This is a genomic window from Mesorhizobium sp. M1342 (assembly GCF_040317955.1).
Lineage (GTDB): Bacteria > Pseudomonadota > Alphaproteobacteria > Rhizobiales > Rhizobiaceae > Mesorhizobium.
Window position 1 is genome coordinate 113,539 of record NZ_JAMYLI010000001.1, and the last position, 113,175, is coordinate 226,713.

Annotated in this window: 106 protein-coding genes and 2 tRNA genes (1 of these 108 only partly in view); 50 read left to right on the forward strand and 58 right to left on the reverse strand. The window is 62.8% G+C overall.

The features are described from left to right. The 3 genes from NKH06_RS00545 to NKH06_RS00555 all read right to left on the reverse strand — a co-directional run. Nucleotides 1-37 carry the beginning of a formyl transferase gene (locus NKH06_RS00545; RefSeq protein ID WP_352609522.1) on the reverse strand. The gene continues 746 nt to the left of window position 1, outside the view, so the window shows 37 of its 783 coding nt (coding positions 1-37); its start codon is at nt 35-37; its stop codon lies off the left edge, out of view. A 93-nt stretch (nt 38-130) separates the two neighbouring features. Continuing rightward, the gene (locus NKH06_RS00550) at nt 131-706 is read right to left on the reverse strand and encodes a DUF4893 domain-containing protein (RefSeq protein ID WP_352609524.1); all 576 of its coding nucleotides are present in this window, start codon (nt 704-706) and stop codon (nt 131-133) included. 113 nt (nt 707-819) lie between these two features. Further along, a complete protein-coding gene (locus NKH06_RS00555; RefSeq protein ID WP_352439868.1) occupies nt 820-1,449 on the reverse strand; it encodes a DUF1638 domain-containing protein in 630 nt (209 codons plus the stop codon). A 76-nt stretch (nt 1,450-1,525) separates the two neighbouring features. Between NKH06_RS00555 and NKH06_RS00560 the strand changes: the two genes are divergently transcribed. After that, complete coding sequence (locus tag NKH06_RS00560; RefSeq protein WP_023812312.1) at nt 1,526-1,666, forward strand: entericidin A/B family lipoprotein; 141 nt, start codon at nt 1,526-1,528, stop codon at nt 1,664-1,666. 85 nt (nt 1,667-1,751) lie between these two features. Here NKH06_RS00560 and NKH06_RS00565 read toward each other — a convergent pair whose 3' ends face one another. Next, nucleotides 1,752-2,450 carry a cobalamin B12-binding domain-containing protein gene (locus NKH06_RS00565; RefSeq protein WP_023812311.1) on the reverse strand — a complete coding sequence of 233 codons (699 nt, stop codon included), beginning with the start codon at nt 2,448-2,450 and terminating at the stop codon, nt 1,752-1,754. Between the two features lie 276 nt (nt 2,451-2,726). On the opposite strand from NKH06_RS00565, the gene NKH06_RS00570 reads away from it, so the two are divergent. The 5 genes from NKH06_RS00570 to NKH06_RS00590 all read left to right on the forward strand — a co-directional run bounded on the left by NKH06_RS00570 (nt 2,727) and on the right by NKH06_RS00590 (nt 7,997). Beyond that, complete coding sequence (locus tag NKH06_RS00570) at nt 2,727-4,301, forward strand: trimethylamine methyltransferase family protein (protein ID WP_352891851.1); 1,575 nt, start codon at nt 2,727-2,729, stop codon at nt 4,299-4,301. An 89-nt stretch (nt 4,302-4,390) separates the two neighbouring features. Beyond that, the gene (locus tag NKH06_RS00575; RefSeq protein WP_352891853.1) at nt 4,391-5,086 is read left to right on the forward strand and encodes a hypothetical protein; all 696 of its coding nucleotides are present in this window, start codon (nt 4,391-4,393) and stop codon (nt 5,084-5,086) included. A 99-nt stretch (nt 5,087-5,185) separates the two neighbouring features. Continuing rightward, entirely contained in the window at nt 5,186-5,863 is a 678-nt protein-coding gene (locus NKH06_RS00580; protein ID WP_352891854.1) for a FadR/GntR family transcriptional regulator, read from the forward strand. After that, nucleotides 5,860-7,155, forward strand: a complete 1,296-nt coding sequence (locus NKH06_RS00585) for a CynX/NimT family MFS transporter (protein WP_352891855.1) — start codon at nt 5,860-5,862, stop codon at nt 7,153-7,155. The genes NKH06_RS00580 and NKH06_RS00585 overlap by 4 nt, the downstream gene beginning before the upstream one ends. A 104-nt stretch (nt 7,156-7,259) precedes the next feature. Then, nucleotides 7,260-7,997: a dienelactone hydrolase family protein gene (locus NKH06_RS00590; RefSeq protein WP_352891856.1), complete on the forward strand. Its 738-nt coding sequence runs from the start codon at nt 7,260-7,262 to the stop codon at nt 7,995-7,997. A gap of 139 nt (nt 7,998-8,136) precedes the next feature. On the opposite strand, the gene NKH06_RS00595 is transcribed toward NKH06_RS00590, so the two are convergent. Beyond that, nucleotides 8,137-8,694 (reverse strand): DUF308 domain-containing protein, encoded by a 558-nt coding sequence (locus NKH06_RS00595; protein WP_352891857.1) that lies wholly within the window; start codon nt 8,692-8,694, stop codon nt 8,137-8,139. Between the two features lie 139 nt (nt 8,695-8,833). Here NKH06_RS00595 and NKH06_RS00600 point away from each other — a divergent pair, with 139 nt between their 5' ends. Both NKH06_RS00600 and NKH06_RS00605 read left to right on the forward strand, forming a co-directional pair. Then, nucleotides 8,834-9,421: a TetR/AcrR family transcriptional regulator gene (locus NKH06_RS00600; RefSeq protein ID WP_352891858.1), complete on the forward strand. Its 588-nt coding sequence runs from the start codon at nt 8,834-8,836 to the stop codon at nt 9,419-9,421. A gap of 79 nt (nt 9,422-9,500) precedes the next feature. Continuing rightward, entirely contained in the window at nt 9,501-10,679 is a 1,179-nt protein-coding gene (locus NKH06_RS00605) for a BaiN/RdsA family NAD(P)/FAD-dependent oxidoreductase (protein WP_352891859.1), read from the forward strand. 2 nt (nt 10,680-10,681) lie between these two features. Here NKH06_RS00605 and NKH06_RS00610 read toward each other — a convergent pair whose 3' ends face one another. The 6 genes from NKH06_RS00610 to NKH06_RS00635 are packed head-to-tail and all read right to left on the reverse strand — an operon-like array spanning nt 10,682 to nt 13,014. Further along, nucleotides 10,682-11,083 (reverse strand): DUF1801 domain-containing protein, encoded by a 402-nt coding sequence (locus NKH06_RS00610; RefSeq protein ID WP_128303955.1) that lies wholly within the window; start codon nt 11,081-11,083, stop codon nt 10,682-10,684. Nucleotides 11,084-11,124: 41 nt separating this feature from the next. Continuing rightward, nucleotides 11,125-11,517, reverse strand: coding sequence for a VOC family protein (locus NKH06_RS00615; protein ID WP_023812301.1), 393 nt, complete (start codon nt 11,515-11,517; stop codon nt 11,125-11,127). A 29-nt stretch (nt 11,518-11,546) separates the two neighbouring features. Continuing rightward, nucleotides 11,547-11,981: a DUF1801 domain-containing protein gene (locus NKH06_RS00620; RefSeq protein ID WP_352629347.1), complete on the reverse strand. Its 435-nt coding sequence runs from the start codon at nt 11,979-11,981 to the stop codon at nt 11,547-11,549. Nucleotides 11,982-11,992: 11 nt separating this feature from the next. Further along, nucleotides 11,993-12,214, reverse strand: a complete 222-nt coding sequence (locus NKH06_RS00625; RefSeq protein WP_023812299.1) for a hypothetical protein — start codon at nt 12,212-12,214, stop codon at nt 11,993-11,995. Nucleotides 12,215-12,268: 54 nt separating this feature from the next. Then, nucleotides 12,269-12,694, reverse strand: coding sequence for an SRPBCC family protein (locus tag NKH06_RS00630; protein ID WP_352891861.1), 426 nt, complete (start codon nt 12,692-12,694; stop codon nt 12,269-12,271). Then, nucleotides 12,691-13,014 (reverse strand): ArsR/SmtB family transcription factor, encoded by a 324-nt coding sequence (locus NKH06_RS00635; RefSeq protein ID WP_023812297.1) that lies wholly within the window; start codon nt 13,012-13,014, stop codon nt 12,691-12,693. Before NKH06_RS00635 ends, NKH06_RS00630 begins: the two co-directional genes overlap by 4 nt. A 155-nt stretch (nt 13,015-13,169) precedes the next feature. Here NKH06_RS00635 and NKH06_RS00640 point away from each other — a divergent pair, with 155 nt between their 5' ends. From NKH06_RS00640 to NKH06_RS00650, 3 genes are all read left to right on the forward strand, one after another. Continuing rightward, nucleotides 13,170-13,730, forward strand: coding sequence for an RNA polymerase sigma factor (locus NKH06_RS00640; protein ID WP_352609544.1), 561 nt, complete (start codon nt 13,170-13,172; stop codon nt 13,728-13,730). A 2-nt stretch (nt 13,731-13,732) separates the two neighbouring features. Further along, nucleotides 13,733-15,847, forward strand: coding sequence for a YfbK domain-containing protein (locus NKH06_RS00645; RefSeq protein ID WP_352891863.1), 2,115 nt, complete (start codon nt 13,733-13,735; stop codon nt 15,845-15,847). Between the two features lie 212 nt (nt 15,848-16,059). After that, nucleotides 16,060-16,329: a hypothetical protein gene (locus NKH06_RS00650; protein WP_023812294.1), complete on the forward strand. Its 270-nt coding sequence runs from the start codon at nt 16,060-16,062 to the stop codon at nt 16,327-16,329. A gap of 15 nt (nt 16,330-16,344) precedes the next feature. Here NKH06_RS00650 and bmt read toward each other — a convergent pair whose 3' ends face one another. Beyond that, nucleotides 16,345-17,367, reverse strand: a complete 1,023-nt coding sequence (gene bmt / locus NKH06_RS00655) for a betaine--homocysteine S-methyltransferase (protein WP_023812293.1) — start codon at nt 17,365-17,367, stop codon at nt 16,345-16,347. A gap of 134 nt (nt 17,368-17,501) precedes the next feature. Then, entirely contained in the window at nt 17,502-18,359 is an 858-nt protein-coding gene (locus NKH06_RS00660; protein ID WP_023812292.1) for a helix-turn-helix domain-containing protein, read from the reverse strand. A gap of 230 nt (nt 18,360-18,589) precedes the next feature. On the opposite strand from NKH06_RS00660, the gene NKH06_RS00665 reads away from it, so the two are divergent. Beyond that, nucleotides 18,590-19,600 (forward strand): fatty acid desaturase, encoded by a 1,011-nt coding sequence (locus NKH06_RS00665; protein ID WP_031213520.1) that lies wholly within the window; start codon nt 18,590-18,592, stop codon nt 19,598-19,600. Between the two features lie 91 nt (nt 19,601-19,691). Next, the gene (locus NKH06_RS00670) at nt 19,692-20,519 is read left to right on the forward strand and encodes a phosphate/phosphite/phosphonate ABC transporter substrate-binding protein (protein WP_023812290.1); all 828 of its coding nucleotides are present in this window, start codon (nt 19,692-19,694) and stop codon (nt 20,517-20,519) included. Here NKH06_RS00670 and NKH06_RS00675 read toward each other — a convergent pair. From NKH06_RS00675 to NKH06_RS00685, 3 genes are all read right to left on the reverse strand, one after another. Further along, nucleotides 20,484-21,839 (reverse strand): M24 family metallopeptidase, encoded by a 1,356-nt coding sequence (locus NKH06_RS00675; protein ID WP_023812289.1) that lies wholly within the window; start codon nt 21,837-21,839, stop codon nt 20,484-20,486. The genes NKH06_RS00670 and NKH06_RS00675 overlap by 36 nt on opposite strands. Before the next feature lie 9 nt (nt 21,840-21,848). Further along, the gene (locus NKH06_RS00680; RefSeq protein ID WP_128303962.1) at nt 21,849-24,419 is read right to left on the reverse strand and encodes a GcvT family protein; all 2,571 of its coding nucleotides are present in this window, start codon (nt 24,417-24,419) and stop codon (nt 21,849-21,851) included. 170 nt (nt 24,420-24,589) lie between these two features. Next, nucleotides 24,590-26,167 carry a trimethylamine methyltransferase family protein gene (locus NKH06_RS00685; protein ID WP_023812287.1) on the reverse strand — a complete coding sequence of 526 codons (1,578 nt, stop codon included), beginning with the start codon at nt 26,165-26,167 and terminating at the stop codon, nt 24,590-24,592. Nucleotides 26,168-26,419: 252 nt separating this feature from the next. On the opposite strand from NKH06_RS00685, the gene NKH06_RS00690 reads away from it, so the two are divergent. From NKH06_RS00690 to NKH06_RS00720, 7 genes are all read left to right on the forward strand, one after another. After that, nucleotides 26,420-27,595: an MFS transporter gene (locus NKH06_RS00690; RefSeq protein WP_128303964.1), complete on the forward strand. Its 1,176-nt coding sequence runs from the start codon at nt 26,420-26,422 to the stop codon at nt 27,593-27,595. Between the two features lie 162 nt (nt 27,596-27,757). Continuing rightward, nucleotides 27,758-28,930, forward strand: a complete 1,173-nt coding sequence (locus NKH06_RS00695; protein ID WP_128303965.1) for an MFS transporter — start codon at nt 27,758-27,760, stop codon at nt 28,928-28,930. 61 nt (nt 28,931-28,991) lie between these two features. After that, nucleotides 28,992-31,064, forward strand: coding sequence for a prolyl oligopeptidase family serine peptidase (locus NKH06_RS00700; protein WP_352891867.1), 2,073 nt, complete (start codon nt 28,992-28,994; stop codon nt 31,062-31,064). 256 nt (nt 31,065-31,320) lie between these two features. After that, nucleotides 31,321-32,700 (forward strand): aspartate aminotransferase family protein, encoded by a 1,380-nt coding sequence (locus NKH06_RS00705; protein ID WP_128303967.1) that lies wholly within the window; start codon nt 31,321-31,323, stop codon nt 32,698-32,700. A 143-nt stretch (nt 32,701-32,843) separates the two neighbouring features. Beyond that, the gene (locus NKH06_RS00710; protein WP_023812284.1) at nt 32,844-33,209 is read left to right on the forward strand and encodes a hypothetical protein; all 366 of its coding nucleotides are present in this window, start codon (nt 32,844-32,846) and stop codon (nt 33,207-33,209) included. An 81-nt stretch (nt 33,210-33,290) separates the two neighbouring features. Next, on the forward strand, nt 33,291-33,935 hold the full coding sequence (locus NKH06_RS00715) for a cytochrome c oxidase assembly factor Coa1 family protein (RefSeq protein ID WP_023812283.1): 645 nt from the start codon (nt 33,291-33,293) through the stop codon (nt 33,933-33,935). 194 nt (nt 33,936-34,129) lie between these two features. Beyond that, entirely contained in the window at nt 34,130-36,568 is a 2,439-nt protein-coding gene (locus NKH06_RS00720) for a GcvT family protein (protein WP_352891869.1), read from the forward strand. A gap of 330 nt (nt 36,569-36,898) precedes the next feature. On the opposite strand, the gene mmsB is transcribed toward NKH06_RS00720, so the two are convergent. Genes mmsB through NKH06_RS00735 form a run of 3 tightly spaced genes read right to left on the reverse strand, consistent with a single transcriptional unit; the run spans nt 36,899 to nt 39,410 of the window. Then, on the reverse strand, nt 36,899-37,783 hold the full coding sequence (gene mmsB / locus NKH06_RS00725) for a 3-hydroxyisobutyrate dehydrogenase (protein WP_352891870.1): 885 nt from the start codon (nt 37,781-37,783) through the stop codon (nt 36,899-36,901). A gap of 52 nt (nt 37,784-37,835) precedes the next feature. Next, nucleotides 37,836-38,204 carry a four helix bundle protein gene (locus tag NKH06_RS00730; RefSeq protein WP_023812280.1) on the reverse strand — a complete coding sequence of 123 codons (369 nt, stop codon included), beginning with the start codon at nt 38,202-38,204 and terminating at the stop codon, nt 37,836-37,838. Nucleotides 38,205-38,240: 36 nt separating this feature from the next. Continuing rightward, on the reverse strand, nt 38,241-39,410 hold the full coding sequence (locus tag NKH06_RS00735; RefSeq protein WP_352439876.1) for an isobutyryl-CoA dehydrogenase: 1,170 nt from the start codon (nt 39,408-39,410) through the stop codon (nt 38,241-38,243). 149 nt (nt 39,411-39,559) lie between these two features. On the opposite strand from NKH06_RS00735, the gene NKH06_RS00740 reads away from it, so the two are divergent. Together NKH06_RS00740 and NKH06_RS00745 are read left to right on the forward strand one after the other, a co-directional pair. Further along, nucleotides 39,560-40,174 (forward strand): dimethylsulfonioproprionate lyase family protein, encoded by a 615-nt coding sequence (locus NKH06_RS00740; RefSeq protein WP_023812278.1) that lies wholly within the window; start codon nt 39,560-39,562, stop codon nt 40,172-40,174. Beyond that, nucleotides 40,174-41,649: a cobyric acid synthase gene (locus NKH06_RS00745; protein WP_352679768.1), complete on the forward strand. Its 1,476-nt coding sequence runs from the start codon at nt 40,174-40,176 to the stop codon at nt 41,647-41,649. The genes NKH06_RS00740 and NKH06_RS00745 overlap by 1 nt, the downstream gene beginning before the upstream one ends. 152 nt (nt 41,650-41,801) lie before the next feature. Here NKH06_RS00745 and NKH06_RS00750 read toward each other — a convergent pair whose 3' ends face one another. From NKH06_RS00750 to NKH06_RS00765, 4 genes are all read right to left on the reverse strand, one after another. Continuing rightward, nucleotides 41,802-42,221, reverse strand: a complete 420-nt coding sequence (locus tag NKH06_RS00750) for a VOC family protein (protein ID WP_352629361.1) — start codon at nt 42,219-42,221, stop codon at nt 41,802-41,804. 71 nt (nt 42,222-42,292) lie between these two features. Next, on the reverse strand, nt 42,293-43,123 hold the full coding sequence (locus NKH06_RS00755; protein ID WP_352891873.1) for a helix-turn-helix domain-containing protein: 831 nt from the start codon (nt 43,121-43,123) through the stop codon (nt 42,293-42,295). A gap of 102 nt (nt 43,124-43,225) precedes the next feature. Then, complete coding sequence (locus tag NKH06_RS00760; RefSeq protein ID WP_023812274.1) at nt 43,226-43,396, reverse strand: hypothetical protein; 171 nt, start codon at nt 43,394-43,396, stop codon at nt 43,226-43,228. 51 nt (nt 43,397-43,447) lie between these two features. Next, nucleotides 43,448-44,233, reverse strand: a complete 786-nt coding sequence (locus NKH06_RS00765) for a TSUP family transporter (protein ID WP_023812273.1) — start codon at nt 44,231-44,233, stop codon at nt 43,448-43,450. 147 nt (nt 44,234-44,380) lie between these two features. Between NKH06_RS00765 and NKH06_RS00770 the strand changes: the two genes are divergently transcribed. After that, complete coding sequence (locus tag NKH06_RS00770; protein WP_352552444.1) at nt 44,381-44,812, forward strand: TerB family tellurite resistance protein; 432 nt, start codon at nt 44,381-44,383, stop codon at nt 44,810-44,812. 21 nt (nt 44,813-44,833) lie between these two features. On the opposite strand, the gene NKH06_RS00775 is transcribed toward NKH06_RS00770, so the two are convergent. The 5 genes from NKH06_RS00775 to NKH06_RS00795 form a co-directional block, all read right to left on the reverse strand. Continuing rightward, entirely contained in the window at nt 44,834-46,456 is a 1,623-nt protein-coding gene (locus tag NKH06_RS00775) for an ABC transporter ATP-binding protein (RefSeq protein ID WP_352891876.1), read from the reverse strand. Beyond that, nucleotides 46,453-47,322 (reverse strand): ABC transporter permease, encoded by an 870-nt coding sequence (locus tag NKH06_RS00780; protein WP_352891879.1) that lies wholly within the window; start codon nt 47,320-47,322, stop codon nt 46,453-46,455. The genes NKH06_RS00775 and NKH06_RS00780 overlap by 4 nt, the downstream gene beginning before the upstream one ends. Beyond that, on the reverse strand, nt 47,319-48,266 hold the full coding sequence (locus NKH06_RS00785; protein ID WP_352891880.1) for an ABC transporter permease: 948 nt from the start codon (nt 48,264-48,266) through the stop codon (nt 47,319-47,321). The genes NKH06_RS00780 and NKH06_RS00785 overlap by 4 nt, the downstream gene beginning before the upstream one ends. A 265-nt stretch (nt 48,267-48,531) precedes the next feature. Continuing rightward, nucleotides 48,532-50,010, reverse strand: a complete 1,479-nt coding sequence (locus NKH06_RS00790; protein WP_352629373.1) for an ABC transporter substrate-binding protein — start codon at nt 50,008-50,010, stop codon at nt 48,532-48,534. A 162-nt stretch (nt 50,011-50,172) separates the two neighbouring features. Continuing rightward, the gene (locus NKH06_RS00795; protein ID WP_352891882.1) at nt 50,173-51,453 is read right to left on the reverse strand and encodes an acetylornithine deacetylase/succinyl-diaminopimelate desuccinylase family protein; all 1,281 of its coding nucleotides are present in this window, start codon (nt 51,451-51,453) and stop codon (nt 50,173-50,175) included. A 222-nt stretch (nt 51,454-51,675) separates the two neighbouring features. Between NKH06_RS00795 and NKH06_RS00800 the strand changes: the two genes are divergently transcribed. Continuing rightward, nucleotides 51,676-52,104 carry a L,D-transpeptidase gene (locus NKH06_RS00800; protein WP_023812266.1) on the forward strand — a complete coding sequence of 143 codons (429 nt, stop codon included), beginning with the start codon at nt 51,676-51,678 and terminating at the stop codon, nt 52,102-52,104. Nucleotides 52,105-52,165: 61 nt separating this feature from the next. On the opposite strand, the gene NKH06_RS00805 is transcribed toward NKH06_RS00800, so the two are convergent. The 10 genes from NKH06_RS00805 to NKH06_RS00850 form a co-directional block, all read right to left on the reverse strand. Further along, nucleotides 52,166-53,149, reverse strand: a complete 984-nt coding sequence (locus NKH06_RS00805) for a lipid A biosynthesis lauroyl acyltransferase (RefSeq protein ID WP_164892933.1) — start codon at nt 53,147-53,149, stop codon at nt 52,166-52,168. A gap of 13 nt (nt 53,150-53,162) precedes the next feature. After that, nucleotides 53,163-54,191, reverse strand: a complete 1,029-nt coding sequence (locus NKH06_RS00810) for a zinc-binding dehydrogenase (RefSeq protein ID WP_127291678.1) — start codon at nt 54,189-54,191, stop codon at nt 53,163-53,165. 37 nt (nt 54,192-54,228) lie between these two features. Beyond that, complete coding sequence (locus tag NKH06_RS00815; protein ID WP_127291675.1) at nt 54,229-55,500, reverse strand: beta-ketoacyl-ACP synthase; 1,272 nt, start codon at nt 55,498-55,500, stop codon at nt 54,229-54,231. Between the two features lie 51 nt (nt 55,501-55,551). Further along, complete coding sequence (locus NKH06_RS00820; protein ID WP_128303982.1) at nt 55,552-56,742, reverse strand: beta-ketoacyl-ACP synthase; 1,191 nt, start codon at nt 56,740-56,742, stop codon at nt 55,552-55,554. A 56-nt stretch (nt 56,743-56,798) separates the two neighbouring features. Beyond that, a complete protein-coding gene (locus NKH06_RS00825) occupies nt 56,799-57,080 on the reverse strand; it encodes an acyl carrier protein (RefSeq protein ID WP_010909964.1) in 282 nt (93 codons plus the stop codon). A gap of 231 nt (nt 57,081-57,311) precedes the next feature. Beyond that, the gene (locus NKH06_RS00830) at nt 57,312-58,454 is read right to left on the reverse strand and encodes a slipin family protein (RefSeq protein WP_023812260.1); all 1,143 of its coding nucleotides are present in this window, start codon (nt 58,452-58,454) and stop codon (nt 57,312-57,314) included. Between the two features lie 352 nt (nt 58,455-58,806). Continuing rightward, a tRNA-Asn gene (locus NKH06_RS00835) sits at nt 58,807-58,876 on the reverse strand. A 2-nt stretch (nt 58,877-58,878) separates the two neighbouring features. Further along, nucleotides 58,879-58,952: transfer RNA gene (locus NKH06_RS00840), tRNA-OTHER, on the reverse strand. A gap of 229 nt (nt 58,953-59,181) precedes the next feature. Continuing rightward, complete coding sequence (locus NKH06_RS00845) at nt 59,182-59,730, reverse strand: histidine phosphatase family protein (RefSeq protein WP_352439882.1); 549 nt, start codon at nt 59,728-59,730, stop codon at nt 59,182-59,184. Between the two features lie 103 nt (nt 59,731-59,833). After that, nucleotides 59,834-62,854, reverse strand: a complete 3,021-nt coding sequence (locus tag NKH06_RS00850) for a caspase family protein (RefSeq protein WP_352439883.1) — start codon at nt 62,852-62,854, stop codon at nt 59,834-59,836. 143 nt (nt 62,855-62,997) lie between these two features. On the opposite strand from NKH06_RS00850, the gene NKH06_RS00855 reads away from it, so the two are divergent. From NKH06_RS00855 to NKH06_RS00865, 3 genes are all read left to right on the forward strand, one after another. Then, on the forward strand, nt 62,998-63,948 hold the full coding sequence (locus NKH06_RS00855) for an AEC family transporter (RefSeq protein WP_128303984.1): 951 nt from the start codon (nt 62,998-63,000) through the stop codon (nt 63,946-63,948). A 213-nt stretch (nt 63,949-64,161) separates the two neighbouring features. Continuing rightward, nucleotides 64,162-65,619 (forward strand): NAD-dependent succinate-semialdehyde dehydrogenase, encoded by a 1,458-nt coding sequence (locus NKH06_RS00860; protein ID WP_127291661.1) that lies wholly within the window; start codon nt 64,162-64,164, stop codon nt 65,617-65,619. A gap of 93 nt (nt 65,620-65,712) precedes the next feature. Beyond that, nucleotides 65,713-66,735: an aldose epimerase family protein gene (locus tag NKH06_RS00865; RefSeq protein WP_023812255.1), complete on the forward strand. Its 1,023-nt coding sequence runs from the start codon at nt 65,713-65,715 to the stop codon at nt 66,733-66,735. Between the two features lie 50 nt (nt 66,736-66,785). Here NKH06_RS00865 and NKH06_RS00870 read toward each other — a convergent pair whose 3' ends face one another. After that, on the reverse strand, nt 66,786-67,706 hold the full coding sequence (locus tag NKH06_RS00870; protein ID WP_128304045.1) for a sugar kinase: 921 nt from the start codon (nt 67,704-67,706) through the stop codon (nt 66,786-66,788). 151 nt (nt 67,707-67,857) lie between these two features. Here NKH06_RS00870 and NKH06_RS00875 point away from each other — a divergent pair, with 151 nt between their 5' ends. Further along, on the forward strand, nt 67,858-68,307 hold the full coding sequence (locus tag NKH06_RS00875) for a FixH family protein (RefSeq protein ID WP_023812254.1): 450 nt from the start codon (nt 67,858-67,860) through the stop codon (nt 68,305-68,307). A 7-nt stretch (nt 68,308-68,314) separates the two neighbouring features. Further along, nucleotides 68,315-69,514, forward strand: a complete 1,200-nt coding sequence (locus NKH06_RS00880; RefSeq protein WP_352439884.1) for a cytochrome-c peroxidase — start codon at nt 68,315-68,317, stop codon at nt 69,512-69,514. A 94-nt stretch (nt 69,515-69,608) separates the two neighbouring features. Here the strand turns inward: NKH06_RS00880 and NKH06_RS00885 are convergent, their stop codons facing one another. Next, on the reverse strand, nt 69,609-70,061 hold the full coding sequence (locus NKH06_RS00885; RefSeq protein ID WP_352891886.1) for an Lrp/AsnC family transcriptional regulator: 453 nt from the start codon (nt 70,059-70,061) through the stop codon (nt 69,609-69,611). Between the two features lie 162 nt (nt 70,062-70,223). Between NKH06_RS00885 and putA the strand changes: the two genes are divergently transcribed. Beyond that, the gene (putA, locus tag NKH06_RS00890; protein WP_352891888.1) at nt 70,224-73,835 is read left to right on the forward strand and encodes a bifunctional proline dehydrogenase/L-glutamate gamma-semialdehyde dehydrogenase PutA; all 3,612 of its coding nucleotides are present in this window, start codon (nt 70,224-70,226) and stop codon (nt 73,833-73,835) included. A gap of 13 nt (nt 73,836-73,848) precedes the next feature. On the opposite strand, the gene hmuQ is transcribed toward putA, so the two are convergent. The 4 genes from hmuQ to NKH06_RS00910 form a co-directional block, all read right to left on the reverse strand. Next, nucleotides 73,849-74,163, reverse strand: coding sequence for a heme-degrading protein HmuQ (hmuQ, locus tag NKH06_RS00895; RefSeq protein WP_352891952.1), 315 nt, complete (start codon nt 74,161-74,163; stop codon nt 73,849-73,851). 60 nt (nt 74,164-74,223) lie between these two features. Beyond that, nucleotides 74,224-75,237 carry a TonB family protein gene (locus tag NKH06_RS00900; RefSeq protein WP_352891889.1) on the reverse strand — a complete coding sequence of 338 codons (1,014 nt, stop codon included), beginning with the start codon at nt 75,235-75,237 and terminating at the stop codon, nt 74,224-74,226. 91 nt (nt 75,238-75,328) lie between these two features. Further along, nucleotides 75,329-75,772 carry a hypothetical protein gene (locus NKH06_RS00905; RefSeq protein WP_023812248.1) on the reverse strand — a complete coding sequence of 148 codons (444 nt, stop codon included), beginning with the start codon at nt 75,770-75,772 and terminating at the stop codon, nt 75,329-75,331. Between the two features lie 5 nt (nt 75,773-75,777). Next, entirely contained in the window at nt 75,778-77,988 is a 2,211-nt protein-coding gene (locus tag NKH06_RS00910) for a TonB-dependent hemoglobin/transferrin/lactoferrin family receptor (RefSeq protein ID WP_352891891.1), read from the reverse strand. A gap of 198 nt (nt 77,989-78,186) precedes the next feature. Between NKH06_RS00910 and hemP the strand changes: the two genes are divergently transcribed. Genes hemP through NKH06_RS00935 form a run of 5 tightly spaced genes read left to right on the forward strand, consistent with a single transcriptional unit; the run spans nt 78,187 to nt 82,305 of the window. After that, nucleotides 78,187-78,393: a hemin uptake protein HemP gene (gene hemP, locus NKH06_RS00915; protein ID WP_023757683.1), complete on the forward strand. Its 207-nt coding sequence runs from the start codon at nt 78,187-78,189 to the stop codon at nt 78,391-78,393. A 23-nt stretch (nt 78,394-78,416) separates the two neighbouring features. Next, nucleotides 78,417-79,478, forward strand: coding sequence for a hemin-degrading factor (locus NKH06_RS00920; RefSeq protein ID WP_352891892.1), 1,062 nt, complete (start codon nt 78,417-78,419; stop codon nt 79,476-79,478). A gap of 10 nt (nt 79,479-79,488) precedes the next feature. After that, the gene (locus tag NKH06_RS00925; protein ID WP_352773745.1) at nt 79,489-80,397 is read left to right on the forward strand and encodes a heme/hemin ABC transporter substrate-binding protein; all 909 of its coding nucleotides are present in this window, start codon (nt 79,489-79,491) and stop codon (nt 80,395-80,397) included. Between the two features lie 11 nt (nt 80,398-80,408). Continuing rightward, entirely contained in the window at nt 80,409-81,506 is a 1,098-nt protein-coding gene (locus NKH06_RS00930) for a FecCD family ABC transporter permease (protein ID WP_352773746.1), read from the forward strand. Between the two features lie 7 nt (nt 81,507-81,513). Next, nucleotides 81,514-82,305 carry a heme ABC transporter ATP-binding protein gene (locus NKH06_RS00935; protein ID WP_352773747.1) on the forward strand — a complete coding sequence of 264 codons (792 nt, stop codon included), beginning with the start codon at nt 81,514-81,516 and terminating at the stop codon, nt 82,303-82,305. A gap of 115 nt (nt 82,306-82,420) precedes the next feature. On the opposite strand, the gene rirA is transcribed toward NKH06_RS00935, so the two are convergent. After that, the gene (gene rirA / locus NKH06_RS00940; RefSeq protein ID WP_352627958.1) at nt 82,421-82,885 is read right to left on the reverse strand and encodes an iron-responsive transcriptional regulator RirA; all 465 of its coding nucleotides are present in this window, start codon (nt 82,883-82,885) and stop codon (nt 82,421-82,423) included. Between the two features lie 276 nt (nt 82,886-83,161). Between rirA and NKH06_RS00945 the strand changes: the two genes are divergently transcribed. The 3 genes from NKH06_RS00945 to NKH06_RS00955 all read left to right on the forward strand — a co-directional run bounded on the left by NKH06_RS00945 (nt 83,162) and on the right by NKH06_RS00955 (nt 85,686). Further along, a complete protein-coding gene (locus NKH06_RS00945; protein ID WP_352891893.1) occupies nt 83,162-84,457 on the forward strand; it encodes a DUF445 domain-containing protein in 1,296 nt (431 codons plus the stop codon). A gap of 110 nt (nt 84,458-84,567) precedes the next feature. Beyond that, on the forward strand, nt 84,568-84,996 hold the full coding sequence (locus tag NKH06_RS00950) for a phasin family protein (protein WP_352773749.1): 429 nt from the start codon (nt 84,568-84,570) through the stop codon (nt 84,994-84,996). A gap of 192 nt (nt 84,997-85,188) precedes the next feature. After that, nucleotides 85,189-85,686 carry a MaoC family dehydratase gene (locus NKH06_RS00955; protein WP_352773750.1) on the forward strand — a complete coding sequence of 166 codons (498 nt, stop codon included), beginning with the start codon at nt 85,189-85,191 and terminating at the stop codon, nt 85,684-85,686. A 25-nt stretch (nt 85,687-85,711) separates the two neighbouring features. Here the strand turns inward: NKH06_RS00955 and NKH06_RS00960 are convergent, their stop codons facing one another. Beyond that, on the reverse strand, nt 85,712-87,184 hold the full coding sequence (locus NKH06_RS00960) for an MFS transporter (protein WP_352439887.1): 1,473 nt from the start codon (nt 87,182-87,184) through the stop codon (nt 85,712-85,714). Nucleotides 87,185-87,311: 127 nt separating this feature from the next. On the opposite strand from NKH06_RS00960, the gene NKH06_RS00965 reads away from it, so the two are divergent. Beyond that, nucleotides 87,312-88,205: a LysR family transcriptional regulator gene (locus NKH06_RS00965; protein ID WP_352439888.1), complete on the forward strand. Its 894-nt coding sequence runs from the start codon at nt 87,312-87,314 to the stop codon at nt 88,203-88,205. Between the two features lie 49 nt (nt 88,206-88,254). Here the strand turns inward: NKH06_RS00965 and cml are convergent, their stop codons facing one another. Beyond that, entirely contained in the window at nt 88,255-89,451 is a 1,197-nt protein-coding gene (cml, locus tag NKH06_RS00970; RefSeq protein WP_352891895.1) for a CmlA/FloR family chloramphenicol efflux MFS transporter, read from the reverse strand. 232 nt (nt 89,452-89,683) lie between these two features. Continuing rightward, nucleotides 89,684-91,087 (reverse strand): aminotransferase-like domain-containing protein, encoded by a 1,404-nt coding sequence (locus NKH06_RS00975; protein WP_023812235.1) that lies wholly within the window; start codon nt 91,085-91,087, stop codon nt 89,684-89,686. 104 nt (nt 91,088-91,191) lie between these two features. Between NKH06_RS00975 and NKH06_RS00980 the strand changes: the two genes are divergently transcribed. Next, complete coding sequence (locus tag NKH06_RS00980) at nt 91,192-92,082, forward strand: DMT family transporter (protein ID WP_023812234.1); 891 nt, start codon at nt 91,192-91,194, stop codon at nt 92,080-92,082. Nucleotides 92,083-92,100: 18 nt separating this feature from the next. Here NKH06_RS00980 and NKH06_RS00985 read toward each other — a convergent pair whose 3' ends face one another. After that, nucleotides 92,101-93,141 (reverse strand): zinc-dependent alcohol dehydrogenase family protein, encoded by a 1,041-nt coding sequence (locus NKH06_RS00985; RefSeq protein WP_023812233.1) that lies wholly within the window; start codon nt 93,139-93,141, stop codon nt 92,101-92,103. Nucleotides 93,142-93,239: 98 nt separating this feature from the next. Then, complete coding sequence (locus tag NKH06_RS00990) at nt 93,240-93,701, reverse strand: winged helix-turn-helix transcriptional regulator (protein ID WP_023812232.1); 462 nt, start codon at nt 93,699-93,701, stop codon at nt 93,240-93,242. 99 nt (nt 93,702-93,800) lie between these two features. Between NKH06_RS00990 and NKH06_RS00995 the strand changes: the two genes are divergently transcribed. Next, entirely contained in the window at nt 93,801-95,042 is a 1,242-nt protein-coding gene (locus NKH06_RS00995) for an MFS transporter (protein ID WP_352891897.1), read from the forward strand. A 2-nt stretch (nt 95,043-95,044) separates the two neighbouring features. On the opposite strand, the gene NKH06_RS01000 is transcribed toward NKH06_RS00995, so the two are convergent. The 3 genes from NKH06_RS01000 to NKH06_RS01010 are packed head-to-tail and all read right to left on the reverse strand — an operon-like array spanning nt 95,045 to nt 96,858. After that, entirely contained in the window at nt 95,045-95,518 is a 474-nt protein-coding gene (locus NKH06_RS01000) for a DUF4262 domain-containing protein (protein WP_023812230.1), read from the reverse strand. Then, nucleotides 95,508-96,158: a maleylacetoacetate isomerase gene (maiA, locus tag NKH06_RS01005; protein ID WP_352552398.1), complete on the reverse strand. Its 651-nt coding sequence runs from the start codon at nt 96,156-96,158 to the stop codon at nt 95,508-95,510. Before maiA ends, NKH06_RS01000 begins: the two co-directional genes overlap by 11 nt. Nucleotides 96,159-96,162: 4 nt before the next feature. Continuing rightward, complete coding sequence (locus NKH06_RS01010) at nt 96,163-96,858, reverse strand: fumarylacetoacetate hydrolase family protein (RefSeq protein WP_023812228.1); 696 nt, start codon at nt 96,856-96,858, stop codon at nt 96,163-96,165. A 175-nt stretch (nt 96,859-97,033) separates the two neighbouring features. Here NKH06_RS01010 and NKH06_RS01015 point away from each other — a divergent pair, with 175 nt between their 5' ends. From NKH06_RS01015 to NKH06_RS01025, 3 genes are all read left to right on the forward strand, one after another. After that, nucleotides 97,034-97,717 carry a response regulator gene (locus NKH06_RS01015; protein WP_023812226.1) on the forward strand — a complete coding sequence of 228 codons (684 nt, stop codon included), beginning with the start codon at nt 97,034-97,036 and terminating at the stop codon, nt 97,715-97,717. A 487-nt stretch (nt 97,718-98,204) separates the two neighbouring features. Next, a complete protein-coding gene (locus NKH06_RS01020; protein WP_127291593.1) occupies nt 98,205-99,860 on the forward strand; it encodes an ABC transporter permease in 1,656 nt (551 codons plus the stop codon). Further along, a complete protein-coding gene (locus NKH06_RS01025; protein WP_352891900.1) occupies nt 99,844-101,067 on the forward strand; it encodes a PAN domain-containing protein in 1,224 nt (407 codons plus the stop codon). The genes NKH06_RS01020 and NKH06_RS01025 overlap by 17 nt, the downstream gene beginning before the upstream one ends. Before the next feature lie 256 nt (nt 101,068-101,323). Here NKH06_RS01025 and NKH06_RS01030 read toward each other — a convergent pair whose 3' ends face one another. Both NKH06_RS01030 and NKH06_RS01035 read right to left on the reverse strand, forming a co-directional pair. Beyond that, nucleotides 101,324-102,664 (reverse strand): hybrid sensor histidine kinase/response regulator, encoded by a 1,341-nt coding sequence (locus NKH06_RS01030; RefSeq protein ID WP_023812224.1) that lies wholly within the window; start codon nt 102,662-102,664, stop codon nt 101,324-101,326. Nucleotides 102,665-102,678: 14 nt separating this feature from the next. Beyond that, nucleotides 102,679-103,863 carry an FIST N-terminal domain-containing protein gene (locus tag NKH06_RS01035; RefSeq protein WP_352891903.1) on the reverse strand — a complete coding sequence of 395 codons (1,185 nt, stop codon included), beginning with the start codon at nt 103,861-103,863 and terminating at the stop codon, nt 102,679-102,681. Nucleotides 103,864-104,127: 264 nt separating this feature from the next. Here NKH06_RS01035 and NKH06_RS01040 point away from each other — a divergent pair, with 264 nt between their 5' ends. The 6 genes from NKH06_RS01040 (at nt 104,128) to NKH06_RS31990 (ending at nt 111,137) form a co-directional block, all read left to right on the forward strand. Then, nucleotides 104,128-104,625: a (2Fe-2S)-binding protein gene (locus NKH06_RS01040; RefSeq protein WP_023812222.1), complete on the forward strand. Its 498-nt coding sequence runs from the start codon at nt 104,128-104,130 to the stop codon at nt 104,623-104,625. A 125-nt stretch (nt 104,626-104,750) separates the two neighbouring features. Then, nucleotides 104,751-107,099: a xanthine dehydrogenase family protein molybdopterin-binding subunit gene (locus NKH06_RS01045; RefSeq protein ID WP_023812221.1), complete on the forward strand. Its 2,349-nt coding sequence runs from the start codon at nt 104,751-104,753 to the stop codon at nt 107,097-107,099. A 90-nt stretch (nt 107,100-107,189) separates the two neighbouring features. Then, nucleotides 107,190-107,987, forward strand: a complete 798-nt coding sequence (locus NKH06_RS01050) for an FAD binding domain-containing protein (RefSeq protein WP_023812220.1) — start codon at nt 107,190-107,192, stop codon at nt 107,985-107,987. Nucleotides 107,988-108,260: 273 nt separating this feature from the next. Next, nucleotides 108,261-109,283, forward strand: a complete 1,023-nt coding sequence (locus NKH06_RS01055; protein WP_352552390.1) for an acyltransferase family protein — start codon at nt 108,261-108,263, stop codon at nt 109,281-109,283. A gap of 248 nt (nt 109,284-109,531) precedes the next feature. Then, entirely contained in the window at nt 109,532-110,911 is a 1,380-nt protein-coding gene (locus tag NKH06_RS01060; protein ID WP_352865259.1) for an L-lactate MFS transporter, read from the forward strand. Nucleotides 110,912-111,020: 109 nt separating this feature from the next. After that, entirely contained in the window at nt 111,021-111,137 is a 117-nt protein-coding gene (locus tag NKH06_RS31990; protein ID WP_128304000.1) for an MFS transporter small subunit, read from the forward strand. Between the two features lie 28 nt (nt 111,138-111,165). Here the strand turns inward: NKH06_RS31990 and NKH06_RS01065 are convergent, their stop codons facing one another. The 3 genes from NKH06_RS01065 to NKH06_RS01075 all read right to left on the reverse strand — a co-directional run bounded on the left by NKH06_RS01065 (nt 111,166) and on the right by NKH06_RS01075 (nt 112,948). Continuing rightward, nucleotides 111,166-111,663: a GNAT family N-acetyltransferase gene (locus NKH06_RS01065; RefSeq protein WP_023812216.1), complete on the reverse strand. Its 498-nt coding sequence runs from the start codon at nt 111,661-111,663 to the stop codon at nt 111,166-111,168. After that, complete coding sequence (locus NKH06_RS01070; protein WP_023812215.1) at nt 111,660-112,418, reverse strand: copper homeostasis protein CutC; 759 nt, start codon at nt 112,416-112,418, stop codon at nt 111,660-111,662. Before NKH06_RS01070 ends, NKH06_RS01065 begins: the two co-directional genes overlap by 4 nt. A gap of 98 nt (nt 112,419-112,516) precedes the next feature. Beyond that, complete coding sequence (locus NKH06_RS01075; protein ID WP_023812214.1) at nt 112,517-112,948, reverse strand: cupin domain-containing protein; 432 nt, start codon at nt 112,946-112,948, stop codon at nt 112,517-112,519. Between the last annotated feature and the right edge of the window lie 227 nt (nt 112,949-113,175).

Genomic DNA, 113,175 nt, shown 5'->3' on the forward strand with positions numbered 1-113,175 from the left:
CCACGATCGGACGCGTACTGGATTCTAATGCTGCCATGGATACTGCCCCCTCCAAGCAACCCGTTCTCGACAATGGACGGGATGCTAGGGTGTCCGGGTTAATCCTTGGTGATCAGCCTTCGATACACAGTCAGCGCTTGAATTCGATGATATCGAGCTTCGATTCGTAGTAGGGCGCCGGAAATTCGATGCGCCATTCCTTGGCGCTGTTGCGGAAGGCGTAGCCGACCTGGTCGGTTTGCGGGCCGCTTCCATAGGGCTTTGCCGGATCATCGTTGACATAGAAGGAGCCGAGATAGATCGCGCGTTTCTCGCCATCGTCGAAGAAGCGGCCCTTGGTGCGCTGCGAACCGCTGATCTTTTCCAGCCGCCAGCCGGAACCGTCGTCGGTCACCTTGCACTTGAACCAGCCATAGATGACGAGCGGCAAAGGCCCGCCGGCCTTGATGGTGCGGCACCGCCAACTGCCGGTCAGGTCCTTGTCGGAAAAGGCCACCAGCGGCTTTGCCAGCAGGGCATCGAGTTGCTTGACCTCGGCCGGGTTGCCTGCCTTCGCCTCGGCAAGGGCTGCCTTGCGGGTCTCGCCATATTTGTCGAGCCGTGCCTTGTCGGCTGGGGTGATGAGTTTCTGTATCTCGCCATCGGCATGAGCGGGCAGGGCGAAACAGAGGAGACCGAGTGCGGCTATCAAGAGGCGAGGTGTCATCGGTGCGTTTCCACGTTCGAATGGCTGGAGGGCCTGTTGCCTTGTGGCGCACAACTTACCCGTTCTCGATGGCCTGTCATCCAGGGTTGGAGCATAGCGGGTCAAGAATTGCTTCAGGCGTGTGCAGCCGCCTGCGCCATTCCGACCGTCAGGTCGCCGTAGCCAGTGGCGCGGCGTTCATAAACGAGACCGAGCATTTTGGCGGCCTTTTCGGCGACCTTGTCGAGTTCCGGATCATTGGTCTGGGCCAGATAGATCAGCTTCTCGTAGTTGCCGAAATAGTCCTTGATCAGTTCCGGGTGCTTGTCGAGGCCGAGCGGCTTCATGAAGAAGGCGTCGAACTGCCGGCAGAGGAAGTCGGTCATGTAGAACGACATCATGTCGTCGTCTGCGACCTTCGCGTAGGCCTCCATGCCCTGGTAGAAGGCGAAGCAATGCGGGCCGGCCATGCGCTCGACGCCATGCTTCTCGCAGACCCTGTCGAGCAGGCCGCCGGTGCCGCAATCGGCATAGCCGACGAAGATGTTGCTGTAGCCTTCGGCCTTGGCCTTTTCGATTGCCTTGTCCATGGCCGGAGCGATGCGGTCCGGGTAGAAATGGAATTCCGCCGGCAGGCAGGTCAGGTCGAGGTGATCCAGTCCGAGCTGTTCCTTGACGGCCAGAATTTCGCGCGCAATCATCCCACAGGCGATAACGAGCAGCCTGTCGTCTTGATTCGGTTTCGTTTTTTGCGTCTTGGCCATGGAACCCGTCGAGCCGGCCTTCGTTGCTGTAGCGCTAATTTATCTGCTAATTTATCTATTGAGGGAGACACCGTCCATGAAACTGCTACGCATCACGCCAATTGCCATCTTGACCTGCGCCCTGGCCCTCACGGCTTGTGCGAACACCGTCCGTGGCGTCGGCAAGGACGTCAAATCAACCGCCAATGCGGTCGAGGACACCGTCAACAATCCCTGATCTCCGCGCCCGTACTTCTTCATCTGGGAACAAAAAAGCCGCGCTGCAAGGCGCGGCTTCCTGTTGTCCATTCTGAATTGGCCAATCAGGCCGAAGCGCGCACATTGTGCTTGCGCTTCATGTAGTCCTTGGCGGTCTCGACCGCCACCGCCGCGTCTCGGCAATAGGCATCGGCGCCGACGGCCTTGCCGAATTCCTCGTTCAGCGGCGCGCCGCCGACCAGCACGACATAGTCGTCGCGGATGCCCTTTTCCTTCATCGTGTCGATGACGACCTTCATATAGGGCATGGTCGTGGTCAGCAGGGCCGACATGCCGATGATGTCGGGCTGGTGCTGTTCGATTGCATCGAGATATTTCTCGACCGCATTGTTGATGCCGAGATCGATGACGTCGAAGCCAGCACCTTCCATCATCATGCCGACGAGGTTCTTGCCGATGTCGTGGATGTCGCCCTTGACGGTGCCGATGACCATCTTGCCCTGCTTCGGCGCGCCGGTGGCGGCGAGCAGCGGACGCAGGATGAACATGCCGGCCTTCATCGCATTGGCCGACAACAGCACTTCGGGCACGAACAGGATGCCGTCGCGAAAATCCTCGCCGACGATGCGCATGCCTTCGACCAGCGCCTCGGTCAGCACCTTGTAGGGCACCCAGCCGCGCTCGAGCAGGATGTTGGTGCCTTCCTCGATCTCTTCCTTCAGCCCGTCATAGAGATCGTCGTGCATCTGCTGCACCAACTCGTCGTCGGAAAGTTCGGAAAGGATGATCTCGTCGTCGGCCATTTGTATCGAGCTCCTGCCGGCATCGCGACGTGCGTCGCAAGGCACAAAATATTCGCGTTCATACCTAACCCGCTGGGGGCAGGTATCCATAGCTGATTTGCGACTTCCCGCAAAAGGAAAGCGACCGTAACTCTCTTGGAATTCTTGTCGATTTTGCGACAGGCGTTGGCGCTGGCGGGCCGTTTCGAATAGGGTGCATGGCTACGATCTGGCAAGAAGCGGCGAGATGCAGCCGCTATGGATTCCAGACAAGAACAGATTCAGGGAAGAACCACCATGAGCGAACACGCGGCAGTCGATCAGGAAGCGTCAAACGCGCGACGTGGGCGTGGCGCCAGTGGCGGGGCTGCAGCCCGGCGGGCAGCACGTTCGGGCGGTGGCCCGGGTACGCAGCTCACCTACATGAAGCGCAAGATCAACGTTTACGAGGTGCTGGACGAGGAAGGCCTGGCGCTGATCGAGAAGAACACCGACACGGTGCTCGAGGAGATCGGCATCATCTTCCGTGATGACGCGGAAGCGCTTCAACTGTGGAAAGAGGCCGGCGCCGACGTCAAGGGCGAGCGCGTGCACTTTCCGAAGGGGCTGTGCCGTTCGCTGCTCAAGACCGCGCCGTCCGTCTACACCCAGCATGCGCGCAATTCCGAGCGCTCGGTGCAGATCGGCGGCAATGCCACCGTCTTTGCGCCGGTCTACGGTCCGCCCTTCGTGCGTGACCTCGATGGCGTCAGGCGTTATGCGACGATCGAGGATTTCCAGAATTTCGTGAAGCTCGCCTATATGGCGCCGTCGATCCACCATTCGGGCGGCACGGTGTGCGAACCAGTCGACGTGCCGGTCAACAAGCGCCACCTCGACATGATCTACAGCCACATCAAATATTCCGACAAGCCGTTCATGGGCTCGGTGACCGCGCCGGAACGCGCCGAAGACACCGTCGCCATGGCCAAGATCGTGTTCGGCGACGATTTCGTCGAGAACAACACGGTGCTGACCAGCCTGATCAACGCCAACTCGCCGATGGTGTTCGACGAGACCATGCTCGGCGCGCTGAAAGTCTATGCGCGCCACAACCAGGCCTGCATCGTCACGCCGTTCATCCTTGCCGGCGCGATGAGCCCGGTGACGGTGGCCGGCACGCTGACGCAGGTCCTGGCCGAAGTGCTGGCCGGCGCCTCGTTCACGCAGCTGATCCGTCCCGGCGCGCCGGTGCTGTTCGGCACCTTCGCCTCGTCGATTTCGATGCAGTCGGGAGCGCCGACCTTCGGCACGCCGGAGCCGTCGCTGGTGTCTTATGGCGCCGCACAGCTGGCGCGTCGGCTGGGCCTGCCGTTCCGCACCGGCGGCTCGCTCTGCGCGTCCAAGGTTCCGGATGCTCAGGCGGCCTATGAAAGCGCCAACACGCTGAACTCGACCATCCTGGCCGGCACCAATTTCGTGCTGCATTCGGCCGGCTGGCTCGAGGGCGGGCTCGCGTCCTGTTATGAGAAGTTCATGATGGACATCGATCAGCTCGGCATGACGCAGAAATTCTCAGAGGGCGTCGACCTGTCGGAAAACGGCCAGGCGATGGACGCCATCCGCCAGGTCGGCCCCGGCAGCCACTATCTCGGCTGCGACCACACCCAGGCCAATTTCCAGACCGCCTTCTACCGCTCCAACATCGCCGACAACAATTCCTACGAGCAGTGGCTGGCCGAAGGCGAGAAGACCGCGCCGCAGCGTGCCAACGAACTTGCCCGCCGCTGGCTGGAAAGCTACGAGGCGCCGTATCTCGATCCGAGCATCGACGAAGCGTTGCAGGGCTTCATCGCCAAGAAGAAGGGGTCGATGCCCGACGCCTTCACTTGAAAGGAGCCCGAGTCAGGCGGGGCTAAAGTCGCCAACATCATCCACAAGGAAGTCTGGCGGAGCGCGTTCTCCGATCCGGTCAAGAAGGAATGATTGCCGCGGGGCGCCGGGTTGAGGACATCGCGACCGTGCTTTCGGCCCATGGCCTCATCCTGCGCGGCGGCTTCAAGTGCGGAGCGAGCGAAACCCCGTTTGCCGACCTCTCAGGTGCTCCCGTCAAATCCGTCCTGCTGGTCGGGCAGGCGGGTGCAGCGCCTTGGCCGCATTTCCTGCGCTGGATCGACAAGCAATCGCAGACCATGGCCAATCCGCTCGACACGTGGTCGCGCGAAGTGATCGGAGCCGTGGCCGAGGCATTCGGGGCGCGAGCCGTTTCCCCTTCCGACAGACCTTATCTGCCGTTTCAGCAATGGGCGATGCGGGCGGAGGGACTGAAGCCGTCGCCGCTCGGCATCCTCATGCATCCGCAATACGGGCTATGGCATGCCTATCGCGGTGCGCTGCTGTTCGAGGACGAGCTTCCGATTCAAGCCGGCGAAACGGCGCCTCACCTTTGCGATAGCTGCGTCGAGAAACCTTGCCTGAAATCTTGTCCGGCCGACGCCTATTCCGCGCAAGGATTTGCTTATCAATCCTGCCTGACGCATGTGCGTGGAGCCGGCGGCTCGCCTTGCCGCAGCGGCGGCTGCCTTGATCGCAATGCGTGCCCCTATGGCACGGAGTATCGCTATCCGCCGGAGGTTCAGGCCTTCCACATGGCGAGCTTCGCACGAGCCACCAACTGATCCATTCCCATTGCGTGGTGCTCTTCGCTTCGAGCATCTTGACGGCAGTTAGAAGCAAGCCTATTCATCAAGTCATCTGATGACTTGATGAATAGGCCGATGCAACCTGCTCTCCGAACCAATCTCACCGACAGCGCCACCGAGAGCCTGCGGGCTGAAATCGTCAGCGGCCGCTGGGGTGTCGGCGAGCGTATCCCCAACGAGGCAGCTCTGACCGACCTTCTGTCGGTCAGTCGGGGCACCGTCCGCGAGGCGGTGCGGGTGCTGGTCTCGCAGGGGTTGCTGAATACGCGTCAGGGCTCGGGCACCTATGTGCGCTCCGCCGTCGATACTTCTGCCGCGCTTGACCGGATCAAACGCAGCGGCTTGCGCGATCAGTGGGAGGCGCGGGCGGCGCTGGACCTCGAGGCCGCGAGGCTCGCCGCCTTGCGCCACACGCCAGCCGACCTCGAGCGGATGCGGCAATTGCTTGCCGCGCGCGGCACTGTCGCGGACGGCGGAAGCGAAGCCTTCATCCGGCGCGATCTTGCTTTCCACAAATCCGTCGTCGCGGCGTCCGGCAATAGGGCGATGATGGAGCTCTATGACTTCTTCACCGCCGCCATCACCGAGACCATCCATGCCACCATCGACGGCGATCTGCCCGAACCGGACCACCAGGCGCATGCGGCAATCGTCGACGCCATTGCCGCGAGCGATCCCGAGCGCGCCGTTGCCGCCGTCCGAGCCTTCATGGCGCCGGTGCTTGCCCAACTTGAAAGACTGCTTTCGCAATGAACCAGAGTTTTCGTCAGCCTGATCCGAAGGCCGAGGTCGAGGGTCTGGAACTCATCGATGCCGAGGCCGACAGCCTGCCCATGCCGCAGCCGCCTGAACTGCGCAGCCGTGCGGCGCGCATCGTGCTTGGCGCGAGCCTTGTGCTGATCGCCTTCAGCTTGAGGCCGCTGTTTTCCAGCCTGTCGGTGCTGTTGCCCGAGGTGATGCAGGCAACCGGTCTTTCGACGACGGGCGCCAGCCTGCTGACGACGCTGCCCGTCCTGTGCCTCGGCCTGTTCGCGCCCTTCGCGCCAAGGCTTGCGCAGCGCTATGGAGCCGAGCGCACTTTGCTCGGGGCGCTCGCCTTGCTGGTGCTGGGAACCGGCCTGCGCTGGTTCGGTACGGTTCCCCTGCTGTTTGTCGCCACATTCCTGGCCGGTGGCGCGATTGCCATCGGCAATGTGCTGATGCCGGGCCTGGTGAAGCGCGATTTCGCCGACAGGGCCGCTATCATGACCGGGTTCTACACCATGGCGCTCTGCGCCGGCTCGGCTGCCGCTGCCGGCTTCACGCTGCCGATCGAGCATTTTGTCACCGGTTCATGGTCGGGAGCGCTCGCTGCCTGGGCGGTGCCGACGCTGGTCGTGCTGCTGATCTGGATCCCGCAGGCGCTGGGCAGCCGTCGGCAGGTCAGTCATCGCGGCTTTCACGTCGTCGGGCTTTGGCGCGATCGCCTGGCTTGGCAGGTGACGCTGTTCATGGGGCTGCAGTCGGCACTTGCCTATTGCATCTTCGGCTGGCTGGCGCCGATCCTGCGCGAGCGCGGCTTTGACGCGGCCACCGCCGGCGCGATGGTTTCGGTGTCGGTGATGGCGCAGGTCATCACGTGCCTCGCCGTGCCATCCTTTGCGATGCGGCTGAAGGACCAGCGCGGCATCAATGTGGCGCTCGTTGCCATAGCGGTGATCGCGCTGCTCGGCATTCTCTTTGCGCCGACCTCGACGGTGCTGTTCTGGGCGGTCCTGCAAGGCATTGGGCAGGGGGGCCTGATCGCGGCTGCCATGAGCTTGATCGTGCTGCGTTCGCCGGATTCGCATGTCGCCGCGCATCTTTCAGGCATGGCGCAAGGCGTCGGCTATGTACTGGCGGCATTCGGCCCGCTGCTGGTGGGCCTGATCCGCGATTGGACCGGCAGTTTTTCGGGGACGGCGTTCCTGTTCGTCGCGCTCGGGCTTGGCGTAGCCATCATGGGGCTCGGTGCCGGCCGTGCGCTGCATGTCGGCGCGCGGACCGTGCGCGAGGGCGAGCAATAGCGTCACGCAATCCTGCACGAAATGTTGACTGCCATGCCCGGGGAATGCCTTGCCGTATGGCCTCGCGCGGATATGTATCGCGCATCAGTCGAACGGAGCGGGCGATGACGAAACACGACCTTCAAATCAAGACCAGGGATGGTGTTGCCAATGCTGGGCTTTTCCGCTCGGCAAACGCATCTCCTGCCAAGGCCGGCGTCATTCTCTATCAGGACGCCTTCGGTCCGCGGCCGGCACTCGACAGTATGGCCGAGCGGCTGGCGAATGAAGGCTATGCGGTGCTGGTGCCCGACCTGTTCTACCGCAATGCGCCCTACGGGCCGTTCGACGCCAAGACCGCCTTCGCCGAGGAAAAGACCAAAATCCCGCTGATGGCGCTGGTCACCGGCACGACGCAGGAGATGACCATCCGCGACAGCGGTGCATTCCTCGATGCACTCGCTGCCGAGGGCATCACCGGGCCGATCGGCACCGTCGGCTATTGCATGGGCGGCGGTCGATCATTGAATGCCGCAGCAAACTATCCCGACAGGATAAAGGCGGCGGCCAGTTTCCATGGTGGCAATCTGGCCAGCGACGCCGCCGACAGCCCGCATCGCAAGGCAGCCGCCATCAAGGGGCGTGTCTATGTCGGCACATCCGGCGTCGACAGGAGTTTCCCGCCGGAACAGTCGGCGCGGCTGGCCGAAGCGCTGCGGGTCGCTGAAGTCGATCATGTCATCGAGAACTATGCGGGCATGGCACATGGCTGGTGCGTACCCGATCATAGCGTTTTCAATGCCGCCGGCGCCGAACGCCACTGGAAGCGGCTGACGACGTTGTTCGCCGAGACGCTGATCTAAGGTCAGCGGTCGACCCTGAGCAGGACGCTACGCGTTTTTGAACCAGAACGGCAGCCCATGCGGCAAAGAGTGAGCGATGCTTGCCCTTTCGACGGCGGCAGATGACCGTTCACCTTGCCGCCGCCGGATCAGGCTGCGCTTAGGCGTTTGCCTTGCGATAGGCTGCGACGACAAGCCAAATTGCGGAAAGCAGAAAGTAAAACGCGCCGAACCCGGCATAAGGCGCGATGTCCAGAATCGTCGGCGCAACCGTGCCGAGGGATCGGCTGATCATGAAGCCGCCGGCGAGGGCCGATTGCACGCCACTGAGGATCATCGGCCACTGCGCGCCTTGGTAGCGCCAACGCCTTGCTCCCGTGTTGAGCTGCAGCAGGCCCGACAGGATCGCCCAAACCCCAAACACGGCCAGAACGGCATACATGCTGTTGCTGACCGCCACGATGACGGCGAGCGCCGTTATCGTGCTGACCACGACATTCAATGCCTGGGACGAGTTGGCTTTCAGGCCGCCATTTACCCTGGCGTCAACCAGATTGGCGAGGGCGTCCCATGCGGGGTAGATCACGAGCAGAAGCGCGGTGGGACCGGGTTGCCCGTTGAATAGGATGGCGGCAGCAACCCAGGCGATAGAAAATATGGCGCGTGCGAAATAATAGGATCGTAGCCATCCGGACTGGGTGAAAGATTGGTTTTGCATCGGCAGATTCCTTATTGCTATCTACCTATTAGTAGGTAGCCAAAACCTCTAAGTCAACCCGATGTCCGGACACCTCCCTGTGAAAATCGGGAACGATGCATAACCTTGACAGTTCGCCTACCAGAAGGTAGGCAGCGATATGAAATCAATGGCTTCGACTTCAGAAAAGATCCTCGATGTCGCGCAGTCTCTCATCGTCGCGGGAGGCTACAACGGGTTCAGCTATGCCGATATCTCGGCTGCCATCGGGATCAGGAAGGCGAGCATCCACCATCATTTTCCGACGAAGGCCGAGCTGGTTTCGGTGCTGGTGGATCGTTACAGGCGGCAGGCCGAAGTGGGTTTGGAGTCTCTGCGGGGAGAACTCTCAAGCCCTGCTGAACAACTGCAGTCCTACATGAACTATTGGCGGACATGCATTCGCGATGCCTCGCCGTCCTTCTGCGTCTGCGCGATGCTCGCCGGCGAGATGCAGATGCTGCCGGAAGAGGTCGCATCACGCGTTCGTGCCCATTTCCAAAATCTCGCGGGATGGCTTACGTCGGTGCTGCGGGCTGGAATGGAGCAGGACTTGTTCCGCTTGAACAACCGGCCGGAGGAGGAGGCCCAGATGCTGATGGCATCGGTTCATGGGGCAATGCTGTCCGCGAGGGCTTTCAGTGATCCCGGGCTGTTCACCACAATCGTCAATCCCCAGATCGCCAGGCTGCTGGGACGGGATTGCTAGAGAACTGTCGGGCCAAAGTGGGTATCAAGCAGCGCAAATGGCGCGCCCCAAAATGGGCCGAGCGGGAACGAACAGGCTGATGCAATCCTATGATGTCGTGATCATCGGCGCGGGTGCCGCCGGAATGATGTGCGCCGTGGAGGCGGCCAAGCGCGGCCGTTCGGTGCTGATCCTCGATCATGCGGCTGCGCCTGGCGAGAAGATCCGCATCTCCGGCGGCGGCCGGTGCAATTTCACCAACATCCATGCCAGCCCGAAGAATTTTCTGTCGGGCAATCCGCATTTCTGCATTTCGGCGCTCAGCCGCTACACGCAGCGCGATTTCATCGCCCTCGTCGAACGCCACCGCATTGCCTATCACGAGAAGACGTTGGGGCAGCTGTTTTGCGACGGCTCGGCGCGCCAGATCATCGACATGCTGGTCTCGGAAATGCAGGGCAGGGGCGTGGAGCTGGCGCTCTCGACCAGCGTTGAGGATGCCCGCAAAACCGTGGAGGGGTTTGCGCTCACCCTCTCCACAGGCTTGGTTACTTGCCAGTCGCTGGTCGTGGCCTGTGGCGGCAAGTCGATCCCCAAGATGGGGGCGACCGGTTTCGGCTATGAGCTTGCCGAACGGTTCGGCCTTGCCATCGTCGAAACGCGGCCGGCGCTGGTGCCGCTGACCTTCGACGCAAACACGCTCGAACGGCTGGCGCCGCTGGCCGGCAACGCCGTCGACGCGGAAGTCGCCTGCGGCAAGACGCGGTTTTCCGAAGCGATGCTGTTTACGCATCGCGGCGTCAGCGGACCGTCCATCCTGCAGATCTCTTCCTATTGGCGCGAGGGCGATGAAATCCGCATCGCCATGCTGCCGGGAGTTGACGTGGCGGACCTCATTCGGGTGGCCAAGCGAAGCAATGGGCGGCAAGCGGTACAGACGGTGCTGGCAAATCATCTGCCGAAGCGGCTTGCGCAGTCGATCGCCGAGCGCACCGGGATCGACGGCAACCTTGCCGATCTTTCCGACGCCCAGATGAAAACCATAACTGCCGCAGTCAATGACTGGCGCATCAAGCCTGCCGGCTCGGAGGGCTACCGCACCGCCGAAGTGACGCTGGGCGGGGTCGACACCAACGGGCTGGACCAGAAGACGATGCAGGCGAAATCCGTGCCGGGCCTGTTTTTCATCGGCGAAGTCGTCGATGTCACGGGTTGGCTGGGCGGCTATAATTTCCAGTGGGCATGGTCATCGGGCTGGGTGGCGGGGCAGGCGGCCTAGACTTACGTCCGTGGCTTCGTCCCAGCAGTCGCCTTCTTCTTCTTTTTGGCCTGGTTGTAATCGATCGCTGCGCGGACGAGGTCTTTCAAAGCACGCTCATCGAGCCTATCGCCCTCAAGAATATCGATTGCCCGCCACACCTTGCCGCCGAAACCGTTGTTGAACAGCTTGTCGGGGTCCGGCAGGCTGGCGCCATGGGAAAAGGTCAGCTTCACCTTGTCTTTGTGGGCGTTGCCGACCACGATGTTGCCGTCGAGACACCATACCGGGCTGCCCATCCACTTCCACTCCTCGACGATGTCCGGGTCGGCTGCAAGGATGGTCTTGCGGATGCGGGCGAGCGTCTCGCCGCGCCAGTCCGAGAGGCCGGCGATCAATTGGTCGATTTGTTGCGAGGGGGTCATTGGGTGCCTTCCTGTGCCTCGACGCGTTCAACCGCTGCCTGTCACCAGCGCGTCAGTTGGGTGATCTGAACGAGATTGCCGCAGCTGTCGTTCAGCTGGACGATGGTCGAACCGGTCACCTCGGTCGGCGGCATGGTGAACGCGCCGCCCTTCGCCTTGATGCGCTCGTAGTCGCCCTTGACGTCGTCGGTGAAGAACATGATCGCGGGCTGGCCCTGCTCGAAGATGGCTTCCTGATAGGCCTTGGCGGCCGGGTTGTCGTTGAGCGCGAGTTGCAGCTCGGTTCCATCAGGCTCGTCGGCTGAGATCACTGTCAGCCAGCGAAAAGGCCCGTTGCTGAAATCGGCTTTTTTGGCGAGGCCCAGCACGTCGGTGTAGAAGCGCAGTGCGTTTTCCTGGTTGTCCACATACACGCTGGTCAGCTTGATCTTCATCGCTCTTTCTCCTGTGTGTTATTCGGCCGTTACGGGATCCAGCCGGGCTGCGCGGCCGCCTGCTTGACCCAGTCCGCCATCCGCGCCTCGTCGAACTGGTCTTCGCGGATGTCGATCCAGCGCACATCCTTGCTCTTTGCCGTGCCGCCTGGTGGGATCGGCTGCAATGAGATGCCACTGAAAAAGGTCACCTTCAAATAGTGGGTGAAGACATGAAACGACACGAACCAGCCCTGGCCTTCGATGCCGTAGAAGGGCGAGTTCCATCGCACGGCTTTGCGGACGTCCGGCACGTTGCGCTCGATGAGCGCGTCGAGGCGTTCGCCCAGGCCGCGCTTCCAACCCGGCATCGCAGCGATATAGGCCTGCACCGGGGCGTCACCATCGCCCTTGGCGATTTGCGGGTTGCCGCCCGAGAGCAGCACTGGCGCAGCCTTGGTCAATTGACCCTGTGTCTTGACCATTCTACCCACTCCTATCCGCGCGCACGCTGCGCGCCGCGTCCCTTGGCGGCATAGGGCAGCACGAACATGTACAGGCCGCTGAACAGCAGCAGGAAGAGCGGCAGGAGCGGCGAGTAGACCACCCAGGCGGGAGGCTGCCCGAATGCCATGGTGGCGAAGTTGGCGATGACGGTCAGCGTAAAGATGATCGACAGCCAGCGATGAATTTGCCGAACCCACATGTTCCAGTCCAATAGTTCCTCCTGTCAAAACAGCCGACGCGGACCACCGATCCGCACCGGCGGGTTTCAATCTATCCGCGCCAGGACTTGACTCAGATTTGCAAGGTACTGCCGCCACCCGCTCGTCGCGCCCCGGTACGCCTGCTCCTGATCCGGCCGGAAGCCGGACTGTTCCATGCGCAACCGGGTGCCCGTGCTGGTCGGCAGGAGAGTCCAGGTGACGACACTCTCAAGGCCATAGGCCTGCCACGTGTAGGACAGTGTCTTGTTCAGCTCGACGGCTGTTACCTGACAGTCGACAACGATGCTCACGTCAGGTTGCGGTTCCTTTCGCAGCTTGAAACGGTGGTCCACGACTGGCTGGAAGTCGTTCTTCATCAACCATTCCTCGATGAGATGCGGCTGGGTCAGCGCGCGCCAGATTTTTTCCGGCGGATAGGGGATCTCACGTTCGACGATGACGGAGCGCGTTTCGGTCGCGATGTTGGTCATTGGTCCATTCTTTTGAGCAAATTTTCGAGATCATCGAACCGGCTCTGCCAGAACGCATTCATCTGGTTCGTCCAGTCGGTCAGCGGGGAAAGTGCTGCGAGCTGGGCGCTATAATGGGTCTGCCGTCCTTGATGGCGGTCACGCACGAGCCCGGCCTGCCTGAGCACGCCGAGATGCTTCGACACCGCCGGCTGCGAGACCCCCGACTGAGCCGTCAGGGCGCCGACCGTCTGCTCGCCTTGCCGGCACAGGCGCTCGAAGATTGCCCGACGCGTCGGATCGGAGAGCGTTCTGAAGAGGACATCGTGAGCGTTGTTCATCTGGGATCGATAACCCGGTGGCTATTGATTGACGTATAACCGCCGAGATATGGATGTGTCAAGCGGGGTGCCGGCGGTCACGATCCGGCGGTTTCCAAAAAAATCTTTCCATTGCCCCAAGGATTAGCCATTAGCCTTCGTCCAACAGGCAAATGATGGCGATGATGCTGGATGAGAGCGAAGCCTCCGACGCCGAACTGATCGGGCGGGCGAAGGGCGGAGACAGGGGGGCCTTCAGCACATTGCTGGAAAGGCACTATGACTTCGTCTATCGCGCTGCCTATCGCTGGTGCGGCAGGAAGGCCGATGCCGAAGACATAGCCCAGGAAGTCTGCGTCAGGCTGGGCAAGGCGATCCGCGACTATCGCGGCGGCGGCGCCTTCACCACATGGCTCTATTCCGTGACCCTGAACGCCGCGCGCGACATGATGCGCAAATCCGCCCGCGAGACAGTCAAGACAGAGGCCTATGGCGTCCATGCACTGATCTCGGGCGAGGCGTCGATCGAACCGGAAGACCCCGCCGAAGCGCTATGGGCCGCGGTGCGGCAATTGCCGGACAAGCAGCGCGACGCCGTGCTTTTGGTCTATGGCGAAGGATTGAGCCACGCGGCCGCCGCCGAGGCGATGGCGATCTCGGAGACGACGGTTTCCTGGCACATCCATGAAGCGAAGAAACGGCTGAAGACGCTGATGCGCGCGGCCGGGGAAGTGTGACCATGGTCGACGACAATGAACTCAACAGACTGCGCGATATCGCAGCACCGGCGCCCGCCAAGGATGCCAAGGCACGTGCCTTCGAGGCCGCCCTGCGCGCCTATGATCAGGAAAATATTTCTGCTGTCTCCCAAGGATCGGTTGGCGGGCTTCGTCTCACAGAGCGAGCACAAAAGCTCTGGAGCGAGATCATGCAAAAGAAACTCATTGCCACGCCGGCTCTTGCCGGGCTCGTCGCCCTGCCGATCGCCGGATACGCCACCTTCCATCTGCTGAGGGAACAGCCGCCCAAATTCGGCGGCGACGAGAAGATCACCGAGACGCTGGCCGACAAGCCGACGACGGTGAAGCCGACGACCGCCGAGCCGAAGCCGGCTCGCGGCGAGTTGGAGAAGGACAAGAAGGCGGACGCCGATGTGGAAAGCCGCGACGCCACCGATGCGCTTGTGGCGCCGGCCTCGCCGCAGAAATCCGAATCGACCGTTGCTGGGGGCGCTGCACAACAAAATGCGCTGGAGCGCGGTGTGCTGGCCGAGCCTGCGCCACCGGCACCAACAGGTGAATTCGCACTGGATGGCGCTGCAAGTGTACCCAGCACCTCGCGAGCCCGCATGGCGGCGGAGTCGAAGCTGATGGCGCCGCAGCAACCGGCCATGGCGCCGGCCGACCAGATGCTGCCGCAGGAGGAAAATCGCGACCGTATCGAGGATTTCAAGACCAATCCGGTGCATGCAGCACTCGAGGACCCGGTCTCGACCTTCTCGATCGACGTCGACACGGCCTCCTATTCCTTCGTGCGCAGTTCGCTGAAGCAAGGCTATCTGCCGCAGGCCGACACGGTGCGTGTCGAGGAAATGATCAACTACTTCCCCTATGACTGGAAGGGGCCGGACTCCGCCTCGACGCCGTTCAACTCGACAGTCAGCGTCATGCCGACGCCATGGAACACGCAGACCAGGCTGATGCATGTCGCCATCAAGGGTTTTGACGTCAAGCCGACCGAGCAGCCGAAGGCCAATTTGGTGTTCCTGATCGATGTCTCGGGCTCGATGGACGAGCCGGACAAGCTGCCGCTGCTCAAATCGGCCTTCCGGCTGCTGGTCAGCAAGCTGAAGGCCGACGACACCATTTCGATCGTCACCTATGCCGGTGACGCCGGCACAGTCCTGGAGCCGACCAAGGCGTCCGAAAAGGACAAGATCCTCAACGCCATCGACAATCTGACGCCCGGCGGCAGCACGGCCGGCGAGGCGGGCATCAAGGAAGCCTACAGGCTGGCGCAAAAATCCTTCGTCAAGGACGGCGTCAACCGGGTGATGCTCGCCACCGACGGCGACTTCAATGTCGGCCAGACCGACGACGACGATCTGAAGCGGCTGATCGAAAAAGAGCGCAAGACCGGTGTCTTCCTGTCGGTGTTCGGCTTCGGCCGCGGCAATCTGAACGACCAGATGATGCAAACCATTGCCCAGAACGGCAACGGCACCGCCGCATATATCGATACGCTGGCCGAGGCCGAAAAGGTGCTGGTCGAGGATGCCTCGTCGACGTTGTTCACCATCGCAAAGGACGTGAAGATCCAGGTCGAGTTCAACCCGAACAAGGTCTCGGAATATCGCCTGATCGGCTACGAGACCCGCGCCTTGAACCGCGAGGATTTCAACAATGACCGCGTCGATGCCGGCGACATTGGTTCGGGCCATTCCGTTACCGCGATCTATGAAATCACGCCAAAGGGCAGCGGCGGCGAGCAGATCGACGCGCTGCGTTATGGTCAGGCGTCGGTGGACAATGGCGGCGTCGCCAACGCGGACGAATATGCCTTCGTCAAGATCCGCTACAAGCTTCCGGATGAAGACGTCTCGAAGCTGATCACCACGCCGGTGACCTCGGCCAACGAGATTTCGTCCTTCGACCAGGCCAGCACCGACCAGCGCTTCTCCGTCGCGGTCGCCGCCTTCGGCCAGAAGCTGCGCGACCAGGATGCGACCGCGAAGTTCGGCTACGACAAGATCATGGAGATCGCCACCGCCGCTCGAGGAGCCGACCCGTTTGGGTACAGGGCCGAGTTCCTCTCGCTTGTGCGCCTTGCCTCTGCGCTGGGCGGTAACCGGTAGTGGTGATGACGGCCGGTTTCTTTCAGATGGGATCGTTCTGACAGGGGAAACCGACCCACTGGCGGGTGAGGCAGGCCGGCGAGGGTTCATTCCCTTGCCGGCCTTTTTTCGCGGATTTTCCGGGTCGTTAAATTGCGCGGCATTTCCGGTACTGGATGGCAACCCTCTCCTTGTTACGCAGGACAGGTGTACTGGGCTTGAGGGAGCCGAAATTGCAGATCAGGACTATCGCCAACTCGATACCCCCAGCGCCAGACGCCTCGGCGGTTTCATCGGCCCCATCATCGGAATCCAGGCGTATCAGTGACGATGTCGCGCAGGCGCGCCATACCGCCCTGTCGGCACTGACCAACGACCGGTTCCGCATCATGCTGGAACAGATCACCGACCCCAGCGCTTCAGGCGCGCTGATGACGATGCGCGGCGACAATGTGGTCGACTTCAAGTCGGCGCAGTCGAGCTACGCCGACAACAGCGAATAGTCGAAAACCGATGGGTCAGGCCCGGCTGCGGCGGCGCTCGCGGCGGGCTTCGCTGGTCTCGGCGGTGTTTTCCGTCGCCACCTTGTTGCGCATCGGACCGATGCGTTCGACGATCGCGGCAACCGTCGGACGATCCGCCCTGGTGTGCGCGTCGAGCGCCTTGCGCATGGCGGCGAGGTGCTGGAACGAGGTGCCGCAGCAGCCGCCGATAATTTTGGCGCCGCCATCGACGGCGAGCCTGACATAGTCGGCCATCAGTTCGGGTGTGCCGGAATAATGGATCTCGGTGCCGCGGAATTCGGGAATGCCGCAATTCCCCTTGACGATCACCGTCGCTTCCGGCTTCGCCTCGGTCATGTCGAGCAGCGAGGCCAGGATGTCGGAGGCGCCGACGCCGCAATTGGCGCCAACGCCGAGCGGCGCCTGCGACAGCCCGTCGGTGACGCCGTGGATATCCTTCGGCAGCAGACCCATCATGGTGCGGCCGGCGGTGTCGAAGGAACCGGTGTAGGTGTAGGGCAAGCCGACGCGGATGGCCGCCTCGGCGGCGGCGCGGATCTCGTCGGGAGCCGACATCGTCTCGATCCAGGCAACTTCGGCGCCGCCGGCCTTGAGACCCTCGATCTGTTCGGCGAAGGCGTCGACCGCCTCGTGATAGGTCATGGCGCCCAGCGGCACCAGCAATTCGCCGGTCGGGCCGACCGAACCGGCGACGATCACCTTGCGGCCGGCTCTGTCGGCGACGGCACGAGCAAGCTCGGCGGCGCGCTTGTTCAGCGCATGCGCGCGGTCCTGCGCATGGTGAAGCTTCAAACGGTGACGGGTGCCGCCGAACGAATTGGTGAGGATGATGTCTGCGCCGGCATCGACGAAATTCTGGTGCAGGCTGGTGATGGTGTCGGGCGCCGTCTCGTTCAGCAGTTCGGGCGCCTCGCCGGCCTCCAGACCCATGGCGAATAGATTGGTGCCGGTGGCGCCATCGGCCAGCAGCACGCCCTTTTCAGCCAGCAGCGCATCGATCGGGTTGGTGGTCGTCATCGGATTGGCTTTCATGTTCGAAGTCGGATAAGGATATAAAGAAGTCTTTATGTGTAGTCAATGAATAGCTAGGACGGAGTTCGCCCATGCGGCGCCTTGAGCCATGGCGCGGTGGTGATCTTGGCTGCCGAAAATCAGACAGTGCCTGTTGGGAACGACATGCCGGCCAGCCTGTGCGCAAAGCCGGACGCCTCGTGCGCATTGATGTCGGCAGCCCGGATCAGATTGTCGAAATGCTGGATCAGCGTCTGGATCGGCTGGGTGGCGTTGAGCACCAGATACATGTCGCCGACATAGATGGCGGCACGATAGGGGCCGAAGATGGTGTAGGGGATCGAATAGCGCATCCGCCCATCATAGAGAAACAGCCGGAAGGTCGGGTAGAGGTCGTCGAGCAGCGTCGCCATGTGCAGCAACTGGGCGCGCCGGTCGGCTTCGGGGAAACGGTCCCAGACACCCAGCCCGCGGGCGAAGATCTCCAGCGTGTGGCGCGGCATGCAGACTTCCATGTCGGTTTCCGGGCGCCTGTTGTAGTCGATGCGGTATTGCGTTTCTCCGGCCTGCGCCAGGCGGCTCTTGTTGGTGATGCCGGCTTCGTAGTCGACCAGCGCTTCGGTGCGCAGAAGATCGGGAATGCCGGCAGGCACGTAGCGGATCTTGGTGCCGGCCGCCTCGGCATGCCATTTGGCCAGCAGGGTGCGGTCGAAGCCGTCGGGTGCCTCCTCGATCTCCAGGCTCTCGCGGATTTCGCCGGTGAGGCCCTCGTCCTGGCTGAGACCGAGTAGCCAGTCCAGCGACACTTTGAACTCGGCGGCGATGTTGAGCAGCGTTTCGGCGCGGGGCAGGCGGGTCGAGGCGCCGGACAGCAGCTGCGATAGCGCCGAGCGGTCGATGCCGACCGCGGTCGCGAAGGCCGACTGGTTCAGGTCGGAGCGTGTCAAGAGCATTTTCAGGCGTTCGCGGAAGATCGTCGACAGGTCGCGCTTGTCCATGTGCGGGCTCCACCTCGATTGAGGAAAAATTTGCGCCGAATCGCTTCCGAGCGCGCCTCAGGCGTAAATGAATCCCTAAGTTTGTTTACAATGTATAACATGTGCGGCCGAAAATGCGCAATCGCAACAGTTTGTGCACTTTGTCTCGTTGAGTGGAATCATTTCTCCTGACACTATGCTGTCAGGAGCCAATTGGGGTTTCCGGCGACTGAGGGACAGTGGTCGATAGCATGACGAGCAAGAGCATCAGGCGACACAGCGCACCGGCCATCGAGTGGCCGACCGTGGTACTCGCCTTTTTCTGTTACGCAACTTGGCTCGCCACCGGTTTCCTGCTCTGGCCATCCTACCCCGTCCTGGCGCTCGCCATCCTGGCTTTGACCGCCGCACTGCAATCGTCGATCATGCACGAAGTGCTGCACGGGCATCCGACACGCAATGCACGGGTCAACGAAGCCTTCGTGTTCCTGCCGATCGGTCTGGTCTGGCCATTCCGCCGCTTCAAGACCATCCATCTGCGCCACCACGCCGACGAGCGGCTGACCGACCCGTTGGACGATCCAGAGAGTTATTACCAGGCGCTCTGGCAGCATGACGAGCTGCCGCCGACGATGAAATTCCTGCTCAAGATCAACAACACCATGGCCGGCCGCTTCGTGCTCGGCCCGTGGCTGTCCTGCGTCGGCTTCTTCATCGACGACGCCAAGCAGATGTTCGCCGGCGACAAGGCGATCCGCAAGGCGTGGCTGCTGCACGCGATCGGCCTTGCCGTCGTGCTGCCGATCGTCCAGTTCGGCTTCGGCATCCCGCTGTGGCTTTACATTCTCGTGCCGGTCTGGCTCGGCCAGTCGCTGATCTCGATCCGCACGTTCGCCGAGCATCAATGGTCGGAACATCCGGAAGGTCGCACGGTGATCGTCGAGCGTTCGCCGCTGTCGTTCCTGTTCCTCAACAACAATCTGCACTTCGTCCACCACAAGACCCCGACCGTGGCCTGGTACAAGCTACCCAAGCTGTTTCGTGACCGCCGTGAGGAATGGCTGCGGATGAACAATGGCTATGCCTATCCGAACTATTTCGCGCTGATCAAGGCTTACGCCTTCAAGGCAAAAGAGCCGATCGTGCACCCGGTGCTGCGGCGTCAAGCCGAGCCGGGCAGGGCCTTCAAGCCGCGCATCAGGGCGCGCAGCATCAGCGGGCTTGGCAGTGCGCCGGTTCCCGCCGAGCCGCCCAAGGAATAATCCGGCCTATCCGGGGGTCCGTGTCGGCCAATTCTGATTGGACGCCGCGTTTTTGCGATCCTTTTTCCCGACATGATGATTTGATATCGGCATGAGTGAATTGGTTGCGGCGTTGCCGATGTATGATTGGCCCGAAGTGCGCGGCGAGGTCGACGCGCAATGGGTGCTGCTGCGCGATGCTTTCCGGGGAAAGGGCATTGACGCGCCGGAAACCATCGCGCGTCGCAATGGTGACCTGCCGCCGGTGCCGGGCGGAATTCGTGATGCTGCCGGTGCATTGATCGCACCCGATCCAGCGACATTGCCGCCGGACGAACTCGATTTTCACAGACTGTGGCTGCACCCGGCGCTGCTGTTCGCGCAGACCTGCTGGGGGCCGATGGAACTCGGCCTGTCCAGGCATGTGCAGGTGGTCGCCCAGCCAAGCTACGACGCCTACGAAGGCGGGCAGGGCGAGCTCTATTCCAGCGCTATCGTCATGCTGGCGGATGGCGCGCCGTCGGTTGCCTCGCCCAATGACGGCAGCCCGCTGGTCCCACTCGATCGCATCCGTGGCAAGCGCTTCACCTTCAACAGCCTCGATTCGATGTCGGGGTTCCTCGGTTTGACGCGCGACCTGGAGGCGATGGGCGAGAGCCTTGACCTCTTTGCCTCGCGCAGCGAAAGCGGTGGGCACCGTTCCTCGATCGTGGCAATTGCCGAGGGCAAGGCCGATATAGCGGCCATCGACTGCGAGAGCTGGGCACTGGCGCAGCGTTTCGAGCCGGCGGCGAAAAAGGTGGTGGTCATCGGCTGGACCGGGCGGCGCAAAGGCCTGCCTTACATCACCGCCGCGGTGACACCGGAAAAGACGGTTGGGGCGTTGCGCGAGGCCCTTGCCGGGCTAGCCGAGCAGCCTCGCATCCAACGGGTAGGTTGAGAGCTGTTCGTTGCCGGTCTCGGTAATCAGGATCTGTTCCTCGATCTTGACGCCTTCGCGCCCGCCAAGCCGGCCGATATAGCTTTCCACGCACAGCACCATGCCCGGTTCCAGCACGCCGTCCGGCGTGTCCGATGTCCAGTCGCTGGCATGCGGTAGTGTCGGATACTCGTCGGCCAGGCCGACGCCATGATAGAGCACGCCGTATCGCGTCGGGAAGCAGTCTCCCGGTGGCACGGCCGAGCGCTCGACGAGGTCGCGAAACGAGATGCCCGGCTGCATCAGTGCCGTGTTGTGCTCGATCTGATCGGCGGCGATACGGAACAGGTCGCGCTGTTCATTGGTCGGCTTTGCATCGCCGCACAGCCATGTCCGCGACAGGTCGGCGCAGAAGCCGTAGGGGCCGATAAGGTCGGTGTCGAAGGCGACGAGGTCGCCTGATACAATCTTGCGTGACGAGCATTCCTGGAACCATGGGTTGGTGCGCGGACCTGACGTCAGCAGCCGGGTCTCGATCCATTCGCCGCCGCGCGCGATGTTGCCGCGATGCAGTTCCGCCCACAACTCATTTTCGGAAATGCCAGGCTTCAGCGCCTGTTCCATTTCGCCCATCGCCGCCTCGCAGGCGACGATGGCGCGGCGCATGGCGAGGATTTCGTCAGGCGACTTGATCAGCCGCGCATTTTCCATCACCGCTTCGCCATTGCCGATGGAGATACCAAGCCGCGCCAGTTCCTCGACGCCTTCCGGGTTGATGTGATCGACGGCGATGCGGCTGTTGCCGCCGCCATGCTCTTTCACCAGATCGGCGATCCCGGCGGCCCAGCGGCGGACTTTTTGCTCGGTCAACTCGCCGCTATAGAGGTACATCCACGACACCGCCGGCCGCACCTCGTCGACGACGCCGGAATGATCGGACAGGTGCTCGCAGGAAAAATAGTCGAACAGCACCACCGGGCCGTCGGTGGCGACAAAGCAATGCCGCGTCGGGTTGTGCGCCACCCACAGCTGCATGTTGGTCGAGTCGGTGGCGTAGCGGATGTTGACGGGGTCGTAGAGCAGGGCGCCGGCATAGCCGCGCCGCTTCAGCTCGGCGCGGATACGCTCCAGCCGGTATTGACGCATAGCAGGCAGATCGGGCGCGGCAATGCCTGCCGCGGCCCATTCAGCTTCGGCCTGCGCGCCATAGCCCAGCACATGCTGGTTGAGCGAAGCCGCCTTCCGGCGGGAGGCGTCGCGGAGGGCCTCGATCGAGCCTGGCTCGAACGGCATGATCTTGCGATGGCGGCCAAAGCTGCCCTTCGGCCCCGCGCTGTCCATGGTCGAACCTCAGGTCCGCATCTTCTCGCCGCTCGGGTCGAAAGGCGCTTCGACGTTGATGCGGGCCGGCCGGCGGTGTCCGAGGATCTCGATCTCGAACAGGCCCGCGCTTTCGTCCTCGGCAAGAGCCGCCGGCACATAGCCTTGCGCCATCGACTTCTGCACATAATGCGCATAGCCGCCCGACGTGACCCAGCCAACCACGCGCCAGTCGCCGTCGACGATGCCGCGCACGGCGGACGCGCCTTCGGCAGCCTTGGAGCCGCGTATTTCCTTGCCGCCCTTGTCGAAGCGTGGCGCGCCATAGCCATGCGGCTTTTCCACCGTGCCGTAGTCCTTGCTGACCTTGGCCCAGATCGGTTCGTCGCCCATGACGTCGGCGTCGGCGGCATCGACGATGAAGGAGACGCGGCGCAGCTTCGGACCCTCGACCTGTTCCTTGGCGGCAGCCTCGCGGCCGATGAAGTCGTTCTTCTCCAGTTTGATGAAGCGGTCCATCGCCCCTTCGAACGGGCCGTAGATCGGCCGCAACTCGCGGAACCAGGTCGGAAAATTCTTTTCGAGGCGCATGGAGAGCAGCGCGCGCATGCCGAAATCGACAAGGCCGAATTCCTCGCCGGCGTCCTTGATCGCTTTGTAAACCAGGCGCTCGTAGGCCGGCGCCATCCAGATTTCATAGCCGAGGTCGCCGGTGTAGGTGATGCGGTTGACCATGCAGGGCGCCCCGCCGACCGCCATCTCGCGGAAATCCATGAAGCGGAAGGCTTTTGTCGAGACGTCGACATCGACCAGTTTCTGCAGCAAGTCCCGTGATTTCGGCCCGGCGATCGACAGGCCGACCAGGGTCTGGTCGAAGCGGTGGATGCGCACCGTTCCGTCCTTCGGCAGGTGCTTCTCGAACCAGCGCATGTGGTATTTCTGCGCTGCCGACGAGCCCCAGATCATGAAGCGGTCTTCTGCCGCCTTGGCGATGGTGAAGTCGCCGATCAGCTTGCCGAATTCGTTGAGCATCGGCGTCAACACGATGCGGCGGGTCTTCGGCATGCGGTTGGTCATCAGCCGGTTGAGGAAATCCTCGGCCGCGGGTCCCGAGACTTCGTATTTGGCAAAATTGGCGATCTCGGTGACACCGACACGCTCACGCGTGGCGCGCACTTCCTCGCCGATCGGCCCAAAATCGTTGGAGCGGTGGAAGGAGACGATATCCCTGGGTTCCTTGCCTTCAGGTGCGAACCAGAGCGGTGTCTCAAGTCCCCAGCTGTCGCCCATGACGGCGTTGTTGGCCAGCATCGTGTCGTAGAGCGGGGTCGTCTGCGCCGGGCGTGCCGCCGGGAGTTCCTCATTGGGGAAGCGGATGGAGAAGCGGCGCGAATAGTTTTCGCGCACCTTGGCGTTGGTGTAGCGCAGGCCGGCCCATTCGCCGAAGCGGGTGACATCCATGCCCCAGACGTCGAAGCCGGGATCGCCATGGACCATCCAGTTCGACAGCGCCAAGCCGACGCCGCCGCCCTGGCTGAAGCCGGCCATCACGGCGCAGGCGCACCAAAAATTGGTCAGGCCCTGCACCGGGCCGACCAGCGGGTTGCCGTCGAGCGCGAAGGTGAAGGGGCCGTTGATGATCTGCTTGATGCCGGCCTTCTCGATGCCGGGGAAATGCTTGAAGCCGATTTCCAGCGACGGCGCGATGCGGTCGAGGTCGGGCGGCAGCAATTCATGGCCGAAATCCCACGGCGTGTTGACCGGCGACCACGGCTTGCAGGCCTTCTCATAGGTGCCGAGCAGGATGCCGTTGCGCTCCTGGCGGGTGTAGATCTCGCCCTTGAAGTCGAGCACGCCGATCATTTCGCGGCCGGTCGACTTGTTGAACTCCTCGACCTCCGGCATCGGCTCGGTCAAGAGATACATGTGCTCCATGGCCAGAACCGGCAGCTCGACGCCGACCATGCGGCCGATCTCGCGCGCCCACAGGCCGCCGCAGTTGACGACATGCTCGGCCTTCACCGTGCCCTGTTCGGTGACGACGTTCCAGGTGCCGTCGACCTCCTGTGTCAGTTCCACAACGCGGTTGCGCAGCACGATCTCGGCGCCGAGTTTTTTTGCCGCCTTGGAGTAGGCGATGGTGGTGCCCGACGGATCGAGATGGCCTTCCACCGGATCCCACATGGCGCCGACGAAATTGGTCTCGTCCATCAGCGGAAACATCGCCTTGGCTTCGGACGGGGTGATCAGCTCTGTGTCCATGCCGAGATAGCGGCCCTTGGCGTGGGCCAGCCGCAGGAAATCCATGCGCTCTGGCGTATCAGCCATCATCACGCCGCCGGTCAGGTGCAGCGAGCAGGACTGGCCGGATATCTCCTCGATCTCCTTGTAGAGCTGCACCGTATAGGCCTGCAGCTTGGCGACGTTGGGGTCGCCGTTCAGCGTGTGGAAGCCTCCCGCCGCATGCCAGGACGAGCCGGAGGTGAGCTCCGAGCGCTCGATCAGCATGATGTCGGTCCAGCCGGCCTTGGCCAGATGGTAGAGAACCGAGCAGCCGACGACGCCGCCGCCGATGACAACCGCTTTTACGTGAGATTTCATCTAGATAAGTCCGTTTTTGAAGAGATTGAATCGGATGACCCCTCCGGGGGGAGAGGAAGGGCGCCAGCCGGCATAAGCTCGCGCCTTCCCTCTCCGCCGTCGATTGGAGGAGAGGTGTCGAGCGCAGCTCGACGGAGTGGGGGTCGACTGTTCATCAACAACACGGCCGATCAAAAATCGGTCGGCGCGCCGCCTTCGGACCGCCGCTTGGCGACGAAGGCGTTGAGTTCCTCGCGGATGGCCGGGTCCATGTAAGGCTCCTCATAGGACGCCAGCCGCTCCTTCCAGACCTTGTTGGCCTTTTCGAGCGCCGTCGGCGAGCCGGCTTCCGCCCAGGTCTCGTAATTGCGCCAGTCGGAGAGGATCGGCGAGTAGAAGGCGGTCTTGTAGCGGTCCTGCGTGTGCTGGGTGCCGAAGAAATGGCCGCCAGGACCGACCGACTGGATGGCGTCGAAGCCGAGTGCCTCTTCGGAAAGATCGAGAGGGGTCAGGAATTCGGCGACCATCTGCAGCAGGTCGATGTCCAGAATGGTCTTCTCGTAGGAGCAGCGCAGGCCGCCCTCGAGCCAGCCGGCGGCATGCATCATCAGATTGCCGCCGCCCTGGATGGCGCCCCACAGCGAGAACACGCTTTCATAAGCCGCCTGCGCGTCGACCGTGTTGGCGGCGCAAGTGTTGGAGGTGCGGTAGGGGATGTTGTAGCGGCGGGCAAGCTGGCCGCCGACAAGCTGCGCCTTCATGTATTCCGGCGTGCCGAACGCCGGCGAACCGGACTTCATGTCGACATTGGAGGTGAAGCCGCCATAGCCGACGGGCGCGCCCTTGCGCACCATCTGGGCGAAGGCGATGCCGGCAAGCGCCTCGGCGTTCTGCTGCACCAGTGCGCCGGCGATGGTGACAGGCGCCATGGCCCCCGACAGGGTGAACGGCGTGACGACGACGACCTGGCCCTTGCTCGACATCTGGATGATGCCTTCCATCATCGGCACATCGAGCTTGAGCGGCGAATTGGTGTTGATGATGGTGAAGACGGACGGCTCTTCCAGCATCTGCTCGTGGCTGATGCCGCGCGCGATCCTGGCGATCTCGATGCCGTCGACATTGCGCTCCTTGCCGAGCGAATAGATGTGGAACACCTTGTCGGTCAGCACGCTGAGATCGCGGATACATTCGAGGTGGCGGACGGACGGATGGATATCGGTCGGCTCGACCGGGTAGCCGCCCGTGCAGTTCAGGATGTTGTGCATCTGCGCAAGCTTGAGGAAGTTGCGGTAGTCCTGCTGGTTGCCGGGCCGGCGGCCGCGATCGATGTCGGAGCAATTGGGCGCCGACGCCATCATCGAGATGATCACATTGTTGCCGCCAAAGCGCACATTGTGAGCGGGATTGCGGGCATGGATGGTGAACTCCGACGGGCAGTGCGACACCAGTTCCAGGATCATGTCGCTGTCGAAGCGCACCCGTTCGCTGCCGTCGCGCACATCGGCGCCATGCGCCTTCATGATGCTGCGGGCCTCGTCGTGCAGCACGTCGACGCCGATTTCCCGCAGCACGCGCAGGGAAGCGAGGTGGATCGATTCCAGCTCGTCGTCGGAGACCAGCCTGGTTGGCGCCAGCGGGTTCTTCAGCTGGCGAAAAGCCGGCTGCTCGAACGCGGCCGAGCCGCCGGCGCGCTTTCCGGCGCGGCCGCCGCGACGGGCGCGGTCAGTGGCCAATGCCGGTTCCAAGGGTTGTAGGGCGGCGGTCATGATGGTCCTCGTAGGATGCGATAGCGGGCGGCATAATGGACCGGCGGCTGCCCAGCCATTGCGGAGGCGGCGACCACTAGGGCGAGGGAAGCGACATGCCGGAACGGCAGTTGCGCGGCCACGACATCGGCCTGATCCCGCCGCCTCGTTGGCTTAAGCGGATTTCGGCGGCCGGCCCTTCCTTTCCCGGGATCGAACCGATAGCTACTCGGCTTGCCGGCCGGATGGCCAGCAGTTCATTTGGATGGCAGCATGGTCGCGACCGGCTCGAGCGAAGGCGAAGCAGGAACGCAATGGGCAGCGCTTGCCGGCGTCACCGCGGCACTTGCCATGTTCGGCGCTGCGCAGGGGTTGAGCTCGCCGCTGTTCACGCTGCTGATGCAGAAACAGGGCATGTCGCCGGCGCTGATCGGCTTGTCGGCGGCGATGATGCCGCTCGGGCTGATCCTTTCGGCTTCCTTCGTGCCGGCCGCGGTGCGGCTGGTCGGTGGGCGCAACCTGGCGGTCGGCTGCTCGCTGATCGGCGCGCTCTGCTTCCTGGGCATCGGCTATCTGCAGGACTGGGTGGCTTGGTTCGTCATCCGCTTTATCATCGGCGTCGTCATCAACCCGCTCTACATTCTCGGCGAGGTGTGGGCACTGTCGCTGGCGCCGCCATCGCGGCGCGGCAGGGTGATGGGCGTGTTCAACACGCTGATGGGCGCCGGTTACGCCGCCGGACCATTCGCGCTGACCCTGCTCGGTACGTCGGGCTGGGCGCCCTTCATGGTCGGCGTCGCCGGTTTCGCGCTCTGCGCGGTGATCCTGCACGCGGTCTCGTCTAAGCTCACCGGTTTCGAGGATGACGGCCAGCCTGCCAGCGGCCTCGTCGGCTTTGCCAGGATGGCGCCGGCGCTGCTGCTTGCCGTGCTTGTCTCGGCGGCGGTCCAGCAGAGCACCTATGCGCTGGTCCCGGTCTTCGGCGCCAGCTACGGCCTGGCCGAAGCCGTTCTGGCCTCGCTGGTGATGGCGCTTTCCCTCGGAAACATCCTGCTGCAGATACCACTCGGTCTTCTGGCGGAGCGTTTTGGCGCACGCGCCATGATCATCGTCTGCGCGCTGGCAACAACCGTTTGCGCGCTTTTGCTGCCTCTGCTGATCGCAACGCCGTTGATCTGGGTCGTGCTGCTGGTGATGGGCGCGGTCGGTTACGGCGTCTACACCATGGCATTGGTCGAACTCGGCAGCCGGTTCAAGGGCTCTGTGCTGGTCGCCGGCAACGCTGCCTTTGCACTGATGTGGGGCGTCGGTGGCATCGTCGGCCCACCCGGTGCCGGCCTGCTCATGCAAGGCATCGGCCCGCTCGGGCTGCCGGTCGTGATCGCCGGCCTCGACGCGGTGCTGGTGATGTTCGCGCTGTATCGGTCGTCCGTGCGCCGAGCTTCCTGACAAGCCCAATCTCCTGACAGGCCCAGCCTCCTGACAGGCCCAGCCTCCTGACAGGCCCAGCCTCCTGACAGGCATTGTCTGGAGCAAACTGTTTTCGCCTGCCAGGGGCTTACCACCACGTTGCTCAATCGCTAATCCTGCAGCCTCGATAGCGGTGCGCACATGAATTTGGTTGAATCGAACAAGGACGAGACGATGCAATGGGCTGGCATCACCGGTGTGATCGCGACCGTCTCGGTGTTCGCCGTCGCGCAAGGGTTGTCCTATCCGCTGCTGAGTTTCATCCTGCAGCGCCAGGGCGTTTCGCCAGCGATGATCGGCTTGTCGGCGGCCATGACGCCGATCGGTTTCATCCTGTCGTCGCCATTGATCCCGGCGCTGGCGCGGCGGTTCGGGGCAGGGCGCACGGCGCTTACCTGTGCGGCCCTTTCGGCTGTCGTGCTGGCGCTGATCGGCTGGACGCAAAATGTCTATTTGTGGTTTCCCCTGCGCTTCCTGATCGGTGTGGTGAGCAACCCGCTCTATGTGCTGAGCGAGATCTGGGTCATCGCGCTGGCGCCGCCGGCCCGGCGAGGGCGCGTCATGGGTGTCTATTCGACGATCATCTCGGCCGGTTTCGCGGCCGGGCCACTGTGCCTGCTTGCAGTCGGCACCGAGGGCTGGCCGCCCTTCCTCGTCGGTATCTCCGCCTTCGTGCTGTGCGGCATCTGCCTGGGCTTGGTGCTGCCGCGTTTGCCCAAGGTCGACGAGGCCGGGCATCAGGTTTCCGTCCTGGGTTTCGTGCCGCTGGCGTGGCTGATTTTGTTTGCCGTCATAGTCGCCGCCGGCTTCGAACAGGGCGCGCTGGCGTTGCTGCCGGTCTATGGCACCCATCACGGCATCACCGAAACCCGCATGTCGGCGCTGCTGTCGGTGATGATTGCCGGCAACATCGCCATGCAGGTGCCGCTCGGCCTTTTGGCGGAAAGGCTTTCCGCGCTCCTGGTACGGCTCGCCTGCGTCGCGATCACGGTGCTCGGCTGCGTCCTGCTTCCGCTTCTCATCGAGTCGCCGCTCATCTGGCCAATGGTCTTTATCTGGGGCGCGGTTTCCTACGGCATCTACACGATGTCGATCATCGAGCTCGGCGAACGCTTCACCGGCTCCGCACTGGTTGCCGGTAACGCGGCCTTTTCCTTGATGTGGGGCGTCGGCGGTATCGCCGTGCCGCCGCTGGCGGGCGGCGCCATGGATATTCTGGGTGCCGGCGGGCTGCCGATCACGCTTGGGCTGCTGTGCCTGGCGCTGGCTATTGCTAGCCTCGCTGGTCGGCGGAAAGCCTCAATCGTGCGCTGAGAATATCGATACAGCCTGTCGGCGTTGGCCTTTTCAAAGCAACGCGTTTATCGGAGACCTCATGACCAAGCCTGCCACCCAGACGCCGAATTCCACCCCCTCGACCGACGATCCCTTCCTCTGGCTGGAGGACAGGACGGCCAAGCAGTCACTGGACTGGGTACATCGCCAGAACGAGGTCACGGTTGGCGAATTGCAGGGCGATCCGTCCTATCAGGCGTCGTTCCAGACCGCGCTCGACCTGATGACGGCCGAGGACAACATCGCGGTCGGCGCGGCAAAAGCCGGCCATGTCTACAATTTCTGGCAGGACAAGACCAATGTGCTCGGCCTCTGGCGCCGCACGACCGTCGCTTCCTACAAGACCGAGAAGCCCGACTGGGAAACGATCATCGACTTCGACCAGCTTGCGGCGAAGGAGGGGGTAAAATGGGTTTTTGGCGGCGCAAGCCGACTCTATCCGGACTTCAACCGTTGCCTGGTGAGTATGTCGCCGGATGGCGGCGACGCCAGCGAGATGCGCGAATTCGACATCGCGACCAAGTCGTTTGTCGAGGGTGGGTTTCGTGCACCGACTTCCAAGTCGGGCTTCAGCTGGCTGGATAAGGACACCGTGATTGTTTCGGCCGCTTTCGACGAGGCCGACAAGACCGAGTCCGGCTATCCGCGAGTCATAAAGCTGTGGAAGCGCGGTACCAAGCTGGAAGACGCGACGCCGATCTTCGAGGCGCAGAAAGAGGATCTCGCCGTTGGTGCCGCTGTCGAGTACGACGGTGACAGACGTTATCTGGTCCTGGCTCGAACGCTGAATTTCTTCGCTTCGCACATCTTCCTTCGGCTGCCTTCCGGCGAAAACAAACAACTGCCGCTACCGGACGACATGACCGATACGGCAATATTCAGGGATCAGCTCGTGTTCGGCGTACGCAGTCCATGGACGGCGCCCGACGGCACGGTTTGCAAGCCCGACGGCCTCTATTCGCTGGATCTCGCGCACTGGGTCAAGATCGGCGCGCTCGGACCTGTCGAAACCTTGTTCGAGCCGGCATATCGCGTTTCCATAGCCGGCGTTGCCCGCACGCGGGACCGGCTGTTCATCAGCCTGATGGACAATGTGCGCGGCAAGGTCGTCGTCTGCGAGCGCAAGGATGGCAACTGGTCGCTGAAACCGGTGGCGCTGCCCGAAAATGGCAATGTCGGCATCAGCCATGCCGAGCAGTTCGGCTCGAGCGTGTCCTTCTCCTTCACCGATTTCCTGACGCCGAGTTCGATCATCTGGTCTGACGACAATGGCGAGACGCTAGAAACCGTGAAGTCGCAGCCGGCGCGTTTCGATGCCTCGCCGCTGATCTCGGAACAGTTCGAGGCGCGCTCCAAGGACGGCACGATGATCCCTTATTTCGTCGTCAGGCGGCGCGATCAGAAGGGGCCGGTGCCGACGCTGCTTTACGGCTATGGCGGTTTCGAAGTGCCGCTGCTGCCCGGCTATGCCGGCGTGCGCGGCAGGCTATGGCTGGAAAAGGGCAATGCCTATGTGCAGGCCTGCATCCGTGGCGGCGGCGAGTTCGGCCCGGCCTGGCATCAAGCGGCGCTCAAGGGCAATCGCCAAAACGGATTCGATGATTTCGCAGCGGTCGCGCAGGACGTCGTCAAGCGCGGCATCGCGACAGCAAGCTCACTCGGCATCCAGGGTGGTTCGAATGGCGGCTTGCTGACCGGCGTTTCCTTGACGCAGCATCCCGAGCTTTTCGGCGCCGTCATTATCGAGGTGCCGCTGCTCGACATGCTGCGTTACGCCGAATTGCCGCCCGGCGCCTCGTGGATGGCCGAATACGGCGATCCGTCGAAACCCGAAGACGCGAAGTGGCTTTCAGCCTACTCGCCCTACCAGCATGTCGACGCCGCTGCCGCCTATCCGCCGGTGCTGCTGACCACATCGACCGCTGACGATCGGGTCCATCCCGGCCATGCGCGCAAGATGGCCGCCCGCCTGCAGGAAGCCGGCCATGCCAGGACGCTGTTCTTCGAGGAGACCGAGGGCGGCCATGGCGGGCGTGGCGACCGCCGGCCGCAGGCGGCGCAGACGGCGATGAAATATGTCTTCCTGCAGAGGGCGCTGACAGCCAAGGCCTAGACTCATTCCGTTATGGGCCAAGCAAAGGGTGGTTCTCCTCGACCAGCCTTTGCTCTAAGATGGCTTCCATGGCTCTCGTCAGGATGTTGATTGACGCATTTGAGGCTCGCGCATTGCGGGTCGCGGTGACGCCGTCACCGCGTACGCTGCGCGCCGAGCTTTTGCGGCTGTGCGCCCGCATCGGCTATTCGCCACCTCTCTGCCTCTGAAGCATTCGCCCCGGCTTGCCGGATAGAATCCAGAGGAAAGATCAGACATGACCTATCAGAATTATTCGCTGAAGCAGCTTCAGCAGATCGACGCCGCGCATCATCTGCATCCGTTCACCGACCACAAGGAAATGCGCGGGGCCGGGTCGCGCATCATCACCCATGCCAACGGCCCTTTCATCTACGATTCCGAAGGGGCTGAAATCCTCGACGGCATGGCCGGGCTGTGGTGCGTCAACATCGGCTATGGCCGTGACGAGCTGGCCGACGCCGCCTATGCCCAGATGAAGGAACTGCCTTATTACAACTCCTTCTTCAAATGCTCGACGCCGACGCCAGTGCTGCTGTCCAAGAAGCTGGCGGAGATCGCGCCGAAGCACGTCAACCAGGTGTTCTATGGCTCGTCGGGCTCGGAGGCCAACGACACGGCCCTGCGCCTCGTGCGCCACTATTGGGTGCTGGAAGGCCAGCCGGAGAAGAACCGCATCATCTCGCGCAAGATGGCCTATCACGGCTCGACCGTTGCCGGCACCTCGCTCGGTGGCATGGATGGTATGCACAAGCAGCTCAACGGTGCGGTGCCCAACATCGTCCATGTGATGATGCCCTACGCCTATGAACTGGCGCTGCCTGGCGAGAGCGATCATGATTTCGGCCTGCGCGCGGCCGGGGCTGTCGAGGAGGCGATCCTCGAAGCCGGCGCCGACAAGGTTGCCGCGTTTATCGGCGAGCCGGTCATGGGGGCGGGCGGCGTGAAGATACCGCCGGCAAGCTACTGGCCGGAAGTGCAGCGCATCTGCCGCAAATACGATGTCCTGTTGATGCTGGACGAAGTCATCACCGGTTATGGCCGCACCGGCGAATGGTTCGCCGCCCAGACGCTCGGCATCGAGCCCGACACGATCACCACCGCCAAGGCTCTGACCTCGGGCTATCAACCGCTGTCGGCATTGCTGGTTGGCGACCGCATCGCCTCGACGCTGGTCGAGAAGGGCGGCGAGTTCAACCATGGCTACACCTATTCCGGCCACCCGGTGGCCTGCGCCGTGGCGCTGAAGAACCTCGAGATCATCGAGCGCGAAGGGCTGGTCGACCGCGTCAGGAACGACACCGGTCCTTATTTCGCCAAGGCGTTGCAGGAGCGCATTGCCGGACATGATCTGGTCGGCGAGGTGCGTTCGATCGGACTGATGGGCGCGATCGAGATCGTCAAGGACAAGGCGACCAAGGAGCGGTTCCTGCCGGCTGGAAGTGCGGCGGTGACCGTGCGCGATCATGCCATCGCGCACGGCATGATGCTGCGCGCTACCGGCGACACGATGATCCTGTCGCCGCCGCTGATCTGGACCCGCGATACGATCGATATGGCCTGCGATCGCATCTCGAAGGCGCTGGATCTGGCGCAAGCCGATCTGCGCAAGCGGTAGAACTCGACCCCTCGGCTGGGCGCTCCTCGGCGGGAGCGCCCAGCCTTGAGGCCATGCTGACGCGGGGAGCGAACGAATTCCACCACAAGCGCGTAGTGTGTGGGGCTGCGGCTGATTCGGCCGCGACAAGGGGTTTTGTTTCCATGAGAAAGACCGGCAAGAGCCGACGGACGCAAGAAGCGGCCAGCATCGGCGGCGACCTGATGCTGGCGCCGCTGGTGGCGATGATGCGGCTGCCGTTGATGACCATGGATGGCGGGAGCAGCCAGCCATGGAGCACGGAGACCGCGCGTGCGGTAAACGAGAAGACCGCCGCTATGGCCGAAGGCGTGTTTGCGGCGCAAATGTCCTTCCTGCAATCGGCATCGCGGTTCTGGCCGGAAATCTTTTCCGGCCGCACGCCGTCGCTGTTCAACGGGGTCGCGGCGGAGCGCTCGATCAGCGCCGCGCTGAAGCCGGCAAGCCGTGCCGTGAAAGCGAATTTTCGCCGGCTGTCCAACAAGACCTGACAGAAGTTGCAGAACTTTGATTTTGCGCATTGACGGGCGCATGCGCTAGAATCAGTCGGTACGTCACCGATGGGGGACACGATGGCCGGACAACCGCTCAACCAGCCGGCTGAAATTCCAGCCGAACTCGACCGCTGGAACTGGGGCGCCTTCTTCCTCAACTGGATCTGGGGCATCGGCAACAGCACTTTCATCGCGTTGCTGGCGCTGATCCCTGTCGTCAACATCATCATGATCATCGTCCTGGGCGCGCGCGGCAGCCGCTGGGCTTGGCAGAACCGCGCCTGGCGTGACGCGGAACAGTTTCGCAAGACGCAGCGCAACTGGGCAATCGCCGGCCTTGCCGTCTGGGTTGTCGGGATTGGCGGCTGCGCGACGATGGTGGGCAGCATTCCCTACGTCCTGAAAGGCAGCGATGCCTATCACATGACGATGGACAGGCTTCGCGCCGACGACCGCGTCAAGGCGGCGTTGGGTGATGATTTGACCGACAGTTTCTGGGTCGGCGGCCATCTCAACGTCAATGCAAATGGGGCCGGCGACGCCCAGTTCGGCATTCCGGTCCACGGCGCCAAGGGCAAGGGCACGGCCTATTCGACCGCTGTCCGGACAGCCGGCACATGGAGCTTGCGCCTGCTGGTCGTCAGGGTCGAGGGAACCAATGCGCCGATCGTGCTGATCAACGAAGATCATGTCCCGATCCCGAATGCTGCAATCGGAATATAGCTGGGCAAAACGCAAAAAAAGCAGCCTAAACACGGGCGCGAAGGCTGACAGTTCGGTCGGCTTTGTGGCCCAACAATCGGGTCACCACTGCTGCGTTCCAGACAAGGAAATATGCTGAAAAGCCGGATGCTGTCTGACAGTATGCGCATGCGTTCATGTGGGCCGGTGGCAATTTCATACAAGGGCACGCGCATATGGTGAGTTCCTTTCGTGCGGTCGTGGTCGGTGGCGGCTGTGTGGGTGCCGGCATTCTCTACGGCCTGGCAAAGCGCGGCTGGACCGATGTGGCATTGTTGGAGCGAACGCAGCTTACGGCCGGGTCGACATGGCATGCCGCGGGGCTCATCCCCTCTTACGCGCGCAGCCGCAATGTCAGCCGCATGATCGCCAGGTCGATCGAAATCTATGAGGGGCTGGAGGCGGAGACGGGCCAGAACGTCGGCTGGCACAAATGCGGCCAGCTGCGCATTGCCAACACGCGCGACAGGCTGGACGAGTACAGAAGCTACATGGACGTTGCCGAGGTCCAGGGTGTGCGGGCCCGGATCGTATCGCCCGCGGAGGCGCGAGAGATCTGGCCGCTGCTCGACAACAACAGCATGCTGGGCGCCCTCTACCATCCCGATGACGGCCACATTGCACCCGCCGATGTCACCCAGGCCATGGCCAAGGGTGCACGCGACCTCGGCGCGAAGATCCATCTTGATACCGAGGTCGTGGGTTTCGAGCGGATGCCGAGCGGCGAGTGGAGGGTCAAGACCTCGCGCGGTGACATCGTTTGCGAACATGTCATCCTTGCGACCGGCAATTACGCACGCCAGACAGGCGCCATGCTGGGCCTGGACATTCCCGCGATCCCGATCCTGCATCAGTACTGGATCACCGAGTCGGTTCCCGAGGTGGTGGAACGCAAACGGCTTGGTCTTCCGGAGATGCCGATCCTCAGGGACGAGGGTTACGAGGGCTATCTGCGCGAAGAGGGGGACGGGCTGATGTTCGGCCCCTATGAGCGTACCGAGCAGCTCAAGCTGTTCGCCGAAAACGGCGTCCCGGAATGGTTCGGCGCCGATCTGCTCGATGAAGATTTCGACGCCGTTTCCTGGAACTGGGAGCGCGCGACCGAACTGGTCCCCGCACTAGGCCGCGCCGGCATCAAGCGGAATGTGCGAGGGCCTTTCCAGATGACGGCCGATGAACTGCCGCTGATGGGGCAGGCGTGGGGCCTGGAGAATGTCTGGCTCGCCGAAGGGGTGCCGGGGGGCATCCTTTGGGGCGGTGCGATTGGCTACTACCTCTCCGAACGGATCGTGGAGGGTGGCAACAGCATCGACACGGCGGAGCTGGATCCCCGTCGGTTCGGCCAATATGCCAACAAGAACTGGACCCGGGCAAAGGTCCGGGAAGCCTGGGGCACCCACGCCGCACAGCACTATCCAGGCCAGGACATGCCGGCGGCACGACCGCAGAAAACGGCCCCTTCCTATGACCGTCTAAGCCAGCTCGGCGCGGTGTGGGATGTGTTGAACGGCTGGGAGATGCCGAGCTGGTTTGCGCCTGCCGGTGTCGAAGCGCGCAACGTCTACAGCTGGCGCTGGACCCCCAAAGGGAACCACGTCGCCGCGGAGGTCCAGGCTGTCCGCCAGACCGCTGGCCTGGTCGAGATGACACCAATGACCAAGTTCGAGGTCAGCGGACCGGGCGCAAGGGACTGGCTCGACGGAATCCTGGCCAACAGACTGCCGCGTCCCGGTCGCGTCGCTCTTGCCCATCACCTGACGCCGGCCGGCGGCGTGCAGGCCGAGTATGTGGTGGCGCGGCTGCAGAGCGACCTGTTCTATCTCATATCGACGCCGCGCGCAGAGCGCTGTAACCTTGACGATCTCCGCCGGCTGTTGCCGAAGGACGGCAGCGTGCATCTGCGCAACGTCACGGAGGATCGCGGCAGCTTCACGGTGGTTGGGCCGAAGGCGCGCGACATATTGCAGCCGCTGACGGAAATAGATCTCTCCAACGAGGCCTTCCCCTGGTTCAGCGTGCAGTCCGGCACTGTCGGCATGGCCAGCGACGTGCGACTGCTGCGCGTCAACTATTCGGGCGAATTGGGATGGGAGCTCTATCATCCGCTCTGCTATCAGCGGCATTTGCTGGATGCGCTCCTGGCCTCGGGGGAGGCGCACGGACTGAGGCTGGTCGGACTTCAAGCGCTGGAATCGCTTCGTCTCGATAAATCCTACCGCGCCATGTATCGCGACATGAATCTCGAACTGTCGGCCTGGGAGAGCGGCCTCGACCGATTCATGAGCCTCGACAAAGGGGACTTCATCGGCCGCGCGGCACTGGTCGCAAAACAGAAGCAGGGGGCGGCACGCCGGATCGCCACGCTGTCGATCGATACGGACGGTGCGAGCGCGTTCGCCTTCGAGGGCGTCTACCGCGAAGGCGAGCTCGTCGGCCACATCACCTCTGCGGGCTACTCCTACACTTTCGGTCACGACATCGCACTTGCGCTGTTGCCCCTGGAACTTGTGTCGCCCGGTATCGAGCTCGAGGTGTCCATCCTCGGCGAGCGCCGCGCGGCCAAGGTGATCGCCGACTCGCCCTATGATCCGGAAGGCGCCCGCGGGCGCATGTGAGGCATCCCGGAGTACAGTTTCCGGGTTATCGATGTCTCAAAACGTGCTGCAGGGCAAAACGCAAAAACCGCGCTCCATCAGGAACGCGGCTTTGCCAGATACGCATGGCGCTTCGCTACGCAAACACTTTGCGAAACTTATGGCACTTGTCGAAACTTACGGGCTCCGGTACGCGAGACCTGATCCGGAGCGCCGGGCGGATGAGATATGTCCGCCTCGCAGTCCGTTTTATAGGGACATCGTTACCGCGGAGTTATCGAGAGCTTAAGCAAATCTAAATTTGCATTTTTTCCACCGAAGGAAACCGGAAAAACCCGCCAAATCCAAGGGTTACGCTGGGTTACCCCTGAGAAAATTAATTATGCCGGAGAAATCGACGCCGCCATGTCCCTGGGCGTTGAACAAGGCATAGAGCTGGGCTGCTTCGGCACCAAGCGGCGTTACAGCACCCGCACTTTGCGCGGCTTCCTGGGACAATTTCAGGTCTTTCAGCATCAGTGCTGCTGCAAATCCTGGGTTGTAGTCCCTGTTTGCGGGCGAAGTCGGCACCGGGCCGGGCACCGGGCAATAGGTGGTCAAGGACCAGCATTGCCCCGACGAGGTTGAGGCGACGTCGAACAGCGCCTGGTGTGACAGGCCGAGCTTTTCCGCCAGCACGAAGGCTTCGGCGACACCGATCATCGAAATGCCGAGGATCATGTTGTTGCAGATCTTTGCCGCCTGGCCGGCGCCGTCGCCGCCGCAATGGACGATGCGGCCGGCCATCGGCTTCAGGATCGGCTCCGCGGTTGCAAAGGCGTCATCGGAGCCTCCGGCCATGAAGGTCAGCGTGCCGGCTGCGGCACCGCCGGTGCCGCCTGAGACGGGCGCATCGATGGATAGCAGGCCGTGTTTGGCGGCTATGGCGTGCACCTTGCGCGCCGACTCCACATCGATGGTGGAGGAATCGATGAACAGCGCCCCCTTTTTCGCCTTGGGCGCGATGTCTTCGTAGACGGAGAGCACATGCTTGCCAGCGGGAAGCATCGTAATCACCACATCGGCATCCTTCGCTGCGGCAACGGCATTGGCCATCACAGTCACGCCATGCTCTCGGGCGACGGTGAGGCTTTCCGGCACAAGGTCGAAACCATTCACCGCATGCCCCGCCTTGACCAGGTTAGCGGCCATCGGATTACCCATGTTCCCTAGGCCGATGAAGGCAATGTTGCTCATAATGGTGCTCCGTGATTTGGGCTAGGCAGTAGGCAGTAGGCAGTAGGCATGTCTATTCCGGTGTAAGTCTGACAATGAGTTGGCGAAGCATTTTGCCGATGCCCTCGGTCGATATCAGCAAGTGATCAGCTTGATCATGCGTGGCAAGGCCAATGCGTTCGGCGATCTGGAGGTGTGTCTCGAACTCCTTCAGCGAGCCTTGGGCGATCCGGAGAAATTGCTGATAAGAGCCTCTGTTGTCTCGACCATAACCTTCGGCGATGTTTGCAGGGATAGAGGTCGCTGAACGGCGGATTTGGCTGGTCAACCCGTACAATTCTTCCTTGGGCCATGCCTTGGTCAAAGAATAGGTGGCGACAGCCAGATCCATCGCCTGCTGCCACACGATAAGATCCTTGTACGAACTGATCTTGCCGGTCATCTCACTGCCTACTGCCTACTGCCTACTGCCTACTGCCTACTGCCTACCAATCAGCGCCCGCGCGATGATGACGCGCATGATCTCGTTCGTGCCTTCCAGGATCTGGTGTACCCGCAGGTCCCGCACCAGCTTCTCGATGCCGTAGTCATGCAGGTAGCCATAGCCGCCGAGCAGCTGCAGTGCGTCGTTGGCGACGTTGAAGCCGGTATCGGTGACGAAGCGCTTGGCCATCGCCGACCATTTGCCGGCATCCGGCGCCTTGCTGTCGAGCTTCGAGGCGGCGGCATAAAGGAAAATACGCGCCGCCTGCAGCTCGGTCTCCATGTCGGCCAGTCTGAACTGCAGCGCCTGGAACTGGTTGATCTTCGAGCCGAAGGCCTTGCGCTCGGCGGTGTAGGAAAGCGCCTTGTCGAGCGCCGACTGCGCGCCGCCCAGCGAACAGGCTGATATGTTCAGCCGGCCGCCGTCGAGCCCGGCCATGGCGATGCCGAAGCCCGCGCCTTCGCCGGACAAAAGGTTTTCCGCCGGCACCTTGCAATCCTCGAAAATCACCTGGCGGGTCGACTGCATGTGCCAGCCCATCTTGTGCTCGTTGGCGCCGAAGGAGAGGCCTGGCGCGTCTTTCGGCACGATGATGGTGGAAATGCCTTTCGGCCCCTCGGCACCGGTGCGCACCATGACGGCGTAGACATCGCTGTCGCCAGCGCCGGAGATGAACTGCTTGGTGCCGTTGAGGACATAGTCGTCGCCGCTCCTGACCGCACGGGTCTTGAGCGCCGCGGCATCGGAGCCGGAGCCGGGCTCGGTCAGGCAGTAGCTCGCCAGCCATTCCATCGACGTGAGCTTGGGCAGGAAGCGCTGGCGCTGCTCGTCATTGCCGAAACGGTCGATCATCGAGGCCACCATGTTGTGGATCGAGATGAAGGACGAGAAGGCCGGATCGGCGTGCGCAAGCGCCTCGAAGATCAGTACGGCATCGAGCCGGCCGAGCGCGGAACCACCGACGTCATCGCTGATATAGATGCCGCCAAGGCCGAGCGGCCCGGTCTCGCGGATCACGTCGGCCGGGAAATGCTTGTTGCGGTCCCAGTCTAACGCATTCGGCGCGACACGGTCTGCGGCGAAGGCCTGCGCCATCTCCTGGATGGCGCGCTGCTCCTCGTTAAGTTCGAACTGGCTGGTGCTCGCATCGACCGCGGCGTCCATGGCGTGCTCCCTAATCTTCGACCTGTTGGCCTGTCGTTTTTGGCTTTGCGCGCGCACCAATCTAGACCAATGATGCCGCCGCGCAACCCGAGCCTATCAACCGGCCATTTGGGGAGCGGCTGTGCATCAATGCATGTCCGGAGCACAATGTGACGACAAAATTCGATGAACTGCTGGGCCGGTTCCACGCATACCTTGCGTCCGTGGATCACGCCTTGGTGCGCGAAGCCGTGGCGCGCATTGGCTGGGGCATGCCGGCCCGCACGCTGGAGCCACATCCGCTTGCCTGCCTGCGCCATCTTGATCGCGCCGCCGAACTGGCGCCGTCGGATGCCAAGCCGCTGGTGCAACTGCTTGCCGAGCGTCGGAATGATTTCCGCTGGGGGCAGACCTACAGCGAGGCGGATTTCGGAAAAGAGTTCATCGACAATTACGGCTGGCTGGAAGTGTTCGGCAACCGAGGCCACTTCGCCAATGACGCGGTCGCCGCCGGCGTGCTGATCCTTGGGCCTGATATCGTCTATCCCGACCACCATCACATTGCCGAGGAAATCTACATTCCGCTGACCGGCGGTACCGAATGGCGCATGGGCGAGAGCGGCTTTTGCATGCGCACGGCCGGCGAGGTCGTCCACCACGCGTCCAACGTCAATCACGCCATGCGCACCGGCAAGGACCCATTGCTGGCGCTCTACATCTGGCGCGGCGGGCCGCTGGCGCAGAAATCCGATATTACCGGAACCGTGGCGCAGGGCAGGGGCTGATGGCCAAAGCGATCATGCTGCAAGGCACGGGTTCGGATGTCGGCAAGACGGTGCTGGTCGCCGGCCTCTGCCGGGCGGCAAAAAAGCGTGGGCTGAAGGTGCGGCCATTCAAGCCGCAGAACATGTCGAACAACGCCGCCGTCGCCGACATTCCGGGCGACAACAATCATGGCGGCGGCGAGATCGGCCGCGCGCAATGGCTGCAGGCGATCGCTTGCGGTGTTGCGCCATCGGTTCACATGAACCCGGTGCTGCTCAAGCCGCAGACCGATGTCGGCGCGCAGGTCATCGTGCAGGGCAAAATGTTCGGCGAAGCGCGGGCGCGCGACTACCAGGCGATGAAGGGCCGGCTGATGGATGCCGTGCTGGACTCCTGGGGCAAGGTCGGCGAGGGCGCCGATCTGGTCATCGTAGAGGGCGCCGGTTCGCCGGCCGAGATCAACCTGCGCAGCCGCGACATCGCCAATATGGGCTTTGCCACGCGCGCCGACGTGCCGGTGGTGCTGGTCGGCGACATCGATCGCGGCGGCGTCATCGCTTCGGTCGTCGGCACGCATCTGATCCTGCCGGAAGAGGACCGGCGCATGATCGTCGGCTACCTCATCAACAAGTTTCGCGGCGACGTTTCGCTGTTCGACGACGGTCTGAAGTCGATCGAGACATTCACGGGATGGCGCTGTTTCGGTGTCGTTCCGTGGCTGAAGGCGGCGGCACGCCTGCCTTCGGAAGATTCGGTGGTGCTGGAACGGCTGGCATCCGGCGAAGCGCGCGCGCTGAAGGTGGCGGTGCCGATGCTTGGCCGCATCGCCAATTTCGACGATCTCGACCCGCTCAAGGCCGAACCGCAGGTCGAGGTGGTGTTCGTGCCGCCGGGAAAGCCGCTGCCGGCCGATGCCGGACTGGTGGTCATTCCGGGCTCCAAGTCGACGATCGGCGATCTCCTGAAATTCCGCGAGAACGGCTGGGATCGCGACTTGCTGGCCCATCGCAAGCGCGGCGGCCATGTCGTCGGCATTTGCGGTGGTTTCCAGATGCTCGGCCGTGCTGTCCGCGATCCCGACGGCGTCGAGGGCAGCGTCACCGAAGCCGAAGGGCTAGGCCTGCTCGACGTCGAAACGGTGATGGAACCGGAAAAGACGGTGCGCAATATCAGCGCCCGTTCGGTGCAATTCGACTTGCCGCTCGAAGGCTACGAAATCCATCTCGGCCGCACCACCGGACCGGATACGCTGCGGCCGTCGGCAATCATCAATGGCATCGAGGATGGGGCGGTGTCGGCCGACGGCAAGGTGTTGGGTACTTATATGCATGGCCTGTTTGGCGCCGATGGCTTTCGCGCCGCCTACCTTGCGAGCCTTGGCGTCAGCGGCGGCGGCGTCGATTATCGCGCCGAGGTCGAGAAAGCGCTGGACGAGATCGCGGCCGAGCTGGAGACTAATCTCGACTGTGACGCGATTTTTGGGTTGGCTCGATAGATCCCCGTTGGCTAACCACCTTGGCAATTAGCGAGAAACGCCGATCACGTCGTCATCCACGGGCGGAGCAAGGAGCGTAGCGACGCGGCGCAGACCCGAGGATGACGAAGTTGAGGACGCCTCGGTCAATCCCCAGCCAGCAGCGCAATAACTCAGGCCTTCTCGCCAGCCTTCGGCCAGTAGGTGCCAAACGACCAGACATTGCCTTCCGGGTCGCGGCAGATGAACTCGCGGCTGCCATAGTCGCGGTTGGTCAATTCCTGGATGATTGTGGCGCCGGCCTTCTTGGCCTTGGCATAGGCGGCATCGGCATCATCGACTGCAATGTAGATCGACTTGCCGCCGCCTGAGCCGGGCTCGCCGACCATCTTGCCGTAGTCGTCGTCGCGCACCGTGCCCAGCATGATCATTGAGGAGCCGAAGACCAGTTCGGCATGGTGCACGACATCGCCTTCGCCATAGCGGGCCCGGACGCTGAAGCCGAAAGCCTCGCCCAGCCAGTCGATCATTTTTGCCGCGTTCTTGTAGCGCAAAGCGGGGTAAAGCCGCGGCGCTTCAGTGGTGGTTGGCATGGGAACCTCCTTCATTGGGTTGGTCGATAACCCACCCTGCTCAAAGGCCGTTCCAGCGTCTTGAAGAAATGTTACCTGACTGAAAGCGAGGTTGGCGTCTCGCCGGCAAGATCACGAAACTCGCGCACGAGATGCGCCTGGTCGGCATAACCGCAATCGGCGGCGATATCCGCCCAGTCGGCGGTCTGCTGCCTCGACAGACCGAGCGCGCGGTTGAAGCGCACGATGCGCGACAGCGTCTTGGGGCCGATGCCGATGGCGTTGGAAAAACCGCCGGCGAGATGTTTGCGGCTCCAGCCCAGTCTTTCGGCGATCGATGCAATGCGGGTCCGGCCGCCGGATGTGATGATGCGGTCATAGGCCCAGGCGATTTCGAGCGGCGTTTCCGCGGCGTTCTCGAGACGGGCGGTGACGAAGGCTTCGGCCACGTCGAAACGCGTGGCCCAGTCCGGCGCGTTGCCAAGCCGTTCACGCAGCGCCATGCCTTGCGCGCCAAGCACGTCGTCGAGGGCGACCATGCTGTCAGCCAGCTCGCTCATCGGCAGGCGGAAGAAACGGCGTGCGCCAAGCGGCGTGAAGTTGACCTGGACGCAGCAGGCGCCGCCGAAGGATTCGATCACCACCGGTCCGGCATAGAGACCGGCGGCGAAACTGGCGAAGCGGTCATTGTCGCCGGGCGCCTTGCCGAGGCCGATGGCGAAGGGTTCGGCTAAGCTGATGACCAGCGGTACGGTGAGCGACGCGTATTCGACGTTGCGCATATGGCCGGGCGCCATTTCGCGATAGCCGCAAATGTCTGACACAATGCCCTCAAGTCGAGGGTCGGGCAGGCGCCGGCGCATCTCGAACCGCCCGGCGACGGATCGGTCCTGCTCTTGCTGGGGTTGCATATCGACGGGCATTGGCCATCCTTGCGCCAAGTCAAATCTAGCAGACTCGAGGCCGGAATCAAAAGCGCCCCGGGTTTGGGCGGGCGCGCCTCGGCCCCACTTCAAGGGAAATGGTCAGGCGCCGCGCATCAAGCAGCCGCCGGCAAGCACGATGAAAGCAATAAGTACGATCCACACCGATGCGAGTGGAATGAATGCAAGAACGCCAAGCGCGGCGAGGACGCCGATGATGGCGATAACAACGGAGATGATAAAAACGATCTGGGTAGGTGCGCTAAGATTCATGTCTGCCTCTCCAACATGATTCGAACAGCGGCATTCTATCAGGGCGCGTGATCACACACCAATCAAGGCGCGCAGTGGGTTCGCCGGGTCGGCCAGCAGCTTCACAGCAAGCGCCAGGCACACGATTACCAGCAGCGGCTTGATCAGTTTCGCGCCGATGCGCATGGCCAGGCTGGCGCCGACGCGGGCGCCGAGGAACTGGGCAACGCCCATCATCAGGCCGATCTTCCAGTAGACGACGCCGAAGGCCGCGAAGACGATGAAGCCGCCGATGTTGGAGGCGAAGTTGAGCAGCTTGGTATGCGCCGTCGCCTTGAGCACGCCATAGCCGGCAAGCGCCACGAACGCCAGCATGTAGAAGGAGCCTGCGCCCGGTCCAAACAGGCCATCGTAGAAGCCGATGGCGGGCACAAGGATCAGTCCGAACAGGAAGGGCGACAGCCGCTCGGCGCGGTCGATGTCGTTCATGTTGGGCTTGAACGCGAAGTAGAGCGCGATGGCGATCAGCACGATAGGCAGGGCAGCCCGCAGAATGTCACCCGGCACGATCGTTGCCAGCAAGGCGCCGATGGCGCTTCCGACAAGGGCCAGAAGCGCCGACGGCAATTGCCGGCGGAGGTCGACATGACCCTTCGATGCGTAGTGGATGGTCGCCGAGCCCGAACCGAACATGCCCTGGAGTTTGTTGGTGGCGAGCGCCTGGACCGGCGTGAAGCCGGCAAGCAGCAGCGCCGGCACCGTGATCAGCCCGCCACCGCCGGCGATCGAATCGACAAAGCCCGCGGCAAAGGCGGCGAAGGCGAGCATGGCGACGGTCTGGATGCTAAGGTCGATCATCTGGTGTATGGGGGTGTCCGGCCGGCTGAAATATCGGGCGTTCGACCACGGCCGCCCTGTTTGCGCAAGGTCGATTCCGCGCTACCTCTATCCAAGCGCATCGCGCTTGGATTTGTATTTGTGTGGTTAACCGGAAAGAGGCTCCTGATGGCATTCGCATTGCTGGACCAGATACGTCAGATATTCGACGGCGACCCGGGTGTGCGCAAGGTGGCGGACGATCCGGTCCTGTCGGCGGAACTGCTGATGCTGTTTCGCATGATCCTGGCCGATGGGTCGGTCAGCGAGAGCGAGATGGTTGCCTTCCGGCGCATCTGCAAGGACGCCTTCGGCATTCAGGAAAGCAGCATCGACAGCGTCATCGAATATCTCAACGAGTTCGGCTACGAGACCAACGGCTCGCAGGCGATTGCACTGTTCCGCGATCTCGACATCGAGCGGCGCCGGCAATTGGCCAAACATATGGCGGAGATCGCCAAGGCCGATTCGCAACTGGCCGAGAGCGAGGTGCGCCTGCTGCGCCGCACGCTCGACCTGCTCGATATCAGCCCGGTCGATGTGGTGAAGCCGCAGGAGTGATTGGGCCGCCTTCTCTCCTGATCAGCCTTGCTCTCGCAGCCGCTTGGCGATCGCCCGGTGTAAATCAGGGGCTGCGGTGACAAGTGCCTTGGCCGCCTCCGACTGCGGGTGATCCAGCACCTCGTTTGTCTTGCCGCGCTCGACGATCTTGCCGTCATGCATGACCAGCACCTCGTCCGTGATGGCCCGGGCGACGGTCAGGTCGTGGGTGATGAAGAGATAGGCGATGCCGAGCTTCTGGTTGAGTTCGGCGAACAAATCGAGGATTTGGGCGCGGATCGAGACGTCGAGCGCCGAGACCGGCTCGTCGGCGACGACCAGTTTCGGGCGGGTGATGATGGCGCGGGCGATCGACAGGCGCTGGCGTTGGCCGCCGGAAAATTCGTGCGGGTATTTGTCCATGTCGCTGATGCCGAGACCGACTTCGTGCAGCGCATGCGCCACCATCTCGCGGCGCTCGGCGCGTGTCGGCTTTTTCTCCAGTACATGCAGGGGTTCGGCGACCAGTTTTTCGACCTTCTGGCGCGGGTCGAAGGAGCCGTAGGGATCCTGGAAGACGACCTGCATGTCACGGCGGGCCGGCTTCAGCTCGGCTTCGCTCTTGCCGGTGACGGTCTCGCCTCGGAACCGGATCGTGCCCGAGCTTGGCTGGTCCAGCGCCAGGATCATGCGGGCGAGCGTTGACTTGCCGCAACCGGAGCGGCCGACCAGCGCCACTGACTGACCCGGCGCCATCGACAAGGACACGTCGTCGACGGCGCGGATAGCAGACGCCCGCCTGAACAGCGAGCTGCGCCGCCCGGCATAGTCGCGCGTCACGCCCTCGACCAGAAGCAGGGGATGGCCCGCCTCGATGCCATGCGGCCTGGCGCGCGCCGGCACATGCATCGAGGCCTGCGCCAGCTGGCGCGTATAGGGATGGAGCTGTTCGGACAGCGTGCGCGCCGTGTCGCCGGCTTCCATCACCTCGCCGCCGCGCAGGATGGTGATGCGGTCGGCCATCTCGGTGACCACGGCGAGGTCATGCGAGATCAGGAGCAGGCCCATGCGGCTTTCGGCGACGAGGTCGCGCAAGAGGTCGAGGATCTGCGCCTGCAGCACCACGTCGAGCGCCGTCGTCGGCTCGTCGGCGATCAGCAGCTTCGGCTTCAGCGCGCAGGCGATGGCGATGACGACGCGCTGGCGCTGGCCGCCGGACAGTTCATGCGGATAGCGCGACATCGGGAATTTCGCCGAGGGCAAGCCGACACGGTCGAGCATTTTTCGCGCCCGGTCTTCGGCCTCGGCGCGGCTGGCCTTGGTGTGCCAGCGTATGCCTTCGGCAACCTGTTCGCCGATGGTCTTGACCGGGTTGAGCGCCGTCATCGGCTCCTGGAAGACCATGCCGATGTCGTCGCCGCGCAGCGCGCACATCTGGTCCTCGGTTGCTGCCAGGATGTCGATGCCGTCGAATGTGACATGTCCGGTGGCGCGCGCGGCATGGGGCAGAAGCTGCATCACCGTCAGGGCGGTCATCGATTTGCCCGAACCGGATTCGCCGACCAGCCCCATTACCTCACCGGGCGCGACGGAAAGCTCCATACCCCTGAGGATCTGCGTGTCGCCGATAGTCAGCGACAGGTTCTCAATGTCGAGCAGGCTCATCGCTGCCGCCGCGATTTCGGATCGAGGATGTCGGCAATGCCGTCGCCCAGCAGGTTCAGTCCCAGCACGGCGACGACGATCGCCATGCCCGGAAAGATCGACATCCATGGCGCCACCACCATGCGGGTCTGCGCGTCGAACAGCATGCGGCCCCAGCTCGGCATCGGCGGCTGGGCACCCAGGCCCAGATAGGAAAGCCCGGCCTCGGCCAGGATGCCCAGCGCGAACTGGATGGTGCCCTGCACCAGGAGCAGCGTGGCGATGTTGGGCAGCACATGTTCGATTGTGATCTGCGTGCTGCTCTTGCCGGCGGCGCGCGCGGCCAGAATGAACTCGCGCGGCCAGATCGCCAGCGCGCCGGCGCGGGCGACACGGGCAAAGACCGGAATGTTGAAGATGCCGATGGCGATGATGGCGTTGATCGCGCCCGGCCCGAAGATGGCGGTGATCATGATCGCCGACAGCAAAGCCGGGAAGGCGAAGACGAGATCGTTCAGCCGCATCAGTGCCTCGTCGACGAGGCCGCCGCGTGCCGCGGCAAAGGCGCCGAGCGGCACGCCGACCCCCATGCCGATGCCAACCGCGACCAGCGCCACGGCAATCGAATTGCGGGCGCCGACCATGACCATCGACAGGATGTCGCGGCCGAAATGATCGGTGCCGAACCAGTGCGTCAGAGAGGGGGCTTGCGTCTTGTCCGATATCACCAGTTTGGTGACGTCGTAGGGCGTCCACGCATAGGAGACGATTGCCATTGCCAGGATCAGCAGGGTGATGACGAAACCGGCCACGAAGGCGGTGTTCCTGAATGCCTTGGCCAGGATGCTGCCGAACGTCTCCTCTGGGATGTCGATGTGCAGTGTCATTGCCGGCTTCTCAGGCGCGGATCGACAACCGCATAGGAAAGATCGACGAGAAGGTTGACGGCGATGATGGCGGCGACCAGCAGCATGACGACGCTTTCGACGACGATCAGATCGCGCTGGGTGATCGCCTGGAATACCAGCCGGCCGAGGCCGGGCAGATAGAAAACATTCTCGATGATGATGGTGCCGGCAAGCAGGAAGGCGAATTGCAGGCCCAGAATGGTCAGGACCGGGATCATGGCGTTGCGCAGTGCATGCCGCCACAAGACTGCGCGATAGGGCAGGCCCTTGGCGCGGGCGGTGCGGATGTAGTCTTCGCTCAGCACCTCGATCAGCGCCGAGCGGGTGACGCGCGCCAGGATCGCGGCTTGCGGCAAGGCAAGTGCGACCGCCGGCAGCAGCAGCGATTTCAGGGCTGGCCAGACGCCGGCACTCCAGCCGGGAAACCCACCGGCCGGGACCAGCCGCAGCCAGACGGCGAACACATAGATCAGCATCAGCGCGAACCAGAAATTGGGCACGGCGACGCCAAGCTGTGCGGCACCCATCGAAATCGTATCACCGGCGCGTCCACGCCGGCTGGCGGAAAACAGGCCAACGGGAATCGCGATGATGGTGGAGAGCGCAAGTGCAATCAGCGCCAGCGGCAGCGAGACGGCAAGCCGCTCGCTCACCAGGTCGATGACCGGCACCGAATAGGTGTAGGAACGGCCGAAATCGAGGCTGAGCAGGCCGCCGGCCCAGTGCAGATAGCGCAAGGCCAGTGGCGCGTTGAGGCCCATCTGGTTGCGGAGAAGTTCGATCTGGTCGGCGCTTGCGTTCATGCCCAGCATCAGCCGTGCCGGATCGCCGGGCAGGATCTCCAGCACGGCGAACACCACCATGGAAGCCAGCAGCAGCGTGGCGATGGCGACGGCGATGCGTTTTAGGAGATAGGCGGTCATGGAAGCGGAGGCACTGTTATTTTGTCCACCGGGCAAAGGTTGCGTTCCCGCACACCCCCCTCTGTCCTGCCGGACATCTCCCCCGCAAGGGGGGAGATTGTGCTCTCATCGAGGCTTTCGCCAATCGTTGACGGTGCGCAGACCAAGAAGGTTGCAAAGGGTGCACCATCGGCCAAACTGCCGATCTCCCCCCTTGCGGGGGAGATGCCCGGCAGGGCAGAGGGGGGTGTGACGGAGCGCAAGTTCCGCCAGGCAGCCTGAGTCTTCAATCCGACCACTTCACCTTGGTCAAATCATTGGCCTGGATCGGCGCGTTTTCCCACAGCCCTTGCAGCTTGGCGTCCCAGACTCCGACCTTCGGCAATTCGTAGAGGAAGCCGACCACGGCATCGTCGGCCAGGATCTTCTGTGCCTGCCCCAGCAATTCCTTGCGCTTGGCTTCGTCGGAGGTGACACCGAGGTCGGCAATCACCTTGTCGAAGGCTGGATTGTCGTAGTTGAAATAATAGTCTTTGCGCGAATAGATATCGATGTCGTTGGGCTCGGTGTGGGAGACGATGGTCAGGTCGTAATCCTTCTTGGTGAACACCTGATCCAGCCACTGTGCCCATTCGACCGGAATGATTTCCAGATCGATGCCGACGTCGCGAAGTTGTGAAGCGATGATCTCGCCGCCGAGCCGCGCATAGGCGGGCGGCGGCAGTTTCAGCGTCGCCTTGAAGCCGTTCTCGAGGCCTGCCTCCTTCAGCAGTTCCTTGGCCTTGGCGACATCATGCGGGTAGCGGCCGGTGAGGTCGACATAGTCCTTGTTGGCCGGCGACATATGCGAGCCGATCGGCTGCCCGAGGCCGGCCGAGGCGCCGTCGATGATCGCCTTGCGGTCGAGCGCGTAGGAGATCGCCTGTCTTACCTGCAGCTTGTCGAAAGGCGGCTTCTTGTTGTTGATCGACAGGATGGTCTCACCCTCGGTCGCGCCGATCACAACCTTGAAGCGCGGGTCGTCCTTGACCTGGGCGACGCTGTCGGCATCGAAGAACGGGAAAGCCTGGATGTCGCCCGAGAGCAGCGCCGGCACATAGGCGGCTGCATCCGGCACGATGCGGAACTCGGCCTTGTCGAGGGACGCCGGCGTACCCCAGTAGTTATCCGATTTGACCAAGGTGATCGACGATCCCTTGGCCCAGCTCTGGAACTTGAACGGGCCGGTGCCGATCGGTTTCTCCTTGTTGGTATCGGCAGATTCCGGCGCCACGATTACCGCGTCGCCCCAGCCCATATTGTAGAGGAACGAGCCCTGCGGGTTTTTCAGCGTGACCTTGACGGTTGCCGGGTCGACCACGTCGACTTTGTCGATGGCGGCGAACAGGCCCTTTTGTGCGTTGACGGAATTTTCGGCGCGGGCTCGATCGAGCGAGAATTTCACGTCGCTGGCGTCGAAGTCGGTGCCGTCATGGAATTTCACGCCGGTGTGCAGCTTGAAGGTGTAGACCTTTCCATCATCGGAAATGGTCCAGCTTTCGGCCAGATCCGGCAGCACCTCGCCATTCGGCCCGATGCGTGTCAGCCCCTCGAACACATTGGCGTAGAGAACCTCGTCGATTGCCGCGGCGGCACCTGCGGTTGGGTCGAGATGCGGGGGTTCGAGCGGAATGCCGATGACCAGGTCGGTTCGCGCGGCAAACGCGGAGGTGCCGGCGGCCAGCGACAGCACCGCGGCCGCCAGAATGGTTTTCCACAATTTCATCGTGCAACTCCCCATGCGTTCAGACACGTGCTCGAACCCGGGCGATAGAAGCGTGATTTCGCCACGGAGTAAATTGCGTTTCGTTCTGCCCGTTGGCGGGGCCGGGAATGTTTTTGTCCTGGCGACCGCATCGGCAGGTCGAAGCTTGTCGCGGTGCGCACCTTATTCCGCGGCTGTGCCGCGCAGCAGCACGTTGAGCCCTATTGCCATCACCTTGGCCGATTCCACCATGTCCGATATGCCGACCCATTCGTCCGGCCGATGCGCGAGGTCGAGAATGCCCGGCCCATAGGCGATGCAATCATAGATATGGCCGATGCGCGCAATGTGCTTCTGGTCGTAGGTGCCGGGCGAAATGACATAGTCGGGTTCGCGGTCGAAGATCGCCATGATGCCTTGCGCAACCGCCTTGACCACCGGGGCGTCGCGCTCGGTCATCAGCGGCAGCACTTCCATCAGGTCGCGGATTTCGTAGTCGAATTTTGTCCGCTCGCGCTTTAGCCGGTCGAGAATACCGGTCACTTCGCCTTTGACGGTGTCGAGATCTTCCTCCAGCAGGAAACGGCGGTCGATGGTCAGCCGGCAGGAGTCGGGCACGTTGGGCGACGGCAGGCCGGGCCGGAAGTCCTCGGTCTGGCCGCCATGGATCGAATTGATGTTCATGGTCGAGCGTTTTGCCCCTTCGGGCACGACCGGCATGCGCGTCATCTTGCGGTCGAGTGCGGGGAACAGCTCGTCCTCGAAAGCCCTCAGCACGGCGCCCATGTGACGTACGGCATTGTCGCCGAGAAACGGCATCGAGCCGTGCGCGATCTCCCCCTTGGTCTCGATCTCCGCCCACCAGACACCGCGATGACCGAGACAGATGCGGTCCTTGTTCAGCGGCTCGGGAATGATGACATGGTCGACCCTGGGCTTCGAGAAATAGCCGAGCCTGGCCAAATGGGCGACGCCGCCGAAACCACCGGACTCCTCGTCGACCGTGCCGGATATTTCGATGGCGCCGGGAAAATCGGGGAAGACTTCCAGGAAGGCTTCGGCTGCGACGATCGAGGCGGCAAGACCGCCCTTCATGTCGCAGGCGCCGCGGCCGTAGACCTTGCCGTCTTTGACGATGCCGGCAAAAGGATCGACGGTCCAGCCGTCGCCAGCTTCGACCACGTCGATGTGTGAGTTGAAGTGGACGCAGGCGCCTGACGATCTTCCGTCGAAACGGGCAACGACATTGACGCGCGGGTAGCGGTCGGTGTCGCCGGGCGTGCCTTCTGCGCGGATGAATTCGGTCTCGAAACCGCTCTTCTTCAGCCGCGCGCCGAGATATTCGGCGCATGGCCGATAGGCCTCGCCGGGTGGATTGATGGTCGGAAAACGGATCAGCTCAGTGGTCAGCGCGACGACATCGTCGCGCCTGTCATCGATTGCCCGGAGGAGTCGCTCGTTCATACCCAGAGTTGAGCAGCGATCTCAGCGGTTTTGCAAGCCCGTTGGTGATCGAGCCTGGGCGGCGTGTCGTTGCGGCAACTATTGCGGGAAATCGTTCAAATTCGCTGCTTTGGATTGGCGAATTGGTCAAGGTGTGTGTGTTAGCCCGTTCATCTGCCATTAAAAAGATGAAAGACAATTTGAGGGCAGACAGGTTAGGGGCAATCAAAGGGGTTTGATCGCATGAAAAAGACAGTTCTCATGGCAGCCGTGTTTGTTGCGATGCTGTTCGGTGCTTCGGGGCAGGGCTGGGCAGCCAGCCTCGTTGCAAATATTGACGTGTCATCGCAGACGATGACCGTCAGATATGGTGCGTCGGTTTACCGGTGGAGCGTCTCCACCGCGCGCAAAGGCTACATTACCCCGCGCGGCAGCTATCGGCCGCAACGGACGGCGCGGATGTGGTATTCGCGCAAATACGACATGTCGCCGATGCCTCATTCCGTGTTCTTCCGCGGCGGCTATGCCATTCACGGCACCGGCGCGGTGAGGCAGCTCGGGCGCCCGGCATCGCATGGCTGTGTGCGCTTGCACCCGACCAACGCCGCCGCCTTCTATGCGATGGTTCGGCAAGCCGGCTTCGGCAATACGCGGATTGTCGTGACGAACTGAAGAGATTCAGGTTCGCTGTTGTCGGCTGGCGCAGGGCTAACACCCTCGCCAGCAGTTCTGTTTAAGCGTTTGGGACCGCTTTTGCCTGCGAGGGCCGCTTTCGACGCCCGCCGCTGATCTCCCACCTTTTGTGGAACCACATCCACTGGCCGGGATCTTCTCGCACCCAGCGTTCGACGACATCGTTGAGACGCTGGGTGGTGGCGTGGACATCGACGCTGCCGTCAGCGGTGCGCGGCAATGTCAGCTTGTCCTCGATTTCGAGCCGGAAGCGGTTGCCTGGCAGCCTGATGCAGCGCGCCGGATAGACGTCGCAGTCATAGTGACGGGCAAGGGTGGCCAGCACCCGATTGCTCTGGCACGGACGGCCGAAGAACGTCGTATCCAGTCCATTGGAGAATTTCTGGTCGACAAGGATGCCGATGTTGCCGCCGTTCTCCAGGACCCCGGCCAAGGCGAATGAAGCACCGGCCATCGATGGCAGCAACGAGCCCATGGTCGAGCGGCGCGTCGAGAGGATGTAGTCGGCAAGATAAGGATTGTTGGGCGGCCGAAACAGCGCCGTGATGTTCATGCCGAAGGTCGCCGCCGCCACCGGCAGCAATTCGAAATTGCCGAGATGACCGGTAAAGACGATATGCGGCTTCTGTTCGCCAGCGATTTCGACGAAGTGGTCCGCTCCTTTGACCTCGATGCGGCCGGGCTTGATGGCTGTAGGGTCATAGTCGAAGAGGGCGTCGAGAAAGATGTATTCCGCGGCAAGACGGGCCATGTTGCCCCACATGTCGGAGGCGATCGCCTGGATCTCGGCTTCGCTCTTTTCCGGATAGGCCTTGCGCAGATTGTCGACGGCAACCTGATGGCGTCCCACCCGGGGGCCGACCATGCGTGCGACGCGGTCGGCGAAATTCAGCGCACTGTCGGCCGGCAGCAGGCGCAGGACCGAGATGATCATCATCGCCGCCCGCGCCACCAGCCAGTAATTGAGCTGGCGCAGTTGCCTGCCGTAACGAAATTTTAGATCCCGGCGGAACTTCTTGAACACAGAGGTCAAGGCTCTAGCCGACGCGCAGGATGATCTTGCCGAACACGTCGCGGCCTTCCATGCGCTTCAGCGCGGCATCTATACCGTCGAAGTCGACTTCGGTATCGATGACAGGTGCGACCTGTCCCGCCGCCATTTTCTGCATGGCGTTTGCCATGTTCTCCATGCGGCAGCCAAAGGAGCCAAGCAGTTTCAATTGCTGCTGGAACAGCTGCATGAGGTTGATCTGCGTCGACACGCCGGAAGTCGAACCGCAGGTCACCAGGCGGCCGCCACGCTTCAGGCACAACATCGAGGCGGCAAAAGTGTCGGCGCCGACATGTTCGAAGACGACATCGACGCCCTTCTTCTTGGTCAGCTTGCGCACGACGCCCTCGAAACGGTCGTCGCGGTAGTTGATGACATGGTCGGCGCCGAGCGCCTTGGCCTTGTCGATCTTGTCGTTGGAGCCGACCGTGGTGATGATGGTGCAGCCCATCCGCTTGGCCAGCTGGATGGCCGCCGAGCCGATGCCGGATCCGCCGGCATGGATAAGGATCGTCTCGCCGGGCTGTAGCCTGGCGTTGTCGAACAGCATGTGCTCGACCGTGCCGAAGGTGACGGGCGCGACCGCCGCGCCGATGTCGGTCACGCCGGGCGGGGCAGGGACCAGCAGGCGAGCCGGCAGGTTGATCTTCTCTTGCGCGAAACCGTCGAGATGGAAACCGTGCACACCCGAAACATGTTCACAGAGGTTGTCGCGGCCTTCGCGGCAGGCTCGGCAGAGGCCGCAGGTGCGCGCGCCGTAGATCGATACCAATTGTCCGGGCAGCAGGCTGGAAACGCCGGGGCCTACCGCCTCGACCTCGCCGGAGGCTTCGGCGCCGACGACCAGCGGCAGCTTGCGCTTGGCGAAGGCCATGCCGCGCCAGCCCCAGACGTCGATATGGTTCAGCGCCACCGCCTTGATGCGCAGCGTGACTTCGCCAAGTGCCGGCGGTGAGGGTGGCGGCAGGTCCACCGTTTCAAGACGGCGGTCCTCGATAAGTTGCAATGCGCGCATTGGGCCTGTCGGTTTCGGTCTGGCTGAAAAAGGTCGCTTAGACCGGTTCCCGCGCCATGACAAGGCAAGTGTTCTGGCCGCCGAAGCCGAAGGAGTTCGACAGAACGGTGCGAACCTCGGCATTGCGCTTCTTGTTCGGCACCACGTCCAGCACGATCGCGGGGTCGGGATTGTCATAGTTGATGGTCGGCGGAATGACGCTTTCGCGCATCGTCATCAGCGAAAAAGCTGCCTCGACCGCGCCGGCGGCCGACAGCGTGTGGCCAATCATCGACTTGTTCGACGAAACCGGCATCGAGCCGATCCGCTCGCCGAACACCGTCGACAGCGACAGATGCTCCATCTTGTCGTTTTCGGGCGTCGAAGTGCCGTGAGCGTTCACGTAGTCGATCTCGTCTTCGCTCAAGCCGGCATCGGCAAGCACAGCACGGACCGCCGCGATCGCCGGCGAAGCGTCCGGCTTCGAGCGGGTGCGGTGGAAATCGTCCGCCTTTTCGCCGCAGCCGCGCAGGATGCCAAGAATCGTGGCGCCGCGCGCCATCGCGGCTTCCAGCGATTCCAGCACGAGAGCGCCGGAGCCCTCGGCCAGCACAAAGCCGTCGCGCTCCTTGGAGAAGGGTTTTGACGCCTTTTCGGGAATGTCGTTGTGGGTCGACAGCGCCGACAGCAGCGAGAAGCGGATCAGCGCCTCGGCGGTTGCCGAACCGTCGGCGCCGATCGACAGCGCCCGGTCGCATTCGCCGCGGCGGATCGCCTCGACACCGAGCTGGATGGCGGTGGCGCCGGAAGCGCAAGCGGTCGACAGCGTGATCGGCAGCCCGCGTGTGCCGAAACGGTCGGCAAGCCGGTCGGCGATCGAGCCGAACTGCGTGGTCTCGAAAATGTCTAGTTCCTTCAATCCGCGCGCCACCCGCAGCAGCCGTTCGCCGCCGGAGTCCAGTTTGTCGGAATTGTAGAGCGCGAAGCGGTCGTGCCAGTCGAGTTCGACCGGCGGTGAAGCGAGGAAGAGAGGACCACCGAAATCACCGGAATCGAGGCCGGATTCGGCCACGGCCTCACGCGCGGCGGTTTCCGCCAGTTCATAGGTGAGGTGGCTGGAGCCCTTCGAGCTCGATGGCAGGAAGTCGACCATGCCGGAGATGCGGGTGTTGAGATGATCGACCGGAAAACGGGTGATCGGGTGGATGCCCGACTTGCCCGAGGTCAGCGCCGCCCAATTGTCGGCCTTGCCGACGCCAAGCGAGGTCACCACGCCGATGCCGGTGACGGCGACGATCGGCCTGCCCATATGATCGTTCAGATTGGCCATGCGGGAGCCCTCGAGCGTTTATCGTTGCAGCATGGATCGTGGAACACCGCCTCAGGCGGCGTTGATCAGCGCCATGCCCTCGAATTGGTGATAGCCGATCGCCGTTGCAAGGACGGTTGCGGGAACCCCTTCGAACGGCTTCTCGGCTGCGGCATCAAAAACGGGGTAGGCGGCCTTGCGATCGACGGCCAGCGCCGCCAGTGCCACGGCGAAGGGAAACTGTGCTTCCTTCATGTGCCCGGTCAGCGTCGAGAAGCCGCGCGCGGCAATCGCCGGATTGGCGTCGAGCGCTGCTTTCTCGGCGATGGTTGCCATATGGGCGCCTGACGCGCCCGACAGGGCCAGTAATTTGCCGTTCGGCATTGCAGCCTGCTTGAGCAGTGCGGCGATCTCGGTGTCGAGTTCTCCCCGTGGGCGCCTGGCGCGGCCGGAGACGACCGGCCCAAGCTCGGCATAAATCTTTCGTCCGCGGCTTGTCGCGTGTTCGCGCTGCTCCAGCACCAGGAAGGCACCGCCGGATCCAGTCACGACGCCGCCGCCCTCAGCCCCCTGTCTTTGCCAGACCGGCTTCCACGGGCCGCGATGCAAATAGCCGGCGAGTTCATAGCCGAGCAGCATGTCGGAATGTTCGGTCTGGAAGGCACCGCCGACCAGGATGTGCGTCGACTGGCCGGAGCGGATGCGCGCGGCTGCCGTCTCGACGGCGGCGACACCGGCACCTTCCTCACCCATGAAGGTTCTGGATGAGCCCGTCACCTTGTGGACGATGGAGATGTTGCCGGCGAGCAGATTGGAAAGCTGGGCCAGGAACAGTGTCGGCCGCAATTCGGTGGTCAATTTCTCGTTGAGCAGCACATCGCGGTCGTTGCGGCTTTCCGAAGCGGCGAGAATGGCGGCATCGACCGCCTCGTCGCGTTCGCCGCCGCCTGCGGCCACAACCATGTCCATGGTCGTGCAGAGTTCGTCATTGCCCTTGATGCCGGCGTCGTCCAGCGCCAGGCCTGCGGCATAGGTGCCGAGCCTCTGCCAGGTTTCCATCTGGCGCTGATCGCCGCGTTTGGCGATCTGCAGGTTCCAGTCGATCTCCGGCAATGGATGGACGGTATAGGGTGCAAAGCGCGCCGCTTCGAGCACCGGTTCCAGGCCCGGCTGCGCGAGCTTCTGCCAATGGGCGTCCGGACCTTCCCCCAGCGAGGAGACAAGGCCGATACCAGTGATGACGACGTCGCGGGGGCTGCTCATGAGCGGCTTTGTGGGTCAGGCGGCAGGGCGCGTCAAGATCACGCGCTCAACCGAAGTCAGGCGGTCTTGGCGGCAACCAGTGCGTCGATCTTGGCGCACAGGTTCTTCATGACGAAGTAATCGTCGGTCGAAGCCTTGCCGTCATTGACCTCCTGGGTCCACTTTTCCAGCGGCACCTTGATGCCGAATTCCTTGTCGATGGCAAAGACGATGTCGAGGAAATCGAGGCTGTCGATGCCGAGATCGTCGATCGTGTGGCTCTCGGGCGTAATGGTGTCGATATCGATCTCGCTGGTGTCGGCAATGATCTTGGCGACTTTGTCGAACGTGGTGGACAAGGGCTTTTCCTTCGGTTGCGGGCGGAATCTGTCCGCATCTTGTTTGGGCGCTGTCTAATCGGTTTTTCCCGGCAGGAAAAGGCCTGATACGCCGGGCGCAGATGGGAAGCCTGCTCTGTAAAGGCAAGAAGGGACGCCGGCTGACCGGCGGCCCTTCCCTTTGACGTTACGTCAGCCTTTGTCTCGATGCATGTCGTTCCCCAAAACCGGAACCACTTTGGGCGACATGCATTAGCTGTCGCGGAGCTTGACCAGGTCGTTCAGCAGCCCGCCCGTTCCGTTGTGGACGGTCAGCCGCTCGACCTTGCCGGCGATGGTTTCCAGAGCCTCAAGCTCCTTCAACCGCAGCATCACCGGGTTTTCCGCCATCACCCTGGCCGTGTTGAGGAGGGAACGCGTCGCGTTCGTCTCCTCGCGGCGACGGATGATGTTGGCCTCGGCCTGCTTTTCGGCCGACACCACCTGGTTGAGGATCTCGCGCATCTCGCCCGGCAGGATGACATCCTTGAGCGCGATATCACTGACCTCCACCCCGATCTCGGCCATGTCGGCGCGAACCTTGCCGGCGGCCTCCTCGTCGATCGTCACCTTCTTTTCAAGGATCTGATCGAGTGTCAGCGCGCCAAGGGTCTTGCGGAAGGCGTACTGCAGGGCGCGGTAAAGGGCTTCGGAGAAGTCCTTCACCATGCTCACCGCCTTGACAGGATCGACGACCCGGTATTCGGCTGCGATGTTGACGCGGATCGTCACGCGATCCTTGGTCAGCACTTCCTGCCCAGCAACGTCGAGCGACTGGCGCTTGAGGTCGACGACCTTGATCTGCACCATGCGTCCGACGTTCCAGAAGCCATGCACGCCCGCCGTCAGCGTCCTGACCAGGACACCGTCGATGAACAGCAGTCCGGCCTGACCGTCGACGACCGGGTGGACGGACATCAATTCCGCCTTCCGGGCCTGGCCGAGCCGGCGCATGACCGCCGCATCGATGGCGAGATCGACCGATGTGTCGATCAGCGTCACCTTCCACGGACCGGCATCCGTCCACAGCACGAGCTTGCGGTCCGGCGCCAGAACGGCGTGCAGATTGCCGTCACGCTCGATGATGGCGACATCCGTGCGCCCGGTGCGAACGACGGTGAAATGACGCGCGGCCACATCCGGGAGCTTGTCGAACAACGCCTTCTCGTATGCCGAAACGAATTCCGGGTTCTTCAGATCGTGCCGGGACACTTCAAGGCTGCCGCGCCGGTTGGCGAGCCAATGTTCGCCCGGCAGCAGGACAGTCTTGATCTCACCCTTGTGGAGGGTGAGGGCACGTTCGTTTTCCTTTACGAGGACGCGCTCGCGTCCAAGAACCTTGTCGAGAATTGTCATTGTTTCACTCCTGTCGGGCATGGCCACATGCGAGGCGTCAAGTCATGCGTCGATCGTTCCTTTCGTTTCTCGTTTCACATCGTCGTCTTGCGTCATCGTCCGGGCACGAATGATCCGGGGACTGGTGGCATCAATCCGTGGCGGGCCTTCGGGAGCGGATCGCGGGGCAGCGAAGCGGGCGCCGGAGGCCGAGCTTCCTTTGCCGGCGACACTGCGCCTTGATCGTCACCGCGGGCCTGGCCGCGAGCCGATGGCGAAAGACGCTTGGGATGATCCGCGCCCGAGGGCTTGGGCCATCCGTTCAGTCTTTCGCATTCCAGTCCCCTGACCGTTTTTCGGATGGTTTTTCAGGCCAATGGAGAAGGAATCGAACCTTCGACAGTCAGATTAACAATCTGATGCTCTAACCAAACTGAGCTATCCGTGGTGCAGATGAAGGGAATTGAACCCCCGACCTCCGGACCCAAATCCGGCGCTCTCCCGCTGAGCTACATCCGCGATCCCAGTCCCCAAAGCGGCGCCGTATACAGGGCGGCAAAGCCGCCTGCACGGGCGGAGGCGAAAGCTCCAACCGTTGTGCTCGCTTCGGTTCTCGTGACCGGGAGCGCGCCTATAGCCCCTGCGACGGGTTGTCGCAAGCGGCATTGTCGTGGCGGATTTGCGGCTTCTTGCGGCGGTGGCATTTCGGCAACACCGCTTTCGACGTCAGCGATCGCGCGCAGGGAGCTCAGAAGGTGACGCGGCCGAGCACGCGCAGGCTATCGCCCTGCGGCTCCACGACCACGGCCTCGCCTTCGCGCGGCGAGATGCCGGTCAGCGCCACGATGTCTTCCAGATGGGTGACCATGACCAGATTGTCGGAGCCGGAATAGGCGCGGATTTCTTTCAGGATCGCCGCGATCTGCGCGGCTTTCTGCGCCTCGTCGCCCTTCAGGAGATCGAGCGGAGCAAACAGCTCCGGCTCGGCCTCGAAGGCGATGCGGGCAGTATCGAGGCAGCGGCAATAGCGGCTGGACAACACGCGCTCGATCGGTGCCGCACGGGCGGCAAACAGAGCGCCGATCTTGCTCGCCTGTTGCTTGCCACGGGCCGACAGGTTCATCTGGGTGGCGCAACTGTCGATGTCGAAATTGGCCGGGTCGGTGGTGCCGGTGACCATGGCATGGCGCAGCAGCACGACATGTCCGCCATCGCGCAGCAGCGCCCAGCCTGCATCCGTGGCGTGGGCCACGCCGGGAATAAGAAACAGGAACAACGCGAAGGCAAATCGAATCATCCGCTATCCTTCTCCGGTTCCCGGCAATGGGTTCCGGTGACGGGACATATAGGGACGGTAAAGCCAGCCGAAAGACAAGGCGCGGTCGGCGGGATGCGTAGACCTACTTCTTCGCCATCTGCTTCTTCACCAGATCGATCTTCTGGTCGGTGAGCGGGATGGGGATTGTGTAGCCGGCTTCGGTAAAGCCCTGCTTGGCGTTCTCGAAGAATTCGATCGCCTTTTGATATTCGGCCTTGCCCCCGCCATAGCTGGCTCGGTTCCAGCTGACGTCACCGAGATTGTTCTGCGCGAAGGCCCATTGCATGGGCAGGCTTTCCCTGGTGAATACCTTCAGCGTGGCCGCGAAGGCGGCCTCGGCATCACCGAGGTATTTGCCGGTGCGTTCGAGATTGCCGAGGTTGAGCAGGCTCATGCCGATGCCGTTCTGGGCGTTGGCCCAGTCGACTGGTGCCGCGTCGACGGTGAGTACTTCGAGGGCTGCTCGGCGGGCCGCTATGGACTCAAGCAGCGTCCTGGAGTCGGCATTGCTCATGCTCAGCCAGTGCAGCGTCGAGCCGAGGCCGGCCTGGGCCAGCGCCCATTGGCGGGGGTTCGTCTCGCGCTTGTACTCGCGCAACGCATCGCGGTAGGCGGCAATGGCTTCACCATAATGTTCCGGCTTGTCGGTGACGCCGCCGAGGAGCTGCAGCGTGTTGCCGAGATTGTAGTGGCTCATTGCCCAGTCGAGAGGGAATTTCCGTCTGACATAGACCTGCCGGGCCGCCCGGAAGGCCGCGGCCGACTGCTCCAGCTTGGCCGCGTCGCGGGTGCGCTGGCCAAGCGTCTGGTAGATCGAACCGAGATTGTTCTGCGCCGACGCCCAGTCCATCGGGAAACGCTGCCGGGTAAAGACCGTCAGTGCATCGTCATAGGCGGCCGCGGCCTCTTCGAGCGCGCCGGTGCCCATATCGAAACGGGCGACACCGCTCAGCGCGTTGCCGAGGTTGAGCCTGCTGGTCGCCCATGAGACGGGGAAGGTTTCACGGGTTCGCACTTCAAGCGCGGCACGGAACGCGTTGGCCGCCTCGTTTATCTTCGCCTTGTCGTTGAGCTGAATGCCGAGCGACACCAGCGTGTTGCCGAGATTGTTCTCGACCATCGCCCATTCAACCGGCGCCTTTTCGCGTGTGTATTCCTCAAGTGCCAGCCGGTAGGCCGCCTCGGCTTGCGTCAGATGTTCGCCGGCGGCCTCGCGCTCGGAAAGCGCATAGAGCGCCAGGCCGAGATTGTTCTGCGAAGCGGCCCAGTCGAGCGGGACCTTGTCGCGCGGGCGTTTTTCGAGTGTGGCGCGCATCGCCACCACCGCCTCGTTCAGGCGTTTCGGGTCGCTCTCACGTTCGCCGATCTTCAACAGCACGTTGGCCAGATTGTTCTGCGCGGCGGCCCAGTTAAGATCGTCCTTCTCGCGCTCGAACACGACAAGGGAATCGCGAAAGATCCGCGCTGCCTCTTCAAGGCGCGCGGTCTCCGTCTCTCGCTCGCCGATGGTCTGCAGCACCACCGCCATGTTGTTGCGGGTGATCGCCCAGTCGCGATTCTGTTCGTCATTGGGGATGAAGTTCAGAATGGTGCGATAGGCCTCGATGGAGTGCTGCAGCGCATCGAGATCGCCGGTGGCGTAGCCGTAGGCGTTCAACGCCTCGGCTTGCTGGTTCTTGTAGTTCCAGCGCAGCTTGTCGTCCCATTTCTCGGCCAGCGAGAAGGCCTTGGCGTAATCGCCTGCGGCGGATTTGTAGTCGAAGACCAGGCCAGAGGCATCGGCGCGCCTGGCATAGATCGCGGCATCGGCAAGACGCTTCTGCTTGACGAGATCCTCGGCTTGATCGACCGCGTCGTTGGTCTCTTCGATCCGGCCGACGGCATCGTCGAGGAATTTACGCGCCGTCACGATGGCGCCCTGGCTGATGGCCTTGTCGGCGGAGGCGACAAGCCGTTTGATCTCCGGATCGTCGGTGCGAAGCGCTGCACGCTCGGACATCATCTTCTTCAGGCGCTCGGCCTGGGCGTCGAGCACCTTTTGCAGGTCAGTCGGATCTTCCGGGATCTTTTCCGTGCCGAGCGCTTTCAGCACGCCATAAAGCGCATCAAGCGGCACGCCTTCCTGCAGCGAGGCCAGTTCCACCTGCGCCCGTTTGGGGTCGGGCAGGTCGGAAATCGTCAGCAGCAGCTGGCGCCGCTCGCCGGTGATCAGCCCGTCGTCGCCGGTCGGCTCCGCCGGCGCGACGCCGAAATAGAGCAGCCGGCGCAAGCTTTCATTGACCCAGGGGCGCTGCTTTGCCTTTGTGTCGAGATAGACCTCCTCGGTCACCATGCGCATGACCGAGCCGAACTCGGTACCCTTCATCGCCGCGAGGTGGCGCAGCAAAGCGGACGCATAAGGGCTGTTTTCGCCGGCGGCGCCATCGAGCGCTGGACGACCCGGTTCTGCGGCAAAGCCGACCACCGTACCCAGGCTCGCGTCGGCCGCCGGCGCATTGCCGAGCGCCTTCGCGCCGCGCACCGGCTCCAACCCGCCGGCGCCTATGGGCGAGGCGGAAGCGGTCGGTGAGCGCCGGACCATGGCATCCGCGGGGAATGGATTGGTGCGGCAGGCGTCGAGCAGCATGATCGTCACCGGCACTGTCTTTTTCAATGCCTCCATGACGGCCGATATCGGCACAAGGCTGGTGCCGGCATCCTTCAGCGACGGGACGTCGGCATCGACCGGAACCAGATAGTTTTCGCCGCCGGCCTCGATGCCATGACCGGAGTAGTAGATGAAGGCGACATCGGCGCCGTCGGCATCTTCGGTGAACCGCTCCAGGTCGCGCTTCAGCTTGGTGGCGTCGCGGTCGGTGACGCTGCGGGCGTCGAAGCCAAGGTCGGTCAGCATCTTGGCCATGTCGCGGGCGTCGTTGGCGGGGTTGGGCAGGGCGGCGATGTGCAGGTAATTCGACTGGCCGATGATCAGCGCCACGCCCTTAAGGCTTATTGTCTCGGCAACTGCAAGCGCGGTCGCGGCAAGGCAAAGCAGTGCGGCGATGAAAGCCGTCAGCCATGCCCGCCGCAAAAGATTAAGCTTCGAGGTTTCGACAAAGGTCATTTGTCGTTCGCATCCGCCCTGATGATCCAAGCCCTCTATAACGCTGCCAATGGACCATGATCAAATTTGGCCATGATCAAATTAGGGCATGATCAAATTCGGGCGCGATTGCGCCGCGGCCGTGGCTCGCCTATCCCTGAAAAATGTCGCCGCTCACCGAAACCGTTCTTTTCGTCTTCAGCCTCGTCGCGCTCGGCTATCTCACCGGGCTCACCGGCTATCTAAAGCCGGCCAGCGGGGACGGCATCTCCGAATTCGCCATCAACGTGGCGATGCCGCTGCTGCTGTTTCGGACGATGGTGAATTCCGATTTCCATGGCGTGGCGCCATGGTCGCTGTGGGGCGCTTACTTCACCGCGGTTGCAATGACATGGGCTGCCGGCCATCTGGTGACGACGCGAATCTTCGGGCGGGACGCACGCACAGGTATCGTCGGTGGAGTGTCGTCGTCCTTCTCGAATGTGGTGTTGCTGGGCATTCCCTTCGTTCTCGGCGTATTCGGGTCCAGCGGATTCGAAGTGCTGTCGCTGCTCGTTTCCGTGCATCTGCCGACCATGATGATGGCGTCGATCATCATGTTCGAGATATTTGGCCGCGGTGGCAGCGAGCCCGTACACCCGCTGCGCATCATCCAGAGCTTTCTGAGAAGACTGTTCACCAATCCCCTGATCATCGGCATCCTGGCCGGGCTGGCATGGCGCCTAACCGGCGCGCCGCTGCCGAACCTTGCCACACGGCTGGTCGATGCGCTGGCTGACACTGCCGGGCCAGTGGCGCTGTTCGCCATGGGCCTCAGCCTGCGCCGCTTCGGTATCTCCGGCAATGTCCGGCCGGCTCTGGCGCTTTCGGTGCTGAAATTGTTCCTGATGCCGGCTCTGGTTCTCGGTCTGGTCTGGCTGCTTGGCCTGCCGCCATTGACGGCCAAAGTGGCGGTGGTGGTGGCGGCGCTACCATCCGGCATCAATTCCTATCTCATCGCCGTGCAGTTCAACACCGGCCAGGCGCTGGCGTCGAACCAGATGACAATCGCCACGGCGAGCGCGGTTGTTACAACCGCCTTCTGGCTGACGGTGGTGCTCCACGTTTTCGGATAGATAGCCAGATGGTGCGGCCAGCGATCGGCACGGCATATGTCCGGCCTGCTCTCGCCTCGGGCTGGTCCAACCCCTATATGCCATCTTGCGATTGCTTGCGGGCCTTGCCCTCGGTAAAGAGCAGTGGCTCCGGCGTGCCGGCTTCAGTCCATGGCGCACGCTCACCGAAGATTTCACAGACCGGCCGTCAGCGCGCCGAACGGAGGATAGACCATGCTTCAGAAAACCAGCCATTTCATGCGGCAGGCCAATCTCATCAATGGCGAATGGGTGCAGGCCGACAGCGGCCAGACGGTTGACGTCAACAACCCGGCCACCGGCCTCAAGATCGGCACCGTGCCGAAGTCGGGCAAAGCCGAAACCCGCCGCGCCATCGAAGCCGCCGCGGAAGCTTTCAAGACCTGGCGCAAGACGACCGCGCTCGAGCGCTCGAAGCTGCTGCGCAAGCTGCATGACGCAATGATGGACAATCAGGACGTGCTGGCCGAACTGCTGACCATCGAACAGGGCAAGTCGCTGTTCGAATCGAAGGGCGAGATCGGCTCTGCCGCGGCCTACATATTGTGGTTCGCCGAGGAAGGCCGCCGCACCTATGGCGACGTCGTGCCGTCGCCATGGGCGGACCGCCGCATCCTGGTGACCAAGGAACCGGTCGGGGTCATCGCCGCCATCACGCCGTGGAATTTCCCGTCCTCGATGCTGGCCCGCAAGCTCGGCCCGGCGCTCGCCGCCGGCTGCACCGCAGTGGTCAAGCCGGCCTCGCAGACACCATATTCAGGCCTCGCCTGGGGTGCGCTCGCAGAGGAGGTCGGCTTCCCCAAGGGCGTCGTCAACATCCTGACCGGTTCGGCAAGCGAGATCGGCGACGAGATCTGCGCCAATCCGCTGGTGTCGAAGATCACCTTCACCGGATCGACCGAAGTCGGCAAGCTTCTCATCCAGAAGTCGTCGGTCACCGTCAAGAAAGTGTCGATGGAGCTCGGTGGCAACGCGCCGTTCATTGTCTTCGATGACGCCGACCTCGAGCGTGCGGTCGCTGGTGCGATCACCGCCAAGTATCGCAATTCCGGCCAGACCTGCGTCTGCACCAACCGCTTCCTTGTCCAGGCTGGTGTCTATGACAAGTTCGTCGAGAAGCTCGCTGCCGCCAGCAACGGGCTGAAGGTCGGCTCCGGCCTCGAGGACGGCGTGCAGCAGGGGCCGCTGATCGACGAGAAGGCGGTCGAGAAGGTCGAAGAACTGATCGCCGACGCCACATCCAAGGGCGGCAAGATCGTTGCCGGCGGCAAGCGCCATGCGCTCGGCGGTTCGTTCTTCCAGCCGACGGTCATTGCCAATGCGACGCCCAAGATGCGCTTCATGAAGGAAGAGATCTTTGGCCCGGTCGCACCGGTGTTCAAGTTCGAGACCGAAGAGGAGGCGATAGCACTCGCCAACGACACCGAATTCGGCCTCGCCTGCTATTTCTACACCGGCGATCTCGGCCGCGCCTTCCGCGTCATGGAAGGGCTGAAATACGGCATGGTCGGCGTCAATGAAGGCCTCATCACCACGCCGGAGGCGCCGTTCGGCGGCGTCAAGGAATCGGGTCTCGGCAAAGAAGGCGGACATCAGGGCATCGAGGATTATCTCGACACCAAATATGTCTGCATCGGCGGCCTCGGCCTCTGATAGGATATTCCCTGAGATGGGGAGGCCGATGGCCTGCCTGTCTCTCATGGGAAAACCAGCCGAAGTCTTCTGGATCAACTGGCATTTACGGGCATGGCGATGAAGGACGGCGAGGTTTTCGGCACGACGCAGGCAGGCGAGCCGGTGCGTCGCTTCACGATCAGGGGCGGCGGTATCACCGCCAACATCATCGGTCTGGGCGCGATCATCCAGGATCTGCGCCTGACCGGGCACGATGCGCCGCTGGTGCTTGGCTACGACAATCTGGCGGCCTACGAGACGGATACGGGCTTCTTTGGAGCGGTTGTCGGCCGCTATGCCAACCGCATCCGCGACGGCCGCTTTACCATCGCCGGCAGCCGCTACCAGACCGAGCAAAACTTCCTCGACAAGCATACGCTGCATGGCGGCTCGCAAGGCTATTCTCACAGGCCGTGGACGGTTTCGTTGCATGGCAGGGATTTCGTCACGCTGACGTTGCACGATCCCGACGGCGCGATGGGCTTTCCCGGCGCGCTCGATGTCACTTGCACCTACCGGTTGAAGATCCCCGGCACGCTCAGCGTCGAGCTGACCGCCACCTGCGAGGAGCCGACGCTGTGCAATCTGACCCAGCATTCCTATTTCAACCTGGATGATGGCGGCGCCGGCGACATTCTCGACCACAGGATGATGCTGAATGCCGGCGCCTACCTGCCGGTCGATGGCGACATGATCCCGACCGGCGTGGTCAAGCCGGTTGACGGTACGCCGTTCGATTTCCGCCAGGCGCGGCCGCTGCGCATGGAGACCGAGGGCGAACAGCTGCCCTACGACCAGAATTTCTGCCTCGCTTCGGCACGCGGGCCGCTCAAGCAGGCGGCATGGGCGCAAGGCGCCAGTTCCGGTGTCGAGATGGAGGTCTGGACCACTGAGCCGGGCGTCCAGCTCTATACCGGCCAGTACGTGACGCCGCGCACCGGGTTGGAAGGCCGCGACTACAAGGCTTTTTGCGGCTTCTGCCTGGAGCCGCAGATTTGGCCGGACGCGCCGAACCGGCCTTATTTCCCGCAGGCGACGCTGTGGCCGGGCGCGATCTACCACCACGTGACGGAATACAGATTCCGTCTGCCCTGAGGCCTGCCAATGTTCAGGTGAAGCCCGCCTGACCTGAATCGCAACAGACTTTAGCCGGCGAAGGCCGCGCGCAGCGTCTCGAACGGCGCCAGCGCGCCGCGCACCTGCACCACGGCGGCGGCGACGCGATGCGCACGGCGTGCTGCTTCAAGCGGGTCGTGGCCGGCAAGTCGAGCCGCAAGATAGCCGCCGTTGAAGGAATCGCCGGCGCCCGTCGTATCGGCGGGAGCGGCGACATGGATTGCCGGGACTTCGCGCAGCGTTCCTGCTTGGGCAATCAGTGCCGGTGCTTCGCCGTTCTTGACGACGACCTCGCCGACGAGTTGCCCGAGCCGCTTCGCTGTGGCTTGCGGTGTTGGATCGCCGAACAGCATCTGCTCGTCGGGGAAGGTCGGCAATGCGATGTCGGTGACGGCAAGGGCTTCGACGATCGCTGCCTGCGCATCCTCGCGCTCACGCCAGAGCCGCGGCCGATAGTTGGGGTCGAAGGCGATAAGTGAACCAGCCGAACGCGCCTTGGCGACGGCGGCCAGCAACTCAGCGCGCGCGGCTTCGTCCAGAATTGCCAAAGTGATTCCGGAAAAATAGACAAGTGCCTGATTTTCCAGGTTTTTCGATAATGCGGCCGGGTCCGAGACAAGCTGCCGCGCGGCGGCGTCGCCACGCCAATAGGTGAAGGAACGTTCGGCTCCCGTCAGCGTGATGGCATAGAGGCCGGGCCGCGCGCCCGCTATGAGCGGGCTGGAGCCGATGCCGATGCCGTTTTCAGCGAAGAAATCGATCTGGCCTTGCGAGAATGGATCGTCGCCGAAGGCCGAGACATAGGTTGCCGGCCGCTCAGCGCTCAGTGCATGCAGCGCCCACAGCGTGTTGAACGTGTCGCCGGCAAAGCCTATGCGCCAGTTCGGTCCCGTCTGGCCCGACAGTTCGAGCATGCATTCGCCGATCGAGGCGACGCCGTTTCCCGCCATCTGCAATCCTCCAGTGATCTCGGTGCTGTAGCTTTTTGCCACCGGCAGCGCCATGCTTGGCAAGCAGGGTTTTTTCCGCCACAGCGTTTTCCCACAGGCTGGCGGGATGCGATCCGTTCGGCAGAGCGTTGTCTGCAGAAGAGGAACCGGTTTGGCATCGATATGGCGTTATCTTCTGGCAGGTCTTGGTCTGGCTGCCTTGCTGGTCGGCATTCTCGCGGTCGTTTACCTGACGGCGCCGCGGTCGGCGCGGCCCGCCGGCCCGGATGTCTCTCGGACGAAGAACACCGCCAACGGGCTGTTCGTGGCAAGCTTCGCGCCGGAGCGAGGCGTTGTGCGGCTAGGCCAACTGCAATCCTGGCTGCTGACGCTGAAGACAAAGGCTGGAGCTCCGGTGGAAGGGGCGGCGATCGCGATCTCCGGCGGCATGCCGCTGCACAGTCACGGCCTGCCGACCAGCCCGCAAGCGACCGACTATCTCGGCGACGGGCGTTACCGGATCGAAGGGGTGAAATTCACCATGAGCGGCTGGTGGCAGCTGCATTTCGCCATCTCGGCCACCGCAGGCTCCGATACGGTGCTCTTCAACGTGGTGCTGTGAGCAGGACATGAGGCGGCGTTCGCGTTTTCTGGCGCTAATGGTGGCCGTTGTCCTTACCGGCTGCACGAAGCCGGATTTTTCCGACGCCGAGAAGACGACCATCGCCTCGCTGGCGCTGTCGTCGCTGCCGGCGCTCAAGCCCGACACCACCGATCGTTTTGCCGACGTGCCGGCGGCTGCCGCACTCGGCTCGACGCTGTTCTTCGACCAGGGCATGAGCGGTGACGGGTCGATATCCTGTTCGACATGCCACAAGATCGACCGCCAGTTCCAGGACGACCTGCCGCAAGCCGTCGGCGTCGGCCGTACCAGCCGGCGGACCATGCCGCTGGCCGGCGTCGCGCGCGATCCCTGGTTCTTCTGGGACGGCCGCCGCGACAGCCTGTGGGCGCAAGCGCTGACGCCGCTCGAAAACCCGCTGGAGCAGGCGGGAAACCGCACCGCCTACGCGCATTACATCAAGGCGCGCTTCGGCGAGCGCTATGAGCGCATCTTCGGGCCGCTGCCCGATCTTTCGGGCATGCCGTCGAATGCCAGCCCGCTTGGAAACGATGCCGAGAAGGCGGCCTGGAATGCGATGAGCGGCGCGCAGCGCAGCGCAATCGACGGCGTCTTTGCCAATATCGGCAAGGCGATCGCCGCCTTCGAACGCTCGATCGAGCCGGCGCCGACGCGTTTCGACCGCTTTGCGCTGGACCTCGCCACCGGTGCCGAGCCGAAGGGCGATGCTGTCTTTTCCAAACAAGAAATCCTTGGACTTAAACTGTTCATCGGCAAGGCCAATTGCGTGACCTGTCATAACGGCCCGCGCTTCACCGACAACAGCTTCCACAACACCGGCGTGCCATCCGTTGCGGGCCTGCCGCCGGATCGCGGCCGTATCGATGCCGTGCGCCAAGTCGAGGCGGACCCGTTCAACTGCTTCGGCGCCTATCGCGATGGCGACGCCAGCGCCTGCGGCGAGTTGCGCTTCATGGTCAAGGATGCGCCCGAACTCGTTCGCGCCTACAAGACGCCATCGCTGCGCGGTGCGGCAACGCGGTCGCCCTACATGCATGCCGGGCAGTTTTCGTCGCTCGACGAGGTCGTGGCGCACTACGCCAAGGCTGCACCCAGCGTGGAGGGTACGTCCGAAGTTCATCCGCTGGGGCTGTCGGATCGTGAACGTGCGGCGCTGGTGGCTTTCCTGAAGACGCTTTCGGAGTGAGTTAGAGCCCGATCCATCCCGATGTATCGGGATGGGGCTCTACGTTTGACCATGATCTTGTCCGAAAACCGGCTTCCACTTTTCGGGATCATGGTCATCGATCCTTGACTGTCTCCATCGCCACGAAGGTCGAGGTCTGGGCGACGTGGGGCAGGGCCGAGATGCGTTCGCCGAGGACGCGGCGGTAGGCGGCGATGTCCCTGGTGCGGACTTTCAGCAGATAGTCGAAGCTCGACGCCATCATGTGGCACTGCTCGATTTCCGGCACGGCCTGCACGGATCGGTTGAAGGCATCGAGCGCGGCGGACCTGGTGTCGGACAATTTCACCTGGACGAATGCAACATGGCCTTCGCCCATGCGCTCGCGGTCGATGATCGCCTGGTAGCCCCTGATGTAGCCGTCCTTCTCCAGCCGCTTCACCCGCGCCTGCACCGGCGTTTTCGACAGGCCGACGTTTGCCGCCAGTTCTGACATCGAAAGCCGGCCATCGCTTGCCAGCGCCGCCAGGATATTCCTGTCGATGCGGTCCAATCGGTCTTCTGTCATCGAAAATGCAGTCCATATGTCGGTTTTGAGCTGCTACGATAGATCGAATGACCTGCAATGTCGATTTCTTCGGACCGATTGAAAATTCGCATCTGTGCTAGCTTCCACCATTCGGTCCGGTGACCGCCGGCCCGATCCCTTTGCTCGATCCATGGGACCGCCATGCCAGCGCTCGATGCCATCCGCCAGCAGATCCGCGCCAACTACCTGCCCGATGAAGACGAGGCCGTGAAGCGGCTTGCCGACGCGACGGCGCTCTCCGGGAAAGACCGCAAGGCGATCTCGGCCCGCGCCGCCGATCTGGTGCGGGCGGTGCGCGGTTCGTCCGATCCCCGGCTGATGGAAGTCTTCCTCTCGGCCTATGGTCTCTCCACCAAGGAAGGCGTCGCGCTGATGTGCCTGGCCGAGGCACTGTTGCGCGTGCCCGATACCGAAACGATGGACGACCTCATCGCCGACAAGATCGCGCCGCACGACTGGTCGGCGCATTCGGGCGGTTCGAGCTCCATCTTCGTCAACGCCTCGACTTGGGCGCTGATGCTGACCGGCCGCGTCCTCGATGAGGGCGAGGGCGGCATCGAAGGCACGCTGCGCTCGATGGTGCGGCGGTTGGGCGAGCCGGTCATCCGCAAGGCGGTGGCCGCCGCCATGCGCGAGATGGGCGAGCAGTTCGTGCTCGGCCGCACCATCACGGAAGCCGTCAAGCGCGGCCGGCCGATGACGCAGAAGGGCTACCTCTATTCCTTCGACATGCTGGGCGAGGCGGCCCGCACCGAGGCCGACGCCTTGCGCTATCACAAGGCCTATGCCGACGCGATTTCGTCGCTCGATTCCGGCTCCAACGGTCCTGACATCAGGCAGAACCACGGCATTTCGGTCAAGCTTTCGGCGCTGCATCCTCGCTACGAGGTGGCGCAGAAGGAAGAGATGCTGCCTGTGATGGCCGAGCGGCTCTTGTCGCTGGCGCTTGCCGCGCGCCATTCGCGTATGGGCCTCAACATCGATGCCGAGGAGGCCGATCGCCTCGATCTGTCGCTCGACGTCATCGAGCGGGTGCTGGCCGAGCCGGAGCTCGCCGGCTGGAACGGCTTCGGCGTGGTGGTGCAAGCGTATGGGCCACGCGCGGCCTTCGCCATCGATTGGCTCTATGCGCTGGCCAGGAAATACGACCGCAACATCATGGTGCGGCTGGTCAAGGGTGCCTATTGGGACACCGAGATCAAGCGGGCGCAGACGCTCGGACTGTCAGGCTATCCCGTCTTCACCCGCAAGACCAACACCGACGTTTCCTACATGGCTTGCGCGAAAAAGCTGCTATCGATGACCGACCGCATCTATCCGCAATTCGCCACCCACAATGCCCACACCGTCGCCGCCATCTTGGCGATGGCGGATAATCGCGATTCCTTCGAGTTCCAGCGCCTGCACGGCATGGGCGAGGCGCTGCACGAGACGGTGCGCCGGTCCGAAGGCACGCGCTGCCGCATCTACGCGCCGGTCGGTGCGCATTCCGATCTGCTGGCCTATCTAGTCCGCCGGTTGCTGGAGAACGGCGCCAATTCCTCCTTCGTGCACCAGCTGACCGACGAGGACGTCGAGCCGGAGGACATTGCGCGCGATCCGCTCGAAACGGTCGAGAGCCAGGGTCCGGCCGCCAATCCGGCGATTGCCCGGCCTTCCGAGATTTTTGGGGCCGGGCGTCGCAATTCGAAAGGATTCGACATCACCGACACGGTGACGCTGGCGGCGATCGACAAGGCCAGGGCGGCCTTCGCTGGGCCGGATCGTTGGCATGCCAAGCCGATCACCCGTGCCGCCGGCTACGGCAAGCAGCGTCCCATAGTCAACCCAGCAAAGCCTTCCGAAGTGGTCGGTACGGTCAGCGAAGCCGCCGCCAAGCAAGTCGCGACCGCCGTGCGCTTTGCGGTGGAAGCGCAGCCGGCATGGGCAAAACGTTCCGTCGCCGAGCGCGCTGCCATCCTCAACCGTGCCGCCGATCTCTATGAAGCCAATGCCGTCGAGTTCTTTGCACTCGCCACCCGCGAGGCCGGCAAATCGCTGGCCGACGGCGTCGCCGAAGTGCGCGAGGCGGTCGACTTCCTGCGCTACTACGCCACTGAGGCGGCCAATGCGGAGGCGGGCACGCAAGCGCGCGGCGCCATCGTGTGCATTTCGCCGTGGAATTTCCCGCTCGCCATCTTCACCGGCCAGATCGCGGCCGCACTTGTCACCGGCAATTCGGTCATCGCCAAGCCGGCCGAGCAGACGCCGCTGATCGCCTTCCGGGCTGTCGAGCTGCTGCGCGAGGCCGGTGTGCCGGAAGACGTCATCCAGTTGCTCCCTGGCGACGGCCCGTCGGTCGGCGGGCCGCTTACATCAGATCCGCGCATCGCCGGCGTCTGCTTTACCGGCTCGACCGAGGTCGCCAAGCTGATCGAGAAGCAACTGGCCAAGACGGCCGCGCCCAACGCCATGCTGATCGCCGAGACGGGCGGCCTCAACGCCATGATCGTTGATTCCACCGCGCTGCCCGAACAGGCGGTGCGCGACATCCTCGCCTCGGCATTCCAGAGTGCCGGCCAGCGTTGCTCGGCACTGCGCGTGCTCTATGTGCAGAAGGACGTGGAGAAGAAAATGCTGGAGATGCTGAAGGGCGCCATGGAGGCGCTCAGCATCGGCGATCCCTGGCGGATTTCGACCGATGTCGGCCCTGTCATCGACGACGAGGCGCAAAGCTCTATCCGCGAGTACTGCACGAAAATGGGCTTGCAGGGCCGGCTGATCGCCAAGCTCGAAGCACCCAAGGAGGGGCGCTTCGTCCCGCCGCACGTCTTCCGGGTCAAGGGCATCGAGGACATGGAGCGCGAGGTGTTCGGGCCGGTGCTGCATGTCGCTACGTTCGACGCCGACGAAATCGACGCGGTCATCGCCGCCATCAACCGCAAGGGCTATGGCCTGACCTTCGGCCTGCACACCCGCATCGAGGGTCGCGTCCAGCATTTCGTCGACGGCATTCATGCCGGCAACATCTACGTCAACCGCAACCAGATCGGCGCCGTGGTCGGCTCGCAGCCGTTTGGTGGCGAGGGGCTTTCAGGCACCGGGCCGAAGGCCGGCGGCCCGCACTACCTCCGCCGGTTCCGCAAAGGGCCGGAGGCTGGCACCCATTTGCAGGATGGCCATAAGGTCACGGCGACCGAGCTTGCCGACAATCTGCCCGATCCCACACTTGGCGGCTGGTCGACGCGTCCGGACCGGATCGCCATTCTGAGGAAGCATCTGCGCGGCAAGGGTGCTGCGGCCATAGGTGCGGCCGCCGGCATCGATTTCGGCCAGGTCGACCTGGCCGGACCAACCGGCGAGGCCAACACGCTGTCGCTGTCGCCACGCGGACGGGTGCTGTGCCTTGGTCCCGATGGCGATACGCTGCTTGCGCAGACGATCCAGGCGCTCGCCGCCGGCAATGCGGTGCTGGCCGTGGCGCCCGGCGCACCGGCTGCCCTTTCCCCATTGACCGGCAAGGGCTTGCCGCTGGCCGCCATCGATGGTCGGCCGGATCCGGTCGAAGCACGCTCACTGCGCGTCGATGTCGTCGCCTTTTCGGGCACGCCGGAGGCTGCACGCATCGTGCGCAAGGTCATCGCCGACCGCTCCGGCCCGATCGTGCCGCTGGTCAGCGAGGTACTGAACCCGGCGGCCTATGCACATGAACGGGCTGTCTGCGTCGACACCACCGCCGCCGGCGGCAATGCGAGCCTGCTGGCCGGAGCTTGATCCCGGCCAGTATTTAAGCGCCTTCGACGACCGAAAAGCCCTCGAACTGGGGGTGGCCGAGATAGTGGACCTTCGTCGTGCCGACATTTCGATGGGCGGCGCGGAAATTCTCGGACTTGGTCCAGGCGATGAAATCGTCGTGGCTGGCCCACAGCGTGTGCGACGCGAAAAGCGTGTAGCCTTCGGTCTCGTTGACCGGGCCACGCAGCAGATGGAACTCCCTAAACCCCTTCATCTCCGCAAGGGTGGAATCGCGGTTCTTCCAGACGGCTTCGAAGTCGTTCTCCGAGCCGGTCTGCACCTTGAAGCGGTTCATGGCGATGTACATGGCGGTTCCTTTCGTGCGGATGTTGATGATTGGCGGCTGCAGCGTTTGTTCTGCGCACATTCAAAATGGGCCGATTTCGGTCTCGAACTCCAAATTTGCGCTTGCGGCCTGTGGTGGAATCGGAGGGAAGGGGGCTGCCTTGCGGACAATGCCAAGCGCCGCCTGATCGAAAGCCGCCGACCCTGAGGTCTCCAGGATGCGCAACTCGTTTATGTTGCCCTTCCTGCCTATGACGAATGTGACAACCGCATTGTTGCGTGCCGCCAGCTGTAGGGAAGGCGGGAGGGTGCGATTGACGCTGCCGAGTTTTCTAAAAACATCGCCGCGGTAGTTGTCTTCCGCGGCCGTGCCTGCCTCTTTTTGCCTTTTGCCCTTGCTGGCTGCTTGCGCCGACCGGTCCTCGCCATTCGCCGTGCCGCGCTTCTCATCCGCCGTCTTTGAAGGGGCAGCTGCCGACGTTGGCCTGGCGCTGGGGATCGGTGGCTGCTCTGGAACGGCGACAGGCACTTCGGCGCTCTCGGCCTGCACGGTCGGCTGCGCCGGCGTTTCGGCCTTGGGAGCAACGCTCTGGTCATCGGGGCGAGGGGCGCCGGCCACCAATATGTCGGGCGTCACCGTCTGCTGTTTGACAGGTTCCGGCAAAGGCTTGAGCGGCTTTGCTGCGTCCTTCGCGGGTTGCGAAGGCTCCGTTGGCGGCGACGGCTTGGGCGGCGTTGCCGGCTGTGGTTTGGCCGGTTGCGGGCTGGGCACCAGTGCAACGTCTATTGCCGTCGGGTCCTTGTCCAGCGCGCTGCCGACCACGTTGGTGCCCGACTGTTCACTGCCTTCCGGCTGCTCGGCATCTTGGAAACTGGAAATCCCCGTAGGGGAGATCAGAAAGGCCGCTGCCACCGCGGCATGGAGCAGGCAGGAGACGACGATCGCCGCCGTCCACTTGCGGTTCCAGGCCGATGGCCGCGGTAGCGCGAGCGGCTCGGTTGGCTCTATCGCCAGCTCGGCGCTGGCTTCGGGGAGGGGACTGATATCCTGCATGTCTCGCCGCGAGACCTGCAGCGACAAGAGCAGAATTGTCAAATCAAGATCGTTCACTCGCAGCGGCAGTCGGCAGTGGCCGGCAACTGGCCACGCCGCATTGTTTTGCAGGAATGCGGGATGCAGTCCCACCTCAGACGCCGAAAGCGATACCGGTCTTGGTGTCCGTCTTCAGCTTGCGCATGCAGGCGTTCGGTTCGACGCCGGTACCGGTGCATTCGGTCGCGCTGTTGATCAGCACGCGGCTGACTTTCGAGCACTCGGTGCCGGCCAGATCGAAACGCGTCACCTTGGTCTTGCCCGCCGGCAATTCCTTGAAATCGAGCACGGTCAGCCGGTCGACGACGCCTGCCTCGTTGAACAAGGCGATCTCAAACGCCGCCTTGGACAGGTCGGCGCCGAGATTGTTGTTGACCACGAACGTCAGGCGGCAACCCTTGTCGGAAGGTTGCGCACCATTGAGTTCTAGGGTGAGTGCGGGGACCGGCGCGGACTCTTGTGCCCACGCCGGAACCATCGCAAGCGACATCGCCAGCATCGAGGTCAGCAGACGAAGGGATGTCATCAAGCTCGTCATGGTAATCAGCCTCCAAATCGCATCGTCGCCGCCAGCTTCAGGGTGACGCCGGGCTCGTAGGCCGCGAAGACCGGCTGCGGCGGCTGGCCGGCCGTGGTCAGGTTGAGCGGGTTGGCGTATTTGACATCGAACAGATTGTCGGCGCGGAAATCAATCTTCAAATTGTCCGTCGCCTGGTAGCTGGCAAAAGCATTGACCAGCGTGTAGTCCTCGGCGATCGGGTTGCCCTTGGGCTTGCCATTGTATTGCACTTCGCCGCCCACGGTTAGCTTGTCCTCGAGGAAGCGCAAGCCGAGCTGCGCGGTGACCTGGGATGAGGGGATGGTCAGCAGATCGGCCCGAACGTCCCTGTAGGAAATGGTATGACCATTGGTGATTGAGGCCGAAAGCCCGGCATAGCCCCATCCGGCATCATAGACGCCCTCAAGTTCGAAGCCGTCGATCTTGGCCTTGGCAAAATTCTGGTACTGGAAGCATATCGGGATACCGGGTCCGCTCGGGCAGCCGGCTGTCGGGTCAAACCGCGACAGGGTAACGCCATCGATGTAGTCTTCGACATCGTTGTTGAAATAGGCTGCCTTGATGCGCAGCGCATCGCCGGCTTCGAGGATGTCATTCTGCTTGTAGTTGAGGCCGAATTCGACGGTCTTTCCGGTTTCCGGCCGCAGATTGGGATTGGGCAGGAACGGGAAGGTGACACCCGCCGGATGGCGACCGCTGATCAGTGTTTCCGACAGGGAGGGTGACCGGTATCCTTCCGCATAGGTGCCGTAGAATTGCAGGCCGGCAAGGCTGGCGCTGTCGAAAGGCGAGACGCCGACGGTGATGCGCGGCGACAACCGGTCCCCCGACGTTTCGTGTGTGTCATCCTTGAGGCTGTAATTGTCGTAACGCAGCCCGGCGATGACTTCGAGCCACTCCCAGGTGAGCTTGTCCTGGACATAGGCGCCGGAGACTTTCCGCTTACCGGAAGGCGTATAGAAGCTGTCGCCACCGGCCGTGCCGCCGGTCTCGACGTTATCGCCGGCCCAGTCGCCGCCATAGGTCAGTTCGTGCGCGATTCCCGCGGTCTCGAATCTGGACGTGTTCCAAATGTCGATGCTGGTCGTGCCGATGTCGAATGTCGATGTCGAGCCAGCCGGCAAAACAACTGGAAGGCCGGTGCTCGGATCAAACCGGTTGAGAGGCACGAGGCTGGTCAGATCGAGATTGGTCTTGTTGTAGGAGGTGTTGATATGGAGATCGAGCCAGCTCTTGTCCTCATCCGTAATGTTGTAGCGGGCGGTGAAGGTGTTCGACTTCAGGTCGACGTCATTGACCGGCACGCCGCCGCTGATCTCGTTCCAGCCGTCGCTTGAGTCGACCCAACCGAGCTTCAGTTCGCTGTTGTCGGTCGGGCGGATGGTGGTCTTGAGCAGACCGCTCAGCACATCGAAGCCGGTGCCCTTGACCGTGTCGCCACCGCCATCCTTGTAGTCGTCATAGTTGCGGTAGACGATGTTGCCGAGCACATCCCAGTTCTCGTTGAGGCGGTAGGCACCGGATGCGCTTGTTGTCCAGCCCTTGCCGTTGCTCTCATAGCGTCCCGTGACGGAGCCGGCCCATGTTTCTTCCGGCTTGAGGAAATCCTCGGCGTCCTTGGTATCGAAGAAGACAACGCCGCCGATGGCGCCCGAGCCGTAGGTGTTGGCGACAGGACCGCGGATCACGTCGACGGATTTGACGAGTTCGGGGTCGATGTAGAAGGTCGACTGTGTGCCGTGGTCGGAACGCTGGAAGTTCTGACGGGCGCCGTCGACGATCACCGCGACGCGGCCGAAATCCTGCAAGCCGCGGATGTTGATACTGGTGCTGACGCGTCTGGCGTCGGCCTGCGCGGCGACGCCGGGCACGCCGAGCAGCATCTCATTCGGCGTCGTCGCCATGCGGCGGTCGAGCTGTTCCTGGCCGACATGGCTGGTCGATGCCAGCGATTCGATCGCCGTCTCGCCGGTGCGGCTGATGACGAGGATCTTGTCGAGCAGCGTTGCGCCCGCTTGTGCCGCCTTTTCTTCGTCGGCCTTCTTCGTTTGATCTGTCTGCTGGTCCGCCGGCTGCGCCGCCTGCTGAGCGTTGGCCAGCTGCGCCGACAAGGCGATCGCCGCCACGCTTGCCAGCAAAGCCGCTGCGCCGTTCGCCGCCGACCGGCCGCGCCATTCCCAAGTCACAATCCCCATGCCCCAACTCCAAAGTCCAGGTTTCATGCTGGCTGGCCCGGGGCTGGCTGGCATTTTTGATCATGTCCGGGGTCTTAAATGTTGACGCATTTAATCCGGTATTGCACTGACTAGTAAACATGATTATTCAAGTCAAGAAATGAATCGGATTACGCAACGCCTAGCCAGACGCCCGGCACAGGAAAGGGATCCATCCAGATGAACACCCACAATCCCAACGATTTTCGCTATCGCGTCCGCCGCTCCGACGATGCCTCCGCCCGTTTCGACCGGGTTCCGCTGGCGGTGCGAACCCTGTCCAGCAACACCCTGTTCCAGGGCGAGCACGAGATCGGCATCGAGCATCATGGCGCGCTCTATCGGCTGAAGATCACCCGCCAGGGCAAGCTCATTCTCAACAAGTAAGGCAAGGCCACAGGGACCAAGACATGGACCAGCGCGTAAAACCCGCCCCGCATGAAATCCGGCGGGCACGGACAGACAATCCGAAGACGCGCGAGCGTGATCTCGCCGCCCAGCTCGGCATTTCGGAGGCCGAGCTGGTCGCAGCCCACTGCGGCGACGGCGTCGTCCGTGTCGAGCCACGCGTCAACGATCTTTTGACCGGTCTCGAAGCCGTCGGCGAGGTCATGGCGCTGACCCGCAATGAAAGCGCGGTGCACGAGAAGATCGGCGTCTATGACAAAGTCGTCACCGGCAACCACAATGCCATGGTGCTTGGCGAAAACATCGACCTGCGCATCTTCCCGAAGGTCTGGGCACACGGCTTTGCCGTCGAGAAGCGAGACGGCGACGAAATCCGCCGCAGCCTGCAGTTTTTCGATGCGGCGGGCGAGGCCGTGCACAAGGTGCATTTGCGTCCGGCCTCCAGCCTCTATGCCTATCAGAAACTGGTTGCCGCGCTCGAATCGTCCAATCAGGAGCCGACGGTCGACATTTCAGGACCACTCCCCGATGACGAGATCTATGGCGACGAAACGACCGCCAATCTCGACGATCTCCGCGACCGCTGGAGCCGGCTGACCGATGTGCACCAGTTCTTCGGCATGCTGAAGACGCTGAAGCTCAGCCGCCGGCAGGCGGTCCGCCTGGTCGGGCAAGACTATGCCTGGCAGCTCGACAATGATGCCGCCCGTGCCATGTTTCATCACGCTGCGGAGGGCGAGATGCCGATCATGTGCTTTGTCGGCAACCGCGGCTGTATCCAGATCCATTCCGGTCCGATCAAGTCGATCAAGCCGATGGGGCCATGGATCAACGTGCTGGACGAAACCTTCCACCTGCATTTGCGGACCGACCACATCCAGGAGGTCTGGGCGGTGCGCAAGCCGACCAAGGACGGTCATGTCACCTCGCTTGAGGTCTATGACGTCGACGGCAAGATGTTCATCCAGTTCTTCGGCAAGCGTCATGAAGGCGAAAGCGAGCGGGACGACTGGCGCTTCCTGGCGGAAAACCTGCCGCGCATCCCAAGCCCGACCGCAGCCTGAGGAAAATGCGATGCGTTTTTTCCCAAGATTGTCGACCGTGCGCGGATCTATTTTCGGGTCGGTGATCGGTCTCTCCACGGCTGTTATCGCATTGCAATCCGCCAGCGCCATGGAAGGCACGGCCGTGTTTGCCGATCCTTCGAAAATCGTGGCCGTTGGCGGCTCGATCACCGAGATCGTCTATGCGCTCGGCGAGGAAAAGCATCTGGTGGCTCGCGATTCCACCAGCCGGTACCCAAAGGCGGCGCTTGAGCTGCCCGATGTCGGCTACATGCGCGCGCTGTCGCCGGAGGGGGTGCTGTCGGTTAACCCGACCGGCATCCTGGCGCTGCATGGCAGCGGTCCCAAGCAAGCCGTCGATGTCTTGAAGAAGACGAGCGTCCCGTTCATCGAAGTGCCCGAACACTATAGCCACGAAGGCATCCTCGAAAAGGTCCGTATCGTCGGCAAGGCGCTCGGCGTCGACGCCAAGGCCGAGGTGCTCGCCGGGGAGCTCGATGCCAAGCTTACGGCAGCCGAGAAGCAGACGGCGTCGATCAAGGAGCGCAAGCGCATCCTGTTCGTGCTGTCGATACAGGGCGGCAAGATCCTGGCGGCCGGCAGCGAGACCGCGGCCGACGGTATGGTCAAGCTGGCTGGCGGCGTCAACGCGGTCGAGGGCTTTTCCGGGTACAAGCAAATGTCCGACGAGGCGATCATAACCGCCAGACCGGACGTGATCCTGATGATGAGCAATGCCGGGCCTCCGGTGTCGGACGACGAACTGTTCGGCAATCCGTCGATCGCCTCGACGCCGGCCGGAACGGCGCGCAAGCTGATCCGCATCGACGGTGCCTATCTGCTCGGCTTCGGGCCACGCACGGCCGATGCCATCCACGACCTCGCTGTCTCGCTTTATGGCGGGCAGGTCACGGACTGAACGGGCGGATCATGGTCGATCAATCGATCGCCGGCCCGGTGATGGCAAGCGTATCCGAAGGCGACCGGTCGGGCCGCGCCCGCATCGTCATCCTTCTGCTGTGCCTGGGGCTCGCGGCTGCCATTTTTCTGTCGCTGACATCGGGGGCTTCGGACGCTTCGGCCGTCAACGTTATTGGCGACTGGCTGTTCGGCACAGTGCCTGACAACGCCGCGTTGAGCGCCCGCGATAGCCTGATCGTCTACGACATCCGCCTGCCGCGTATTATCCTCGGCATGCTGGTCGGCGCGGCGCTCGCGGTCTCCGGTGCGGTCATGCAGGGACTGTTCCGCAATCCGCTGGCCGACCCCGGCCTGATCGGCGTCTCGGCCGGCTCCAGCCTCGGCGCGGTTGCCGTCATCGTGCTCGGCGCCACAATATTGGCTCCGGTGACCGCCTTGCTCGGCACGCTTGCACTGCCGCTGGCGGCCTTCTGTGGCGGGCTCGCCACCACGCTGGTGCTTTATCAGGTCGCGACACGACGGGGGCAAACCTCGGTTGCCACAATGCTGCTCGCCGGCATCGCACTGGCTGCGCTCGCCATGGCGCTGACCGGCATCCTCATCTTCATGGCCGACGACCGCCAGTTGCGCGACCTGACCTTCTGGCAGCTCGGATCGCTCGGCGGGGCGACCTGGGCGAAGATCGCGTCGGTGGGGCCGATCATCGTGCTGGCGCTGGCGGCGATGCCGTTCCTGGCACGTGGACTCAACGCGCTGGCGCTTGGCGAGGCGACCGCCGGTCATCTCGGCATTCCGGTGCAGCGGCTGAAATACACGGCCATCATCGGCGTCTCCGCCGCGGTCGGCGCATCCGTCGCCGTCAGCGGCGGCATCGGCTTCGTCGGCATCGTGGTGCCGCATCTGCTGCGCCTGCTGATCGGTCCGGACAATCGCTATCTGCTGCCGGCGTCGGCGCTGCTCGGCGCCTCGCTGCTGCTGCTGGCCGATGCGGTCGCGCGTACCATCGTGGCGCCGGCCGAATTGCCGATCGGCATCGTCACCGCGATAGCAGGCGCGCCGTTCTTCCTTTGGATCCTGCTGCGCAAGCGCGGCATAGTCGACCTGTGAGGCTTGGATGATCGAGGCAAGGGACGTTTCGGTTGATATCGCCGGCAAGCCTATCGTCGCCGGTGTCGATTTCCACGCGCGGCCCGGCGAGATCGCTGCCATCGTCGGCCCCAATGGTTCGGGCAAGACGACCTTCCTCAAGGCAATTTCCGGCGAACTCGCCTACACCGGGCGTGTCGCGCTCAACGGCCACGATCTCTCGGCGATGAAGCCGGTCGAGACCGCGGTTCATCGGGCGGTGCTGCCGCAGGCGACGACGCTGTCGTTCCCGTTCACGGTGCGAGAGGTGGTCAAGCTTGGACTTGTCGGCGGCCGTTCGGGCGTCTTGCCGGGCGAGGATGCGCGGCTGCCGGAACGGGCGCTGGCACGTGTCGATCTCGACGGCTTTGCCGGACGTTTCTACCAGGAGCTTTCCGGCGGCGAGCAACAGCGCGTCCAACTCGCGCGCGTGCTGTGCCAGGTCTGGGCGCCGGTGCTCGAGGGCAAGCCGCGCTACCTTTTCCTCGACGAGCCGGTTTCCAGCCTCGACATCAAGCACCAGCTGATCATCATGAACATTGCCCGCGACTTCGCCAGAAGGGGCGGCGGCGTGGTCGCCATCCTGCACGACCTCAATCTGACGGCCATGTATGCCGACCGGATCTTCGTCATGCATCGCGGCCGGCTCGCCGCCACCGGGTCGCCGCGGGATGTGCTGAGCGATGACCTGATCGAAAAAGTGTTCGACTGCCGGCTAAAAGTCGGCGTCCTGCCGGCGGGGAACATGCCGTTCGTGCTGCCGCAATCTTCGGTCGGTTGATATTCAGGTGAGGCCGGCATTGCGCGCCAATTGTGGGCGCGCCAATTGTGGAAGTCGCCGCCGCCCCTCATTGCCCTGCCGGGCATTTCTCCCCGTAGAATGGGGAGAAAGACGCTCAGGCAGCCGGGGCGCGGCGCTCCATCAGCATGTCGATGCCGAGCAGGTTGCGCACATTCGGCCGCGCCGCCACCAGATCGGCGATCGTGTAGCGCTCCAGCACCGCGAAGAACGCGTTCAGCGCCTCGCGCAACGCCGAGTTCAGCGCACAGCTGTCGACAAGCGGGCATTCGGCGGCGTCGTTCTCGAAACACTCAGCCATGGCGAAGCTCTCTTCCGTCACGCGCACGACATCGAACAGGCTGATGGCTTCGGCGGCACGGCCAAGCTTGACGCCGCCATTCCTGCCTCGCACGGTCTGGACAAGGCCGTGCTCGACCAGGGGCTGCAGGATCTTGAACAGGAAAAGCTCCGACACCGAATACGCGGCCGCGATCTCCGGGATGCGGCTCAATCGGTCATCATTGGCCGCGCAATACATCAAGATGCGCATGGCATAATTGGTCTGGCGCGTAAGCCGCATTTTGTCCTCACAAGGTACTGGTGCGGTGCAACCACGCCAGATCTGGAAATTCTTGCTGATGCGGCTTTGACCCGAATTTCCGGATTCGCCACATTGGCTCGGGCGGAATATGGCCTATACCTTGGAATAATTCCAGACTAGCTTCGTGCGATAGATGAATTTTCTCCTCAACTTTGTGTGCGCAGCCGGAGAAGATGCCGGACGAAACCCGCTGTCGCGGGTATTTCGGCGCTCGGAACACTAAATAGGCTGAGATCGACGAGGAGCGGCTCACCCATGTCACAATCGGCTTCGCCCCTGGCGCCGGTCCGTTTCGATGCCGAAGCGGATGCCAAGCTTTCCGCGTTGCGGCGGACGAAATTCCTCGCGGCCGCCGCGCTGGCGCTTTGCGTGGCGGTGTTTGCGCTCGCCAAATCGTTCGAGCACATCCACCCGTGGCTCGGCTTCGTCGCTGCCTTTGCCGAGGCGGCGACCATCGGCGGGCTGGCCGACTGGTACGCGGTGGTGGCGCTGTTCAGGCGACCTCTGGGGCTGCCGATCCCGCACACCGCCATCATACCCGAGAACCAGAACCGCATCGCCGACAATCTCGGCCGCTTCATCGAGGTCAACTTCCTGGCGCCTGAACCGGTGCGCGAAAAGCTCGCCGAGGTGGATTTCTCGGCACTCGTCGCCGACTGGCTGGCCGATGCGGAGCGCGCCGTCGACCTGTCGCGCTTCGTCGTGCGGCTGGTGCCGCAGACGCTCGCCGCCGTCGAGCAATCCGGCCTGCGTGGCTTCGTCACCAGCCGCATGCTCGAACAGATCGAAAAGGTGCCGCTGGCGCCGCTCGCGGCCGAGCTGCTCTCCGCGCTCACCGACGACCGCCGCCACCAGAAACTGTTCGACGAGTTCACCAAGGTGATCGGCAGGTTCCTCAATGACGAACAGGCGCTGGCGACAATGCGCGAGAAGATCCGCGAGGAACTGCCGTCGCTGTTCAACCTGTTCCGCGCCGACGCCTATCTCCTGAAGAAGATCGTCGCCTCGGCCGGTTCGCTGCTCGACGAGGTGAGGGCCGATCCCGATCACCCGATGCGCGCCGAATTCGACCATTTCGCTCAAGGCTTCATCGAAAAGCTGAGGACATCGAAGCAATATGCCAAACGTGCCGAGAAGCTGAAGCGCGATTTCCTGGCCCGGCCGGAAGTCAGGGGACTGGCCGGCGACATGTGGGCAAGCCTCAGCCAGTTCATCGAGCAGGACGCCAAGGCGCCGAATTCGGTCATCCGCGCGCATCTTGCCAACATGTTCGTCGAGGTCGGGCGGCATCTTGCCGGCGATGCGCAGATCCGGGCCGACATGAACCAGGGGTTCGTGGTGGCGCTGGCGTCGTTCGTGGAGAGTCAGAAGAACGGCGTGTCGACATTCATCGCCGACCAGGTCAAGCGCTGGGACCTTGCCCAGCTGACGCGGCTGATCGAGATGAACATCGGCAAGGACCTGCAATACATCCGCTTCAACGGCATGATCATCGGCGGCCTCGCCGGTGTCGTGCTCTATGTGGCCGAGCGGCTGTTCCTCGTGAATTGATGCGCGGCCCGACTGGCGCTCATTCCTCCGCGTTCATGGACTCGCGGCATGCGAGTGCTATTCTCCCGCCGAGGGTGCCCGCATCATGCGGCAAAGGGGAGCAAACGAGCATGGCAAAACAACCGGAATCCGATTCCTTCATGGACATGTTCGGCAGGTTCGGCCGCGACCTGAAGGTGCCCAATGTCGATGTCGAGGCGATCCTCGCCCATCATCGCAAGAACATCGAAGCGCTGGAGAAATCGGCACGAGCCGGTGCCGCCGGCGCCACCTCGCTGTTGTCCCGGCAGCGCGAGATGCTGCAGGATACGCTGCGCGAGGTCACCGATATCGCGCAAAGCTACAGGGCGCCGGGCAATCCGCAGGAACTGATGGCCAAACAGACGGAGTTTGCCAGAAAGTCTTTCGAAGTCGCATTGAAGAATGCGGGCGAAGTGGCTGAACTGGTCAAGAAATCCGGCGCCGAATCGGTCGACATCCTGCGCACCCGCATCAAGGAGGCGATGGAGGAAATCCGCGCCGGCTACGAGAAGAAGTAGCGGATGTGGCCGGGGCCGGCTCATTGCTGCCGGCAGCGCCCTGAAGCCCGGAAAGCCCGATTTGACCTGCGACTGCGCCGGCGGCGTGGCACGATTGCGGCCGAAATCGACGGAACGGATTCGCGCAGAGCGAATTGACAGAGGCCGTCAGTTCGTGGTCCGGAGGCTCTGGAAGCGATCGGGAAACCAGGAATGAACGAAATACGGCCTAAAACGCCGCCTACCTACGAGCAGTTGAGGACGATGGCTGGGCTGGAACTCGGCGTGTCGGAGTGGACGACGGTCGACCAGAACCGCATCAACCAGTTCGCTGAATGCACCGGCGACCATCAATGGATTCATGTCGACCCTGAAAGGGCGCGGCGGCAAAGCCCGTTCCGCACGACGATCGCGCATGGCTATCTGACGCTGTCGATCATCGGCGCACTGGCGCTCGGCATGGGCATCGTGCCCGAGAATACGCAGGCCGCCTTCAATTATGGCTTCGACAAGGTACGCTTCCTGGCACCGGTCAAGGTCGGTGCCCGCATCAGACTGCGCATCACGCTGCTGTCCATGGAGGACAGGGGCCCCGGCCAGTATCTGATGAAGGCCGCCAACACGGTCGAGATCGAAGGCGAGGAAAAGCCTGCTTTGATGGCCGAAACGCTGGTCATGCTTTATGAACGCCGCAAGCGGGCAGGGGCGTGAGAGGCTGTTCACCTGGAGCGCAAAATCAGAGGTCTTGTGATACTTCCACCAGCCTCTGCCGCTTGAACTCGGCGCGGGCCGAGAGCAGTGCGAGGAACAGTGCAGCCAGCGCCAGCACCGTGGCCGTCTGAAATGTGACCTGCATTCCCCGTGCTGCGGCCTCGGAACTCAGAAGTCCAATGCCTTCCTGCCCTTTGGCCGATGCGACGGCGAATATGGCGCCCATCAACGAGGCGCCGGTGATCAGCCCGAGGTTGCGCGAAAGGTTGAGCAGGCCGGAAACGACGCCGCGCTGGCCGGCGCCGACACCGGTCATGACGGCTGCATTGTTGGATGTCTGGAACAGGGCATAGCCGATGCAGGTGACGGTGATCGCAACGACATAGCCGGCAATGCCGAATCTGATCACGGCGAGCGACAGCAGGAACGTGCCTGTCGCGAGGCTGAGCAGGCCTGCGACCATCATCCGGTGGGCGCCGAAGCGGTCGGCCAGGCGTCCGGCCACCAGCGCCGACAAGGTCGAGACGAGCGGCCCGGTCGACAGCGCGAGGCCGACCATTGCGGCATCGAGCCCAAGTCCTCGCGACAGGTAGAACGGGGCCACCACCAGGGTCGCCATCATCACCGTGGCGACAACGAGGCTCATGGCGAGACTGGCGCTCAGTTGGAGGTCGCGGAAGCTGGCAAGCTGGATCAAGGGGTTTTTCACTCTCGCCTGCGCGACGGCGAAGAGAAACACGCCGATGCCGGCAGCGATCAGCAGGCCGATGTTGAGTGCGCCGAAATTGCCTCTGCCCAGCGTCATGGCCAGTGCATAGGCGGCCAGCGTCAAGGCCAGCAAGGCGGTGCCCACGACATCGAACGTGCCTCGGTCGACCTGCTGCGCTGTCTTGCTGTGTGCCGGCAGGGCACGCCAGGCGAGAGCGAAGGTGAGCACACCCAGCGGGACATTGACGAGGAAGATCGCTCGCCAGCCGAAGCCGGCGATCAAAAGGCCGCCGAGCGAAGGGCCAAGTGTCGTGCCGATCGCGGACATGGCGCCGAGCAGGCCCATGGCGCTGCCAATTCTGTCTTTGGTCACGGTTTCGGCGACAAAGGCCAGCGTCAGCGCCATCATCAGCGCCGCGCCAAGTCCCTGCACGGCGCGTGCGGCAATCAGCAGCCAGAGTGTCGGCGCCAGGCCGCAGAGCACCGATGCCGATGTGACCAGCGCGATACCGCCAAGCAGCAACGGCCTGCGCCCGAACATGTCGGCCAGCCGTCCGGCGCTGACGATCAGTGTGGTGATGGCGAGCAGATAGGCCAGAACCACCCATTGCACGGACTGGAACGTCGCGTCGAAATCCCGCATCAGCGACGGTAGCCCGACGCTGGCAATGCTGGTTCCCAACGACGACAGCAGCGTGGCGAGCGACAGGCTTGCCAGCGCCCAGCGGGCGGATTGCATCCGTGGCGGCGCCGATGCGCGCCCGTCCAGATTTTGCTCGGCAATTGCCACGGCGATCCCCTTCCATCAGTCCATAACCGGAACTGCTGGAGATCTAGTCCCTTGGCAGATGTGGCGGAAGGCGCAGCGTTTGCATCTTACTCGTGCGTTTGGCGCCATATCATGCCATGATCCGCCGATGACATCGCCCGATCTCAATCTGCTGTTCGCTCTCGACGTCCTGCTGACCGAAGGCAGCGTGGCGCGCGCCGCCAACCGCCTGCGCCTCAGCCCCTCGGCGATGAGTCGGACGCTGGCGCGGCTGCGCCAGGCGACGGGCGATCCGCTGCTGGTTCGCTCCGGTCGCGGCTTGGTGGCGACGCCGCGTGCGGAAGAACTGCGACAACAGGCTGGTCGTGTCGTCCAGGATGCGGAGGCGCTGCTGCGTCCTGCCACCTTGCTCGATCTCCCGAGCCTGGACAGGGTCTTCACGCTGCGCACCAATGAGAGCTTCGTCGAAGAGTTCGCCCCTCGTCTCGTTGCCCGTATCCAGGCCGATGCGCCCGGCGTGCGGCTGCGCTTTGCACCGAAGTCCGGCAAGGACGTCACGTCGTTGCGCGACGCGGCGATCGACTTGGACATAGGCGTCGCTGGCGAGACCGGACCGGAGGTGCGCATCCAGGCATTGCTTCGCGACCGTTTCATCGGCGCCGTGCGAACGGGCCATCCCTTGACCGAGGGCACGGTGACGCCAGAGCGCTATGCGGCAGGCCGGCACATCAGCGTTTCACGGCGTGGCCGCGAGAAAGGGCCGATCGACGAGGCTTTGAACCTGCTCGGGCTGCAGCGGACAGTCGTGTGCATGGTTTCCGGTTTCTCGGCAGCCCTTGCCATGGCGCGCACGTCCGACCTGATCGCCAGCGTTCCGGAGCGGCATACCGAGGGCGCACGCGCCGGCATGCACAGTTTTCCCCTGCCGGTTGCCACCGCGGGGGTCACCATCTCCATGCTGTGGCATCCGCGCCTCGATGCCGATCCGGCGCAACGCTGGCTGCGCGACTGCGTGCGGGAGATTTGCGCGGCGTCTCGCTGACAGCGATGAGAAGCCTGCGCCAACGGCCCAGGCTTCTCATCTGTCCCGTTTATTCGGTTTGGCGTTTCCGCAAATATCTCAGCGCGCTTAGTGTGAGCGTCGCCATGACCGAACAGTAGCCCACCAGCGGCCACGCCGTGTCTCCATCAAGCAGGATGATGAACAGCGTGCCGAGTGTGCCGACGACAAGGCTCTGGATGCAGAAGTAGAGCGCGACGGCGGTTCCCGCGACATCGCCGAAGGCCTCGAGTGCGCCGTTCGCGGTGACCGAAACAGTGAAGACGATGCCCACGGCGATGACCCACATCGGGCCGACGAATGTCTCGAAGGACGGCGCCGCGAACAGTTGCCCGGCCGCCAGCAGAGCCGCGCCGAGCAGCAACATCGCCATGCCCCTGATGGCACTGCCGGCGATGCCCCAGCTTGCAATGAACCTTCTGGCGAAGCGGGTGGTGACGATCATCACCAGCGCCGCGGTGGCGAAGGCAAGACTGAAACCGAACTGTGAAAAGCCGGCGCGATCCATGAGCACCCGTGGCGCTGTCGAAAAGAACACGAAGAAGGCGCCCATGGCGGCGCTGAAGCCGAGCGTATAGGTCCAGAAGGCTAAGCTGGAGAGAATGGGACGAAACGCCATTCGCCTGTCGTTGCCATTGATGGGCCGTGTTTCATGCCATCTCGGCCATGCGTTGAGGGTGGCGGCTACCGCCAGACCGCCGAGCGTCAGGAAGATCGCGCGCCAGCCGAGATTGTCGGCGATCAATGCACCGGCAACCGGCCCCAACGCCGGCACGAAGGCCAGCATCGAACTGAACAGGCCGTAGATGACGGCACTTTCAGGCCTCTGCGCATAAACGTCGCGAACCGTTGCAAAGGTCGCAACGAGAATGGCGGATGCACCGATGGCCTGCACGACCCGCAAGGCGACGAACACCATGGCCAGCGAGGTGCAGGCGAGCATGACGGAAGCGCCTGCAAATAAAAGCGCGCCGCCGATCAGCACCGGACGCCTGCCGATCCTGTCGGAAATCGGGCCGAAGACGATTTGGCCGAGCCCAAGACAGATCATGTAGAGGCTCAGCGTCAGCTGGATGACATCAGGCGATGTCTTGAGGATTCCCGGCATCGCCGGGACGATCGGGAGGTAGATATCCATGGCCAGCGAGGCCAGGATGTCGAAGGGCGCCATCAGCACCATGGCTGCTGGCAGGGAAGTGGTCCATGTCGGGTTTTTTGGACAAGGCATGATTGAACATCCGCTCAAATGGCTACATTTGGCGGCGATCTGCCGTTCTCACTGAAAATGGGAAATGACGGGCCGCCGCAACAACGAACTGCTGTTGCGGCCTACTTGTCTGCTGACTTGCTGGTTCCCATAACCACTATCCCGGAATGATTGCGCGGACATTCTCTCGAGTGCGCTCGCGGTTCCCTAGCAGCCGAAGGTTGCCCAGGCAACAGGATCAGCTTGATGGGCATCAACGCGCCATCGCAGCTTCGATCACCGTGAAAATCCGCTCGTCCGTGCATTGGGCGACGTTGAAGCGCAGGAAGCGGCTGGCCGTTCCGGACAGGCTGAATGCGTTGCCGGGCGCCAGCACGATGTTGTCGGCCAAAGCGCGGCGGGCCACTTCAGCCGCATCGACGCCATCCGGCAGGCTGCACCACAGGAACAGGCCGGCCGGCTGGTCGATCCAGGGTGAGATACCGATCGCCTTCAGACGAACGCTGGTCTCGCCCATGGCGCGGGCAAGCTTCGCGCGCAGCAAATCCATATGCTTGCGGTAGCTGCCGTCCTTGAGCAGCGTCAGCACCAGTTCGGCCGCGAGCCGGCCGCCGCCGAAGGTGGTGGCGATCTTGAGGTCGGTCAGGGGCTCGATCCAGTCGCGCGGTGCAGCGATGAAGCCGCAGCGAACCGACGCCGAAAGCGTTTTGGAGAAGCTGCCGATGTGGACAACGCGGTTGAGACCATCGAACGCCGCCAGCCTCGGGGCGGGCGCATGTTCGAAATCGGCGAAGATGTCGTCTTCGACGATGGTCAGATCCGATTGGTCGGCGAGCTTGAGCAGCCGATGGGCGGTGACTGGCGACAGCACCGCGCCGGTCGGGTTGTGGATGGCGGAATTGGTGATGTAGAGGCGCGGCCGGTGCTCGGCCAACGCTTGCGCGAACAGATCGATATCCGGCCCCGACGGCGTGTAGGGGACACTGACGACCTTGGCCCGGTGGGCGCGCAACAGAGCGTGGAAGTTGAAGTAGCAGGGGTCGTCGACCAGCACGGTGTCGCCGGGCTCGATCAGGAACCGGCACAACAGGTCGATGGCCTGCGTGCCTGATTCCGTCAGCATGATCTGCCCGGGAGAGGCCTCGATGCCGTGCCCGGCCATACGCCGCGCCAGCAATTGCCGCAGCGGTGGCAGGCCGAGCGGCGTGCCGTAATCGACCAGTGCGATATCGTCGGCACGCGCTACCGTGCGCAGTGCCCGGCGCAGACCTGCCTGCGGCATCCACGAGGCCGGCAGCCAGCCGCAGCCGGGTTTCAGCATGTCGTCGCCGGCCTCCAGGGACTGGCGTGAGATCCAGAGGGGGTCGACCGCGCGGTCGAGGCGAGGACCAATCTCGGCCAGCGACAGCGGCGCCAGCGATCCGGCGGCATAGAATCCGGAGCCCGGCCGCGAGCGGATCGCACCTTCGGCGGCGAGCCGCTCATAGGCTTCGACCACGGTGGATTTGGACACTCGCATGGATTTGGCAAAGGTGCGGATCGACGGCAATTGCGCTCCCGGCGTCAGGCTGCGCGCCGCGATCCGCTGGCGGATCGTCGCCATGACGCCTTCGACCAGCGTTCCGCTGCTCTCGCTTCCTGTTGTCTGTTTGTCCATCCGTACTGCTCTTCTAAGCATGACAGTTGTGTGTAATTGTACCGCATTGTCTCTGGCGATACTACCGGCTCCGCGCGATACGGAGCCGACAAACGGAGCATACGATGGACAAGACCGCGAGCGGCTGGATGAATGGATTCATCGGCGTGTTGATCTTCAGCGGCTCGCTGCCGGCAACGCGCGTGGCGGTCAGGGATTTCGATCCGACATTCCTGACTTCGGCCCGAGCGGCGATTGCCGGACTGCTTGGCCTGGCACTGCTGCTCCTGTTTCGGCAAAAGCGTCCGGAGCGCGGCGACCTGCTGTCGCTGGTGATCGTCGCGCTTGGCGTGGTGGTCGGCTTTCCCTTGCTGACCGCACTGGCGCTCAAGCACGTCACCACGGCCCATTCCATCATCTTCGTCGGCCTGCTGCCGCTGGCCACTGCGATTTTCGGCGTGCTGCGCGGCGGCGATCGGCCGCGCCCGGCGTTCTGGCTGTTTTCATGCATCGGCAGCGCGCTGGTCGCGGGTTTTGCCCTGACGCAGGGCGTGACGGCCTCGCCGGTGGGTGATGGTTTGATGCTGGCCGCCATCATCGCCTGCGGTCTGGGCTATGCCGAGGGTGCCGCGCTGTCACGCAAGCTTGGCGGCTGGCAAGTGATCTGCTGGGCGCTGGTGCTGTCGCTGCCGATCATGCTGGTGCTGACGCTGATGACCATGCCGCCGTCGTTCGACGGCGTCGGCGTCAGTGCGTGGATAGGGCTTGCCTATGTCTCGCTGTTCAGCATGCTGATCGGCTTCGTGTTCTGGTATCGCGGGCTGGCGCAAGGCGGCATCGCCGCGGTCGGGCAGTTGCAGCTGCTGCAGCCATTTTTCGGACTGGCACTGGCAGCGACGCTGCTGCACGAGCAGGTCAGCCCGCTGATGGTGGTCGTCACGCTTGGCGTCGTGCTTTGCGTCGTCGGCGCCAAGCGATTCGCGAAGCAGGAATTGCCACGACGCGCGATCGCCTGACGACGGTACCGTCCTCGCCTAAAACTTCGTGACCACCCCAATACCAATGCCCTCGAAGCCGCCCATCGCCATCAGGGCCGCGGGCGCCTCGTCGAGGCTGATCCTCTTGCCGACCAGCAGTTCGGGCTTCAGCTTGCCGTTGCGGATCATGTCCATCATCGCCTGGTAGCGGTAGGCCTGCATGCCGTGGCTGCCGAGGATTTCGAGTTCAAAGGCGATCACCTTGTCCATCGGCACCTGCGGCCGGGCATGCTCGCCCAGCATCAGGCCGACCTGCACATGGCGGCCGCGCCGGCGCAGATTGGATATCGAATTGAACGAGGTGGTGGGGTGGCCGAGCGCGTCCATCGACATGTGCGCGCCGCCATTGGTGATCTGCTTGACCGCCTTGACCACGTTCGGTGTCGTGGATGCATTGATGGTGGCGACGGCGCCGATCTTTTTGGCGAAATCCAGTTTCTCGTCGGTGAGATCGATGGCGATGACATTGGCGCCCATTGAACTGGCGATCATGATCGCCGACAGGCCGACGCCGCCGCAGCCATGCACCGCGACCCATTCGCCCGGCTTCACCCGGCCCTGGTCGACGATGGCTCGAAACGAGGTGACGAAGCGGCAGCCGAGGCTGGCGGCGGTGGCGAATTCCATCTCGTCGGGCAAGCGCACGAGATTGGTATCGGCGTGTTCGATGGCGACATATTCGGCGAACGAGCCCCAGCCGGTGAAGCCAGGCTGTGTCTGGTGTTCGCAGACCTGGTGATTGCCCGAATTGCACTCGAAGCAGCGGCCGCAGCCGACGGCGAACGGCACGGTGACGCGCTCGCCGGCTTTCCAGCGGGTGACCTGCTTGCCGGCGGCAACAACGACGCCGGCCAGCTCGTGGCCCGGCACATGCGGCAGCGTGATGCCGTCGTCATGACCCATCCAGCCATGCCAGTCGCTGCGGCACAGACCGGTCGCCTCGACCTTGATGACGACGCCATCAGCGGCCGGCTTCGGATCAGGAACGGTCTGGATCCTCGGCGCTTCGCCGAATTTCTCGAAGACGACGGCTTTCATCGGTCACTCCACCCTCTGTGCTGCAGGAAACGATAGCCGATTCCCTGTCTGGTCGAGCAGAAATCGATTCCGCCTGGCCTGTTGGCAGGCAGCAGCTCTTAACCGGTTCCGCGGTTGCGAAAGTCGGCAAGCCGGGTTTCGCCGGGGGCAAGCTGCCGCCCGTCCTCGGCATGTACTTCCAGTCGCTTGATCGGCCGGCTGGTGAGATTGTCGACCATGAAGGTATAGGGTTCGCCCGGTCCGGCGAAGTAGGTCTCGCCCCATTGCCGCAGGGCAACCAGGACATAGAACAGGCCGCGTCCCTTTTGCGTCAGCACATATTCATGATGCGCGCTGCCGTCGGGCGCCGGGACCGTTTCGAGGATGCCATGCGCGACAAGATTGCGCAGCCGCGACGACAGGATGTTCTTGGCGACGCCGAGGCTCTTCTGGAATTCGCCGAAGCGCCGCAAGCCGTCGAAGGCGTCACGCACGATGAGCAGCGACCACCAGTCGCCAATCGCGTCCAGTGGTCGCGCTATGAAGCAATCCGCTTCGTGGTGGCTCGTTCGTTTCACCATGGCAGTCGTTGGTCCAATGCTCTAATTTCGGTTGCAACATAAAACTGTTCCGCCTATCCAGCAAGAGGTTTCAAGTTGAAACCTTTTGTGGAGAGAGACATGAACATGCAGGTGCCGAACAGCGGTGCAACAAGCCTCGAGCAATCCGATGGGCCGCATCGGGTGGCGCCGCCGCCTACGGGATTGTCACGATTGACCGCGCTGATCTTCGCCATCGCCTGCGGCCTGAGCGTCGCCAATATCTATTTCGCTCATCCGCTGCTCGACGCCATAGCGCATGATTTTGCTATCGCGCCGGCCTCGGTCGGCATCGTGGTGACGGTCACGCAGATCGGCTATGGGCTCGGCCTGTTCTTCATCGTGCCGCTGGGCGACCTGTTCGATCGCCGCAAGCTGATTGCCGGGCAGGCGATTCTGTCTGCCGTGGCGCTGGTGGCGGTCGGGATCGCGCCCAACGCGGCGATGCTGCTGGCGAGCCTCGCGGTCGTCGGGCTGCTGGCGGTGGTGGTGCAGGTGCTGGTCGCCTTCGCTGCGGACCTCGCTGTAGCATCGGAGCGGGGGCGGGCGGTCGGCACCGTCACCAGCGGCGTCATCCTGGGCATCCTGCTTGCCCGCTTCGCTTCGGGGGTCGTCGCCGATTTCGCCGGCTGGCGCTGGGTTTATCTTGTCTCGGCCATGTTGACGCTCGTCATGGCGATGGTTCTCTACCTGATCCTGCCGCGCCACGAGGCGGAGCGGCCACGCACATCCTATCCACGCCTGCTCGCTTCGGTGCTGCTGCTGTTCGCGCAGGAGCCGCTGCTGCGCGTGCGGGCGGTGCTGGCCATGCTGATCTTCGCCAGCTTCAACGTGCTGTGGGCGCCGCTGGTACTGCCGTTGAGCGTCGCGCCATTTTCACTTTCGCATACCGAGATCGGGCTTTTCGGCCTTGCGGGCGTCGCCGGCGCGCTCGGTGCGCGCTGGACCGGCGGCCTCGTCGATCGTGGATGCGGCCAGTTGGTCACCGGCCTCAGCCTGCTGCTGATGATGGCGGCCTGGCTGCCGATCGCCTTCATGGGCATGTCTCTGTGGTTGCTCGTCGCCGGCATAGTCATGCTGGATCTGGCGATCCAGGCCGTCCACGTCACCAACCAGAGCCTGATCTTCGCCCGGCGGCCGGATGCGCGCAGCCGACTGGTTGGCGGCTACATGATCTTCTACTCGGTCGGCAGCGCCCTGGGCTCCATCGCCTCGACCATGGCTTATGGTGCAATGGGCTGGAATGGCGTCTGTGTGCTTGGCGCCGGCATCGGCCTGTTGGCGCTGCTGTTCTGGGCGTTGACGCTGCGCGTCGGCAGATAAGCCTATGGCCACGGCGCGGTGTCGAGAAGCGGCTGCCAGGCTCGGAACCAGTCGCTCGCCTCGGCCTGCCACGGCCAGATGCCGTCCACAGTGGGATAGATCAGCTGGAGAACACCGAAATCCAGGCCGTCGTAGAACCAGAGGTCCCAGCCGAAATGCTCGCGATAGTGTTCGATATGAACGGCGCCGAATTGACAGTCGAAACCTTCGATAAAACCGGACGATCGCTGCCCTGGTTGGAAAACCTCGCCGGAGCGGACGCGGCTGCAATACTCGTTGATGATGAACTGGGAGATTTCCGGCTTCAGGCCGATGACGATGAGTTCCGGCGCCTTGAAGTTGTGCTCTATTCCAACCGAATAGGTGAAAGGCGGATCGTCGCCTTCCTCCAGCACATGCAAGATGTGGCAGCCATAAGCCTCTATATCGGCCAGCGCCTTGGCTTCACCTGGGTCGGTGGCTTTTCTACTCGGCATCGATCTGGTTCCGGGGCGCGGCTTTCTGGAAGGCCGGCAGCGCCATGCAGGCGGCATTGATGCGCGCGATCGTCGGGTAGGGGGTCAAGTCGACGCCGAAGCGGGCGTTGCTGGCAATCTGCGCGGCGAGGCAGATGTCGGCCAGGCCCGGCGCGTCGCCATGGCAGAATGTACCCGTCTCCGCCGCCGACGCCATGATCTTTTCAAGCGGCTGAAAGCCCTCGTTCACCCAATGGCGGAACCAGTTGGCGATGTCTTCGTCGCCGGCGCCGAACAGCGTGCGCAGCGAGGTCAGCACGCGCAGATTGTTCACCGGGTGGATGTCGCAGGCGATCATCTGCGCCAGCATTCTCACGCGTGCCCGGCCGGCCGGGTCCTCCGGCAGCAGCGGTGGTTCCGGTTTGGTCTCGTCGAGGAACTCGATGATCGCCAGCGATTGCGTCAGCAGCGTGCCGTCGCCGAGCACCAGCGCCGGCACCAGGCCTTGCGGATTGACCGCGAGATAGGCTGGTTCCAGATGTTCGCCATGGCGCAGATGATGCGGGACATAGTCGTAGCTCAGCCCCTTCATCTCCAGCGCGATCCGCACCCGGTAGGAGGTGGAGGAACGGTAGTAATTATGCAGGACGAGGCCGCTCATGCGCTCACTTCGGCTGGCCGATGGTCACTTCGATGGTGCCGATGCCGTCGACGCCGCCGGTCATCGTGTCGCCGGGGCCAACCGCGCCGACGCCTGCCGGCGTACCGGTGAAGATCAGGTCGCCGGGCTCGAGCTCCATCGCCTCGCTGCAGATCGACACGATATCCGATATTGGCCAGATCAGTTCAGCGAGGTCGGCATCCTGCCTGACCTTGCCGTTGACGGCGAGCCAGATGCGGCCCTTCTGTGGGTGGCCGGATTTCGCCGCGGGGATCAGCGGGCCGCAAGGCGCGGAGCGGTCGAAGGCCTTCGACCAGTCCCACGGACGGGCGGCCTTCTTGGCCTCGTCCTGCAGATCGCGGCGAGTGAGGTCGATGCCGACGCCGTAGCCCCAGACGTGGTCCAGCGCCTTGTCGCGGGCAATGCGGAAGCCGGCTTTGCCGATCGCAGCCACCAATTCAATCTCGTGGTGTAGATCGGCCGTCAGCGGCGGGTAGGGGATAGCGGTGCCGGAATCGACCACCGCGTCGGCCGGCTTGGTAAAGAAGAAGGGCGGATCACGCTCGTCATTGCCGAATTCGCGGGCATGCGCCGCGTAGTTGCGGCCGACGCAGTAGATACGGCGCACCGCGAAACGATCGGACGAGCCCGCAATGGCCACCGATGCGGTTGCGGGCAAGGGAAGGACGAATTCTGTCATGTGGGTCTCTGCTTGGTTGCCGGAACATTCGACCGATTTGGGGGCCTGGACAAGGCGATTTGGTCGAGAAAGTGCCGGCGGCACTTTCCGCCGGAGATGGCGATATACTATTTGGCAATAATCTGGCCATGCTGACGAGGCTATTCTAATCGCCCACGAACTGAAATGAACCCCTATGACCGCAACCCACGATCGCGCCCGGTTCCTGATCATCGACGATCACCCGCTGTTTCGCGAGGCGCTGCACAGCGCCGTGCAGATGGCCTACCCGGAAGTCGACACCGTGGAGGCGCGCTCGATCACCGAGGCGCTGGACCTTCTGGCCGGCGCCAAGCCGTTCGATCTCGCGCTGCTCGACCTCAACATGCCCGACGTGCATGGCTTTGAAGGCCTGCTGCAGCTCCGGACCCGCTATCCGCGCCTGCCGGTGGTCATCGTCTCGGGCTATGAGGAGCCGAAGATCATTTCCGAGGCGCTGTCCTATGGTGTCGCCGGCTTCATCCCGAAATCGGCGCGCAAGAGCGACCTCGCCGCCGCCATACGCTCGGTGATGGAAGGCGCGATCTATGTGCCGGAAACTTATGAAGGCCGCACACCCGACGCTGAAAGCGTCGACCGCGCCGACATGGTGCAGCGCCTGTCGACGCTGACGCCCCAGCAACTGCGCGTGCTGCAGATGCTGCGCCAGGGCCTGCTCAACAAGCAGATCGCCTACGAGCTGCAGGTGGGAGAGACCACCGTGAAAGCGCATGTCTCGGAGATATTGCGCAAGCTCAATGTCTACAGCCGCACGCAGGCGGTGATCGAGGTTTCGAAGCTGGACAATGCCGAGCTGTTTCGCGATCAGGCGGGGTTTTGAACCTCGCCTCCCTCGCATAGCGAGGGTCAACCCGTGGAGCGGGGGCGCTCTCACATCGGTGGCCGTGCGGACTAGAGAAAAAGTGCACTGTCACAGTAATTCCAACACTGGTTATGAGAGTAAGAGCTATGTGAGGAGGCCGCCGAGGCGCTACGAGCCGAACTAGCAAAGCCGATGTCCGACGCAGAAACTCTCGAGCGCATCGTTTGTGTGCGAAAGGAAATAAAAAGCCCGAATCCAAACGCCCGAAGCGCCTCACCGATGTGATCGGCAACGCTGTTTGCGGCATCACAATTGCCACTGCCGAGATTAGGCACCACCCGAATAAATCGGTCTAGCAGACTCAATAAATTCATTGTCACCGGCTCGCCGGTTATTCACCTTGTTCCAAGTTACGCTGTATCCACAGGCAAATTTTGCTGCAATCGCCAGCGTTGCATGTCAAGATGGGCTGGGCAAAGGGTGGGGATTGCATATGCACACGGCAATGAGCCAGAAACTGGCGAGCTATGGCCAGTGGACGTATCGCGGTGCGTGGGCACTTGAAATCGTTGCGGCGATCATCGGTCTAACAACCGGCGTCGCTCTGAGTTACCGCGGCTTTGTTGCCAATGAGGCAGCGGACTCAATGGACCTTGTCCTTGCAAGCGCCCCGTTCTTTATGATCGCGATTGCTGAGCTGACGAAAATCCCAATCGCCACGCTTCTGTTCGGCGCCTCATGGTTTTGGAAACCTGTTATCCTGGCGTTTCTACTTGTATTGGCCGGCATCACTTTTGAGACAGTCCTTCTCGGATTGGAGCGAGCCAGTACAATGCGCGAGGTCCAATATGCCAATTTCGCCAACCAAACTAAAGGACTCCAGCAAGAACTCGAAAATCTCAAGGCAGTAGCCGAAAGCTTGCGAAACACTGACGACGAGGCAAAAGCTCGAAGCGATCTGGAGCAGCTCGGTGGATTGGCTGACACCGAGCGCGACAAATTGCGTGCACGAATAACTGAGGTTGACGAAGAGCTGCAGGCCGCAACCACCCTTTCACCAGCGGCGGCGCGAACCAAAGAATTTATCGAGGAGAAACAAGCAGCGCTAAGCGCGCTGGTGGAACGGCGCGATCGAGAGATCAAGGACGCCGTGGAGCAGTTCGAGCGACAGCGGGATAGCTACGTGGATCGCATAAAGAGCGCGCGCGAAACGGGCGACCTTGCATCAGTGCAGCGCAACGAAGAAGGGCTGAACAAGTTGACTAATCCGCGGCTTAAAAAAGAGGCCGAATTCGCGCCGAAATTGGCTGAGTTGGAGCCCGCAGTCGCGGCGGCCCGCGCGGAATATGAGAGGCTGCGGAAAGATAGTCCTCCGATGACTCTCCAAGACAAACAGCGCCTTGAGGCTAGGCGCAACGATCTGGAGAAGCTCTATGATGGCACCGCGGCCGATTGGGATCGTAAGCTTGACGAGGCACGTACTGCGCTAGCGACCGCTCAGGAAGCCGCAGCTCGCAAGTCGGAGACGCTCGCCAAGAATCAGCAGCGGCAAGAGGCGATCGCTACGGAACTCAGCCGCCTGGAAACAGAGCGCCTCCCAGTCGCTCGCAACGATCAGATTCGTAGGCTGGCAGCTCGCTGGTATGGGGTAAAGCCAGAAGACGTCACAGAGCCTCAGGCCGGCACGGTGTCGACGATCTGGTTCGCCTCGCTTGCGTTCGTCGCCGCATTGGCGGGGCCGATCACGGCGATGGTCGCGCTGGCCCTGCAACGCATCGGCGCACAGCCCGAAGTTCAGCGTGATAGCAAACTCTCGCGTTTGTTACGCCGAATGCTGTTAAGCTGGCGGTGGCGCCGTGTCCGCAAGGTACCCGTGCAGGTCCCGGTGGACAGAGAAGTCGAAAGGCGCGTCGAGGTTCCGGTCGAAGTCGAAAAGATCGTCAAGGAAATTCTCTATGTTCCCGTCCTCACTGACGACCCGGATGCGTTACGCCGGGCGTTGGATCGCGAATTACCCCCGGAAGTAGTCGACCTAGTGAGGGTTTCTGCAAAAGGGCAGTACGGCCAAATAGCGAAAGACCTTGAAGGTGAGCTGCAATTGGATTTCGACAAGTCGGTGACTGGGGCGAAACGGGGTAGTAGACGTGCTCGTACGACATAACACCAAGTTGCTCGAACAAGCGATTGATCTACAGATCAAACGGTCGGCTATTCCAACTCTGCAGGCAGAAGCAGATGCGCACGACAAGATCGTTCGTGCCAATGCATTTCGGCGAATGGCTAGCGGCGCTGCCATCGCCTTGGCCGCTATTGGTATCGGCGTGGGTGTATGGCTGGTCTTTGATCGCGATCCTACTGTGATCCAACCGGAGCCCCCGGTCGCCCAAAACCAACCGTCAAACCCGAACGAGAACCTACCAAAGGAGACGAAGAAATCAGAAGACAGAATTTCGAGTGAAGAGACAATCGCCGAAGAGGGAAAGACAGATAAGCCGAAGTCGCCGTCAATCGAGCAGCCGACGCCGCCGCCCGCAGACCCAGCCAATCCAGATACGTTCGATTTCGTAAAGTTCGCCAATCGCAAAGTGCCTTATGCTGGCAGCACTTGGCAACTCGAGTCCGGTCATCATTTTGAGAGTGAGAAAAATCCAACTTGGGATACAGCTTGGTGCTACACGCGGAGGCTGGCAAACACCGGGGTCGAGGTTCAGGTAAGCCTCGTCAACAGACCCTCACCTACATCGACGCCGCAGGCACCGGTGTCGTCGAGCGAGACACTCGCATCGGTGGGCCTTGACGACAATTCGGCACGAGAACTCGCCAGCCGTTGTCTCTGGCTCGACGAGGCCAATTTCGCGCCAGGCGATTTCGACATGGGCCCTGAACGGAAAGAAGCAGCAGCAGCGGCCGAAGCATTCTCCCTGCAGGACGGATGGGACGCGATCGGAAACGATCTGCCGGGTATGCCCGCTTGGAATGTCTCGCTTGAACAGTGTCAGGCCCAATGCGAAGCAGATCGCCGCTGCCTAGCACTCACCTATGATAAGAAGCACGCCGCCTGTTTCATGAAAAATAATGGGTCGATTCTGGTTAGGAGCCCTGATGCAGTGATGGCGGCGAAGGGATCCATCAAGGCGAATCTCCAGTACTCTAGCCTCGTTTTCGCCAAGGACACAGTAGTCGTTGGGGGCGCTTACGCGAATGTGCGGAGCAACTATGCCGACTGCGTAGTGGCCTGCGCCGCTGATCAGAGATGTCTAGGCTTCAATTTTGACGGTCCGAACAAGATGTGCGCCATGCTCGACACCGTGACATCATCGTCTCCCTTCAAGGGCGTGGCGTCGGGCGTTAAAGCCACCCGCAGTTGAATTGGCACCGGCCCGACATCATGTGCCGAGCGAGACGGATGGGGCAAGCCTGAGCCCATGGCCTATTCGAACCGCATGGACAGTCTTTTGCAAACGGTCGATCCGTAAAATCCAAACAGCCAGAACACTCATTCATATAGACAGCGATGCTCAGCGAATAGCCGGGGTCGTTCAACGCTGTCGTGGAACGACGTTGGCGCCGGTCGGACAGAGTGGCATTACGGTGACAGCGCAGAATTAAGAGTAAGGTAGGCCCCTAAGCCAGCAAATGTGCCAGCAGCGCCCGTAGCTGTGCCGGCTTCAGCGGCTTGCGCATCAGTTCGATGCCGCCGGAGCGGGCGGCTTTGGCGACCGCTTCCGAACTGTCGGCGGTGACGATCAGCGCCGGCACGGCGCGGCCGAGATAGTCGCGGACTTCGGCGATGGTCGTGGTGCCGAGATCGCCGCCGTCGAGATGCTGGTCGGCAATGACGATGTCGGGCACCCAGTCGGTGTCGCCAAGCATGTCGAGCGCATCGTCGGTCGAGGTCGCGGCCCGCACCAGGCATTGCCAGCGTTCGAGCAGGAAGGTCATGGCCTGCAGCACTTCGATATCGTTCTCGACCAGCAGCACCTTGGTGCCGAACAGGCCATAGCCGCGCGGCCGTTCCATGTCGGCAACGCTGGCGATGGCATCGGCTGGCGCGCCGATGCCGACGGGAACATCGATGTGGAAGATCGTGCCGCGTCCGACCTTCGACGAGAATGTCACGGGATGACCGAGCGCGCTGGCCATGCGGCGCACGATGGCGAGCCCGAGCCCGAGACCGCCACCGTCCAGTTCGGCATTGGCCGGCGAGGTGCCGCGGTGGAACTCCTCGAACACCGCCTCGCGCTGGTCGTCGGGAATGCCGCAGCCCGTATCGGCGACGTCGATGCGGATGGTGTCGCCGCGATGCCTGGTGCCGACAAGCACGCCGCCCGAGCGTGTATAGCCCAGCGCGTTGGAGAGAATGTTCTGCAGGATACGGCGCAGCAGCGTGCGGTCGGAGCGGACGACGGCATGGACCGGCCGGAATTTCAGCGACAGGCCTTTCATCTCCGCCACCGGCAGGAAATCCGAGCGGAGCGACGAGAACAGCGCCTCCAGGCTGACATCGCTTATGTCGGGCTGCACCACGCCGGCATCGAGCTTTGAGATGTCGAGCAGCGTTCTAAGCAGATCCTCCATCGTCTCCAGCGAGCGCTCGACCTGCCGCACCAGTTTCTTGCCCTCGTCGCTGGTCTGAACTTCGGCGAGGGCCGAAACCGAGAGATGGGCCGCGTTCAGCGGCTGCAGCACGTCGTGGCTGGCAGCGGCGAGGAAACGGGTTTTCGACAGGTTCGCCAGTTCGGCGTTTTCCTTGGCGGCGCTGAGGTCGATGTTCGACTGCTCCAGCCGGCGCAAGGTCGAGTGCAGTTCCTCGGTGCGGGTGCGCACCCGGTTTTCCAGCGAAATCGCGGTCTGGAACAGCGAAAAGGCGTTGCCTTGCTGGTCCATAGAGCGCTCGACGCGGCTGACCAGTGCCGCGTTGATCTTCTTCAGCTTTTCAAGATCGTTTATGTCCCTCAGCGGCATCTTGTTGCGCCGTCCTATTCCGCCGCCTGGCGCTCGCCGAAGGCGATGCCGGTAAAAGTCTGATTCAGATGCATCGACCGGTACTGTTCGCCATAGGTGCCGAAGCCGATGACATTGTTGACCCGGTAGAGTTCCGAAATCTCGCGAAACACCTGCCGATTGCGCGCGTCGAGCCGGCGCAGCACGCAGTCGAAGCCGAGGATCATGTCGATGCCGCCAAGCCTCTCCTCGACATCGCGCAGGGCGGCGCGCGTCGATTCGACCATGTCCTTTGGTTGGGCGATCGACAGCACGACGCCATCGTCTATGGCGCAGAAGAACGACAGCGAGCCGTCGGCATGCATCTTCTGGATCGATCGGCAATAATATTGGCCGCCCACCTTCACCACCACGGGATGCGAGGCGAAGCTCAGTGGCGTCAGCATCTGCGCGACGATGCCGACGGACGCGGCATATTCCTGCGCTGCATTGGTGGCGTTGAATTCGCGCACGATGCGGTGATCGGGATCGGAAGCCGTCACCACCAGTTTTTCATCGGTGGGAACGAAGTTGTCGGTCTTGAAGACATGGAAGGGAATTTCGGTCGATATCAGCACGATGATGGCGCTGTCGGAGGTGACCTTGCCGTTCGAGATCAGGCGCGTCGTCTCGAATTTCAGATCGTCGCCGGCGGAGCCGCCAAGCAGCGGTATGTCATCGAGGCCCCAATGGATGGCTGAACTCACCGCTTCTTCGGCATAAGAGAGCCCGTCGATGAAGCAGAGCGCGAAAGTGCCTTTGGTCCGATCGCAACCGAGGCGCGCGCGCAGCGATCGCCGCAGGGTCTCCACCTCGCCGGTGATCCTGTCCATACCCGACGAGGACAGATTTTCGACCATCACGCTAACGGCGGTGAACGCGGTGGACGGAAGCAGCATGGCCAGCACATGACCATCCTCGAGACCTTGCGGCGTGATCTCGCCGGCAGTCGAACAGCCGGCGTGGTGGAGCGCCGGTGCGTTGGTCATGAGCGCCTGGGAAAGGGCGCTGGCTTCGACTAGGCTCTGGGAAAAGAACAGCAGGGCAAAGCCTGCGTCGATGGCGGCTGCTTCCAGTGCGATCGCCTTGGCGAACGCCTCCATGTCGGGCTCGTCCGTGGTGAGCGCCGACAGGCCGCATGCATAGCGGGTCTGTGAATTGGCCAGCGATGTTCTCCGCATTTCCTCCGACGCTTTTTTGTGCGCGGCTGTTTTTAAATGCTTCTGGCGCGCGGGCGTCGACCGACATTGTTGCCTTCAATCGGCGGTTTGGCAATGGGGCCACCGGCACCGCATGTTTGGGCGCGGCCATGACCGAAAGTACAATGTTCCGCGTTTGCGACGTGCTGTTTTTTGTCCGATGTGCGGTGTACGAATAATGCACCACCGAAGCGCGAATACCGCGTCGGCAGCGTGGATACCAAGGTTGATACCCAGGGAGGGACCATGTCGGACGTTTCGTTGATGGTGAACGGAAAGCGGGTCAGCGGTGCTGCCGAGGACCGAACACTTCTGGTTCACTTCCTGCGGGAAAATCTCGGTCTTACCGGCACGCATGTCGGTTGCGACACCTCGCAATGCGGTGCCTGCGTCGTCCACGTCGATGGCAAGGCGGTCAAATCCTGTACGATGCTTGCGGTGCAGGCCTCCGGCTCCACCGTGTTGACGATCGAGGGCCTGGCCAATGGCGCCGACCTGCATCCGGTGCAGGCCGCCTTCAAGGAACATCACGGGCTGCAGTGCGGCTTCTGCACGCCGGGCATGATCATGACGGCGACCGACATGATCAGCCGCCACCCCGAAGGGCTCGACGAGGCGACGGTGCGCGCCGAGCTCGACGGCAACATCTGCCGCTGTACCGGCTACCACAACATCGTCAAGGCGATCCTCGCCGCATCGACGACGATGAAGGGGTCGAAGGGTAAGGCGAAACAAGCTGCTTAGGCAAGGGAATAAGGGAGTAGGGCAGTAGGGGAGTAGGGCAAAAAGGCCAACGCAACGAGGCCTCTTTTTCCCTACTCCCTTACTCCCCTACTGCCCTACTCCCATAAATTCCGGAGGAATTTCTGATGGGCATTGAAGGTGTTGGCGCTCGGGTCGCGCGCAAGGAAGACAAACGGTTCATCACGGGCGCCGGCCGCTATGTCGACGACATGGTGGTTCCCGGCATGAAGCACGCCGCGTTCGTGCGCAGTCCGCACGCGCATGCGCAGATCAAGAAGATCGATGTGAAGAAGGCCCAGGGCATGCCCGGGGTCATCGGCGTGCTGACCGGCAAGGAACTCAAGGCCGACGGCATCGGCAATCTCATCTGTGGCTGGATGATCCACTCCAAGGACGGCTCGCCGATGAAGATGGGGGCATGGTCGCCACTGGCGTTCGACCGGGTCCGTTATGTCGGCGACGCCGTCGTCATCGTCGTCGCCGAGACCAAGGGGCAGGCGCGTGATGCCGCCGAGGCGGTCGAGATCACCTACAAGGAGTTGAAGGCCGTCGTCGATGCCTCCAAGGCGATGGACAAGGGTGCGCCGCAGATCCACCCCGAAGCCGACAACAATCTGATCTTCGACTGGGACATCGGCAATGCCGACGACACCGCGGCGGCCTTCGGGAAGGCGGCCCATGTCGTCAAGATGGACATCATCAACAACCGGCTGGTGCCCAACGCCATGGAGCCGCGCGCCGCACTTGGCCATTACGACAAGGCCGAGGATCACTATACCTGCTGGACGACCTCGCAGAATCCGCATGTGGCGCGGCTGGTGATGAGCGCCTTCTACAATGTCGCGCCGGAAAACAAGCTGCGCGTGATCGCGCCCGATGTCGGCGGCGGCTTCGGCTCGAAGATCTACATCTATCCCGAAGAGATCGTCTGCCTGTGGGCGTCAAAGAAGACCGGCGTGCCGGTCAAATGGGTGGCCGACCGGACCGAAAGTTTTCTGACCGACGCGCATGGCCGCGACCATCACACCCATGCTGAAATGGCCTTCGACAAGGACCACAGGATCCTCGGCCTGAAGGTGGAAACCCAAGCCAATCTTGGCGCCTATATGTCGCTGTTTTCATCGGCGACGCCGACCTATCTCTATGCGACGCTGCTGTCGGGCCAGTACAACATCCCGGCCATCCACGCCAATGTGAAGGCGATATACACCAACACCGCGCCCGTCGATGCCTATCGCGGGGCAGGGCGGCCGGAAGCGACCTTCGTCATGGAGCGCATGATGGAGACGGCGGCCCGCCAGTTCGGCGTTTCGCCGGCTGAGCTGCGGCGCAAGAACTTCGTCACAGCGTTTCCGCATCAGACGCCGGTCATCATGTGCTATGACGCCGGCGACTATGCCGCTTCGCTCGATGCGGCAATGCAGGCGTCGGATTATGCCGGCTTCGCCAAGCGCAAGGCCGCCGCCGCCAACAAGGGGTTGCTGCGCGGCATCGGCATGAGCTGCTACATTGAGGCCTGCGGCATCGCGCCGTCTGCGGCCGTCGGCTCGCTCGGCGCCGGTGTCGGCCTTTGGGAATCGGCGGAAGTGCGCGTCAACGCGGTCGGTACGATCGAGGTGCTGACCGGCTCTCACAGCCACGGCCAGGGCCATGAGACGACCTTCGCGCAACTGGTCAATGAGCGCTTCGGCGTGCCGCTCGATTCGGTCTCGATCGTCCATGGCGACACCGACAAGGTGCAGATGGGCATGGGCACCTATGGCTCGCGCTCGGGTGCGGTCGGCATGTCAGCCATCGTCAAGGCGCTCGACAAGGTCGAGGCCAAGGCCAAGAAGATCGCGGCGCACCTGCTCGAGGCCGACGAAGGCGACATCATCATCGAGAACGGCGCGCTGAAGGTGGCCGGCACCGACAAGAACGTGCCGTGGTTCCAGATGGCGCTGGCCGCCTACACTGCCCACAACCTGCCGGGCGGCATGGAACCCGGGCTCAAGGAGACGGCGTTCTACGATCCGTCGAATTTCACCTTCCCGGCGGGCTGCTATATCTGCGAGGTCGAGGTCGACCCGGAAACCGGCGTCACCGAGATCGTCCAGTTCGTCGCCGCTGACGATTTCGGCAACATCATCAACCCGATGATCGTCGAGGGCCAGGTGCATGGCGGGCTGGCGCAAGGCATTGGCCAGGCACTGCTCGAAGGCGCCTATTACGACAACAGCGGACAATTGCTGACCGCGAGCTACATGGATTATACCATGCCGCGCGCCGGCGATCTGCCGTCGTTCAAGGTCTCGACCTCGAACACGCCTTGCCCGGGCAATCCGTTGGGGATCAAGGGCTGCGGCGAGGCCGGCGCCATCGGCTCACCGCCGGCGGTGATCAACGCCATCACCGATGCCATCGGCAGCAACGATCTTGCCATGCCGGCTTCGCCGTCCACCGTGTGGGCCGCGATCCGCGCGACGAAACATTGAACGCGAATGGCGAATAGGGAGTAGCGAATAGGGGGAGAACGCGATGTTCGCTACCTCCTGTTCGCTCTTTCACCCAGGGGAGAAAGACAAATGTACGCAGTCAACTATCACCGCGCCGCCTCGGTCGCCGATGCCGCCAAGCTGATCAAGACCGGCGACGCCAAGCTGCTTTCGGGCGGCATGACGCTGATCCCGGCGATGAAGACGCGGCTTGCCGCGCCGTCCGACCTTGTCGACCTGTCGCGGATCACGGAGCTGCAGGGCGTCACGGTGTCGGGCAAGACCGTCGCCATCGGCGCCGCCACCACGCATCACGCTGTTGCCAATGACGAGAAGCTGAAGAAGGTCTGTCCGGCGCTTTCTCATCTGGCATCGCTGATCGGTGATCCGGCGGTGCGCCACAAGGGGACGATCGGCGGCTCGATCGCCAACAACGATCCGGCGGCCGATTATCCGGCGGCGCTGCTGGCGCTGGGCGCCACCATCATCACCAACAAGCGCCAGATATCAGCCGACAAATTCTTCAAAGGCCTGTTCGAAACGTCGTTGAAGGATGGCGAAATCGTCACCGCCGTCACCTTCACCGCGCCGGCCAAGGCGGCCTATGAAAAATTCCGCAATCCGGCATCGCGCTACGCCATCGTCGGCGTGTTCGTGGCCAAGGGCAAGGATGGCGTCAGCGTCGCCGTCACCGGTGCCGGCGACGACGGCGTTTTTCGTTCGAAGGAGATCGAGGCAGCATTAGCCGGGAACTTCGCGGCCTCGGCACTCGAAGGGGTAAAAGTGCCGGCGAAGAATTTGATGACCGACATCCATGCCTCGGCCGACTATCGCGCCAATCTGATCGCGGTGATGGCCAAGCGCGCGGTGGCTGCCGCCAACGCCTGATACGGTCAGTTGTGAACACGGGAGAAGGGGTCATGCGACCCCTTTTCCTTTTTGGGACGACCTGTAGTTGTCCAATTTTGATGGAATCGCCCCCCGCACCAATCGTTTGCCTGAGCAATTTCTTCCGCCGACACTTCACCTGGAACTGCACCGGCGGCAATCTCGCACTTGCACAAATCCATATTGCACTGCAATATGGATTTGGGCGGGAATGCGAGCTGGGTTCGAAATGTACCGTCGTACCCTTCGCATACCTATTGCGAGAGGATCGGCATGACCGACATTTCCGCGACGCATGTCGTTCCGTCCCGATCCGCCGCCGACAGATCAACCAGAACAAGACTGGCCTATCTCGACGGCTGGCGCGGGCTTTCGATCGCGCTGGTGCTGATCGGCCATTTCTTTCCGGTTCCGGGAATCAATCTTGGCGTGCTGGGCGTCGAATTCTTCTTCGTGCTCAGCGGCCGGCTGATGGGCGAGATCCTGTTCATCGAACGCTACCCGCTGAAAAAATTCTTCAAACGCCGCTTCTCCCGCATCTATCCAGCTCTTCTGGTCTTCGTAGTCGTCGCGATGATCGCGCTGGCCGGCACGTTCATCGCCTTCAAATGGAAGGCGGCGCTGACGGCGCTGACATTCACCTACAACTATGCCGGCATTCTCGTGACGCGGGCAGGGGCGCTCGACCATATCTGGTCGCTCTGCATCGAGGAGCACGCCTACATGATCCTGGCGCTGATCAGCGTCATCGTCTCAAGTCGCTCTCGCGTGGTCGTGCTGCTCCTGGCGCTGGCCTTGCTGGCCATGGCCAATGGCGCGGTTTCGTACTGGGTCTTCGGGATGGACTACGAAACCACGTATTGGCGCACCGACGTGCACATCGCGTCGATCCTGCTGTCGGCTTCGATCTGCCTGCTCAAGGCCGATGGCAGGCTGCCTGCGTTTTTGAGAGGCAAGCATGTGGCCCTGGTGGCAACGTTCTGTGCCGTTGTCCTGTTCCTGGATCAGGTGCCGACGCCGATCCACTATCTCTTCGCGGTGCCGCTGCTGGCGCTGGCCGTCAACGCACTCGATTTCAGCCCACGGTATTTTTCCGGATTGCTGTCCTCCTGGCCGATGGCGACGCTGGGCCTGTGGTCGTACTCGCTCTATCTGTGGCAGCAGCCGTTCTACAAATTCGTCTATGAACAAGGCAGCGCGCCGATCCCGATGCTGGCCGGCGTTTTTGCCTGCGCGCTCTGCAGCTACTACCTCATCGAGCGCCCGGCGCGCGAATGGCTCAACCGCAACTGGTGAATGCCGTCGTGCCCGGCCAGATGATCGCGAGTGCAGGTGGAGTGGATCGCGCTTCATAAGCAGACAATCAATTAATTATCTCTAATATAATTTTTTTGGAAAGTAATGACCTGCTTTCGATATAGGCCAGTCTCATTAGACATTGGTCTTATGACAGGCATTCCTTATTGCCTCACCGGCTCACCCGCCTAGTTTGTTCGCAGGACACATCTGAGAAGATGGTTCGAAGACGCATCTGGGAGGATGGAATGGACACGACCGGGGAGAGGGCGGGCGGCTGGCTCGACCGCTCACGCACCGTCGCCGAGCCTGGCTTCAGCAGGTGGATGGTGCCGCCAGCGGCGCTCTGCATACACCTTTGCATCGGCCAGGCCTATGCGTTCAGCGTTTTCAACCTGCCGATGTCGAAGCTGATCGGCATCACCGACTCGGCGCCCGACGACTGGAAGCTGACCGGCCTTGGCTGGATTTTCTCGATCGCGATCCTGTTCCTGGGCATTGCGGCGGCGTTCGGCGGCGGCTGGCTGGATCGTGTCGGGCCGCGCAAAGCCATGGTCGCTTCTGCCTGCTGTTTCGGTGGCGGCTTCATTGTCTCGGCGCTCGGCGTCTATCTGCACCAGTTGTGGATCATCTATCTCGGCTACGGCGTGCTGGGCGGCATCGGTCTCGGCCTCGGCTACATCTCGCCGGTCAAGACGCTGATCACCTGGTTTCCGGACCGGCCGGGCATGGCAACCGGCATGGCGATCATGGGCTTCGGCGGCGGCGCCTTCATCGCCTCGCCGCTGTCGGTTTATCTGATGAAGCTGTTTTCGACGCCTGAGCATATCGGCGTCGCTGAAACCTTCCTCGTGCTGGGCATCGTCTATTTCGTCTTCATGCTGATTGGGGCTGTTATCGTCAGGGTGCCGCCGGAGGGCTGGCGGCCCGCCGGATGGACGCCGCCGGCGGCACAGGATGCGATGGTGACGACGTCCAATGTCCATCTCGATGATGCGTTGAAGACGCCGCAGTTCTGGCTGCTTTGGGGTGTGCTGTGCCTTAACGTCACGGCAGGCATTGGCGTGCTCGGGCAAGCCTCGGCCATGAGCCAGGAGATGTTCCCGGGACGCATCTCGCCGGCCGCTGCTGCCGGTTTCGTCGGCCTGTTGTCGATCTTCAACATGCTCGGCCGCTTCTTCTGGGCCTCGACCAGCGATTATATCGGCCGCAAGACAACCTATGCCATCTTCTTCGCGCTGGGCGTCGTCCTCTATGCGGCGGTGCCTTGGACCGGCCAGACCGGCAGCGTCTTCCTGTTCGTGCTGTTCTACGGGATCATCCTCAGCATGTATGGCGGCGGCTTCGCCACCATTCCCGCCTACCTGCGCGACGTCTTCGGCGTGCGTTACGTCGGCGCCATCCACGGCCGATTGCTGACCGCGTGGTCGGTGGCGGGCGTGCTTGGCCCGGTGCTGGTGAATTATATCAGGCAGTCCCAGATCGACAGCGGCGTGGCGAAGGCCGACGCCTACACGGTCACCATGTACATCATGGCCGGCCTGCTGGTCATCGGCCTCCTGCTCAACCTGATGATGCGGCCGGTCAATGCGCGCTTCCACATGAAGACCGAACCAGCGGTGGCTTAGAGCCAGTTCCATCCCGATAGAATCGGGATGGGCTCTATCGTATTGTTTGAGCATGATCTTTTCCGAAACCGGAGCCCAATTTCGGGATCATGCTCTGAGGAGACCGACCATGGCGCAAGACAACGGCAATTCGATCAAACTGACGCTGGCCTGGCTGCTGGTCGGCATCCCGTTGGTCTGGGGGTTCTGGATGACGCTGGTGAGTGCGACAGCCTTGTTCCAGTAGCCCTGTCTTCAGTTCGATCCGCCTGGCCTCAGACGGAGGTTCGTCTGATGTAATAGCGGACCGCTTTCTTGCCGCCATGGATGACGGCGTCGCCGGCCTCAGTGAAGCCAAGGGCGGCGTGAAAGGCATCCGAGGCAGGGTTCGGCGGGGCGGTGTTGACTTCGCAGGTGACCAGATTGTAGCCGGCGCGCTCAACATGGCCGAACAGATCCTGATAGAGCCGGCGGGCATGGCCGCGGCCGCGCGCATGCGCCGCCACGACGACGCGGTCGACATAGACGAAGCGCTTATAGCGCTCGCGGAACCACAGGAAATTCGGGCTGTCGTAGCGGGCGTCCTGGTCGAAGGTCATGATGAAGGCTTCGAGATCGCCGATGCGCCTGGTGTAAAACGCTTCGCCAAGCAGGAAAGACAGCCGCTCAGCCTCCAGCCACGACAGTTCGGCGGCATGCTCGTTGTTGAGCGCCAGGATCGCCGCTTCGTCTGCGGCCGATACACGGGCTATCGGGGCAGGGGTAGAGGTCATGCCTTGGCTGCCGCAATCGTTGCCGCCACCAGCGGTGTGTCGGTCAGCGTGTTGCGATACTCGCGATCGAGATCGGAACCACCCATGCCGACATGGGGATTGCGGTAGTCCATGGCACTCGGCACATCCTTGAGGGCGGCAAAATGCATTTCGGACAGGCCGGTTTTGCTGCGCACTTCGGCAATGTTGTGCAAATCCAGGCCGCCGCAGCCGAGGATGACGATGCGGTCGCCGGCCTGCCGCACCAGATCCGCCAACAGCGGCAAGCCTTCGACGGCAGTGTCACGCTGGCCGCTGGTCAGCACGCGGCCGACCTTGCTGCGGATCAGCGATTCGAGCGCCTCGGCCGGATCGCGCGTCATGTCGAAGGCGCGATGGCAGGTGACGTTCAAGGGGCCAGCGGCTTGTGTCAGTTCGCTCATGCGCGCCTCATCCATGGTGCCATCGGCGTTCAGGCAGCCAAACACCACGCCGGGCACGCCGAGTTCGCGCAGTGCCGAGACATCGGCCAGCATCGAGGCGTATTCGGTCTCACTGTAGAGAAAATCGCCGCCGCGCGGCCGCACCATGACGTGAAACGGCACGCTTGCCTGCTCGATGGCGGCGCGGACCGTGCCGAGGCTCGGCGTGATGCCGCCTTCGATGAGGCTGGCGCATAATTCGACCCGGTCGGCGCCAGCGGCTTGCGCCGCGAGCAGGCCGTCAATGCCTTCGACACAGATTTCGATCAGCGGCAGGCGGAGAGCTTTGGTCAAGGGGCGATCCAGTCCATGATTTCCCGGCCAGCCCTAGCACCGGGCCGGCTGCTGCGAAAGCGCGAACAGCCTTCCGCCTTCGGGCACAGACTTCGCGGTTATTGGCGCAATTCCGTATTCTTGGCGCCTTGCTCGACCTGATCGATCACCAGAAGCTTCACCTCGACATCACCGATATTGGTGGCCTGATGCCACTGGCCGATCATTTCGATGATGAAATCGCCAGCCTTGTAGGTGTTGCTGATGCCGGTCTCGACATTGGTGACCTTCAGCGTGCCGGCCTGGACATAGGCGTAGCGCGGAAAGGGGTGCCTGTGGACCGGCAAGGTCGCGCCCGACGCGATGTCGTAGCTCGAGACCAGCACCTGCACGTTCTTCTGCGGCAGCGTGATCGGCTGGCCGGACGCGGTCGTCGTGCGCGACGCAAGAGGGGTCACGACGACAGGCGTGCCGCTGCTGTCCAGCGCGTGGGCCGGGTTCGCGGAAAAGGCCACCGCGAGCAGCAGTCCGGACATCAAAATTTTTCGCATGATTCGCTCCACCCCGCCGCCAACATCGCGCAGTGACCGCCAGCACGCAAGGCAGCGCCTTGGGCACCCGCTTCAGCGGACCTCGTACGGTGTGGCGGAATTCCCCGCCGAAGAGCATGGCTCGCTGGATCTGCCTGCCGGCCAGAAAATTTTTTACGCCCCTCTTGACGGAAAAAAACACGATTACCAGATCGTTTTCCGTCGAGGCTTCGGCTCGACATATTGGC

Coding starts and splice junctions, on each gene's coding strand:
- NKH06_RS00880 (WP_352439884.1), top strand. CDS start 68,315: ATGAGGCGGCGTTCGCGTTTTCTGGCGCTAATGGTGGCCGTTGTCCTT.
- NKH06_RS01045 (WP_023812221.1), top strand. CDS start 104,751: ATGGGCATTGAAGGTGTTGGCGCTCGGGTCGCGCGCAAGGAAGACAAA.
- NKH06_RS00995 (WP_352891897.1), top strand. CDS start 93,801: ATGAACATGCAGGTGCCGAACAGCGGTGCAACAAGCCTCGAGCAATCC.
- NKH06_RS00865 (WP_023812255.1), top strand. CDS start 65,713: ATGGCGATGAAGGACGGCGAGGTTTTCGGCACGACGCAGGCAGGCGAG.
- NKH06_RS01030 (WP_023812224.1), bottom strand. CDS start 102,664: ATGCCGCTGAGGGACATAAACGATCTTGAAAAGCTGAAGAAGATCAAC.
- NKH06_RS00675 (WP_023812289.1), bottom strand. CDS start 21,839: ATGGACAGCGCGGGGCCGAAGGGCAGCTTTGGCCGCCATCGCAAGATC.
- NKH06_RS00790 (WP_352629373.1), bottom strand. CDS start 50,010: ATGAAATTGTGGAAAACCATTCTGGCGGCCGCGGTGCTGTCGCTGGCC.
- NKH06_RS00710 (WP_023812284.1), top strand. CDS start 32,844: ATGAGAAAGACCGGCAAGAGCCGACGGACGCAAGAAGCGGCCAGCATC.
- NKH06_RS00670 (WP_023812290.1), top strand. CDS start 19,692: ATGAGTGAATTGGTTGCGGCGTTGCCGATGTATGATTGGCCCGAAGTG.
- NKH06_RS01050 (WP_023812220.1), top strand. CDS start 107,190: ATGTACGCAGTCAACTATCACCGCGCCGCCTCGGTCGCCGATGCCGCC.
- NKH06_RS00730 (WP_023812280.1), bottom strand. CDS start 38,204: ATGACCGGCAAGATCAGTTCGTACAAGGATCTTATCGTGTGGCAGCAG.
- NKH06_RS00965 (WP_352439888.1), top strand. CDS start 87,312: ATGACATCGCCCGATCTCAATCTGCTGTTCGCTCTCGACGTCCTGCTG.
- NKH06_RS00755 (WP_352891873.1), bottom strand. CDS start 43,123: ATGCCCGTCGATATGCAACCCCAGCAAGAGCAGGACCGATCCGTCGCC.
- NKH06_RS00925 (WP_352773745.1), top strand. CDS start 79,489: ATGCGTTTTTTCCCAAGATTGTCGACCGTGCGCGGATCTATTTTCGGG.
- NKH06_RS00775 (WP_352891876.1), bottom strand. CDS start 46,456: ATGAGCCTGCTCGACATTGAGAACCTGTCGCTGACTATCGGCGACACG.
- NKH06_RS00765 (WP_023812273.1), bottom strand. CDS start 44,233: ATGATCGACCTTAGCATCCAGACCGTCGCCATGCTCGCCTTCGCCGCC.
- NKH06_RS00605 (WP_352891859.1), top strand. CDS start 9,501: ATGCAATCCTATGATGTCGTGATCATCGGCGCGGGTGCCGCCGGAATG.
- NKH06_RS00750 (WP_352629361.1), bottom strand. CDS start 42,221: ATGCCAACCACCACTGAAGCGCCGCGGCTTTACCCCGCTTTGCGCTAC.
- NKH06_RS00930 (WP_352773746.1), top strand. CDS start 80,409: ATGGTCGATCAATCGATCGCCGGCCCGGTGATGGCAAGCGTATCCGAA.
- NKH06_RS00720 (WP_352891869.1), top strand. CDS start 34,130: ATGGTGAGTTCCTTTCGTGCGGTCGTGGTCGGTGGCGGCTGTGTGGGT.
- NKH06_RS00870 (WP_128304045.1), bottom strand. CDS start 67,706: ATGGCGGGAAACGGCGTCGCCTCGATCGGCGAATGCATGCTCGAACTG.
- NKH06_RS00555 (WP_352439868.1), bottom strand. CDS start 1,449: ATGGCCAAGACGCAAAAAACGAAACCGAATCAAGACGACAGGCTGCTC.
- hemP (WP_023757683.1), top strand. CDS start 78,187: ATGAACACCCACAATCCCAACGATTTTCGCTATCGCGTCCGCCGCTCC.
- NKH06_RS00635 (WP_023812297.1), bottom strand. CDS start 13,014: ATGAACAACGCTCACGATGTCCTCTTCAGAACGCTCTCCGATCCGACG.
- NKH06_RS00685 (WP_023812287.1), bottom strand. CDS start 26,167: ATGACCGCCGCCCTACAACCCTTGGAACCGGCATTGGCCACTGACCGC.
- NKH06_RS00745 (WP_352679768.1), top strand. CDS start 40,174: ATGGCCAAAGCGATCATGCTGCAAGGCACGGGTTCGGATGTCGGCAAG.
- NKH06_RS00990 (WP_023812232.1), bottom strand. CDS start 93,701: ATGGTGAAACGAACGAGCCACCACGAAGCGGATTGCTTCATAGCGCGA.
- NKH06_RS00565 (WP_023812311.1), bottom strand. CDS start 2,450: ATGGCCGACGACGAGATCATCCTTTCCGAACTTTCCGACGACGAGTTG.
- hmuQ (WP_352891952.1), bottom strand. CDS start 74,163: ATGTACATCGCCATGAACCGCTTCAAGGTGCAGACCGGCTCGGAGAAC.
- NKH06_RS01010 (WP_023812228.1), bottom strand. CDS start 96,858: ATGACAGAATTCGTCCTTCCCTTGCCCGCAACCGCATCGGTGGCCATT.
- NKH06_RS00815 (WP_127291675.1), bottom strand. CDS start 55,500: ATGGCCAATCTGAACGATCATATGGGCAGGCCGATCGTCGCCGTCACC.
- NKH06_RS01035 (WP_352891903.1), bottom strand. CDS start 103,863: ATGCGGAGAACATCGCTGGCCAATTCACAGACCCGCTATGCATGCGGC.
- NKH06_RS00735 (WP_352439876.1), bottom strand. CDS start 39,410: ATGGACGCCGCGGTCGATGCGAGCACCAGCCAGTTCGAACTTAACGAG.
- NKH06_RS00575 (WP_352891853.1), top strand. CDS start 4,391: ATGATTGCCGCGGGGCGCCGGGTTGAGGACATCGCGACCGTGCTTTCG.
- NKH06_RS01020 (WP_127291593.1), top strand. CDS start 98,205: ATGAGCCAGAAACTGGCGAGCTATGGCCAGTGGACGTATCGCGGTGCG.
- maiA (WP_352552398.1), bottom strand. CDS start 96,158: ATGAGCGGCCTCGTCCTGCATAATTACTACCGTTCCTCCACCTCCTAC.
- cml (WP_352891895.1), bottom strand. CDS start 89,451: ATGCCTTGTCCAAAAAACCCGACATGGACCACTTCCCTGCCAGCAGCC.
- NKH06_RS00645 (WP_352891863.1), top strand. CDS start 13,733: ATGGTCGACGACAATGAACTCAACAGACTGCGCGATATCGCAGCACCG.
- rirA (WP_352627958.1), bottom strand. CDS start 82,885: ATGCGGCTTACGCGCCAGACCAATTATGCCATGCGCATCTTGATGTAT.
- NKH06_RS00980 (WP_023812234.1), top strand. CDS start 91,192: ATGGACAAGACCGCGAGCGGCTGGATGAATGGATTCATCGGCGTGTTG.
- NKH06_RS01040 (WP_023812222.1), top strand. CDS start 104,128: ATGTCGGACGTTTCGTTGATGGTGAACGGAAAGCGGGTCAGCGGTGCT.
- putA (WP_352891888.1), top strand. CDS start 70,224: ATGCCAGCGCTCGATGCCATCCGCCAGCAGATCCGCGCCAACTACCTG.
- NKH06_RS00795 (WP_352891882.1), bottom strand. CDS start 51,453: ATGAACGAGCGACTCCTCCGGGCAATCGATGACAGGCGCGACGATGTC.
- NKH06_RS00695 (WP_128303965.1), top strand. CDS start 27,758: ATGAATTTGGTTGAATCGAACAAGGACGAGACGATGCAATGGGCTGGC.
- NKH06_RS00910 (WP_352891891.1), bottom strand. CDS start 77,988: ATGGGGATTGTGACTTGGGAATGGCGCGGCCGGTCGGCGGCGAACGGC.
- NKH06_RS00760 (WP_023812274.1), bottom strand. CDS start 43,396: ATGAATCTTAGCGCACCTACCCAGATCGTTTTTATCATCTCCGTTGTT.
- NKH06_RS00620 (WP_352629347.1), bottom strand. CDS start 11,981: ATGGTCAAGACACAGGGTCAATTGACCAAGGCTGCGCCAGTGCTGCTC.
- NKH06_RS00550 (WP_352609524.1), bottom strand. CDS start 706: ATGACACCTCGCCTCTTGATAGCCGCACTCGGTCTCCTCTGTTTCGCC.
- NKH06_RS00610 (WP_128303955.1), bottom strand. CDS start 11,083: ATGACCCCCTCGCAACAAATCGACCAATTGATCGCCGGCCTCTCGGAC.
- NKH06_RS00660 (WP_023812292.1), bottom strand. CDS start 18,359: ATGGACAAGCGCGACCTGTCGACGATCTTCCGCGAACGCCTGAAAATG.
- NKH06_RS00855 (WP_128303984.1), top strand. CDS start 62,998: ATGTCGCCGCTCACCGAAACCGTTCTTTTCGTCTTCAGCCTCGTCGCG.
- mmsB (WP_352891870.1), bottom strand. CDS start 37,783: ATGAGCAACATTGCCTTCATCGGCCTAGGGAACATGGGTAATCCGATG.
- NKH06_RS00800 (WP_023812266.1), top strand. CDS start 51,676: ATGAAAAAGACAGTTCTCATGGCAGCCGTGTTTGTTGCGATGCTGTTC.
- NKH06_RS00690 (WP_128303964.1), top strand. CDS start 26,420: ATGGTCGCGACCGGCTCGAGCGAAGGCGAAGCAGGAACGCAATGGGCA.
- NKH06_RS00640 (WP_352609544.1), top strand. CDS start 13,170: ATGGCGATGATGCTGGATGAGAGCGAAGCCTCCGACGCCGAACTGATC.
- NKH06_RS00950 (WP_352773749.1), top strand. CDS start 84,568: ATGGCAAAACAACCGGAATCCGATTCCTTCATGGACATGTTCGGCAGG.
- NKH06_RS00705 (WP_128303967.1), top strand. CDS start 31,321: ATGACCTATCAGAATTATTCGCTGAAGCAGCTTCAGCAGATCGACGCC.
- NKH06_RS01015 (WP_023812226.1), top strand. CDS start 97,034: ATGACCGCAACCCACGATCGCGCCCGGTTCCTGATCATCGACGATCAC.
- NKH06_RS00785 (WP_352891880.1), bottom strand. CDS start 48,266: ATGACCGCCTATCTCCTAAAACGCATCGCCGTCGCCATCGCCACGCTG.
- NKH06_RS00595 (WP_352891857.1), bottom strand. CDS start 8,694: ATGCAAAACCAATCTTTCACCCAGTCCGGATGGCTACGATCCTATTAT.
- NKH06_RS00665 (WP_031213520.1), top strand. CDS start 18,590: ATGACGAGCAAGAGCATCAGGCGACACAGCGCACCGGCCATCGAGTGG.
- NKH06_RS00850 (WP_352439883.1), bottom strand. CDS start 62,854: ATGACCTTTGTCGAAACCTCGAAGCTTAATCTTTTGCGGCGGGCATGG.
- NKH06_RS00560 (WP_023812312.1), top strand. CDS start 1,526: ATGAAACTGCTACGCATCACGCCAATTGCCATCTTGACCTGCGCCCTG.
- NKH06_RS00885 (WP_352891886.1), bottom strand. CDS start 70,061: ATGACAGAAGACCGATTGGACCGCATCGACAGGAATATCCTGGCGGCG.
- NKH06_RS00920 (WP_352891892.1), top strand. CDS start 78,417: ATGGACCAGCGCGTAAAACCCGCCCCGCATGAAATCCGGCGGGCACGG.
- NKH06_RS00955 (WP_352773750.1), top strand. CDS start 85,189: ATGAACGAAATACGGCCTAAAACGCCGCCTACCTACGAGCAGTTGAGG.
- NKH06_RS00590 (WP_352891856.1), top strand. CDS start 7,260: ATGACGAAACACGACCTTCAAATCAAGACCAGGGATGGTGTTGCCAAT.
- NKH06_RS01065 (WP_023812216.1), bottom strand. CDS start 111,663: ATGACCTCTACCCCTGCCCCGATAGCCCGTGTATCGGCCGCAGACGAA.
- NKH06_RS00860 (WP_127291661.1), top strand. CDS start 64,162: ATGCTTCAGAAAACCAGCCATTTCATGCGGCAGGCCAATCTCATCAAT.
- NKH06_RS00985 (WP_023812233.1), bottom strand. CDS start 93,141: ATGAAAGCCGTCGTCTTCGAGAAATTCGGCGAAGCGCCGAGGATCCAG.
- NKH06_RS00585 (WP_352891855.1), top strand. CDS start 5,860: ATGAACCAGAGTTTTCGTCAGCCTGATCCGAAGGCCGAGGTCGAGGGT.
- NKH06_RS00830 (WP_023812260.1), bottom strand. CDS start 58,454: ATGACAATTCTCGACAAGGTTCTTGGACGCGAGCGCGTCCTCGTAAAG.
- NKH06_RS01055 (WP_352552390.1), top strand. CDS start 108,261: ATGACCGACATTTCCGCGACGCATGTCGTTCCGTCCCGATCCGCCGCC.
- NKH06_RS00630 (WP_352891861.1), bottom strand. CDS start 12,694: ATGACCAACATCGCGACCGAAACGCGCTCCGTCATCGTCGAACGTGAG.
- NKH06_RS00715 (WP_023812283.1), top strand. CDS start 33,291: ATGGCCGGACAACCGCTCAACCAGCCGGCTGAAATTCCAGCCGAACTC.
- NKH06_RS00845 (WP_352439882.1), bottom strand. CDS start 59,730: ATGATTCGATTTGCCTTCGCGTTGTTCCTGTTTCTTATTCCCGGCGTG.
- NKH06_RS01000 (WP_023812230.1), bottom strand. CDS start 95,518: ATGCCGAGTAGAAAAGCCACCGACCCAGGTGAAGCCAAGGCGCTGGCC.
- NKH06_RS00945 (WP_352891893.1), top strand. CDS start 83,162: ATGTCACAATCGGCTTCGCCCCTGGCGCCGGTCCGTTTCGATGCCGAA.
- NKH06_RS00935 (WP_352773747.1), top strand. CDS start 81,514: ATGATCGAGGCAAGGGACGTTTCGGTTGATATCGCCGGCAAGCCTATC.
- NKH06_RS00580 (WP_352891854.1), top strand. CDS start 5,186: ATGCAACCTGCTCTCCGAACCAATCTCACCGACAGCGCCACCGAGAGC.
- NKH06_RS31990 (WP_128304000.1), top strand. CDS start 111,021: ATGGCGCAAGACAACGGCAATTCGATCAAACTGACGCTGGCCTGGCTG.
- NKH06_RS00780 (WP_352891879.1), bottom strand. CDS start 47,322: ATGACACTGCACATCGACATCCCAGAGGAGACGTTCGGCAGCATCCTG.
- NKH06_RS00680 (WP_128303962.1), bottom strand. CDS start 24,419: ATGAAATCTCACGTAAAAGCGGTTGTCATCGGCGGCGGCGTCGTCGGC.
- NKH06_RS00975 (WP_023812235.1), bottom strand. CDS start 91,087: ATGGACAAACAGACAACAGGAAGCGAGAGCAGCGGAACGCTGGTCGAA.
- NKH06_RS00810 (WP_127291678.1), bottom strand. CDS start 54,191: ATGCGCGCATTGCAACTTATCGAGGACCGCCGTCTTGAAACGGTGGAC.
- bmt (WP_023812293.1), bottom strand. CDS start 17,367: ATGACGACCACCAACCCGATCGATGCGCTGCTGGCTGAAAAGGGCGTG.
- NKH06_RS00570 (WP_352891851.1), top strand. CDS start 2,727: ATGAGCGAACACGCGGCAGTCGATCAGGAAGCGTCAAACGCGCGACGT.
- NKH06_RS00820 (WP_128303982.1), bottom strand. CDS start 56,742: ATGAGCAGCCCCCGCGACGTCGTCATCACTGGTATCGGCCTTGTCTCC.
- NKH06_RS00905 (WP_023812248.1), bottom strand. CDS start 75,772: ATGACGAGCTTGATGACATCCCTTCGTCTGCTGACCTCGATGCTGGCG.
- NKH06_RS00615 (WP_023812301.1), bottom strand. CDS start 11,517: ATGAAGATCAAGCTGACCAGCGTGTATGTGGACAACCAGGAAAACGCA.
- NKH06_RS00770 (WP_352552444.1), top strand. CDS start 44,381: ATGGCATTCGCATTGCTGGACCAGATACGTCAGATATTCGACGGCGAC.
- NKH06_RS00700 (WP_352891867.1), top strand. CDS start 28,992: ATGACCAAGCCTGCCACCCAGACGCCGAATTCCACCCCCTCGACCGAC.
- NKH06_RS01060 (WP_352865259.1), top strand. CDS start 109,532: ATGGACACGACCGGGGAGAGGGCGGGCGGCTGGCTCGACCGCTCACGC.
- NKH06_RS01075 (WP_023812214.1), bottom strand. CDS start 112,948: ATGCGAAAAATTTTGATGTCCGGACTGCTGCTCGCGGTGGCCTTTTCC.
- NKH06_RS00600 (WP_352891858.1), top strand. CDS start 8,834: ATGAAATCAATGGCTTCGACTTCAGAAAAGATCCTCGATGTCGCGCAG.